Genomic DNA, 113,808 nt, shown 5'->3' with positions numbered 1-113,808 from the left:
CCCACCTCCTTGCCTGGCAGGTGGCCACAACGACGATCGGTCTCCTCGGCCGGACAGTCGGGGCCAGGCGCCACGCGATCCGTGTGATCCATCTCACATCGGACGATACGCTCATTTGGCTGGGATCGACCCGGTGCGGACCCGTAAGTTAACGGCAGTTCTCAACTCTGTGGAGGTGGGTGTGGTGGTTGGACGCCGGGCCGCGGTGCTGTCCGGATACGGCGAGCCCGCCCGGATCCGTGACATCCAGACCGACACGCTGAGGGATCGGGAGATCCTGGTGCGGATGGCCGGCGTCGGCATCTGTCACACCGATCTGACGGCGGCCGCGGGGAGGATTCCCTTTCCGCTGCCTGCCGTTCTCGGACACGAAGGATCGGGCGTGGTGGAGTCGATCGGGCCGGGCGTCGACTCGCTCCGCCCCGGTGATCACGTCGTCCTGAGCTTCGCGTCGTGTCGGAGCTGCCGGAACTGCAAAGGGGGCCACCCGGCCTACTGTGCGGGTTTCGCCGCGCTCAACTACTCGGGGTACCGGCCGGACGGCACTACCACGCTGCGGTCCGGAGCCGAGGACGTGCACGGCGGGTGGTTCGGTCAGTCCTCCTTCGCGACACACGCCGTGGTGGGCGAGGCGGGTGCGGTCAAGGTCGCGGACGACCTCCCGCTGGCGTTGCTCGGGCCCCTCGGCTGCGGCATCCAGACCGGCGCGGGCGCGCTGATGCGGGTGTTGCGACCCCAGCCGGGCTCCTCGGTCGTCGTCTTCGGCGCCGGTGCGGTCGGGCTCGGGTCGGTCCTGGCGGCCGCCGCCATCGGATGCGCGACCGTCATCGTGGTCGATCCGCTGCCCGCCCGCCGGGCACTGGCCCTCACGCTCGGCGCCACCGCGGCGCTGGACAGCGCGGGCCCCGGGCTCGGCCGCGAGCTGCGCAGGCTGACCGGTGGCGGCGCGGACCACAGCGTGGACACCGTCAGCAGCGAGGAAGTCCTGAACCTGGCGGTTGCCGCGCTGCGTTCGCCGGGCAGTTGCGCGACCGTGGGCCTGCGAGGTCGACGCAACCCGGTGCTTCTCGACCAGTCGAGCCTGTTGATGGGCCGCAGCGTGACCGGTGTCATCGAGGGCGACGTCGACCCGCGGATGTTCATTCCCGAGCTCATCGGCCTCTGGCGGGCCGGGCGCTTCCCCTTCGGGGGGATGATCACGACTTTCCCGTTCGACGAGATCGAGACGGCGCTCGCGGCGGCGGCGAGCGGGGCCGTGGTCAAGCCGGTGCTCACGTTCTGAACTACCGCAGTCAACCGACCGATTCATCCGAAGACAGGAAGAGGCCGTGGCCGACACACAGAGATTCCGGGAGCTGCTCGAGAGTGAAGTGCCCGTCGATCCGCGCGATCTCGATGGAATCTGGGCGGCGCTGCCGACCGTGCACATCGATGAGCTCGAGGGCAGATGGCGGGGCAGCGGCTTCGAGACAGGGCATCGCACGGGCAGGTTGCTCGCCAGGTCCGGGTGGTATGGCAAGAACTTCGGAGCGCGATTCGATGTACAGCCGCTGCTGTGCCGCGGGCCGGACGGCGAGCTCTACTCCGACGTGGCGGCGGGCAAGGGGGAGGCGAGCCTGTGGATGGTGGAGTTCAGGGGCGAGTGCACCGCGACGATGATCTACGACGGGATGCCGGTGTTCGACCACTTCAAGCGCGTCGATGATCGGACCCTGATGGGCATCATGAACGGCAAGGACGTGCTCGACGGCGGCGAGCATTTCTACTTCGCCCTGGTCAAGGACCAGGCCGGATAGCCGGCCTTCCATCACATCGGGGCGAGGCGTCGCAGCAGCTCGGTGGCCTCACCGCGGTCCACCGGCTCGAAGAACCGCCGGTCGACCTCCTCGACCGCCTCGATCGCCCGCGGCGCCAGTGCGGCGCCGGAGTCGGTGACCCGCAGCAACTTGGCTCGGGTGTCCGCGGGATCGACGTGGCGCTCGATCAGTCCCTTCTTCTCCAGCGTGCGCAATACCTGCGAGGTCATCTTCACATCGGTTCCGGCCTGGCGAGCCACGGCGAGTTGGTTCGGGTTCTCGTCGTGGGTGTTGAGCCACCAGGTGCAGGCCAGCAGGACGAATTGGACGTGGGTGAGCCCGAGGGGTTCGAGCGCCTCGGCGATGCCACGCTGCCAGCGCAGGGTGGCGTGCCAGAGCAGGAACCCCGGGCTCTCACCGGGCCGAAGCGGCATGATCGAGTGCCTTCGCGACGAGGGTCGCCATGGTGTCGGGCCAGTCGCCGGTGACCGCGGGCCCGATCTCGGGGCCGACCACGTCGGCGCCGGCACCGGTGACCTCCATCCGGTACGTGACCCGGGTGCCGCCGTCGGCGAGGGGCTCGGCGCGATGCGCGGTGCGCAAGGTCAGGCCCTCGATCTCGGCCTCGTCCACGAACAACCGGTTCTCGGTGACCTCGGCAAGGCGCAGGTGCACCGGTTCGTCGCCTGCGGGTTTCATGATGATCTCGGTGCCGTCGGCGAAGTCGCCCCGGATCTCGATGTGCTCGATATCGGCGTTCCAGGTGACCCAGTTCTCGACGTCAGCCCACAGGCGCCAGATCGACTCGGGGGTGGCCGCGGTGTCGATGCTGTGTTCGTACTCCCACATGGTGTGCTCCTCGGTAGATGATCTTTGTGAAGACTATCTGTGCGCAGACTATCTGTCCACGGGAGGGGGACGCGATCCCGCGGGGCGGTTCAGCCGGTCTTGCGGGTGGGGGAGCGCTTGGCGGGTGCCTTCTTGGCCGCGGACTTCTTCGCGGGCGCGGCCTTCGGGGCAGCCTCGCCGGACTTGCCCGACTTCGCCGCATCGACGCTGCGCTGCAGGGCGGCGACCAGGTCCACGACCTCCGCGTCCTCCTTGTGTGCGGCGACCTCCTCCGGCGGGGTGACCTTCTTGCCGCCGTTCTTGATCGCCTCGTCGAGCATCTTCTGCAGCTGGATCTGGTACTCGTCGGTGTACGACTCGGGCTCGAAGTCCTCGGACATCGACTCCACCAACGACTTTGCCATCGTCAGTTCCTTGTCGCTCGGAGCGGCCGCCTTGTCGAGGGTCTCGAACTCCGCGGCCCGCACCTCGTCGGGCCAGAGCAGGGTCTGGATGACCAGCACGCCCTCACGCACCCGCAGTGCGGCGAGCCGGGTGCGCTGACGCAGCGTGAAGTGCACCAGCGCGGTGCGGTCGCTCTCGGTCAGTGTGGACGCGAGCAGCTGGTAGGCCTTGGGGGAGGCGGAGTCCGGCTCGAGGTAGTAGCTCTTCTCGAACAGGATCGGATCGATCTGCTCGGACGGCACGAACTGTAGGACCGGGATCTCGTGCTTCTCGGCGGCGGGCAGCTCGTCGAAGTCCTCGTCGGTGAGGATCACCTGCGTCCCGTCCTCGGACGAATACGCCTTGTCGATGTCGGCGAACTGGATGGTCTTGCCGCATTCCTGGCAGACACGGTTGTATTTGATGCGGCCGCCATCGGCGCCGTGGACCTGGTGGAACTTGATGTCATGGTCCTCGGTCGCGGTGTAGACCTTCACCGGGACGTTCACGAGCCCGAACGCGATGGAGCCTTTCCAAATAGACCGCATGAAACCATGATGGTGCACAGGACGGGATCAGGCCAGGCAGTACCCGAAAATGGGTGGGCAGAGCATGAGTCACAACACCGCGGTGATGGTGGAGGGCAGGCGCCTGTCCCTGACCAATCTGGACAAGGTTCTCTACCCCGAGACGGGGACCACCAAGGCGGAGGTCCTGCAGTATTTCACCACGGTCGGGCCGCTGATGGTGCCGCTGCTCGCCGGTCGTCCGGTCACGAGAAAGCGCTGGCCGGACGGCACGTCCGCGACGCCGTTCTTCCAGAAGAACGTCGACGTGTCGACACCGGACTGGGTGGATCGCCGGACCATGACGCACTCGTCGAAGACCATCACCTACCCGATCGTCGACGACCTGGCGTCGCTGGTGTATTTCGCTCAGGCGGGCTCGCTCGAGTTCCATGTGCCGCAATGGAGATTCGGCGCGGGCGGCGTACCGATGGACCCGGACCGCCTGGTGATCGACCTCGACCCGGGGCCGGGCGTCACGCTGGAGGAGTGTGCCGAGGTGGCCCTGCGGGTTCGTGATCGGCTTGCGGACAGCGGCCTTGGTGCGCTGCCGGTGACCAGTGGCAGCAAGGGGATTCACCTGTACGCCGGGATCGGGGAGGGCTGGACGGCGGCGCGGTGCGTGGAGTTCGCGAAGAAGATCGCGGTCGAACTCGAACGGGAGACGCCGAAGTCGGTGATCTCCAAGATGACCAGGGCCGAGCGTGCCGGCAGGGTATTCGTGGACTGGAGTCAGAACTCGGCGTCGAAGACGACGGTGTCGCCGTACTCGCTGCGCGGCACCGCGATCCCGAACGTGGCCGCCCCGCGGACCTGGGACGAGCTGACCCAGCCGGGACTGCGCCAGTTGGACTTCCGCGAGGTCCTCGACCGGATAACAGCGGGGGGTGAGCAGCCGGGGATCCCGCCTGCTCCGGAGCCCGAGCGCCCAGGTTCCTCGCGCCGATCTCGCGCCGCCGCGAGCGATCTGGCCCCGATGCTGGCGTCGGCGGTGACCGTGGAGGACTTCACGTCCAGGGCCGACCCCGAGGTGTGGGCCCTGGAGCCGAAGCTGGACGGTATTCGCGCCCTTGTGCATTTCGATCACGACGCCGAGAGCGGCGTGTCCACGGTCCGGCTGGTCAGCCGCAGCGGATCGGACCTCACGGCGGGCTATCCGGAGTTGCTGGCCGTTCCGGAAGGCCTGCACGGTCATTCGGGCGTGGTGGACGGGGAGATCGTGGTGCTCGGCGACGACGGCGCCCCGAGCTTCGGCCGGCTGCAGCAGCGGATGGGCCTGACGAAGCCGCGCGATGTGCGAGCGGCGGCGGAGAAGTACCCGGTGCTGTTGGAGATCTTCGACGTCCTGCAGCTCGACGGGACGTCCCTGCGCGCCAAGGTCTACCGGGACCGGCGCAGGGTGCTCGACGCGATACGCCTGGACGAGGACGAGCCCTGGCGGGTGCTCCCGCTGGCGCCCGCGGATCTCGGTGAGGCGCTCGAGTCCAGTCGAACCGCCCGGATGGAGGGGCTGGTCGCCAAGCGCTGGGACTCGACCTACCGGGCAGGCCGATCCGCGTCCTGGCTCAAGCTCAAGCATTTCCTGGACCTCGAGGTGGTGGTGGGTGGCTGGCAGCAGGGGGAGGGTCGTCGGTCGGGGGGTATCGGATCCCTGCTGCTCGGTGTGCCGGAGGGCGCCGGTGGCCTGCGGTACGTCGGCAAGGTCGGGACCGGTTTCAGCGATGCCGCCCTGGCGCGGCTGGCGCGTCTGTTGGCCGACGCGTCCGCGGACAGCTCGCCGTTCGGCGACGCGGTCCCCGCGGTGGATGCTCGCACCGCCCACTGGGTGCGCCCGGAAATCGTGGGGGAGGTGCGGTACTCGGAGGTGACCGGCGACGGGAGGCTGCGCCACCCGAGCTGGCGCGGTCTCCGTCCCGACAAGACACCGGACCAGGTCGCGGGTCTGGGTTGAGGAGGATCGGATCGCCGCAACGCCTCCGGCTGCCGTCGCGCCGAACGGCCCCCCAAAGATCGTCGTCATCGGACTCGACGGAACGATGCTCGACCACATCAAGGCCGTCAACACCCCGAACCTGGACCGGCTGATGGCGGAGGGGACCACCGGATCCTCGTCGATCCTGGGCCACCCGACCATCTCCGCGCCGTCCTGGTCCACGATCTTGACCGGTGTCTGGAACGCCGAGCACGGCGTCCAGGACAACTCCTTCGCCGGCGCCCGGTACGACCAGTACCCCAGTGCGTTCACCCAGATCGAGAGGACCGACCCTGGCCGGCCCGATTTCATCTTCACCCAGGTGGATCAGGTGGACGGGGCCGGGCACTGGACCGGCACCCTCGGCCCCGCGTACAACTAGGCCGTGGAAGCGGAGGACATCGAGGTCGGCAGGATCGTTGCTGCGGTGGACCAGCGTCAGCGCGACACCGGCGAGGGGTGGACCGTGCTGGTCACCGCCGACCACGGTCACCTGCTGTTCGGTGGGCACGGCGGCCAGACCCCCGACGAGGCATCGACTTTCGTGATCGCGCGCGGCGATGGATACCAGGCGGGCGGCATCGACAACGGCTACACGATCACCGACATCACCCCGATCGTGCTGGAGACCCTCGGCGTGCCGCGCCCGGCGAACCTCGACGGCAAGCCGTTGGCGAGGAGCGTGCCGCTGGAGGGCTGACCGTTCGCGGGGTCGGCGTGCGTTGACGGCTGTCGAGGTGGCGTGTCGGTGCGGGTTGCTAGTTTTGTGTGGGCGGCTCCGATCGGGCACTGCTCGACGGTTTCTCCGAAAGGCGTTCTCTCACATGGTGATGGGTGCTACCCATGCTGTTTCCGGCGCGGTCGCGGGTCTGCTTGCCGCACAGGTTCTTCCACCCGAATGGGGTGGGCCGACCTCGACGGCCGAGGTGTTCACCTTTGCGGGAGTGTGCGCGGGTGCCGCGCTGCTGCCCGACCTCGACACGGCGCAGTCCACGGTCGCGAGGTCCTTCGGTCCGGTCAGCCAGCTGGTCGCCCGCGGTGTGGACGAGCTCTCGTTGTGGTTCTACCGGCTCACCCGCGGGAAACGGGACCCCAAGCGTCGCGGCGGCCATCGGACGCTCACGCACACAGCGTTGTTCGCGATCGCGTTGAGCGCGGGTATCTCCGCGTTGGTGATCGAGTTCGGGCGCCCGGCGATCATCGGCACCCTGTTCGTCACCCTCGGCCTGGCGCTGCGCGGCCTGGCGGGGAGCTGGGCCGCGCGCAACGGCTGGATCGCGGTCGCCCTCGTCGCCGCGGCGCTCTCGGCGTTCACCTGGACCTGGTACCCGGACGAGGTGGGCTCCAGGGCACTCGGCGTCGCGGTTGGCCTCGGATGCGCGGTGCACTGCCTCGGCGATGCGATCACCAAGGAGGGCGTGCCGTTCCTCGCGCCGTTCCTGCCCTGGGGGCGCAGGCGGTGGTGGGAGCTGCGCCTGCCGTCGATGCTCTCGATCCGGGCAGGCGGCACGGTCGAAAAGGTGGTGCTCGGTCCGCTGCTGACCCTCGTCGCGGTTGGTCTTGCGGTCTGGGCGATCGACGGTGTCCCCGGCGCGGTCACCGAGGTCGTGGCCGAGATCAGCGCCTGGGGTTGATGGTCGGCAGCGCCGCTCTCGCCAGCGTGCGCCGGACCGGGTTCGGGGCTCGTCGGAACACCGCGGCCATCGCCAGGCCCACGGCCACCGGGTCGGCACGCTCGGAGAGATAGGCGTGCTGTCGGCCGGCGGGCAAGTCGAAGAACGCCTCGAAGAACTCCGTTGTGAGTGGGGGTGGCAGCCGGAGCAGCGCGCGCAGCCCGACCTCGCGCAGACCGCGGACCGCCCGGGCGGCGGGCGGCCACAGCGCGGCTGTCGGATCGTCGTCGTCGAGGATGGCGCCGACCAGCCCGTCGACGGCGGACAGCGCGGCGGCGACGCTGTATCCGGTGCCGGGGTGCATGATCCCGGCGCGGGCGCCGAACGTGGCCGTCGCGCCCTCCGCGCGCGGAACCTGAACCGGGAACCGCACCCGTTCGCGTTCCCCGTTGGCGGCAACCGGCACCCTCCGCGCGCGCAGCCTGGTCTCCAGGCGCGTGCGCAACACCTCCTGGGACAGCCCCGGTCTGCCCACCAGGCAGGTCTCCTCGAGGAGGACCCGGTCGTGGCCGAGGGGGACCGCGTAGAGGAACGACGGGGTCTCGTCCGGTGCCGCACCGTTGTCCGCGCGCCAGTCCATGAACCATGCCTCGCCGTCCCCGACGATCGGGACCGCGGCCTCCCCGGACACCACCACGCCGTAGGCGGTCTGCTCCGCCAGTCCCCGCGCGGGCCGGGCGCCGCGGGCATCGATCACCTGTCGGGCGCGCAGTCGGCTGCCGTCCCGGAGGATCACCCGGTCCGGCTCGACGTCGGCGGCGGTTCCGGCGAGCACCCGGGCGGAGCCGAGATCCAGCGCCGCCCGCAACGCGTCGTTGTCGAGCACGCAGTAGGGCCGCGCCAGCACGTGCTCGCGGGTGGTCCACACCCGGGGCCGGTCGACCCGGGCCGCGGCCACCGAGTGCCCGCCGAGCCAATCCGGCAGCTCGTCGCACCACGCCGCGTAGGTGGGCGTCCAGCGACGGTCGGGATGCGGATCGACGGCGACCACGTCGAGCCCGGCGGCGGTGGCCCGGTGGGCCAGCGCCCGGCCGGCAGGCCCCAGTCCGACCACGGCGAGATCGGCCGCCGGTTCGCGGGTCGTCATCGGATCACTGGTGGCTCACGACATTGACCACGCGGCCGTTGGGGTCGCGGACGAAGAACCGGCGCACGCCCCACTCCTCGTCCTGCAATGGGTGCACGATCTCCGCGCCCGCCTCGACGACGCTCGCGTACACCGCGTCCACGTCGTCCACCTCGACGCTGAGGTCGGGATGGACGGCCGCGGTGGCGTCCGCGCCCATGAGCGTCAGCTGAGCCGTCGGGTTCGACGGCGACGCCAGTGTCCTCACCCAGCCCAGGTTCATGACCTCCACGAAGCCGAGGAGGCCGTAGAACCTGCGGCTCCCGTCCAGATCGTCGGTGCGGATGTCCGGCACGACTCGGCGAATGGTCACAGCGTCTCCTCACTCATGACTACATCGAACACTCATGACTACATCGAACCCGTCGAGAGCAGCCCGCCGTCTACCCGGACCGTCTCGCCGGTGATCCAGGATGCGGCGTCCGAGACCAGGAACCCGACCAGGTTCGCGACGTCCTCCGGCGACCCGAGCCGCTTCATCGGGTAGCCGGCGGCGGCCTGATCCTCGCCCGCCGCGACCAGGGCGGCCGCGAACTGCGTCTTCACGATGCCAGGGGCCACCGCGTTGACCCGGATCTTCGGCCCGAGCTGCCAGGCCAGTTCCTCGGTCAGGCGGATCAGCGCAGCCTTCGAGGCGCCGTAGGCGGCGATCACCCCGGTCGATCGCAGTCCGCCGACGCTGGCGAGGTTCACCACCGCGCCGCCGTGTTCGCCCATCCAGGCCTTGTATGCCTGCTGGATGTAGCCGAGAGCGGCGACCACGTTCACGTCGAAGATCTTCCTGACCGCGTCCAGGTCGGCATCCATCAGCGACCCGAAGACCGGGTTGATGCCGGTGTTGTTGACCAGGATGTCGAGCGAGCCCAGCTCGGCCACGGTCCGCGTGACCGCCTCCGCGCGCGCGTCCGCGTCGCCCGCGTTGCCCGCGATCGGCAGGACAACGGCCCCGGCGACGGCGGTACGAAGCTCCTGCGCGGCGGCCTCCAGCGGCTCCGGCTTGCGGGCGGTGATGGCGACCGCGGCGCCGCGCGCGAGGAATTCGGCCGCGATGGCCCGGCCGATGCCGCGGCTCGCGCCCGTGACCAGCGCCGTCTTTCCCTGCAGATCCTTCGGGTGCGTCATCTGCGGAACGTTAGCCGAATCACATCGCCGCGCAACTACCGCAGGGAATGTCACGGTAAAGTGGAGCGTTCTTGTGTCTCGTGCGCCGTCGGCGTTTGCCCGGCCACGAAAAAGTTTCCCGTTTCCATTTAGGAGTTCTAGTTGATTACCGCCACCGACCTCGAAGTTCGTGCCGGTGTGCGGACCTTGCTCTCCGCGCCGGGACCCGCCCTGCGGGTCCAGGCAGGCGACCGGATCGGCCTCGTCGGCCGGAACGGTGCAGGCAAGACCACCACGCTGCGCATCCTCGCGGGCGAGGGCGAGCCCTACGCGGGCTCGGTGATCCGCACCGGCGACCTCGGATACCTCCCGCAGGACCCCAAGGAGGGCGACCTCAGCGTCCTCGCCAAGGACCGGGTGCTCTCCGCGCGCGGCCTGGACACCATCATCCGGGACATGGAAAAGCAGCAGACCCTGATGGCCGAGCTGGTCGACGGCGCCGAGCTGGACAAGGCCGTGCGCAAGTACGGCGCGTTGGAGGACCGGTTCTCGTCCCTCGGCGGCTACGTCGCGGAGAGCGAGGCGGCCCGGATCTGCAACAGCCTCGGGCTCGCGGACCGGATCCTCGCCCAGCCGCTGCGCACGCTGTCCGGTGGTCAGCGCCGCCGCGTCGAGCTGGCCCGCATCCTGTTCGCCGCCTCGGACGGCAGCGGCGGCCGGTCGGACACCACCCTGCTCCTCGACGAGCCCACCAACCACCTCGACGCCGACTCGATCACCTGGCTGCGCGGGTTCCTGCAGAACCACGACGGCGGGCTCATCGTGATCAGCCACGACGTGGAGCTCCTCGGCGACGTCGTGAACCGGGTCTGGTTCCTGGACGCGGTCCGCGGCGAGGCCGACATCTACAACATGAACTGGAAGAAATACCTCGACGCGCGCGCCACCGACGAGCAGCGTCGCAGGCGCGAGCGCGCCAACGCCGAGAAGAAGGCGGGCGCACTGCGGGTGCAGGCCGCCAAGCTCGGCGCCAAGGCGACGAAGGCGACCGCGGCCCAGAACATGGCCAAGCGCGCCGACAAGCTGATGGCCGCCCTCGACGAGGTCCGGGTCTCGGACAAGGTCGCGCACATCCGCTTCCCGGAGCCCGCGGCCTGCGGCAAGACGCCGCTGATGGCGAAGAACCTGACCAAGATGTACGGCTCGCTGGAGATCTTCGCGGGCGTCGACCTGGCCATCGACCGCGGCAGCCGGGTGGTCGTGCTCGGGCTCAACGGTGCGGGCAAGACGACCCTGCTGCGGATCCTGGCGGGCACCGAGCAGGCCAATGCCGGCGAGTTGGTTCCCGGTCACGGGATGAAGGTCGGCTACTTCGCGCAGGAGCACGACACCCTCGACGACGACGCCAGCGTGTGGGAGAACATCCGGCACGCCGCGCCGGACACGGGGGAGCAGGAGCTGCGCTCGCTGCTCGGCGCGTTCATGTTCACCGGCCCGCAGCTCGAGCAGCCTGCCGGCACCCTCTCCGGCGGTGAGAAGACGCGCCTCGCGCTGGCAGGCCTGGTCTCCTCGGCGGCCAACGTCCTGCTGCTCGACGAGCCGACCAACAACCTGGACCCGATCTCGCGCGAGCAGGTGCTCGACGCGCTGCGCAGCTACAAGGGTGCCGTCGTGCTGGTCACCCACGACCCCGGCGCCGCGGAGGCGCTGAACCCGGAGCGGGTCATCCTGCTGCCCGACGGCCAGGAGGACCACTGGTCGCAGGAGTACCTGGAACTGATCCAGCTGGCCTGATCGTTGCCGCGGCGCGGCGCGGGTGGCTAGCCTGAGAGTGTTCGCTCAAGTCCGCCGAATGACGGCACGCGCCGCGCGCGAGGGATTCGTGCGCACTCCTGTACGGAGGTCAGCCATGGCCGAGCTCACGCGACTACCCAAGGGCGCCCGGGTGTCTGGGGGTGCGCGGGAGGCCCTGCAGACGGAGCTGCGGGATCGCTATCAGTCGGGCACCAGCATCCGGACGCTGGCGGACGCCACCGGCCGCTCGTACGGGTTCATCCGGGCCCTGCTCACCGAGGCGGGCGTGACGCTGCGCGGCCGCGGCGGCGCGAACCGCCGCGGCCGCCTCTCGCATTGATCGCGGGCGCCGATCGCGTCACTCCCTGCGGCGGACCGATTCCTCGACCAGGTCCAGCACGGCGGACAGGTTCTCGCCCGCGTGTCCCGACGCGATCCGGGCGATGAGCCCGTCGAGGACCAGATCGAGATAACCGACCAGCACATCGGTCGGGAGGTCGTCCCGCAGCCGGCCCGCGGACTTCTGGCGTTCGAGCCGGTTGATCGTCGCCTCGGTCAGTTCCGCGCTGCGCTGGGACCAGCCCCGCGCGAACTCGGGGTCGGTCCGGAGTCGGCGGGCGATCTCGAGCCGGGTGCCGAGCCAGTTGAACTGGTCCGGCTGGGCCAGCATGTCCCGCATGACCTGGACAAGGCCCTGGTTCGCGGCGACATCGGCCATCCGCATGGCGTCCTCGTGCGCGAGCGCGAGGAACAGGCCGTCCTTGTCCTTGAAGTGGTGGAAAATCGCTCCCCGCGAGAGACCGGTGGTCTCCTCGAGGCGGCGCACGGTGGCACCGTCGTAGCCGTACTCCGCGAAGCAGCGGCGAGCGCCGTCGAGGATCTGGCTCCGCCGTGCGGCGAGGTGGTCTTCGCTGACCTTCGGCACTAGGCTCCCTCCTTCGTCGGTCGCCCGTGAGTGTTTTCGGCCCTTCGCGAGATATGTCGCGTCATGCACTAAGCGCGCACGACCACGTTCCTCGGTCGGTAACTGTCCGCTGGAAGTGGTCGTGCGCGCTTAGTGCCGATCTGGGCCGAAAACACTCACGGGCGCGTAGCGCCTAGCCCTTGATCATGTTGCGGAGCACGTACTGCAGGATGCCGCCGTTGCGGTAGTAGTCCGCCTCACCGGGGGTGTCGATGCGGACGACCGCGTCGAACTCCACCTTGGTGCCGTCCGTCTTGGTGGCCGTGACCTTCATGGTCTTCGGGGTGACGCCCTCGTTGAGCTTGGCGATGCCCGTGATGTCGAAGGTCTCGGTGCCGTCCAGGTCCAGCGACGCGGCGGACTGGCCGACCGGGAACTGCAGCGGCACAACGCCCATGCCGATGAGGTTGGAGCGGTGGATGCGCTCGAACGACTCGGTGATGACGGCCTTGACGCCGAGCAGACTGGTGCCCTTGGCGGCCCAGTCACGCGAGGAGCCGGAGCCGTACTCCTTGCCGCCGAGGACGACCAGCGGGATGCCTGCGGCCTGGTAGTTCTGCGACGCGTCGTAGATGAACGACTGCGGGCCGCCCTCGAGGGTGAAGTCGCGGGTGTAGCCGCCCGAGACGTCGTCGAGGAGCTGGTTGCGCAGGCGGATGTTCGCGAACGTGCCGCGGATCATCACCTCGTGGTTACCGCGACGCGAGCCGAGGGAGTTGTAGTCCTTGCGCTCGACACCGTTGGCGTCCAGGTACTGCGCGGCCGGGGTACCGGGCTTGATGGGGCCTGCCGGGCTGATGTGGTCGGTGGTGACCGAGTCGCCCAGCAGCGCAAGGACGCGGGCGCCCGTGATGTCGGTGACCGGGGTGGTCTCCATCGTCATGCCCTCGAAGTACGGCGCCTTGCGGACGTAGGTCGAGTTCTCGTCCCACGCGAAGGTGTCGCCCTCCGGGGTGGACAGGTTCTGCCAGCGCTCGTCGCCCTTGAAGACGTTGGCGTAGGAGTTGACGAACATGTCCTGGTTGATTGAGGACGCGATGGTCGCCTCGATCTCCTGCGTCGAGGGCCAGATGTCCTTCAGGAAGACGTCGTTGCCGTCCTGGTCCTGTCCGAGGGCATCGGTCTCGAAGTCGAAGTCCATGGTGCCTGCGAGACCGTAGGCGATGACCAGCGGCGGGGAGGCCAGGTAGTTCATCTTGACGTCGGGGGAGATGCGACCCTCGAAGTTGCGGTTGCCCGAGAGCACCGCGGTGACCGACAGGTCGTTGTCGTTGATCGCCTTGGAGATGTTCTCCGGCAGGGGACCGGTGTTGCCGATGCAGGTGGTGCAGCCGTAGCCACCGAGGTAGTAGCCGAGCTTCTCGAGGTACGGCCAGAGGCCGGCCTTCTCGTAGTAGTCGTTGACGACCTGCGAGCCCGGCGCCATGTTGGTCTTGACCCACGGCTTGGTGGACAGGCCCTTCTCGACCGCGTTGCGGGCCAGCAGGGCGGCGCCCAGCATCACCGACGGGTTCGAGGTGTTGGTGCAGGAGGTGATGCCCGCGACCACGACGGCGCCGTGGTCGAGCACGAACTCGCCCTGCTCCGGGGTGGTGACGCGCACCGGCTTGGAGGGGCGGCCCTCGGCGCCGTTCGCGGCCGACGCCACGGCGCCCGCACCGTCGTCGGCGAAGGACAGCGCGGCGGGATCGGACGCGGGGAAGGACTCCTCGACGGCCTCGTCCAGCTGGCTGTGGTCGGCTGCGGCGTGATCCTCCACGTAGGTGTGGATGTCGCGACGGAACGCGTTCTTCGAGTCCGAGAGCAGGATGCGGTCCTGCGGGCGCTTCGGGCCTGCGATGGACGGCACGACGGAGCCGAGATCCAGCTCGAGGTACTCGGAGTAGTTGGGCTCGGCGTCGGCGTCGTGCCACATGCCCTGTTCCTTGGCGTACGCCTCGACGAGCGCGAGCTGCTCCTCGCTGCGGCCGGTCAGGCGCAGGTAGTTCACGGTCTCCTCGTCGATCGGGAAGATCGCGGCGGTGGAACCGAACTCGGGGCTCATGTTGCCAAGGGTGGCGCGGTTGGCCAACGGCACCTCGGCGACGCCCTTGCCGTAGAACTCCACGAACTTGCCGACGACGCCGTGCTTGCGCAGCATGTCGGTGACGGTGAGCACCACGTCGGTGGCGGTCACGCCGGGCTTGATCTCGCCGGTCAGCTTGAAGCCGACGACGCGCGGGATCAGCATGGAGACCGGCTGGCCGAGCATCGCGGCCTCGGCCTCGATGCCGCCGACGCCCCAGCCCAGCACGCCGAGGCCGTTGACCATGGTGGTGTGCGAGTCGGTGCCGACGCAGGTGTCGGGGTATGCCTGGCCGTTACGGATCATGACGGTGGGCGCCAGGTACTCGATGTTGACCTGGTGCACGATGCCCATGCCCGGGGGGACGACCTTGAAGTCGTCGAACGCGCCCTGGCCCCAGCGCAGGAACTGGTAACGCTCGCCGTTGCGCTGGTACTCGAGGTCGACGTTGCGCTCGAGGGCATCGGCGCGGCCGAAGACGTCGAGGATGACCGAGTGGTCGATGACCATGTCGGCGGGGGAGAGCGGGTTGACCTTGCTCGGGTCGCCGCCGAGAGCGGTGACGGCCTCACGCATGGTGGCGAGGTCGACGATGCAGGGCACGCCGGTGAAGTCCTGCATGATCACGCGGGCCGGGGTGAACTGGATCTCGATGCTCGGGTCGGCCGACGGATCCCAGCTCGCGATCGAGCGGATGTGGTCGGCGGTGATGTTCGCGCCGTCTTCGGTGCGCAGCAGGTTCTCTGCCAGGACCTTCAGTGCATAGGGCAACTTCTCGGTGCCGGGAACGGCGTTGAGGCGGAAGATCTCATACGAGTTCTCTCCGACCTCGAGGGTTCCCTTGGCGCCGAACGAATCAATACTGGTGCTCACGTCAGCTCCACTCGTCATTGAGGTTCGCCGTCGACGGGGCTGTGCCGACGGCTGAAGCGAAGCGCATCGCGGCGGACCAAACGGTCACGCCGGGCGCATCGCGGCAAGTCTAACAGTACGCTTGTCCTGTGAGAATTTCGGGCATGTGCGTAGGGCGCATCGCGCCCGATCCGACACCTGTCGATTCTTGTCGACGGCACCGGCGGTCGCAACGCGGCAATCCCGGGTTTCGCCGCGCCGCGACGAGTGTCACGTAATGTGCATCGGGTCAGCAGCGATGGTCCCCATGCCGTCGTACCCGTAACCGCTGCATATCCCTCGACCCGATCCGGATGAAAGATGCCTGCTGCTCTCACCTCTGTGTTTCGTCCGGTCCTGGCTGACGTCCCCCCCGATATCGGCATCGACGCGATCCTGGCCGACGTCCAGGACGACGGGGTGTCGGCGCCCGCGAGTGATGTGGACGGGCTCAGGAGTGTCGTGGTCCGGGCCGAGCAGGACGGGGTCGAGCTGAGCGTCGTCGTGCTTGCGGCGAACCCGGTGCGGGATTCGCAACTGCGGGACATCGCGACCGAGGTGGGCAAGCAGGAGGGCGGCACCGTGCTGGTGCTGAGCCCGAGTTGGGTGGGTACCTACAGCGACACCCTCAGCCGGGTCACCGTGGAGGACGCGCAGGACAAGGCGTACACCGGAAACGCGGTGGCCTCGGCCGACAATTTCCTCGGCGCGATCACGCGGCCGGACCCGCCGTACGGGCTCATTACGGCGGCGCTGGTGCTGCTGGTCGGCGGCGTTGCCGCGGTGAGCTTTTGGGCGCGCTCACGGCGTTCGGCGGCCACCGTCGACGGCGACGTCGACGCTCGATAAGCCGACTCATTCGGGTGGCCCTCCGCGCCGCCTCGGAATCGATCCGTCCGCCGCGAGAAATCCCAACTCCGCGAATATCTTTCGCAACCGATTCGACAAACCCGCAGCTCACGGCGCCCCGTGGGTGTGCGAACCAGTGTTCTTCTTGTGACTAGAGTTCCACTAGTGGGCATTGTGTCGTACGATACTTTTGGCACTTATGGGGAAGAAGTGTCGCTTTGAGCAGCATGGCCACGCAAGTGGCGCGAGTTCGACGTTGGCCTGTTGACGTCGTGTGCTGCCGAGCTTGCGCGTCTTCCCTGTGCGGGTACGACCGAGCTGAGCGCTGATCCGTCCGGCTCGGTGGAGAACCGAGGGAGAGACCTGTGAGGCGAAGGGCACCGCGCACGAGGACTCGTAGTGCACAACTGCTCATCGGAATGGCGATAGTGGCCTCCTTGGTCACGGGAACCCCTGGACTGGCCGCCGCAGTGCCGCCGCCACCGCCGAATCCGAGCGAATCCGAACTGCAACAGGCCGGCCAGGGCGTCGACGAGCGCGTCGGTCAGGTCAGCACCCTCATCAACGACGTGGCCGCCGCCGACCAGCAGTTGCGCGCGCTAGACGATGAGGTCGCGATCAAGCGTGAGCAGGTGAACAAGGCGCTGGTCGACCTGCAGATGTCCCGTGACGCGGCCGCAGCGGCCGCGGGTGCGGTCGGCATCAGCCAGCAGGCCCTGCGGGACGCGGGCGCCCAGATCGAGTTGGCGCAGACCAGGTTCGACGAGTTCGCGGCCAGAACGTACAAGCAGGGCACCGGGCTCGCGTCCTTCGCGTCGTTCCTGGGATCGCAGGGGCCAGGGGACGTGCTCGACCGCGCCCAGGTGATGAAGATCCTCGCCACCAACAAGAATTCGGTGATGGACGCGCTGCAACGCGCGAGAACCGAACAGGCGAACAAGGATTCGTCGACCCGCGAGGCGAAGCAACAGGCGGATGTCGCCGCAGTCGCGGCCGAGTCCCGCAAGTCCGACGCCGAGAACGCCATCTCGGTCGCGAGGTCCGCGTTGGCCGAGCAGGCAGGCAAGAAGGCCGCGATCGAGGCGCAGAAGTCGTCGGCGGAGTCCGCGCTCGCGGCGGCAAGGGAGAACGTATCCGGGCTGCAGAGCCAGCGTCAGGCGTTCGTCAACTGGGACACCCAGCGGGCCGCCGAGCAGGCCGCGATCGCCGCCGCGGCGGCCGCTGCCCGAGAGGTCGCGGCCGCGGCCGCGGCGCGCGTCGCCGCAAACCAGGCGGCGAAGGACCGGGCCCGCGAGCTCGCCACGGGACAGCGCCCGCACACCCAGATCGAGGACGACACCGCGACCGATTACGGCACCGAGGAATCGGGCACCGTCGACTCGGAATCCGAGGAGGCCGAGTCCGAAGCGTCGGAGGAGTCCGAGGAGTCGCCGCCGGTCACCACGAAGCCGGTCAAGCCGAAGCCGAAGCCGAGCAAGCCCAAACCGGCTGTCACCGGCAGCGCCGCCGTCGAGACCGTGATCGACCGCGGGATGTCGCAGCTCGGTGTCACCTACGCCTGGGGCGGCGGCGACGAGAACGGGCCGACCCTCGGTATCCGTGACGGTGGCGTGGCGGACAGTTACGGCGACTTCAACAAGGTCGGTTTCGACTGCTCGGGCCTGATGATCTACGCCTTCGCCGGCATCGGCGTCTCGCTGCCGCACTACACCGGCTATCAGTACACCGCGGGCGAGCAGGTTCCGTCCTCGGAGATGCGACGCGGCGACATGATCTTCTATGGACCGAACGCCAGTCAGCATGTTGCGCTGTACCTTGGCAATGGGGAGATGCTGGAGGCGCCGCAGTCCGGTTCCATCGTCAAGGTGTCGCCGGTGCGCTGGGACGGCATGACCCCGTACGTGGTCCGAATGGTGTAGCGACCTGACCGCATTCCGGGACACGGAGGCGGATCGAGGCGATCGATGTGAAAGCGGTGGATTCTTGGTGACCTCAGCTGACGGGGCAACCGGCAGTACGGACGTGCAGATCCTCGAGAAGGTGATCTACGAGGTCAAGCGAGTGATCGTCGGGCAGGACCGGCTGGTCGAGCGCATTCTCGTGGGACTCCTCGCGAAGGGGCACGTGCTCCTCGAGGGCGTGCCCGGCGTCGCCAAGACCCTGGCGGTGGAGACCTTCGCGACCGTCGTCGGCGGTTCGTTCTCCCGCGTGCAGTTCACCCCGGACCTGGTGCCCACCGACCTGGTCGGTACCCGGATCTACCGGCAGGGCCGGGAGGAGTTCGACACCGAGCTCGGTCCCGTCGTCGCGAACTTCGTGCTCGCCGACGAGATCAACCGGGCCCCCGCGAAGGTCCAGTCGGCACTGCTCGAGGTGATGGCCGAGCGCCACGTCACCATCGGCGGCAAGACGTTCCCCATGCCGGAGCCCTTCCTGGTGATGGCGACCCAGAACCCGATCGAGAGCGAGGGCGTCTACCAGCTGCCCGAGGCGCAGCGCGACCGCTTCCTGTTCAAGATCCTGGTGGACTACCCGTCCGTGGAGGAGGAGCGCGAGATCGTCTACCGGATGGGTGTCGCGGCTCCCGAGCCGAAGCCGATCCTGGATCCCGCCGAGCTGATCCGCCTGCAGAAGGCCGCAAGCGCGGTCTTCGTGCACCACGCCCTTGTGGACTACGTGGTCCGCGTCATCGCGGCCACCCGTACCCCCGCCGATCTGGGCCTGACCGACGTGGCCGGGTGGATCGCGTACGGCGCCTCGCCGCGCGCGACGCTCGGCATCATCGCCGCCTCACGCGCCCTCGCGCTGATGCGCGGACGTGACTACGTGGTGCCGCAGGACGTGCTCGAGGTGATCCCGGACGTGCTCCGCCACCGCCTGGTGCTCTCGTACGACGCCCTCGCGGACGACGTCTCACCCGACGACGTCATCACCCGGGTGTTGCAGAGCGTCGGTCTCCCGCAGGTCGCGGCCCAGCCGGTCGCCCCGCCCGCGCAGGCGCCGAACGGAGTGGTCGCCCCGCAGGCGGCCCCGCAGTCCAACGGCACGCCGCAGCAACAGGCTGTCGCCGACCCGACCGCGTCGGTCGGTGGCCAGCAGCGGTGAGCGCCCCGGCTCATCGTGACGGCGGCGCGTTGCCCTCGTTCCGTTCGGGCGAGCTGCGCAACCCGGAGCTGTCCGCGGCCCTGCGCACTCTCGAGCTGACGGTCCGCAGGCGGCTCGACGGTGTCCTGCACGGCGAGCACCTCGGGCTGATCCCGGGGCCGGGCACCGAATCGGGCGACGCCCGCGAGTACCAGCCCGGCGACGACGTTCGCCAGATGGACTGGTCGGTGACCGCGAGGACGACGCATCCGCACGTGCGGATGTCCGTCGCCGATCGCGAGCTCGAGACGTGGCTGGTCGTCGACCTGTCCGCGAGCCTGGACTTCGGGACGACCGGGGCCGAGAAGCGCGACCTGGCGGTGGCCGCCGCGGCCGCCGTCACCCACCTCACCAGCGGGGGCGGCAACCGGATCGGCGCCATCGTCGCGACCGGCGAACGGACCGTGCGCATCCCCGCGCGCGGCGGCCGGTTGCACGCGCAGGCGATGCTCCGGAAGATCGCGACCACCCCGCACGCCCCGGACGGGGTGCGGGGCGACCTGCGCGGTGCGATCGAGTCGCTGCGCCGACCGCAGCGCCGACGCGGGCTCGCCGTGGTGATCAGCGACTTCCTCGGTCCGCTCGACTGGGAGCGGTCGATGCGCGCGTTGTCCGGCAGGCACGACCTGCTGGGTATCGAGGTCCTCGACCCCCGTGACCTGGAGCTGCCGGATGTCGGAGACGTGGTGCTGCACGACCCGGAGACGGGCCGGACCCGGGAATTCCACACCAGCACCTCACTGCGTGCCGACTTCGCCGCGGCCGCGCAGGAGCACCGCCGCGCCGTCGAGCACACGCTGCGGGGGTGCGGCGCTCCCGTCCTGGCGCTGCGCACCGACCGGGACTGGATCGCCGATGTCGTTCGCTTCGTGGCGTCGCGCCGACACAGTTATGGTGCTCGGGTGAATCGGGTGCCGCGCCAGTGAGCTTCGCTGATTTCGCGTCCCCCCTGTGGTTGGCGTTCCTCGTGGTGGTGGCGGCCCTCGCCGTCGCCTACGTCCTCGTCCAGCGCACCAGGCACAAGCATCTGCTCCGGTTCTCCAACCTCGAGCTGCTCGAGAAGGTCGCCCCGTCGCGGCCAGGACGGTACCGGCACGTGCCCACCGCGCTGGTGCTGTGCGGACTGTTGCTGCTCACGGTGGCGCTCGCAGGCCCGACCTCGGAGAAGCGGGTGCCGCGGAACCGGGCCACCGTGATCATGGTGATCGACGTTTCGCTGTCGATGAAGGCCACCGACGTGGAGCCGACCCGGTTCGACGCCGCCAAGGCCGCCGCGAAGGACTTCGCGGACGGGCTGACGCCCGGGATCAACCTCGGGCTCGTCGCGTTCGCGGGTACCGCCTCGGTCCTGGTCTCGCCGACCATCAATCGCGAGGAGACCAAGACCGCGATCGACCACCTCAAGCTGAGCGAACGCACGGCGACCGGCGAGGCCATCTTCACCTCGCTGCAGTCGATCGAGACGCTCGGCGCGGTCCTTGGCGGCGGGGATCAGGCGCCGCCCGCGCGGATCGTGCTCCTCTCCGACGGGAAACAGACCGTCCCCGACGACCCCGATGCCCCGCGCGGCGGCTACACCGCCGCACGGGAGGCGAAGGAGAAGGGCGTGCCGATCTCGACGATCTCGTTCGGCACCACCTACGGCACCGTCGACATCGAGGACGAGCGGATCCCGGTCCCGGTCGACGATCCGTCGCTTCGCGAGATCGCGAACCTCTCCGGAGGTAGTTTCTTCACGGCGTCCAGCCTCGAGGAACTGCGCAAGGTCTACGACACCCTCGAGGAACAGATCGGGTTCGAGACGACCAGGGGCGACGCCAGCAGGCCCTGGCTCGTGCTCGGGGTGCTGTGCACAACGGCGGGGCTCGCCATGGCGCTGGTTCTGCGCCAACGCCTGCCCTAGCGGGGCCATGACCCGTCACAATTCCACCGACCGACGCCGATGCGGCGTACACGAACAGATAGGTTGATCGCATGTCGAACACCCCCTCTCCGTCCCGTTCCGTGCTCGTGACCGGAGGCAACCGCGGCATCGGCCTCGCGGTGGCCCAGCGTCTGGCGGCGGACGGCCACAAGGTGGCGGTCACGCACCGTGGGTCCGGGGTTCCCGAGGGCCTGTTCGGCGTGAAGTGCGACGTCACCGACGCGGAGTCGGTGGATCGGGCGTTCACCGAGGTCGAGGAGCACCAGGGTCCGGTCGAGGTGCTGGTCGCCAATGCGGGCATCACCGACGACACGCTGCTCATGCGGATGAGCGAGGAGCAGTTCACGAACGTCATCGACGCCAACCTGACCGGCGCCTTCCGCTGCGCCAAGCGGGCCAACCGAGGAATGCTGCGCGGCCGCTGGGGCCGGATGATCTTCCTCGGTTCGGTGGTGGGCATGGCCGGTCAGGCCGGGCAGATCAACTACGCCGCCTCCAAGGCCGGCGTGATCGGTCTGGCGCGCTCGGTGACCCGTGAGCTGGGTTCGCGGTCGATCACTGCGAACGTGGTGGCGCCCGGCTTCATCGAGACCGACATGACCGCCGATCTGCCGGAGGACATGAAAGAGATGGCAAAGAAGTTCATCCCGCTGCAGCGAGTGGGCAAGGCCGAGGAGGTCGCCGCCGTGGTCAGCTTCCTCGCCTCGGAGGACTCCGCATACGTCTCCGGTGCGGTCATCCCGGTGGACGGCGGCATGGGCATGGGCCACTAGGTCCGCTCGAAACATCACGCACCCAACGACTTTCATTCACAGGAGTAGAAACATGGGCGGACTGCTCGAAGGCAAGACCATCCTCGTCACCGGGATCATCACCGATTCGTCGATCGCGTTCCACGTCGCGAAGGTGGCGCAGGAGCAGGGTGCGAAGGTCATCATCACCGGGTTCGACCGGCTGCGGCTGATCGACCGCATCGCGCAGCGCCTGCCGCAGCCGGTGCCGCCTGCGATCGAGCTCAACGTGCAGGACGATGAGCACCTCGCGACATTGGCGGACCGCGTCCGTGAACTCGCGCCCGAGGGCATCGACGGCGTCGTGCACTCCATCGCGTTCTCTCCGCGCTCCGGCCTGGGTGCACCCTTCCTCGACGCGCCGTGGTCGGACATCTCGACCGCACTCGAGGTGTCGGCCTACTCGTACGCGTCGCTGGCGAAGGCACTGCTGCCGGTGCTCAACGACAACGCCTCGATCGTCGGCATGGACTTCGACCCGTCGCGGGCGATGCCGTTCTACAACTGGATGGGTGTCTCGAAGGCCACCCTCGAGGCAGTCAACCGCTACGTGGCGAAGGAGGTCGGCGTCCGTGGCATCCGCTCGAACCTCGTTGCCGCGGGTCCGATCAAGACCCTGGCCGCCAAGGCCATCGCGGGCGACAGCACCGGACCGGGTGCCGAGCTCGACAGGCTGAACACGGGTTGGGACGACGTCGCACCGATCGGCTGGAACGTCGATGACCCGACGCCCGTCGCCAAGAGCGTCTGCACGGTGCTCTCGGACTGGCTGCCCGGTACCAGCGCCTCGATCATCTACGTCGACGGTGGCTTCCACGCGATGGCCGGATAGGTACGAGCTCTCTCACCATGACCACCGAGTTCGATGCCCTGCTGCTGCTCTCCTTCGGCGGACCCGAGAAGCCCGACGACGTCCGCCCGTTCCTGGAGAACGTGACCAGGGGCAGGGGAGTGCCGCCCGAGCGCCTCGACGAGGTGGTCGAGCACTACCTGCACTTCGGTGGGGTGTCGCCGATCAATCGGCTCAACCGCGACATCATCGCCGCGGTGGAGTCCGAGTTCACTGGTGCGGGAATCGAATTGCCGATCTACTTCGGCAACCGCAACTGGCATCCGATGGTCGAGGACACCGTCGCTCGCATGCGCGACGACGGTGTCCGCTCGGCACTGGTGTTCCCCACCTCGGCGTGGGGCGGCTACTCCGGCTGCCGGCAGTACCACGAGGACATCGAGCGGGCGAGGTCCGCGGTCGGCGACGGGGCGCCCGCGCTGGTGAAGTTGCGCCAGTACTACGACCACCCCCTGCTCATCGCCGCGTTCGCCGAGGCGATCGTCGCGGCCCGCGAGCAGCTCCCCGCGGACCGGCGCGCCGGGGCCCGGCTCGTGTTCACCGCGCACTCCATCCCCGTCTCCGCCGACGCCTCGGCTGGTCCGCCCGCCGACGGCGGCCGGCTCTACAGCCGCCAGGTGGCCGAGGCCGCCCGGTTGTGCGCGGATGCAGTCGGTGTCGAGGAGTTCGACCTGGTCTGGCAGTCGCGGTCGGGTCCGCCGCAGATCCCGTGGCTCGAGCCCGACATCTCTGATCACCTCGACGCGCTGGCCGCGGCGGGCACCGAGGCAGTGATCGTGTGCCCGGTGGGCTTCGTCTCCGATCACCTCGAGGTGATCTGGGACCTGGACACCGAGGCCAGGGACAGGGCCGCCGAGCTCGGGCTTGGTTACGTCCGGGTCGGCACGCCGGGCACCGATCCGCGCTTCGCGCAGCTGGTTTCGGCGCTGGTGCGGGAGCAGTCGGACGGCGCCGCCCCGCAGCGGCTCGGATCGGAACCGCTGTACGGGGCGGGCGCGAACGGCGCCCTGTGTGCGGTGGCGTGCTGCGAGCCGCCGCGCAGGCCGCGGCGCTGACCGCTCGGATCAGGCGGAGATAGCCCTTCGCCGAGCCTGGAGGTGTCGACGATGCCGATGCCGAAACAGATGGAGCAGGCCGACCAGGGCGGGGTCAGCTGTAGGACGCGGAACTGATCACCGAGGATCCTCCTCCTCGGCCCGGCAGGTTGTCGACGTACCTCGTCGACGGTGTCGGGCCGGCGAACACCGGCGTAGTGTTCGGACCGTCGGAACCTGGAGAGGCGATGGTGCTGATGCGTACCGACGGAGACACCTGGGACATCGTGAGCAGCGTGGGCCGCACCGCATTGGGGGTGGCGACCTTCCGGGCGCTGGAATCGGAACGTCCCGATCCGCTGATCACGGACGGATTCGCGCGCTGGTTCGTGGAGGCGGCCGGTGACGAGCACTTCACCCGGCTGCTGGCCGACCCGTCCCCCCTCGAGAAGATGCCGTTCTTCTTTCCTGGCTTCATGGGTGTGCGGACCCGATTCTTCGACGAGTACTTCACCGCGGCGTCCGCCGACGGGGTGGCGCAGGCGGTGATCGTCGCGGCCGGACTGGACGCGCGGGCCTACCGACTGGACTGGGCGCCGGACGTGGCGGTTTTCGAGGTCGACCAGCCGAAGGTGCTGGCTTTCAAATCCGGCGTGCTCGCCGCGCACGGCGCCCGGCCGAAGGTCGACCGCAGGCCAGTCGCCGTCGACCTGCGCGAGGACTGGCCGACCGCACTGGAGGCCGGGGGATTCGACCCCGGCCGGCCGTGTGCGTGGTCGGCCGAGGGCCTGCTGCCGTATCTCCCCGGCGCCGCGCACGATGCGCTCTTCGAGCGGATCGACGGGCTCTCTGCTGCTGGCAGCCGGATCGCCCTCGACGGATTCGGTGCCGGGACGGACGTGAAACGGTTCCTTGCATTGCGGGACAAGTACTTCGGGGACAAGCAGTTGGACGACATCGATATCGCGTCACTGTTCTACGACGACGAACGGGCCGACCCGGCGCAGTGGTTGACCGACCACGGCTGGACCGTGCGGCGGTTCAGCCCGGTCGAACTCACCGCGGCCTACGGTGTGGAGGTCCCGGATCTTCCCGACGACCTCGCGGACCTGGCGCGGACTCCCGCGTACCTGACGGCCACGAAATAGCGGCCGGCTACACCCGCGGCCTGGCTGCTCGCACGGTCGCGGCGACCGCACCCAGGCGGGCCGCCCGGATCGTCGACCAGAGCGGCCGGAGGGTCTCCTCGCGTGCCGCCACGCCCGCGGCGGTCTGCGCTCGGAGTCCGGTTTCGCCCGCGACGGTGAGGATCGCGGCCACCTGGTCGGCGGTGTCGAAGATGCGCAGCGCGCGATCGGGGGTCGATTCGGGGTAGCTGTGGTGCGAGAACTCCTCGAGCGCCTCGGCGACGCGGGCGCGCGGGTCGCGGTCGTCGGCGGCGAACCCGCCGCGCATCGAGGCGAGAGTGTCGGCGGCGTCGCGGACAGCGCTGCGCATCTCGAACTCCGCCTCGCCCAGCCCCATCTGTTCGACGGGCTGCGGGATGACCGGCACCGGGAAAACCGTCCAGCGCAGCACATCCGGCCCCTCCACGGTCGGCACGATGCCGGCCCCCGGCTGGCCGGGGGCACCGACAAGGATGCCCTCCTCGGCGTGGATGGCGGCCGCGGCGAAGTCGGTACCCGTGGGCAGCCCGCGGACATCGCCCGGCGCGGGCAACACAAGGGTGAGCTGGGTGTCCGGGTCCTCGGCGCTCAGCGTGCGGGCGATCCGCATCAGCACGATCGGTCCGTTGTCCTGGAGTTGCGGCCACGGCAGGTCCAGGCGCAGCGCGACCTCCGCGTCGCCGGCCCCGACCAGGTGCATGGGCGCCCAGGACTGGACGGCGTCGATGACGTCGTCGGGGGAGCTGGCCCCCGCGAGCCAGGACGCGGCCCACATGGTCAGGGTGGTGCTGGGACAGGACACGGTATTCCAGCATAGGTCGGCGTGGCGGGCGGCGACCAACCGAATCGGTGTCCTAGCGTTGTCGACCGTGAGTGCACGCGACATGTACGGCGGAAACATCTTCTCCGGTCACACCCGTAGCCGACGGCCGGAGTACCCGAAGGTCCCCGCGGACAAGGGGCTCGTGGTCGAGGACTCGGCGACCGGCTACTGCGGCGCGGTGGTCGGCATGGAGAAGACGTACGACGGCGACTACGTGCGCCTCGAGGACTCTCGACGCCAGACGCGACTGTTCGCCATGCGCGAGGCTGCCTTCCTGATCGACGGCAAGCCGGTGACCCTGGTGCGGCCGACCGCCGCGAAGAAGCCGGCGGCGGCCACCAGGTCCGCGTCCGGATCGACCCGGGTGGAGGGGCTGAAGGCCCGCACCGCGCTGCCGAGCCGGATCTGGGTGGAGGGCATCCACGACGCCGCGCTCGTCGAGCGGGTCTGGGGCCATGACCTGCGGGTCGAGGGCGTCGTGGTCGAGCACCTGGAGGGGCTCGACAATCTCGCCGACCGGCTGGCCGAGTTCCGGCCGGGACCGGGACGGCGGGTCGGCGTGCTCGCCGACCATCTGGTCGAGGGCTCGAAGGAGTCCCGGATGACACAGAACGTCGGACCGCACGTGCTGGTCACCGGTCATCCGTACATCGACGTGTGGGAGGCGGTGCGGCCCAAGGCGGTCGGCATCGCGGCGTGGCCGAAGATCCCGCGCGGGCAGGACTGGAAGACGGGAATCTGCCGCGAGCTGGGCTGGGGGACCCCACAGGACGGGTGGCGCCGCGTCTACGGCGCCGTGTCCAGCTTCCGCGACCTGGAGTCGCCGCTGATCGGCGCGGTCGAGCGGCTGGTCGACTTCGTCACCGCCACGGACTGATCCCGCGGTCGCTTCCCGGGCCGCACTCGCGGGGAACTCTGGTTAGATGGTGTTGTGGCAGCACTTGTCTGGCTGATAGCAGGAGTTTTGCTGGCCGCGGCCGAGGCATTGTCGGGGGATTTCTTCCTGCTGATGTTGGCCGGCGGCGCCTTTGCCGCGGCCGGGGTCAGCGCGGTGACCGACTGGCCGGTGTGGGTCGACGCCGTCGTGTTCGGTGTGGTCTCGCTCGCACTCGTCCTCGGGGTGCGGCCCGCGTTGCTGCGCCGCTTCGCGAAGCCGCCGCTGGTACCCACCAATGTCGAGGCGCTTGCGGGTAAGCATGCACTGGTGCTCGAGGAGGTTGCCGAGCACGCGGGCCAGATCAAGCTCGCGGGCGAGGTGTGGACCGCCCGCCCGCTCGACAGCTCCGAGGTGTATCCGCCAGGAACGACCGTGACCGTGATGGAGATTGACGGCGCGACCGCCGTCGTATGGAGGGGGCCCTAAATGGCCGCATTGATCGTTCTGGCCGTGATCGTGCTGCTGGTGGTGATCGTGGTGGCGAAGTCGGTCGCCCTGGTCCCGCAGGCGGAGGCGGCCGTCATCGAGCGGCTCGGCCGCTACGCGAGGACGGTGTCCGGCCAGCTCACCTTCCTGGTGCCGTTCGTGGACAGGATCCGGGCCAAGGTCGACCTGCGCGAGCGGGTGGTGTCCTTCCCGCCGCAGCCGGTGATCACCCAGGACAACCTGACCCTGAACATCGACACCGTCGTCTACTTCCAGGTGACCAACCCGCAGGCCGCGGTGTACGAGATCAACAACTACATCGTCGGCGTGGAGCAGCTGACCACCACGACGCTGCGCAATGTGGTCGGCGGCATGACCCTCGAGGAGACGCTGACCTCCCGCGATTCGATCAACGGGCAGCTCCGCGGGGTGCTGGACGAGGCCACCGGCCGCTGGGGCCTGCGCGTCGCCCGCGTCGAGCTCAAGAGCATCGACCCGCCGCCGTCGATCCAGGAGTCGATGGAGAAGCAGATGAAGGCGGACCGCGAGAAGCGGGCGATGATCCTCACCGCCGAGGGACATCGCGAATCCGCCATCAAGACCGCGGAGGGCGACAAGCAGTCACGGATCCTCGCGGCCGAGGGCGCCAAGCAGGCATCGATCCTCAGCGCGGAGGGCGAGCGACAGTCCCGCATCCTGCGTGCGCAGGGTGAGCGGGCCGCGAAGTACCTGCAGGCACAGGGCCAGGCGAAGGCGATCGAAAAGGTGTTCGCGGCCATCAAGGCAGGCAAGCCGACGCCGGAACTGCTTGCGTACCAGTATCTTCAGACCCTGCCGCAGATGGCACAGGGCGACGCGAACAAGGTGTGGCTGGTGCCGAGCGACTTCGGGGATGCGCTGAAGGGCTTCGCGCGGACCCTCGGGGCGCCGGGGGAGGACGGGGTGTTCCGCTACGAGCCGAGCCAGGTCCAGGAGGACCTGCCCAAGCCGGAGGACGATTCGGCGGAGGTCGCCGACTGGTTCGAGATGAAGGCGGACCCGACCGTCGCGCGCGCGGTCGCGGCGGCGGAAGCCGTTGCGCGCCAACCAGTCGACACCTCACTGGTGCCCGAGCACCAGCTCGAGCCGCAGCGTCACGAGTCGGGCGAGCTGCCCGCGGGCCCGGCGGATCCGGGTGGGCAGCTGCCGCCCGCGTAGCCGGATGCGGTCGCTCAGGTCGGCGTGGGTGCGGGTCGACCGACGACCGATTCGACGACGCTGAGGACGGCGGCCGCGAGACGCTCGGTCTCGCCGTCGCGGACGTAGTGGAGCACCATGTCGGGGTTGATGGCTGCCAGCAGGACCGGGGCCACTGCCTCGGCGTCGAGATCTGGTCGGGCATCCGCGAGCAGAGCGGCGATGTGCCCGTACCAGAATCCGTGAATCGCCTCGGTGTGCGCGTCGGGGGTGGCGTCGTCGTAGGCGATCATCAGCTCGACGTTGTCCGCGACCAGTCGGAACATCGCGTCGAAGTACGCGAGCAGTCTGTCGGCTGCGGGCGCGCCGGGTCCCAGCGGCGGCTCGCCGCTCACGACCGCGTCGCGCAGGTTGTGCGCGCGCTCGAGGACCAGGGCCTTCATCAGCCCGGCGCGGCTACCGAACCGGTGGAAGACGGTTCCCTTGCCGACGCCTGCCGCCGCGGCGATCTGCTCGATCGAGACGTTCTCGGCGCCGAACTCGCTCAGGAGCTCACTGGCCGCATCGAGAATCGCGCGCCGATTTCGGGCGGCGTCGCTGCGCTCCCGCGTTGATCCGCTACCCACCCGTGTACCTCCGTTGACAAGTTGACCTTCGGTCCATAACGTGACTCTCGTCCGACAACTGGACCGGCGGTCAAATTAGGGAGTGTCGATGCGGGCAATAGTAATGACATCGGTCGGTGGGCCCGAGGTCCTCGTCGAGCGGGACGTGCCCGCACCGCAGCCCGGGGTCGGTGAGGTGGTGATCCGAGCCGAGGCGATCGGGGTCCATTTCGCCGAAACGCAGCTCCGCTCAGGGATCTTCCCGTCGCCGGCCGTCCCGCCGTTCGTCTTCGGGGGCGAGGCGGCGGGGACGGTCGTCGAGGTGGGCGCGGGCGTCGACCGGGGCATGATCGGCGCGCGGGTGATCGCGACGACCGATGGCACCGGCGCCTACGCCGAGCGGGTGGTGGCCGCGGCCGCCGCGGCCGTCCGAGTCCCCGAGGGGTTGTCGTTGACCGACGCGGTCGCGGTGGCGGTGCCGGGTGCGGTGGCGTTGACCCTGCTGCGTGCCGCTGACCTGAGGGGCGGTGAGGTGGTGCTCGTGGAAGCCGCCGCGACGGGAGTCGGCGCGTACCTGACGCAGTTGGCCGGAGAGTTCGGCGCGGCGCGCATCCTCGCGACCGCAGGGGCAGCCGACAAGCGCGACCGGGCGCGCTCGTTCGGCGCCGACGACGTGATCGATCACTCCGACCCGGAATGGCCGGGCCGCGTGTGCGACGTCCTGGGCGATGCGACCATCGACGTCGCGTTCGAGTCGATCGGCGGCGAGTCCGCGGCGCAATTGCTGGATCTGATGACCCCGCTGGCGGGCCGAATGCTGTTCTACGGGTTGCTGAGTGGTCGCCCGGCGGCCATCGGGTCCGCGGACCTGATGCCGCGAGGGCTCACGCTCACGGGCTGTGGCGGGCCGGCCTGGCTGGGGCGTGTCGCGGCGGCAAGGACCGAGATCCTCGAGCGGGCGGCCGCCGGAACCGTCACACCCGTGGTCGACTCGATCCTTCCACTCGGCGACGCCGCGCTGGCGCACGAGAAGATCGAGAAGCGGGCCGCCACGGGGAAGGTGATCCTGGCGCCGACGGTCTAGGTCCTTGAGCGTCTGAGTGCTTCAGTGTCTAGGTGCTTCAGCGTCTAAGTGATGAGCGCCTTGGCGACCCCGCACACCGCCACCGCCCACAGCACGCTGGTGAAGGTGCCGATGATGAACTGTTCGGACGCATGGGGTTCGCGCAGTTCCGGGTAGCGCGCCAGGCCCTTGACCGCGAGCACGATCGCGAGGCCCTCGGGCCAGCCGGCCAGGATCGCCACCGCGACGGCGCTGCGCTCGAGCACGCCGATGATCCGGCCGCCGCGCAGCGGGCCCTCACCGGCGATGCGAGGAGAGAGCATGGCGGTGTCGGGCGTCGGTCCCGCATCCTCCTGACGCTTGGCGATGCGAAATGCCGCGCGTACCAACGGTGCTCCGCCGGTGGTAGCGGCCAGGACGGCGAGTACCAGGGTCGCGCCGAGCGCGAATCCCGTGACGGCCGGGTCGCGGTGGCGGCGAGCGCGGCGCCGCCGAGGGCGAGCGTCGCGATGGTCGGGCTGATCCACAGCCGAATCCGGCCGCTCGCGAGCACCACGGGGGCGACCGCGGCGAGGCCGAGCAGGATCAGGGCGAGCGTGGTCATCGGGCGGCCTCCTGGAGAAGTCGCAGGGCGAGGGTGCGTCCGGCGCACTCCGCCTGCCATCCGGCCACGGCCAACCGCTGCGAGATGGCCTGTTTGCTGATGCCGAGCCGCTCCGCGGCCTCGGCCTGGGTGAGTCCCTCCCGCATCGCGGCGACCGCTTCCCGACCCGGCTCGGACCGCCTCGACACGAGGACGGACACCAGCATGAGGGCGGTTTCCGCATCGGCGGCGGAGGGGGCGTCGGGCCCGGTGACGGCGACCGAGCCGGGCAGGTTCTTGGCGCGATCGACGGCGTCCCTTGCGGCCTCGAAGGCCTGCCCGCGTCCGGCTCGGGTGCTGGCGGGCAGGGGGCTCTCGACGGGGCCGACGCCGATCCCGACGCTCCAGTACCCGCGTGTCGCCAGTTCGAGTGCGAGGTCGACGACCACATCGGCCCGCTCCGCCACCGCCTGTACCTCGTCGCCCGCGGTGCGCTCGAAGGGGCGTAGCAGCGGTGCGTCGGCGAACTCGCGCAGGATCGGATCGACGCGGTCGACGTCGCGGCGGCTGCCACGCTGGTCGACCGTCATGACGAACATCTATCAAGGCTAGAAACTGGATCCTATGACGTCAAGGTTCATAACTTGATTAGACGTGATCTAGTGTGCAGCCTTGACATCGGCGCTGTCGCTCCTGGTCGGCACGCCCATTCGGGTATCCAGAACCAGGCCGAAGACGCCGATTGCGATGCAGACCGCGGAGAAGGCGAGCAGGGCCGGGTTGGTATCGCCACCGAGGGCGTTGCCGAGCACCACGACACCGATGGTGCCGGGCAGCACTCCGGCCAGGGTGGCGAGCATGTAGGGCAGGAGCCGGACCGACGACACGCCGCTGCAGTAGTTGATGACCGAGAACGGAACCGGGGCGATCAGTCGCAGCGAACCCACGGCCAGCCAACCCCGCCGGGCGAGCCGGTCGTCGATCGCCTGGATCGCCGGGTGCGTCATCCGCGAGGCGAACGCGTCGCGTCCGACGGCGCGCACGAGCAGCAGAGCGAGCACGGCGCTGACGGTGGTCGCGGCGACGGCGATCAGGATTCCGGTCGCCGCCCCGAACAGCACCCCGGCGCTGAGCGTGAAGACGGTGCGGGGGACCGGGGCGACCGTGACGAGGGCGTGCACGGCGAAGAAAACCAGCGGGAATGCGGGGCCGACGGACCGCGCCCACTCCCGAACCTGCTCGATGGACGGATGCGGCACGAGCAGTGCGGCGACCAGCAGCGCCGCGACGACCAGCAGCCCGGCGATCAGCTTCGGATCACGAAGGCGCCTGGTCACGTTCGCCAAGAGTACTCGGCGCGGGGCGGCGGCAGGTGACCGTCGCGACCCCGCACTCCCTGCCGTCGGCGTCGGTGCAGGTGACCCGGCTCACCGCGACCCGGCGTCCGGCGCGCAGCACCTCGGCCTCGAAGACGACGGGGCGGTCCAGCGGCACGGTCCGGAAGAAGTTGATCCGCAGGGAACTGGTGTCCATGGCGCCCGCCGACCCGGCCGCGGCCGCGTTGCCCGCGAGGTCGTACGCGCAGGCCTGCACGCCGCCGTGCATCACGCCGAGCGCGTTGGCGAGCGACCGGTTCGGCGGCACGGTCAGCCGTGCGCCGCGGTCGGTCCGTTCGATGGTGCCGCCGATCGTCTCCAGCGGCGTCATCGTCGGTCCGGATCCGTCGGCGGGTGCGAGCGGGCGTTCGTCGCGGGACTGCTGGACGCCGTCGACGAAGTTGCCCCAGGCGGTGCCGGTGGCGACCAGCTCGCCTGCGGCGTCGAACACCCGCACCGAACTCATCGCGCCGTCCTCGCCGCGGGTCTCGAGCCTGCCCTCGGCGGTCAGGTGCGGCCCGGTCCAGCCGGTCGGCCGGACGAAGTCGACGGACAGGTCGGCGCTGACCAGCCCGGCCCGGTCGCCGCGCCGCTCGTACATGGTGAAACCGAGGCAGTCGTCGAGCAGCACCCCGAGTGCCGCGGTCCTGCCGTGTGGCTCGGGCGCGCCCAGGTCCATCGTCATCCGGTTCACCGCGCCGTCGCGGGTGGCCGGACTGACCCGGAACAGGGCCTGTGGCGTCTTCCGCTCGGCGCCCGTCCGGACATTCGCAATGCTCATTGCGTGGAGGTTACCGAAGGGTAGGTGATCCAGGCGATAGTGGCCGAAAGGGTGCGGCTAGCATCACAGAAACAATGACTGTGTCCGAATATGGAGAGGAAGCAGACACCGTGTCACAAGCTCCTGTGTCACACGCTTCACAGGCCGAGGACGCTGCGCGCGACTACGCGAAGTGGCAGAAGGCTGTGGCCGCGGTGCTGGCGAAGGCCCGCAAGGTCGATGTGGCTGACATGCCCGCCGAACCCGAGCGGCTGCTCGACACCACCACCTACGACGGTGTGACCGTCGCGCCCCTGTACACCCGGCGCGACGAGACCCCCGAAACCACCCTCCCGGGTGTGTTCCCCTTCGTTCGAGGTCGCGACGCCCACCGCGACGTGAACCGCGGCTGGCTCGTCAGCGCCAGTTTCGGTGCGGGCGAAGCGGATCCGAAGGCGGCCAACCAGACGATCCTGGACGGGCTCGAGAACGGCATCAGCGCGATCTGGCTCAGCGCGGGCGGTAACAACCTGCCCGCCGCGACCGTCGCGCAGGCCCTGGACGGGGTGCTGCTCGACCTCGCGCCGCTGACCCTCGACGCGGGCGCCGAGACGGTCACCGCCGCGGAGGCGGTGCTCACCCTGCTCGACGAGCGCGCCGCCGCGGGCGATGGTGTCGCGGATCGCTCCGCGGTCACCGTCAGCTTCGGTGCCGCACCGCTGACCAGTGCCTTCTCCGGTCGCGGCGACATCGACCCGGCCACCGCGGTCGCGCTGGCACGGACCGCGGCCGGTCGGGCCGAGACGGTCCGCGCCATCACCGTCGACGGCACCGCATTCCACAACGCGGGCGCGAGCGACGCCGAGGAACTGGGTGCGGCCATCGCGGCCGGGCTGGAGTACCTGCGCGCGCTCACGGGCGCAGGCATCACGATCTCGGCCGCCCTCGGTCAGGTCGAGTTCCGGTTCGCCGCAACCGACGACCAGTTCCAGACCATCGCGAAGTTCCGCGCGGCGCGCCAGCTGTGGGCCCGCATCGCGCAGGTCTGCGGCGCCTCCGAGTTCGGCGGTGCGCCGCAGCATGCGGTCACCTCGGCCGCGATGATGTCCCAGCGTGATCCGTGGGTGAACATGCTCCGCACCACCCTCGCCGCGTTCGGCGCCGGTGTCGGCGGTGCCGACGCGGTGACCGTGCTGCCCTTCGACGTGGCGGTGCCCGAGGGCACGCTGGAGACGTCGAAGTCGTTCGGTGCCCGCATCGCCCGCAACACCCAGCTGCTGCTGCTCGAGGAGTCCCACATCGGTCGAGTGCTCGATCCCAGCGCCGGCTCCTGGTATGTCGAGGACCTCACCGTCGCCATCGCGGCGAAGGCGTGGGAGTTCTTCCAGCAGATCGAGGCCGACGGTGGCTACGCGGCGGCGCTCGAGTCGGGCCTGATCGCCGATCGGGTCGCGGCCACCCGCACCTCCCGTGAGTCCGACATCGCCCACCGCAAGACCTCGTTGACGGGTGTCAACGAGTTCCCGAACCTCGACGAGAAGCCGCTTCCGGTCGACGCCGAGTCGCCGTTGGCCGACGTCGCCCGCTACGCGGCGGCCTTCGAGGCCCTGCGGGACCGCTCGGACCGGTACCTGGCGGACAACGGTTCCCGGCCGAAGGTGTTCCTCGCCGCGCTCGGCCCGGTGGCCGAGCACAACGGCCGCACCACCTTCGCCTCGAACCTGCTCGCGTCCGGCGGCATCGAGGCCGTGAACCCGGGCACCCTCGACCTCGCGACCGTGGCGGGCATCGTGCGCGAGGCGGACACCACCGTGGCGGTGCTCTGCGGCACCGACAAGCGGTACGTCGCCGACGGCGTACCTGCGGTGGACGCGCTGCGCGCGGCGGGCATCACCACCGTGCTGCTGGCCGGTCCGGAGAAGACCTTTGCCGAGGCGGAAGGCCAGGACCGTCCCGACGGATTCCTCACCGCCCGTATTGATGCGGTGTCGGCGCTGTCCGACCTGCTCGACACCTTGGGAGTGAAATGACCACCCGCGAGGTCAAGCACGTGATCGGCAGCTTCGCCGACGTGCCGCTGACGGATCCCGACTTCCCGGCCCCGCAAGCGCCGACCGCCGATGAGGCGACCGCTCATATCGCGGAGGCCGCGGCGGCGAATCACTACACCGCCGATCAGGTGGTGTGGTCGACCCCCGAGGGCATCGACGTCAAGCCGGTCTACACCCAGGCCGATCGAGACGCGGCGCAGGCACAGGGCTACCCGCTCGACAGCTTCCCCGGTGCGGCCCCGTTCCTGCGCGGGCCCTACCCGACGATGTACGTCAACCAGCCGTGGACCATCCGCCAGTACGCCGGATTCTCCACCGCCGCCGAGTCGAATGCCTTCTACCGGCGCAACCTCGCGTCCGGCCAGAAGGGTCTGTCCGTCGCCTTCGACCTGGCGACCCACCGCGGCTACGACTCCGACCACCCGCGCGTCCAGGGTGACGTCGGAATGGCCGGTGTGGCAATCGATTCCATCCTCGACATGCGTCAGCTCTTCGACGGTATCGACCTGTCGCAGGTGTCGGTGTCGATGACCATGAACGGCGCGGTCCTGCCGATCCTCGCGCTCTACGTCGCCGCGGCGGGCGAGCAGGGCGTCACGCCGGACAAGCTGGCCGGAACCATTCAGAACGACATTCTGAAAGAGTTCATGGTCCGTAACACCTACATCTACCCGCCTAAGCCGTCCATGCGGATCATCTCCGACATCTTCGCGTACACCAGTGCCGAGATGCCGAAGTACAACTCGATCTCCATCTCCGGCTATCACATTCAGGAAGCCGGGGCGACGGCCGACCTGGAGCTGGCGTACACGCTTGCCGACGGTGTCGAGTACATCCGGGCCGGGCTCGACGCGGGCATGGACATCGATGCTTTCGCGCCGCGACTGTCCTTCTTCTGGGCAATCGGCATGAACTTCTTCATGGAGGTCGCGAAGCTGCGGGCCGGCCGACTGCTGTGGGCCGAACTGGTGGCCAAGTTCGATCCCAAGAGCAGCAAGTCGCTCTCGCTCCGCACCCACTCGCAGACCTCGGGCTGGTCGCTCACCGCGCAGGACGTGTTCAACAACGTGCCGCGCACCTGCATCGAGGCGATGGCCGCGACCCAGGGCCACACCCAGTCGCTGCACACCAACGCGCTCGACGAGGCCATCGCGCTGCCGACCGATTTCTCGGCCCGCATCGCCCGCAACACCCAGCTGCTGCTGCAGCAGGAGTCGGGCACCACGCGGCCGATCGACCCGTGGGGCGGCTCGCACTATGTCGAGTGGCTGACCAACGAACTGGCGAACCGCGCCCGCGCGCACATCGCCGAGGTCGAGGCGGCAGGCGGCATGGCGCAGGCCATCGGCGAGGGCATCCCGAAGCTGCGCATCGAGGAGGCCGCGGCCCGCACGCAGGCCCGCATCGACTCCGGCCGCCAGCCGCTGGTCGGCGTCAACAAGTATGTGCCGGACGAGCCGGACAGCATCGAGGTGCTCAAGGTCGAGAACTCGAAGGTGCGCGCCGAGCAGCTTGCCAAGCTCGAGCGACTGCGGGCGGAGCGGGACGAGGACGCGACGCAGGCCGCGCTCGCCGAGCTCACCAGGGCCGCAGCCTCCACCGAGGGCGGCATGGAGAACAACCTGCTGGCCCTCGCCGTCGTCGCGGCCCGCGCCATGGCGACGGTCGGCGAGATCTCCGACGCGCTGGAGAAGGTGTACGGGCGTCACCAGGCCGAGATCCGGACCATCAGTGGTGTGTACCGGGACGAGGCCGGAAAGGCGGAGAACATCGCCACCGCAACGGAACTCGTTGAGAAGTTCGCCGACTCGGAGGGCCGCCGCCCCCGCATCCTGGTCGCCAAGATGGGCCAGGACGGACACGACCGAGGCCAGAAGGTGATCGCCACGGCGTTCGCGGATCTCGGCTTCGACGTCGACGTGGGACCGCTGTTCCAGACCCCCGACGAGGTGGCCAACCAGGCCGCCGACGCCGACGTGCACGTGGTCGGTGTCTCCTCCCTGGCAGCCGGACACCTGACGCTGGTGCCCGCGCTCAGGGAGGCGCTCGCCGCGGTGGGACGGCCCGACATCATGGTCGTGGTCGGCGGCGTCATCCCGCCCGGCGATTTCGACGAGCTGTACCAGGCCGGCGCGGCCGCGATCTTCCCGCCAGGAACGGTGATCGCGGACGCGGCCACCGGCCTGCTGGAGAAGCTGGCCGCTCAGTTGGGGCACGATCTGAGTGCCAGCTGACAGGCCCGCCCTCGATCTGACGGCCCTCGGCGACGCCGTGCTCGCGAACAAGCGCGCACAGCTCGCGAAGGCCATCACCCTGGTCGAATCGACCAGGGCGGACCACCGGGAGCAGGCGCAGCAGCTGCTGCTGCGCCTGCTCCCGCACGCGGGCGGCGCGATCCGCGTCGGCATCACCGGCGTCCCGGGGGTGGGCAAGTCGACCACCATCGAGGCGCTCGGCATGCACCTGCTCGAGCTCGGTCACAAGGTGGCGGTGCTGGCGGTCGACCCGTCCTCGACCCGCACCGGCGGTTCGATCCTGGGCGACAAGACCCGGATGCAGAACCTGTCGGTGGAGCCGAACGCGTACATCCGGCCGTCCCCGACCTCCGGCACGCTCGGGGGCGTCGCGAAGGCGACCCGCGAGACCATCGTGCTGCTCGAGGCCGCCGGGTACGACGTGATCCTGGTCGAGACCGTCGGCGTCGGTCAGTCCGAGGTGACCGTGGCGAACATGGTCGACACCTTCACCTTCCTGACCCTGGCCAGGACCGGCGACCAGCTCCAGGGCATCAAGAAGGGTGTGCTCGAGCTCGCCGACATCGTCACGGTGAACAAGGCCGACGGCAAGCACGCGATCGAGGCGAAGGCCGCCGCACGCGAGCTCGCGGGCGCGTTGCGGTTGATCTACCCGCACGACGCGCTCTGGAAGCCGCCGGTGCTGACCATGAGCGCGCTGGAGAACGACGGCGTGGACAAGTTCTGGGACACTGTGCTCCGGCATCGCAAGGTGCTCGGCGACGCGGGGGAACTCGAGGCCAAGCGGCACCAGCAGCAGGTGGACTGGACCTGGTCGATGGTGCACGACCAGCTGCTGCGCCGGCTCGAGACCGACCCGGAGGTCAAGGCGATCCGGCATGACGTCGAGCAGCAGGTGCGGGACGGCTCGCTGACGGCGGCGCTGGCCGCACACCAGATCCTGGATGCCTTCGACAAGTAGGCGCTGCGCGCCCGTGCGCGGTTAACGAGTCTCTGGACTCGCGAACCGCGCACGGGCGGCGAAGCCGCCCACCCGTTCGATGAGGTGGACGAAGAACGCGGCGGGGTCGGTGCCCACGGCGATGTCCGCGTTCGGCTCGCGGCCCCACATGCCGGTCCAGTCGGCGACGGTGGTGCCGCGGGTGAGGGTGCCCTCGAGTTCGACGTCCACGGTCGCCGGGCGGGTGACGGCAAGGCCGGGATCCAGCGCGAGGGCCGCGGCGAACGGGTCGTGCATGTGCGCGAGGAAGCCCTGGCCGTGGTCGCGGTGGAACTCGAGGTAGAACCGCACCGCGTCCGACAGGTGCCGCACGATGGGATTGGACGTGCGCGAGCGGGTGCCGGGCGGGTCCTGTTCGGTGATGAGCTCGGCGGGTTCGCTCCCGGCCACCTGGGCGAGCAGGCGGAGGTGCTCCGGTCGCATCTCGATCGTCTCGGTGACGTCCAGCGGGCAGATCAGCGGCCGACGGTCGGCGGGGACCACCGAGAACGCAGCGAAGACCTCCTGCGCGGCCTCCGGGTCGACGAAGATGTTCCACTCGCAGGTCGGGGTGGTGTTCCCGGGATGGTTGAACACCCCGCCCATCACGACGAGACGCTTGAGCAGGTGGGGGAGTTCGGGCTCGAGCCGCAACGCCAGGGCGAGGTTGGTGAGCGGCCCGGTGACCAGCCCGGTCACCGCGCCGGGGCGCTGGCGCGCGATCTCGACCCAGGTGCGGGCCGAGCTGCGGTCCGACGGCCCGCGGGACGAGTGCGGCAGCTCCGCGTACCCGATGCCCTGCGGCCCGTGGGTGTCCTCGGTGGTCCGCAGCGGGATTCGCAGCGGCGTGGGTGAACCGACGGTGACCTCGATGTCGGTCCGGCCGCACAGGTCCAGCCACGCCAGGTTGTTCGCGGCGACCTGCGCGACGGGCACGTTGCCGCCGGTGCTGGCGATCGCGAGGATCTCAGCCTCGGGGCTTGCGAGCAGGTAGAGCAGCGCCAGCGAATCGTCGATGCCGGTGTCGACGTCGACGATCATCGGCACGATGGAGTGCACGGGACGGATCATCTCATGCCCCCACGAGGGCGGTGGCCCTGTGGTGCACGGGGAAGTTCACCGAGCGGGCGATGAAGCACTTCTCGTGCGCGGCCGAGTGCAACTCCGGCAGCTTCGGGAGCATGTCGGCGGCCGCCACCGTGACCTCCGGCCGCAGCACCACCTCCGCGAACTGTCCTGCCCCGTTGTGTTCCTCGGTCATCGTCCCGGTCGGGCGGTCGAGGTAGTCGGTGACCACCACGCCCGCGATGGCGGCGAGGTTCAGGAACCAGAGCATGTGGCACTGCGACAGGGCGGCGACCAGCAGTTCCTCCGGGTTCCACCGCGCCGGGTCGCCCAGGAACGCGGGATCCGCGCTGCCCGCCAGGTCCGGCTTGCCGTCCGCGGTCACCAGGTGTTCGCGGCCGTAGGCGCGCGGGTCGGTCGTGCCCGTGCCGTGGTTGCCGGTCCAGGTGACGGTGAGTTCGTAGTGGTGGTCGCGCACGTGGAAGATCCTCTCAGATCCGGTGTGTGACGGGTCCGCCTGTTTCCCAGGACGGGTCAGATCCAGTGGGGCGCATCGGATCCCCAGTCGTGTGCGGGGTAGGGATACTGCGGGTGGCTTGGCAGCGGTGGGCGCGCGGAGGTGACGGCACCGTGGGTGGCGGTGGCGGCGGGGCCGGGAACCCGCGGCTCCGCAGGATCGGCCACCCGGCCCGGCGCGTCGAGCAGCCAGCGGGCGGTCCGGGCGAGTGCCACCGACACCGAACGCCCCCGTCCGTCCACGGCGCGTAGTGCCAGCGCGTCCACGATGCCGGCGGCCAACAGGTACCCGCTGGCATGGTCTAGCGCCTGCACCGGCAGCGCGCCCGGATGCAGGCCGCCCTCGGCAAGGGAGATCCCGGAGGCGGCTTGGACGATGCTGTCGAACCCGCGCCGATGTGCCCACGGACCGTCATTGCCCCAGGCGCTGACGGAGCCGTGCACGAGGCCCGAGGTGCCCTCGTGCAGCCCGAACCTGTCCAGACTGCCCGGCCGGTAGCCCGTGACCAGCACGTCAGCCGTCGCGAGCAGAGCATGGACGGCGTCGGCGCCGTCGGCACTCGCGAGGTCGAGCAGCGCCGATCGCTTGCCCTGGCCGGTGTCGCGGTGCTGCCAGTCGATCTCGTGCAGCTGTGGTGGGTCCACCCGCAGTACCTGCGCGCCGAGCAGTGCAAGAGCCCGTGCCGCGACCGGTCCCGCGAGCACCCGCGTCAGGTCCAGAACTCGGAGCCCGGCCAGCGGTCGCAGCGGATCGGTGGTCAGTGGTGTCGGACCGGTGAAGGTCACTCCGGAGGTCGTGTCCATCCGTACGATCGGACCCGCGCCGGAGGCGATGCCCTGTGGATGCCTGGTCCACTCGGCCTCGGTGCGCACTCGTGCCGCGACGGCCCCCGCATCGGCGGCACGGTCCTCGATCTCCTGTGCGGACAGCGTTCCGATGCGGGACGAGAGGAGGCCGGCATCGGAGTCCTCGGGCAGGTCCAGCGCCTCCAGGAGCCGGACGCGGTGGTGAGGGTAGTTGGCGTGTGTCCGGACCCACGCGTCGGATGCGGCGAAGAACCCCGACATCGGCGCGAAACCTGGCACCGGGTCACCGTCGATGCGCATCATCCGGTCGCCCGCGAACGAGGCCGCGATCCGCTCCGGGTCGAGGCTCCAGCGGTGCGGTTCCTGGCCACGCACGACGAGCAGTCGGTCGACGGCGGAGGCCAGTGCGCCGACGGACCCGAGGGCGAGGGCGGCTGTCGGCAAGCGGGATGCGAGGAAGCCGTCGCCGGGCGGGAAGCCCACCTGCCCCGGGGCGCGCGGCAGCCCACATCCGTTCGCGTAGTCGGTGACGAGTAGCTCCCCAGACGCCATCCCTGGACGGTATACCCGCCGCTCGCATGGGCGGATGATTGCCGACCCCGACACCGACGCTCGGATGCGGGACCCTCGCCGCACTCATGTCGGTGCTCATCGCGGCGGGCGTGCTCACGGCCGCACGCGCGACCGCCAGCACCCCCCGTCGGGACTAGTTCCGCCGGGCGCTGATCTCGACGCCCGCGGTGCGCAGCCGATCCACGAGCGCGTCGCCGATCGCCGTCGCGGGCGTCAGCACGCCCGCCGCATCGGGCAGGGCGTCCCTGTCGAGCGCGAGGGCGAGGGCGGATTCGCCGAGCATCACCGCGGTCGCGGCGTAGCCCGGGTCACCCTTGGCTCGCACCCGGGCGACGTAGCGGGCGCCGGTGCTGGTGGTGGTGTAGGTGTCGGTCGTGAAATGGCCTGCGGCCCTGGACTTCTCGCTCGGCCCCTCGCCGGGCTTGGGGAGCACCCGGTCGAGGACGTACCGGGTGGGGCCGAAGGCGAGGCCGGCCATCAGGGCGCCGAGGCCGGCGGACACCCCCGCCGCGAAGACGGGCGAGAGCACCGACTGCCCGACGCTCATCACCTCGCGGTACCGGAACGCGCGGCCGTACTCCCACTTGCGCAGCGCGTTGCTCCGGCGCACGACCCTGGTGTTGGTCGAGCCCATCACGAACGGCGCGGTGCGGCCGCCGAGGCCGGGCGCGATGTCCGATCCCTTCAGCATCTCGACGTCGGACTGGCGGCCGAGGTCGGGCTCGGCGGTGAGGTCCGGGCTCAGTGAGTACGGGTTCACCGCGATGCGGCGCGCGGACTTGTCGGCCTTGACGGTGTCGACGAGGTTGCGCATCGAATCGATGGTGCCGCCGCTGACGCCGCCGCGCAGCGAGCTGACCACCATCGTGGTGTCGGTGAGGTCGCCCTCGCCGTCGGCCGCGACCTGCTTGTGCAGGACGTGCACGCCGATGTCGGAGGGGATGGAGTCGAACCCGCAGGAATGCACGATCCGGGCCCCGGAGGCCACCGCGACATCGTGGAACCTGTCGATGCTCTCGCGGCCGAACAACACCTCGCCGCTGAGGTCGGCATAGTCGGTGCCCGCCTCGGCGCAGGCCCGGACCAGGTCGATGCCGTACTTGGCGTACGGGCCGACGGTGGTGATCACGACGTGGGCGGACTCGGCGAGCGCGGTCAGGGAGGTGGGGTCGTCCGCGTTCGCGACGATGATCGGCCACTGCGCGGCGGCCGGGCCGAGTTCGGCCCGCACCGTCTCCAGCTTGGCCGTGGATCGCCCGGCGAGACCGATCCGCGCGCCGCGCGGGGCGCTCCTGGCCAGGTACTGCGCGGTGAGCTTGCCGACGAATCCGGTGGCGCCGTAGACGACGATGTCGAGATCGCGAGTGCGGGTCATGCATCAGAACCCTACGCGGATCACCGCGTTCGCGGCCGCCCTGCTACCAGCTCCATGTGTGCACCGGCTCGCCCGAGTGCATCCGCTCCAGGTACTCGCACAGCATGGACCTCAGGGCGCTGTCGCGCGACTGACCGGCACGTTCCCGCGCGGCGACGCACTCGCGCTGCCACACCGATCCGCTGCGGGCCGCGCGAGCGCGGCCCTCGATCACGCCCAGGTACTTGTCGCGGAGGCCGGCGTCGACCCCCAATTCCTCGAGTCCGGCGTCCGCCATCGGCAGCAGCGTGCGCTCCACGAGATCCTGTGGGCTCACCGCGCCGTTCCCCGGCCACTGCATCACGGAGTCGAAGCCGTTCCTCGCGCCGACCCGAAGGTTCTCCTCCGCGGCGGCGAACGGCATCTGGGTCCACAACGGTCGGTCGGAGCGGGCGAGCGAGCGAAGCGTGCCGTAGTAGAACGCGGCATCGGCGAGGGTGTCGACGATGGTCGGGCCCGCTGGCAGCACGCGGTTCTCCAGGCGCAGCGGCGCCTGGGCGTCCGTGGGGTCGTAGACCGGCCGATTCCACCGGTAGATCGTTCCGTTGTGCATCGTCAGCTCGGCGAGTTCGGGGGTGCCGCCGCCCGCGACCACCGCGACAGGATCCTCCGGCGTCAAATCCGGCAGGAGCGCGGGGAAGTAGCGCGAGTTCTCCTCGAACAGGTCGAACACCGACGTTATCCAGCGCTCGCCGAACCACACCCGCGGACGGACCCCCTGATTCTTGAGCTCCGGCGGCCGGGTGTCGGTGGCCTGCTCGAACAACGGGATCCGGGTTTCGTTCCAGAGTGCCCGCCCGGCGAAGAACGGCGAGTTGGCGGCGAGCACCACCTGGATCCCGGCCAGGATCTGGGCGGCGTTCCAGTGCGCTGCGTAGGTGGCGGGGGAGACCTGCAGATGCAGTTGGACCGATGTGCATGCCGCCTCGGGCAGGATTGTGTGGGTCAGGGTCGTCAGGTGATCGGACGCGCTGTGGCCCGGCAGCGGCACCCCCGCGATGCTCAGCTCGATGTCCTCGCCCCTTGCGGCAAGGATCTGCTGCTCCAGGACGGTGTACCGGGTGTCGGACGACATCCACTTCTGCTCGAAATGATCCTCACGCAGCGTGGGCAGGATGCCGATCATCGCGAGCCTGCCGCCTGACTCGCGGGCGCGGGCGTCCGCGAGGTCGAGCGAGGCACGCAGGTCGTCCTCGAGTGCCGCGAGATTCGCGCCGGCAAGGGGCCTCGGCTCGACGTTGATCTCGATGTTGAACTGGGCGAGCTCGGACTGATACTTCGGGCCCGCGAGGGCGGCGAGCACCGCGGCGTTCACCATCGCGGGCTCGCAGTTCTCGTCGACCAGGTTCAGCTCGATCTCCATGCCCATCTTCGGGCTGGGGATCTCGGCGGCGTTCTCGAGGAGGGTGGCCAGGGCATCGAGGCAGGCCTGCACCTTCTCGCGGAAGTCCTGCCGGTCCCGGCGCGAGAACTTCAGCCGTGTCACCTCGTGGCCCATGGATACTCCTCGGCCGGTGCTGACGCCCCGGACTCAGTATCCCCGCTTTGGGCCCCGCGCCGTAGCGGCGCTTCCACACGTCACCAGGGGGACGGCTTGTAGTCCTTGAGGAAGCAGCCGTACAGGTCGACGCCCTGCTCGCCCTGCACGATCGGGTCGTACACCCGGGCCGCGCCGTCGACCAGGTCGAGCGGGGCGTGGAAGCCCTCGTCGGCGAGGCGGACCTTGGTGTAATGCGGGCGTTCGTCGGTGATCCACCCGGTGTCGACGGCGGTCATCAGGATGCCGTCCTCATCGAGCATCTCCTTGGCGCTGGTGCGGGTCAGCATGTTCAGCGCGGCCTTGGCCATGTTGGTGTGCGGATGCCCGGCACCCTTGTACGCGCGGCTGAACTGGCCCTCCATGGCGGAGACGTTGACCACGTACTTGCGGCGTGCGGCCGCGGCGGCCATCGCGGGGCGCAGCCGGGACACCAGGATGAACGGTGCCACCGAGTTGCACAGCTGCACCTCGAGCAGCTCGATCGGATCGACCTCCGCGACGGTCTGGACCCAGCTGTTGGTGTGCGCGAGGTCGGGCACGAGGCCGCCCGCGTCGATCGCGATGCCCTGCTCGATGCGTTCGAGCGAGGCGGAACCGGCGACCAGCGCGAGCTCGCTGACCTGGTGGATCACCGACTCCGGCGTCGGCAGCGAACTGGCAAGCGAGGCCGGGTGCGCGTCGCTGGTCTTGCCGAAGGTCAGCACGTCCGGCAGTTCGCCCGCGGGCAGCGGGCCGGACTCGGCCTCGGCGAGCGCGGAGTAGGCGCCGGGGGAGCGCCGGACGGTCTGAGCCGCGTTGTTGATGAGGATGTCGAGCGGACCCTGCTCGGCCACCGAGTCGGCGAGCGAGACGACCTGGGCGGGATCGCGCAGGTCGATGCCGACCACCCGCAGCCGGTGGATCCAGTCGCCGCTGTCCTCCATCGCCTTGAAGCGGCGGATCGCGTCGTTGGGGAAGCGGGTGGTGATGGTGAGGTGGGCGCCGTCGCGCAGCAGCCGCAGCGCGATGTACATGCCGATCTTGGCCCGGCCGCCGGTGAGCAGCGCCCGCCTGCCGGTCAGATCCGTGCTGGCGTCGCGCTTGGCGTGGCTGCTGGCCGCGCACTCGGGGCAGAGCTGGTGGTAGAACGCGTCGACGACCGTGTAGCGCTGCTTGCAGATGTAGCAGGGCCGCGGACGGATCAGAGTGCCCGCGCTCGCGCCTGGCGCGTTCGAGGTGAGCAGCACGCCAGCGGTCTCGTCGTCGATGCGCTCGGGCGAACCGGTGGCGGTCGAGGCCACGACCTGGCGGTCGGCCTCGGAGACTGCGTCGCGCGCCTCCACCCGTCGGCGCCGCTTGAGCTGCTTGAACATCTTGCCGCTGGCCCGCTGGAGGACCATCGAATCCGGGTGGTCGGCGTCGAGGCTGCCGGCCTCGGACAGCACGCGCAGGCAGATCTCCAGGTCGGCGGGATCGATGCCCGTCATTGGTTGTGCCATCGGTAGGTCGCTCAGTTCTGATCTCGAAGTGCCGGTCGACGTCGGATTCTACCGAGTCCGGGGATGTGCCGAGACCATCGCAGTTTCCGCTGACACAGGTGGTGACATCGCTCACAAGCCCGAGGAGGATTTCGGTATCGGGGGATTCGTCGGCAGTCGATGCCGATCACCGAAAGGCCGAGATCATGAATGAGATGAATGGTTCCACGGATCCGCCCCGGTTCCCGAGAGCAGTGACCGACGACATGGCCCGTCCGAACTCGCTGCTGCACGTCGAGTCGGTGGTACCCGTCGAGGCCCCGGTGCAGAAGGACGGACCGTTCCTGCCGGAACTGACGGAGGTCGATCTCCTCGTCCGCGCGGCGGACGCCCGTCGTGAGTTCAACGTCGGAGGTTCCGGTGTCACCGTCGCGGTGCTGGACACCGGATTACGCACCACACACGTGGATTTCGCCGGCCGGGTGGTGCCGGGGCGCAATTTCACCCGCGACAACGCCGGCGACCCCGCGGAGGTCGCGGACGGTCACGGCCATGGCACGAACGTGGCGGGAATCGTGTGCGCGGCGCGGATCCACACCGGCATCGCCCCGAACGCACGCATCGTCCCGGTCAAGGTCCTGGACGACAGCGGCGGCGGGAGCTTCACGGACATTCGGGACGGACTGGACTGGGTGCTCGAGCGGCGGTCGTCGCTGGGCATCTCGGCGGTCTGCTTGGCGCTTGGCGCCTCGGACAACCGGACGACCGACACCGACATGCCGGGCGACGGCATCGGCGCCCTGCTCCAGGAATTGACCGACGAGGGTGTCTGCTGCTGCGTGTCGGCGGGCAACGACTACTACGCGCACGGCGGCTTGCAGGGGATGAGTTATCCGGCGATCTTCCGGCAGACGATCAGCGTCGGGTCGGTCTACGACGCCGACGAGGGCAGCTTCCGCTACCGGGACGGGGCGAAGGCGTTCGAGACGGCTGCCGACCGCATGACGCCGTTCTCGCAGCGGCTGCACCGCAAGATCGGTGGGCCGTGTGCGACGGACATCTTCGCGCCGGGGTCTCCGGTGACGTCGGCGGGCATCCTCAACGACACCGGCGAGTCGCTCCAGTTCGGGACGAGCCAGGCGACACCGATCGCGACCGGAGTCGTCCTGCTGTTGCAGTCCTTCTACCTGCGGACCAGGGGTGAACTGCCGTCGGTCGCCGACGTGAAGCGGTGGCTGGTTCGCGGCGCCACCGTCATCTACGACGGCGACGACGAGCACGACAACGTCGGGCACACCGGGCTGTCCTTCCCGAGGGTCAGCGCGGTCGGTTCGCTGCTCGCCTGTGCGAAGGACCTGGCGATGCGCGAACTGACGGCCGCCGAGCACGCAAGGGCGGAGGTGGCGACGGGCCGACGATGATGTCGGACAAGAGAATTCGGAGAAACGAAAAAGGCCCCGGATCGTGATCCGGGGCCTTGCTCGTCTGTCTCAACTCAGAGTGCGCGAGGGGGGACTTGAACCCCCACGTCCATTAGTAGGACACTAGCACCTCAAGCTAGCGCGTCTGCCATTCCGCCACTCGCGCATGCACACCTTGTTGTTCGCCCGCCGTGTTCTGCGTGCTGGGAAAGATTAGCTGATGCAGCGCCCCACACCAAAATCAGCGCGTCTGCGCTGCTGGGAGGGGGTGTTCGGTGGTAGGAAAGTGGGGTGTCAGTCATCAAGATCAACTCCGATCGGGGCCGAGCAGAGGCCGAAGTCGTCGAACTGGTCAGCGCGCTGATCCGATTCGACACCTCCAACACCGGTGAGCTCGCCACCACCAAGGGGGAGCGCGAGTGTGCCCAGTGGGTGGCCGCCCGGCTCGAGGAGGTCGGTTACGAGACCGAGTACGTCGAATCCGGCGCGCCCGGCCGCGGGAACGTCTTCGCCAGGCTGCGGGGCGCCGACCCGTCCCGTGGCGCGCTGCTGATCCACGGTCACCTCGACGTCGTGCCCGCCGAGCCCGCGGACTGGAGCGTGCACCCCTTCTCCGGGGCGGTCGAGGACGGCTACGTCTGGGGCCGCGGGGCGATCGACATGAAGGACATGGTCGGGATGACCCTCGCGCTGGCCCGCCAGTTCAAGGCGGAGGGCACCGTGCCGCCGCGGGATCTGGTGTTCGCGTTCCTCGCCGACGAGGAGGCGGGCGGCAAGTACGGGTCGCAGTGGCTGGTCGAGCATCGCCCGGACCTGTTCGACGGCGTCACCGAGGCGGTCGGCGAGGTCGGCGGCTTCTCGCTGAGCGTGCCGCGCCCCGATGGCAGCGAGGCCCGGCTGTACCTGGTGGAGACGGCGGAGAAGGGGCTCGGCTGGATGCGGCTGACGGCCAAGGCCCGCGCCGGTCACGGGTCCTTCCTGCACGAGGACAACGCCGTCACGATCCTTGCCGAGGCGGTCGCGCGGCTGGGCAGGCACACCTTCCCGCTGGTGGTGCCGGACTCGGTCGCCGAGTTCCTCGGCGCGGTGAGCGCGGAGACGGGGGTCGAGTTCGACCCGACCTCACCGGACATCGACGGCACGCTCGAGAAGCTCGGGACGATCTCGCGGATCATCGGGGCGACGCTGCGTGACACCGCGAACCCGACCATGCTCAGCGCCGGGTACAAGGCGAACGTGATCCCGCAGACCGCCGAGGCGGTGGTCGACTGCCGCGTGCTCCCCGGCAGGCAGGCCGCCTTCGAGCGGGAGGTGGACGAGCTGATCGGGCCGGACGTCACCCGTGAGTGGATCACCAAGCTGGATTCCTACGAGACCACCTTCGACGGGCACCTGGTGGACGCGATGAACGCCGCGATCCTGGCGCACGACGAGAACGGCAGGACGGTGCCGTACATGCTGTCCGGTGGCACGGACGCGAAGGCGTTCGCGAAGCTGGGGATTCGCTGCTTCGGGTTCGCGCCGCTGCAGTTGCCGCCTGAGCTCGACTTCACCGCTCTCTTCCACGGCGTTGACGAACGGGTGCCCGTCGACGCGCTCGAGTTCGGTACCCGAGTTCTCGAGCATTTTCTCCATAATTGCTAGTGCCAGCAATCCATCGAGTGATCGCTCCGGTTCCGCCCCTCACCCGCTGAAAGGTCTCACCATGGCTTCCTCGCACAATCCCTACGACGCGCTTCCCGAGCTCCCGTCCTTCACGCTGACCTCGACGGACATCGAGGACGGCCAGGTTCTGGCCAACGCTCAGGTGAGCGGGATCTTCGGGGCCGGTGGCCAGGACATCTCGCCGCAGCTGTCGTGGTCAGATTTCCCCGCGGAGACGAAGAGCTTCGCGGTGACGGTGTTCGATCCGGACGCCCCCACCGCCTCCGGCTTCTGGCACTGGGCCGTGGCGAACATCCCGGTGACGGTGACGTCGCTGGCGTCCGGTGCCGGTACCTCGGACGGGTCCGGCCTGCCCGAGGGTGCGGTGCAGCTGCTCAACGACGGCGGCCTGTACGGGTATCTCGGTGCCGCGCCGCCGGCCGGGCACGGCCCGCACCGGTACATCGTCGCGGTGCACGCGGTCGGGGCGGAGAAGCTGGATGTGGACGCGTCTGTCAGCCCGGCCCGTCTGGGATTCAACCTCTACAGTCACGCGATCGCGCGCGCGACGCTGACCGGGACATACGAGCAGTAGCGAACCGACCGGCGCGCGGGGCCCTCGGACCGACCGGTCGAGGGCCCGCGCACCGACGAGGGAACGGGGGAGCGAGCGTGGAGATGCGTGTCTACGGGGAGCCGTACGAGACCGCCAAGGGCGCCACGATCATCACCGTCGCCCGGGTCGGCGGCCGCCGCTTCGGCCCCCACGACGTCGCCGCGGTGCCCGTCGGCGTGTTCGTCATCCACGGCGGGGAGGTCTCCTGGAGGCCCGCCGTCGACGAGACCCGGATAGCGCTGATGGCCCTGTCCGTCGGTCTCGCGTCGGCGGTCATCGCCACCCTGGCGGTCCTTCGCCGTCCGCCCTGGCCCGATCTGTCGCGGCGGTGACGTGCGCCGGTCAACTGCCGTGGCCGAGGGGGTTGAACACGACGCGGTACCAGTTGCCCGTCGCGGGATCCTGCGTGCACGGGACGATGACGATGGCGCGCGACGTCTGCTCGAGAAGCGCGGCCTTGCTGCACAGGTATTGGGCCGACTCGCCGGAGAACTCCGACCGGTAGAGCGGTCCGAACTCCCACGGCTGCGCGCTCGCGGTTGCGGTGCCGAGCGTGGCCCCGAGGGCGACGGGTGCCGCCAGCAGTCCGAGAATCGTTGCGGTGCGCCTGGTCTGCCTCTTTCGCATGAGTGCTCCTCCGTTGACGTGGCGAACGGTCCTGCTGGTTCCGTCGCCGTTGGCTGCAGGAGCGTTACGGCGACTGCTCAGCGCGTTTTCGCGTGGCGGAGTCACCTCGTGGCGTTCGTGATGAACTCACCCGCGTGGCCGGTGACGTGATCGTGTAATCGCGTCACCGCGGCGGACGGTCGTTGGTTGCCCGTGACGAGCCCGATGGTCCGGTCACCCACCCCCGACAGGGTGATGCCCACGAGGTCGGGGTGGGATGTCTCCGCGGCGGGTAGCAGGGCAATGCCGAGTCCGTGTCCGACGAGGACTCGAATTGTCTCGAACTCGCTGATCTCGAACGCAACGTGTGGCGTGAACCCTGCTCGGGCGCACCACGAGTCCAGGCGTTGCCGGAGGTGGTAAGTCGGCGGGCTGGCGATGAAGTGCTCTTCGACGAGTTCCGCGAGTTCTACCTGGCTGCGTCCGGCCAGCGGGTGGGTACGTGCGACGTGGAGCAGGATGCGTTGGCGTCCCAAGACCGTCACTGGCAGATCGTCGGGTGGTGGGATGATCACGGCGAGGTCGAGCCGGCCGTCGCGCACCATCTCCGACAGCGCTTCGCCGTGCGCCTGCACGAGATGTAGTCGGATTCTCGGTGCCACCCGGTGGAAACCGGCGAGCAGTGAGGGGATGCTCACCGGACCGAGGGTGAGAGGGAATCCAAAGCGCACGAGTCCGCTGTCTGGATCGGCGTTGCCCTTTACCGCGCTCACGGCGTCGTCGAGTGCCCACACCAGGTCCCGGGTTCGTTCGTGGAGTTCGCGTCCGGCGGTGGTGAGGGAGACGCCTCGTCCGACCTGTTGGAAGAGGGGCACTCCCAGCGTTTGTTCGAGGGACTTGAGGCGGCGACTCAGCGACGACTGTGGCACCCCGAGGACATCGGCTGCGCGGGTGATGTGGCCTTCGCGGGCAGCGGTGTCGAATGCTGCGAACAGCGGAATCGCGGCCGCGACCTCGTCCGACAGGAATCGATCCATATTCGGATTGTAAGTCCATCATCTCCTCATTGGACGGATGAGTGGCGCAGGCGCACCCTGAGGGATACCACCGGCGACCAGGAGTGCGATCCCATGGACCACAGTGAAACGGCAAGCGCGGGAACGAGTATCGACCCCGAGGTGGTCGACGTCGTTCTCATCGGCGGGGGCATCATGTCCGCAACGCTGGGTGCGTTGCTCGCCAGGTTGCAGCCCGAGTGGTCGATAGTCGTGCTCGAGCGTCTAGGCGAGCTCGCGGGCGAGAGTTCGGGTCCGTGGAACAACGCCGGTACCGGCCATGCCGGGCTGTGCGAGCTCAACTACATGCCCGATCCCGAGGACCCCGCGAAGGCCGAGGACATCGGCCGGCAGTTCCACCTCTCGCGCCAGTTCTTGGCCGCGCTCGTCGAGAGTGGTGACCTGCCTGCCGCCGCGTCGTTCATCAATCCGACGCCGCACATGGACGTCGTCTTCGGCGACCGCGACATCCGCTACCTGCGGCAACGATTCGCCACCCTGCAGCGTTCGCCGCTGTTCGCGGCGATGCAGTTCACCGAGGATCCCGACCTGATCCGCCAATGGGCACCGCTGTTGATGGAGGGGCGCGCCAATACCGGGCCGATCGCCGCGACACGTTACGAGGCCGGCACCGACATCGACTTCGGCGAGCTGACCCGCACCCTGATCCGCTCCATGACCGCACGCGGTGCACAGGTGAGGATGCACCACGAGGTCACGGGGCTCTCCAGGGGAGCCGACGGCCGGTGGACCGTGACGGGTAGGGACCGTAGCCGCGGGGACCGCTTTCGGATCAGGTCCCGTTTCGTCTTTGTCGGTGCCGGCGGGTACGCCCTCAAGCTCCTACAGAAGGCGAAGATCCCGGAGGTCCGCGGCTACGCGGTGTTTCCCCTCGGTGCGCAGTTCCTGCGCACCGGCAACCCAGATGTCGTCACACGGCACGATGCGAAGATATACAGCCAAGCGTCCGTCGGCGCGCCGCCGATGTCGGTACCCCACCTCGACAAACGCGTCGTCGACGGCGGTCCGTCCCTGATGTTCGGCCCCTACGCCACCTTCAGCACCCGACTTCTCAAGCAGGGCCGCCTCACCGACCTGTTCACCACCGTTCGGCTGCACAACCTGGCGCCATTGCTCGCCGTCGGGGCCAAGAACCTGCCGCTCGTCCGCTATCTGATCGGTGAGTTGCTGGCGTCACCAAAACGAAAGTTCGCGCAGCTGAGGCGTTTCTATCCCGGCGCCGACCCCGCCGATTGGGAGCTGGTGCAGGCAGGCCAACGTGCCCAGCTGATCAAGCCGGACCCACGCAAGATCGGTGTACTGACCTTCGGGACCGAACTGGTCACCGGGGCCGACGGGACCATCGCCGGACTGCTCGGCGCATCACCCGGTGCGTCGATCGCCCCGTCGGTGATGGTCGAGCTTCTCGCCACCTGCTTCCCAGCCCGCCACAAGGATTGGGAGCCGATACTGCGGAAGCTCATGCCGGGCATCGAGACCCGAGTGGATGCAGATCAGGCCAGCGTCGACACCACCCTCGACCGCACCGGCCGGATCCTCGGCGTGGTGCCGCGATCCAGCTAGCCCGACACCAGTCGAAGCCGTCGGGCCAGGTCGGAGGCGAAGACCCGGTCTGGGTCCACCCCGTCGCGGACCTTTCGCCATTCGTCGAGCCGCGGGTACATCCGGGCGATGCGGTCGGGAGTCGTGCGGGAGTCCTTGGCGAAGTAGAGGCGGCCGCCTGCGGCCAGCACCTGTTCGTCGAGCTCGTCGCAGAATCGCCCGAGCCCGGAGCGAATCGGGAAGTCGAGGCTCAGCATGAAACCCGGATGCGGCCACGAGAGCGGTGCGGGATTACTGTCGCCCATCCTCTTGAACACGTTGAGGAACGATCGATGCCCGGACTCGGCGATCGTGCGCACGATGTCGGCGAGTTGCTGCTCCGCGCCGAACGGGATGGAGAACTGGTACTGCATGAACCCCTGGGGGCCGTAGGCGCGGTTCCACTCTCCGAGCAGGTCGAGCGGGTGGTAGAACTGCGTCAGATTCTGGACGGTGCCCCGGCCGTGCTTCGGGTACATCCGGTGGGCGGCCTCCGCGGCGACCCGCGTCGTGAGGCGGTTGACCAGGCCACTCGGGAAGATGTCCGGGACGGTCAGCAGCTGAGGAGCGTTGAACCGCAAGGGGTCCCGGCGCAGCTTCGGCGGTAGTTGGTCAATGGTCGCCAGCGATCCACGGGTGAACCCGGCTCGGCCGAGCTTCGGCCCGGTGGAGATGGTGTCGGGCACCGACATCGAGTGGTCGTAGCCCTCGTCGGAGCCGCCTGTCAGCAGTTCCATCGTCTCGTCGAGGTTGGCGGTGCGGTCGTGATCGGCGATGAAATAGGCCGTTTCGGTATGCTTCATCCGCACGCGCGCGCGGACAACGATGCCGGTCAGCCCCATTCCGCCGACGGTGGCCCAGAACAGGGCCTTCTTGTCGCTTGTAGGCGAGATGGTGCGGATGTTCCCGTCGGCGGTCAGCAGGTCGAGAGACTCGACGTGGTTGCCGAAACTGCCGTGAGAGTGGTGGTTCTTGCCGTGGATGTCGGCGCCGATGGCTCCGCCCACCGTGACCTGCCTGGTGCCGGGCAGCACGGGAACCCACAGGCCGTGCGGGAGAACGGCACGCATCAGCGCATCGAGGCTGACCCCGGCATCGAGGTCGACGATGCCGGAATCGGGATCGATGCTGTGGATCTGGTCGAGGGCGGTCATGTCGATGACCAGTCCGCCCGCGTTCTGTGCGGGATCGCCGTAGCTACGGCCGAGGCCGCGGGCGATGACCCCCCTCGGTCCGGCTTGGCTCACCGCCTTGGCGATGGCCTCCAGATCGGGGGTCGTCAGCACGTCGGCTGGTGTCGCTGCGCGCCTACCCCACCCGCTGAGAGAACGCCGTTCGGTTCTGAACTCGGTCGTCACAGTCACCGGACCCACCATAGCCACACCGAGCCGCAGGCATCCGCAACGAACGAGCACCATTGCGCGATAGAGCAGTTCGAGGCCTCCTGACGTGTCATGATCGTTCCCGTTTGGGTCTGGATGCCGGGGGATCGGGGCGGCGGGACCCGCGTGTCGCACGTATGAAATCTGGGCGCTGTGCCGCAATACCGGCGAGCGTCGCGAGGAGGGGAGCTTCACATGTCGAGCGAAACCAGCTGCACCCTGGGTGCGTATGTTCCGCTGCCGGACGGCAGGCACGCGTGGGAGGTTCGGGCGTCGTCGGCCACTGACTTCGGCGCGCTCGTCACGGCGGCGGGCGCACATGTGTTGCCGGACGCGGTCCTTGGCGCCACCGTCACGCACGGCCAGCTGCCGTCGGACGGGCGCCTCACGCTGACCCTGGTGCCGCATCTCGGCGGGGCTTCGGTGCAGGTCTTCCGCCAGGCGGGTGCGGGCGGTTTCACGCTCCTGTTCGAGGCGGTCGTCTCGTCCGGTGTGGCCCTGCCCGAGCCGGTTGCAATCGTGCCGGTGGAGCGGTCCACTTCGCCGATGGAGGAGCTGCCCGAGGTCGTCGAATCCTTCGGTGGCAGGTGGGATTCCGGCAGTGGCCAGAGTCTGGAGGAGCGGCTGGGGCTGATCGTCGCGGAGTCCATGGGCTACGCGATCGAGGATCTGCCCGCCGAGATCCCGCTGATCGAGCTGGGGTTGGACTCGCTGATGGCGGTGCGGATCAAGAACCGCGTCGAGTACGAGTTCGACATCCCGCAGCTGCAGCTGCAGGCGGTCCGCGATGCAAGCCTGCGCGAGGTGGAGAAGTACCTGCGCTACGCGATCGAGAACCGCGAAGAGGTGGAGGCGCTCGCCGAGCAGCAGCGGAAGGAGAAGGAGTCGGAGCAGGCGCCCGCGGCACTCCCCGCCGAGTCCGAGATCACCGCGCAGGCGTTGCAGGCCGCGCCGTCCGACGTCGATGTGCCCCCGCGTGATGCCGCCGAGCGGCTGACGTTCGCGAGCTGGGCCGTCGTCACCGGGAAGTCGGCGAAGGGCATCTTCAACACCCTGCCGGTGCTCGACGACGACACCGCGGAGCGGCTGGCCGCGCGCCTGACCGAACGTGCGGGTGGCGAGGTGACCTTCGACGACATCCTCGACTCGGAGACCATCGAGCAGCTCGCGGAGAAGGTGCGCGAGCACCTGGAGGACGGCATGAAGATCGACGGGCTGGTCCGCACCCTGCGTGCCAGGCCCGAGGGGTCCACCGCGGTGCCGGTGTTCGTGTTCCACCCGGCAGGCGGCTCGACGGTCGCGTACGAGCCGCTGCTCAAGCGGCTACCGGCGGGCACCCCGATGTACGGTCTCGAGCGCGCCGCGGGCTCGCTCGACGAGCGAGCCGCCGCGTATCTCCCATTGGTCCGCGACATCCAGGGTGACGGGCCGTACGTGCTCTACGGCTGGTCGTTCGGCGGTGCACTGGCCTACGCAGTCGCCCAACGGCTCCGCGAGGAGGGAGCGGACGTTCGCATCGTCGGTCTCATCGACACGGTCATGCCCGGCGAAAAGGTCGAGGACACACCGGAGGAGACCCGCAGGCGGTGGCAGCGGTACGCGGCATTCGCGAAGAAGACGTACAACCTCGACTACCCGCTGCCCTACGACAAGCTGGCGGCGGCCGAGAGCGACGAGGCGCAGATTCAGATCCTGATGGATCTCCTCAAGATGAGCGGCACCAAGATCCCCGGCGGCATCATCGAACATCAGCGCAACTCCTGGCTCGAGTACCGCGCCATCCAGACCGCGGATCTCGGGACCTACGACGGGGACGTCGTGCTGTACCTGACCGACAGCTACCAGGACGACCTGATGGACCTCGAGCCGTCGTTCCGGACCCGTCAGCCCGACGGCGGCTGGGGCGAGGCGGTGCAGAACCTCGAGATCCTGCACGTCGGTGGCGATCACATCCAGATCATCGACGAGCCGCGGGTCGCGACGGTGAGCGCGGACCTGATCAAGAAGCTCGCCCTGATCGAGGTGGACCTGTAGAGCCACGGCCGGGAACGGGGCTCACGCGCCTAGAATCCGTACATGAGCCACTACGTCAGGCAGGAACCGGTCGAGCCGGAACCCCGGCCAGCGCAGTCCCAAGGCCGTCCTCGGTTCCGATGGGTCAGGGCGGGTCTGGATTTGCTTCGCCCCGGGAACCTGCTCCGCGACAGGGCGGCCAGCAGGTACTCGTCGGTGGCGCCGCGGCATCCCGATGGGTCCCGGACCAAGATCATCCCGTTCAACGGCAACGGCTGGGGTCGATAGGTCCGTTCAGTCTCGGCGCTGCCGACGGCGAGCGACGAGCACCGTCGTGACCGAACCACCGATCGCCACCAGCAGCGCGGCGGCCGCGACGCCGAGATAGCGCCGCTCGGACGCCTCGCTGTACGGATAGGTGTCAGCCCAGTCCAGGCCGAGTCGCACGACGACCGCACCGAGCAGCCAGCTCAACAGCAAACCGGCGATGACGGGCGCGTGACGCATCATGCCATCGTACGAGCGCTCAGGCGCGGTGCTCGGCGCCGACCGCCTCGGACAGCGAGGAGTACCCGGCCGCCCGGACCCGCTGTGCCAGGCCCTTGTGGATCCGGCGCATCCAGAACGGGCCCCCGTAGATGAACCCCGTGTAGCCCTGAACCAGGCTGGCGCCGGCCAGGATCCGCTCCCAGGCCTGGTCGGCGGTCTCGATGCCGCCGACGGAGATCAGCGCCAGCCGGTCCCCGACCCGCAGGTACAGGCGGCGCAGGACCTCCAGCGACCGGTCCGCGACGGGAGGGCCGGACAGGCCGCCCGCGCCGATCGCGGCGACGTCGGACTCCGGGGTGCGCAGGCCGCTCCTGCTGATCGTCGTGTTGGTGGCCACGATGCCTGCCAGGCCGAGCTCGACCGCGAGGTCCGCGACCGCGTCGACGTCCTCGTCGGACAGGTCCGGCGCGATCTTCACCAGTACCGGTACGTCCACGGCGGCCTGCACCGCGCTCAGCAGCGGACGCAGCGACTCGACGGCCTGCAGGTCGCGCAGACCCGGCGTGTTGGGGGAGCTGACGTTGACGACGATGAAATCGGCGAGCGGGCCCAGCAGACGGGCGCTGGCCGTGTAGTCGGCGTCGGCCTCGGCCGCGGGCACGACCTTGGTCTTGCCGATGTTCGCGCCGATCGGCACCCCGTTACGCCGCTGGCGCAGCTGGTTCGCCGCGTGGCCCGCGCCGTGGTTGTTGAAGCCCATCCGGTTGATCAGCGCGCGGTCGGCCGGCAGCCGGAACAGGCGCGGCGCCGGGTTGCCCGGCTGTGCCTGGGCGGTGACGGTGCCGACCTCCGCGAAGCCGAACCCGAGTGGGCCCCAGGCATTCACGCCGGTCGCATCCTTGTCGAATCCGGCGGCCAGGCCGAGCGGAGCCGGGAAGTCCACCCCGAACACGCGGGTGCGCAGCACCGGATCGGAGACGGTGAGCACCTTGGCGACCAGTGCGCGAACCAGCCCTACGGCGGTGACCAGCCGCATGGCGCGGAACGCGATGTGGTGAATTCGTTCCGGCTGGAGGCGGAACATCAGGCGAAGCAGCAGGCTGTACAACGAATCTCCCTAGATTCCGGTCGTGCGAGCGTGGGCGGTGACCACCGTCATGACTGCGCCTTGGTGTCGATCGACTGCAGTCCGTCGCCGATCGCCGAGCCGACGAAGAGCGTGCCGGTGCCGGGGTCGACCGCTACCGCGTTGGGCTGGCGGACGGTGGGGAAGCGACGCTTCTCGACCGGGATGCCGCTCGAGAGGTCGTAGCCGATCACCTCGTTGCTGCCGGTCAGCGTGACCCAGACCAGGTTGGCGGTGTCGTCGTATGCGATGCCGTACGGGGAGTTCGGGACAGGGAAGCGCTGCCGCATCATCAGCGGATCGGTGGTCAGGGCGATCAGCTCGCCGCCGCGGGTGTCGGTGACCAGGACCCGGCCGAAGTGGTCGGTGGTGAGGTTGGTGGCACCCTCGCCTGCGCGCAGGGCGCGGCCGAGGTGCTTGTCCGGGATGTCGATCTCGGTGACGGAGGTCTGCCTGCGATCGAGCGCGGTCAGTTGCTCGCCGGTGACGCCGAGCGCGTCGACCGACGCGAGCCCCGAGATCCGCTCGGTTTCCTTTCCTGCCGAGTCGAGGACGAGGACCGAGCCGTCGGAGGTGCCGACCGCCGTCGCGCCGGACTCGAGGAGGGCGGCGGAGCTGACGTCGCCGTCGACCTCGACGTTGGTCGTCTGCCCCGATGCCAGGTCCACCCGGACCACGGCGCGGCCTGCGGGCACCAGCAACACACCGTCGCGTGCCGCGCCGAGATTCGCCACGCCGCCGGGCAATCGGACCTCACGCGGGGCCGCCGCGGGATCGGCGGCGGGCAGCAGCAGGAGACGGTCCGCGTCGGGTGTGAGCAAGGCCACGGTCCCGGTCTTTGGGTCGAATGCCGCCGTCTCGACGGCGCCGGGGAGCGGTCGCACGGTGCCGGCCGGCGGCGCGACCGTCGCGGGGGAGACCGCCGCGGTGGCCGGCTCGATGGTCTTGAGATTCTCGCCCTCGTCCTTCGAGGAACAGCCGGTCACCAGCAATAACAGCGCCCCCGCCAAGACCGTGGTGGTGCGTCCCGCCGGTACCCGCATGTACGTCTCCTCAGTCGCGTTTCGGCGTCGCGGGCCGAGGCCGCGGCGTGCCCGCCGCCGACCCGTTTGCCCGGTGTTCACCGTGTCCGTCACCTAGCATCCCTGATCGCGTCTCGTCCGAATAATCCGACTCGGGCCTGCGGGCCGGATCGGGACTACCGTGAACGGACCTGGACTGGCGTCCGGCAGTTTTCGTGGACCGCGGCAGGGAGGGGACGGCGTGGACTCAGGCAAGACCACCGGGTTCGCGTTGGAGGATCTGAGCGTCGGTCCCTACGCACACGGGTTCGGCACGAACGCGGGTGGCCAGGCCTTCGCGTTCCGCGTCCGCCGCAGCACCCTCTTCGTCGAGGTGTATCGCGCGGACCTCGAGTCCACCGTCCCCGACAAGTCGGACGTGGTCGCGACTGCCGAGCGCTCGATGATCACCGTCGACCTGACCGACGAGCGCAGTATCGCCGCCGCGGTGCGCGATGCCGTCGCCGCGGCGGAACCGGTCAACCCAGGAACCGCAACCGGTACCACCCTCCGGGCGCTGCTGGGTCGACTCAGCTCGATACTCGACCGCCGCTGAGCCCTGCCGAGTGTGCAGCTGCCGTCGCCCGCACTCGGCGGATGCGCCGGCAGCTGCACACTCGGCTCAGTCCCGCTGCGGCAGGACCAACTGGGCGCCCGAGCGCGGATGCGCGATCACCTCGACGGGGTGGCCGTACACCCGGCTGAGCAGGTTCTCGGTGAGCACCTCGCGCGGGCTGCCGTACGCGGCGAGCGCGCCGGCCTCCAGGACGGCGACGGTGTCCGCATAGGCCGCGGCCAGCGCGAGGTCGTGCAGCACCACCACGACCGCGGTGCCGGCCCGCGCGCGCTCACGCACCAGGGACATCACCGCCTCCTGGTGGCCGAGGTCGAGCGCCGCGGTGGGCTCGTCCAGCAGCAGCGTCTCCGTGCGCTGGGCGAACACCCGGGCCAGGGCCACGCGCGAGCGTTCGCCGCCCGAGAGTGCGGCGAACGGCCGCTCCGCGAACCTGGCGACGTCGCATGCCTCCATGGCCTCACGCACCGCGTCCGCATCCTCGTCCCGGCAGGCGGTGCGTACCCACGGCGCCCGGCCCATCCGGACCACCTCGAGGGAGGTGAACGAGAACCCGACGGTGTGCTGCTGCGGGAGTACCGCGCGCCGCTGGGCCATGTCGGTGCCGGTCCAGCGGTCAAGCGGCCTGCCGTCGAGCTCGACGTGGCCCGCGGCGATGTCCTGATCGCCCGCCATCGCCGCCAGCAGCGTCGACTTGCCTGCGCCGTTCGGTCCGACGAGGGCGAGCACCTCGCCGACGCGCACGTCGAGCGAGACGGATTCCAGTACCCGGCGCTGCCCGCGGTCCACGCTCACGTCCACCGCGCGCATGCTCACCGCGCCCGGCTCTCGGCGCTCCGGGACCTCGAGCTCGCGCGCGAACAGGGTGCGCAGCTGCGCTGCCAGCGTCGCCATCAGGCCCACCCACCCTGCTGGCGACGGGTCCGGCGCAGCAGCCAGAAGAAGAACGGGCCGCCGACCAACGAGGTCAGCATGCCGAGCGGCAGGTCGGCGTTGGGCACCAGGGTGCGGGCCCCGAGATCCGCGGCGAGCAGCAGGATCGCGCCGCCCAGCGCGCTGGCCGGGATCAGCAGGCGGTGGCCCGGCCCGACGATCATCCGCATCAGGTGCGGCACCACCAGGCCGACGAACAGGATGATGCCGGTGAACGCCACCGACGAGGCGACCAGCAGCGCGACGACCACGACCGCGAGCTGGCGCACCCGTTCGACGTTCACGCCGAGATGCGCGGCGGCGCTCTCGCCGAGGGCCAGCAGATCCAGTTTGGTCGCCATCGTCATGGTCACCGCGATGCCGACGGCCGCCATCGGCGCGACGATGGCCACCGAGTTCCATGTGGCGCCGTTGAGGCTGCCGAGCTGCCAGAACACGATCTGATCGCGGGCCGCGGGGGAAGCGGCGAACGTGAAGTAGGCGATCAGGCCGCCCGCGAACGCGTTGATCGCGATGCCGGTCAGGACCAGGGTCACCACCTCGGTGCGGCCCTCGGACCGCGCCAGCAGGTACACCAGGGCCGTGGTGATGAGCCCCGCGATGAAGGCGGCCGCCGCAACGGGGGGACCGGCGACGAATGCGCCGCCGGTGACGATCACGGCGCTGGCCCCCACCGCGGCGCCTGCTGAGACACCGATGACGCCGGGCTCGGCGAGCGGGTTCGCGAACACGCCTTGCAGGAGCGCGCCCGCACAGGCGAGCGCGGCGCCGACCACGATCGCAAGCGCGACCCGCGGGAACCGGACCTGCCAGAGGGTGACCTCGCCGCTCGGGTGCGCGGGCATGGGGCCGAGGTCGAGACCGATGCGGTGCAGGACGCTGCCGATCACCTCCATCGGCGCGGTCGGCACCTGCCCAACGCAGGCGGAGACCAGTGCGAGCACGAGGAGCGCGATGCTCAGCGCAGCCAGGACCGCCCCGCCGCGGAGCCGCCTGCGCGGCGGCGCGGCGGCGGGGGCGGCCGTCGTCGCGGTCACTGGGCGGGCGGGCCGTACACGGCCGTCGCCAGTGCCTTCAGGACGGCGCCGGTGCGCGGCCCGAAGCTGAGTAGGGCGCCGTCCTGCATGTCCACGATCCGCTGGTTACTGCCGGCGGGGGTCTGCGCGATGCCCGGGATCGCGGTCAGGCCCTCGACGCCTCCGATGGATTCGAGGCCGCCGGTCATCATCAGGAACACGTCCGGCGCCGCCGCGATCATCGCCTCGCTGGTGATCGACGTGAAGTCCTTGGTGAGCCCGGCCGCGGTCCCCGCGTCGGTGGCTCCGAGTCCCTCGATCAGCGAGTCCGCACCCGACCCGGGGCCGGCCAGCATCGTGATCGCGGGGCCGCGCATGTACAGGAATGCGATGGTCAGCGGGTCGGCGTTCGACGGAACGAGGGCGGAGGCCTCGGCGATCTCGGCGGCGGTCCGGTCGCGCAGCGCGGTGCCCTCGGCGGGAACCCCGAGCGCGTCGGCGACGGCCTGGATCTGGTCCGGCACGCTCGCCAGCGAGCGGCTGGGGTCGAAGTACACGACGGGGATGCCCGCCGCGCGCAACTGGTCCTGGACGGCCCTCGGCCCGATGCTGGAGTCGGTGAGCACCACGGTGGGGTGCAGGTTCAGGATGGCCTCGGCGGACAGCTGTCGGCCGCTCGGGGTGACGTTCGGGACCGACTCCACGGCGGGGAACTTCGCCGCGATGTCCCGGCCGACCAGACGGTCACCGAAACCGAGCGCGTAGACCGTCTCGGTGAGGGTGCCGTACTGATCCGCGGCGACGATCCGGCTGGTGTCGGTGATCGTCACGTCGACGCCGTCCGCGCTCCGGACGGTCACCGGCAGGGTCGAGACCGGGTGCTCCGCGATCGGCTCGGGGTCGAGGCTCTCGAGGGTGGCCGTTGTCCGGCCGGTCTGCGCGCCGGTCGGCGCGTCGCCGCCGGTCGCGCAGGCGGTCGTCATCGCCGCGGCGGCCAGCGCGATGGCCAGCAATCGCACGCCCCGAGCGCCGAGCAGTCGGCTCATTTGACGAGGTAGCTCTCGATCTCGGCCTCGAGGTCCGCGAACAGATCTCCGTTGAGACGGTAGGCCAGGATCACCTCGTCGATCAGACGCTGCTGCTCGTCCGCGGACAGCGGCGCGGCGTCGAGCTTGCCCCGGTAGGCGTCCTTGTAGAGCTTGGGCTTCTCGATCTGGTCGAAGATGTAGAACCGCAGGCCGTCGGTGGTGTAGCCGTAGGCGCGCTCGAGCATCCGGCGGATGATCTGTCCGCCGGAGAGATCGCCCATGTAGCGGATGTAGTGGTGCGCGACGAAGCCGGCGGGCCAGTCGAACGCGATCTCGTGGAGCCGGTCGACGTACCGGGTGGTGGCAGGCAACGGGGTGATCTCGTCTCGCCAGTTCGCGCCGAGCAGGAACTCCAGGTCGGCCTCGAGTGCCTCGGTGCGCAGGAGCTCGTCGCCGAGGAACTCCGCCACGATCGGGTTCGATGCCTGGGCGCGGCCCGCCTCCTCGAGCGCGAGGTAGACCAGGTAGGTCTGGCCGAGCAGGGCCGCATATCCGGCACTGGTCAGCTTGCCCGCGAGGAGATCTCCGACGAAGCGCGACTGCTCGGTCTGGCGGTGCGCAGCGTCGGTCTGCGTCCTGATCCGCTCGGCCAATCCGGTCGCATCATCCGCGGCGTCTACACCGGAATCGAGCATTGTCATCGTTACTCCTGTAGCTCTTCGGAAGCGCAATTCATCCTAGGTTAGCCTGCCCTAGTAGATCGGGTGTCCAGGGCTGACCAGGAGACCCATCGGTCCGGATCGATCGCGACCACCGGACCCCCGGGCGGAGACGCCGTGTACTGCACGTACTTCCGTACGAGCGCGTCGATGCCGATCCGGCTCTGCGCGTCGTCGTCGAGCACGCGCGCCGCGCCGTCGACGCGGATCCACCAGAGTTGCGACCAGTCCTCGGCGTACTCGTCGACGAGCAGGCTGACCCGCCCGGTGGCGGTGATGTTGTCGAGCCGCCGCAGCCGTCGCGTCGACTTGGGCTTGTCGTCGACCGCCGTGTAGATCAGCCCGCCCGCCATCGCGAAGACCACCGGCACCAGGTGCGGCAGGCCCTCGGCCCCGACCGTGGCCAGCGTCGCGACGCGCGCGCGGGCGAACCGGCTCGCGCGGGCGAACCGGCTGTGGAGCTCGGCCTGCGGTATCGACGGGGGCGGCACCCCTTCAGCGTAGGTCGCCGGAGCGCAGCTTGCGGAGCGACCGGGGAGCACCGGAGCGCAGCCTGCGGAGCGACCAAAGAGCACCTGCGCGCAGGAAGGGGGCGGTCAGGCGCTGACGTCGTCGAGGGCCGCGGCGATCGCCGCGGGCAGCTCCAGGTCCTCGGCCGCCAGTACGCCGGTGTGCTGGGCGTAGTCCCTCGCACCGACGATCGCGCTCGCCACCCCCGGCCGGTCGCACACCCACGCCAGCGCCACGGCCAGCGGGGAGGCCCCGAGCCCGTCGGCTGCCGTGACGACGGCCTCGACGACCCGGGCGGTGTGGTCGGCGTTCAGGTACCCGACGACCAGGTCCGCGCCGGTCTCGGTGGCGCCGCGGGAGTCGGCGGGGATGCCGTCGCGGTACTTGCCGGTGAGCACGCCGCCCGCAAGCGGGACCGCGGCCAACAGGCCGATGCCGTGGTGGTCCGCGGCCGGGATCAGTTCGTCCTCCACCCCGCGCGCGAGCAGCGAGTACTCGGCCTGGGTGGCGATGAGCTTGGTGCCCGCCGCCGCGGTGGCCAGCTGCCAGCCCAGGTGGCCGCGCGCCCCGACGTACCGGGCCCGCCCGGTCGCGACCGCGAACTCGAGGGCCGAGGCCACCTCTTCGACCGGGGTGAAGGGGTCCCAGGTCGCAACCTGCCACAGGTCGAGGTGGTCGGTGCCCAGCTCCTTGAGGGTCGCGTCGAGCTGACCGATCAGCGCGCGTCGCGAGCAGTTCAGGCGTTCTGGGCCGGGGTGGATGCCCGCGCTGCTGCTCAACACCAGCTGGTTGCGCGGCACCACGTCGTCGAGCAGCTCCGCCAGGATCCGCTGCGACACGCCGTCGCCGTAGAACGGTGCCGAATCGACCAGGGTGCCACCGGATTCCGCGAAACCCATCAGCTGGGCCGCGGCCTCGACGCCGTCCGTGTCCCGACCCCACCCGAGCGTGCCGAGTCCGATGCGGGACACCCGGAGTCCGCTGTCGCCGACCGCGCGCTGCCTCATAATTCGATCACCACAAGAAGGGGAGCGTAGTGGTGCCGCGCGGTGCGCGCGCAGAGGGCGCGCCGGGTACGGTCGCTCCCGTGAATCTTCTTTGCCGCGTGTACGTGTCCCCGGGAGTCGGCCTGTGATCGTGGAATCGATGACGTGGCTGCAGGCCATCGTCCTCGGAGTGGTCCAGGGACTGACCGAATTCCTGCCGATCTCCTCCTCCGGCCACCTTCGTATCGTGTCGGAACTGTTCTGGGACACCGACGCGGGTGCCTCCTTCACCGCGGTGACCCAGCTCGGCACCGAGGCCGCGGTGCTCGTCTACTTCGCCAGGGACATCTGGCGGATCGCGGTGGCCTGGTTCCGCGGCCTGTTCGACCCGGACAAGCGCGGCGATCACGACTACAAGATGGGCTGGTACGTCATCGTCGGCACCATCCCGGTCGGCATCCTCGGGTTCATCTTCAAGGACGAGGTCCGCACCGGGGCTCGCAACCTGTGGCTGGTCGCGAGCATGCTCATCGTCTTCGCGCTGGTGATCGCCGCAGCGGAGTACTACGGGCGCAAGCGCAGGCCGATCGAACAGCTCACGCTCAAGGACGGCGTGATCATGGGCTCGGCTCAGGCGTTGGCCCTGATCCCAGGCGTGTCACGCTCCGGCGGCACCATCAGCGCAGGCCTGTTCCTCGGTCTCACCCGTGAGGCCGCCGCTCGCTACTCGTTCCTGTTGGCGATCCCCGCGGTCACCGCGGCCGGATTGTTCAGCCTCCCCGACGCATTCGCGCCCGCGGGCGAGGGACTCAACGCCAGTGGGGCCCAGCTGATCGTCGCGACCCTCATCGCCTTCGTGATCGGGTACGTCACCATCGCGTGGTTGCTCCGGTTCGTGGTCGACCACTCGATGTACTGGTTCGTGGGCTACCGGATCATCCTGGGTCTGCTGGTGTTCGGGTTGCTGGGCACGGGCGTGATCTCCGCGACCTAGGCTGGGCCCATGACAGTGATCCTGCTGCGGCACGGACGGTCGACGTCCAACACCTCGGGCATGCTCGCCGGCCGGTCACCGGGCGTCGATCTCGACGATCGCGGCCGGGAGCAGTCCCGCGCGGTGGTGGATCGGCTCACGGGCGTGCCGCTCGCGGCGATCGTTCGCTCCCCGCTGCTGCGCTGCGAACGGACCGTCGAGCCGCTGGCGCGGGACCGGGACCTGGACCCGATCGCCGACGAGCGGTTGATCGAGGTGGACTACGGCACGTGGACCGGACAGGCGATCAAGGACCTGTTGGAGGAGCCGCTGTGGAAGGTGGTGCAGCAGCACCCATCCGCCGCGGTTTTCCCCGACGGCGAGGGCCTGGCGCAGGTGCAGGCCAGGGCGGTCGCCGCGATCCGGGCGCACGATGCCAGGCTCGCCGAGGAACACGGCGGGGACGTGCTCTGGCTGGCCTGCACGCACGGCGACGTCATCAAGTCGGTGCTCGCCGATGCGCTCGGCACCCATCTGGACGGGTTCCAGCGGATAGTCGCCGACCCGGCCTCGGTCAGCGTGGTGCGTTACACCGCGACCCGACCGTTCGTGCTGCGGATGAACGACACCGGCGACCTGTCTGGACTCAACGGCAGCGCGCCCGCCAAGCCCGCCGGTGTCGGATCGTCGGATGCCGTTCCCGGCGGCGAGGTGGGAAGGTAGGGGTAGGCGGATAATCACAGATAACGACCACTCGACCAGACGGAGGTGCTGATGTCCCGAGCAATACACGTTTTCCGCACCCCTGATCGATTCATCGCCGGAACCGTCGGCGAGCCAGGTGACCGCGCCTTCTATCTCCAGGCGATCCACGAGTCCCGCGTGATCAGCGTGTTGCTGGAGAAGCAGCAGGTGCAGGTGCTGGCCGACCGGATGGGGCTGCTGCTCGACGAGGTCCACCGCCGGTTCGGCACGGCCGTGCCGCCGCAGGACGTCGAGCTCGAGGACCTCAGCCCGTTGATGACGCCGATCGATGCCGAGTTCCGGGTGGGCACGATGGGCCTCGGCTGGGATGCGGATGCCGGTTCTGTGGTCGTCGAGTTGCTGGCGGTCAGCGAGTCGGAGTTCGACGAGTCCGTGGTCCTCGACGACGCCGAGGACGGGCCGGACGCCGTCCGGGTCTTCCTGACACCCGAGCAGGCCAGGGCGTTCGCGCTGCGGTCCGTGCGGGTGATCGCGGCAGGGCGCGCGCCGTGCCCGCTGTGCGGCGAGCCGCTGGCCCCGGAGGGGCATGTCTGCATCCGCACCAACGGCTACCGCCGCGGCGCGAACTTCGAGCGCATCGACGAACTACCCGAAGAGGAATAGCCGTTGACCGCCGACCACGTCCTGGACGAGGAGTCCGAGTTGCTGCACACCGGCGAACTGTCAGTGCTGGGTCGGATCGTCAGCGCCAGCAACGCCACACTGGTCTGTGAGGCCACGACGAACGGGCAGAGCGTCCGCTGCGTCTACAAGCCGATCCGCGGTGAGCGGCCGCTGTGGGACTTTCCCGACGGCACCCTCGCCGGCCGCGAGGTCGCGTCCTACCTGATCTCCGAGGCGCTCGGCTGGGGCGTGATCCCGGAGACGATCCTGCGGGACGGGCCGTACGGCCCCGGCATGGTGCAGCGCTGGGTGGAGACCCCGGAACCGACCGGCGAGTTGGGTGAGCGGATGGCGCTGGTCGACATCTGCCCGCCGGATCAGGTGCCTGCCGGTTGGTTCGAGGTGCTCCTCGCGTACGACGGCGACGGCGAGCAGGTGGCGCTGGTGCACGCCGACGACCCCCGTCTGCAGCGGATGGCCGTGCTCGACGTCCTGCTCAACAACGCGGACCGCAAGGGCGGTCATGCGCTGGAGGGGATCGACGGTTCGGTGTACGGCGTCGACCACGGCATCTGCCTGCACAGCGAGGACAAGCTGCGCACCGTGTTGTGGGGTTGGGCCGGTCAGCCGGTAACCGGCGCACTGCTCGTCGACGTCGAGGCCCTCGCCGAGCGCCTGCGGGGCCCGCTGGCCGACCGACTGCGCCAGCACATCACCCGCGACGAGGTCGACGCGCTGGTGGCTCGGACCGAGGGCATGCTGGCGGACCCGGTGATGCCGCTGCCCGGGGACCACCGGCCGATCCCGTGGCCCGCGTTCTAGCGGGAACGCGTTCCGGGCGACTTCTGACCCTCCGATAGGCTCGTCCGTATGCAGTCCTGGTCCGACACAGCCGTTCCCTCCGTTCCCGGTCAGGGGCCGCCGCTGCGGCTCTTCGACACCGCGGACCGCCGGGTCCGGCCCGTCACCCCGGGCGAGACCGCCACCATGTACGTGTGCGGGATCACCCCCTACGACGCCACGCACCTCGGGCACGCGGCCACCTACCTGACGTTCGACCTCGTCAATCGCCTCTGGCGCGACGGCGGGCACGACGTGCACTACGTGCAGAACGTGACCGACGTCGACGACCCGCTCTTCGAGCGCGCTGCCCGTGACGGCGAGGACTGGGTGGTGCTCGGCATGCGGGAGACGGCGCTGTTCCGCGAGGACATGGAGGCGCTGCGGGTGCTGCCGCCCCGCGACTACATCGGCGCCGTGGAATCGGTGAACGAGGTCGTCGAGATGGTCGAGAAACTGCTCGCCGCGGGCGCCGCGTACGTGGTCGACGACGAGGAGTACCCCGACGTCTACTTCCGGGCGAACGCCACCGAGCAGTTCGGCTACGAGTCCGGGTACGACCGCGACACCATGGAATGGTTCTTCGCCGAGCGCGGGGGAGATCCCGAGCGGGCCGGGAAGCAGGACCGGCTCGATGCGCTGGTCTGGCGCGCCGAGCGACCGGGCGAGCCGTCCTGGCCGTCGCCGTTCGGTCCGGGCAGGCCGGGCTGGCACATCGAGTGCTCCGCGATCGCGCTGAACCGGATCGGCTCGGGCTTCGACGTGCAGGGTGGCGGCAGCGATCTGATCTTCCCGCACCACGAGTTCTCGGCCGCGCACGCCGAATCGCTTGTGCTGGACCGTCGATTCGCGCGGCACTACGTGCACACCGGGATGATCGGCCTCGACGGCGAGAAGATGTCGAAGAGCCGCGGCAATCTGGTGTTCGTGTCGAAGCTGCGCGGCGAGGGCGTCGATCCGATGGCGATCAGGCTGGGCTTGCTGTCCGGGCACTACCGCACCGACCGGGCCTGGACGGGCGACGTGCTCGCCGAGGCCGAGAAGCGTCTCGCGCTGTGGCGTCGAGCCGCCGCGCTGGGGTCGGCGCAGTCCGCGGACGACACCATCGCCCGGCTGCGTCAGCATCTGGCGGACGACCTGGACACCCCGAAGGCGATCGACGCCGTGGACGCCTGGGCCCGGTGGGCCGTGGACCACGGCGGCTCGGACGCCTCGGCGCCCGGCGCGCTCGCGGACGCCGTCGACGGACTGCTCGGGGTCTCGCTGCGCTGACCGGCACCCCGTGCCGTCGGCTAGGGTCGGCGTCATGGGGGAACAACGAGATCGAATGCTGCGTGGCGAGCTCTATCGCGACAGCGACGCCGACCTGGTCGCGGAGCGGAAGGCCTGCCAGCGCCTGCTCGATCAGTTCAATGCCACTGGGGCCGATGAGGATTCGCTGAGGTTCGACCTGCTCACGCGGCTCCTGGGCTCGATCGGCGAGGGGTCCTGGATCATGCCGCGATTCCAGTGCGACTACGGATCGCTGATCACGATCGGCTCGAACAGCTTCCTGAACTACGACGCCATCCTGATGGACTGCGCGCCGATCACGATCGGGAACGACGTGTCGATCGGCCCCCGTGCCCAGCTGCTCACCGCGTTGCACCCGATGGAGGACCACGAGGCGCGGCGGCAGCGGTGGGAGTCGGCCGCGCCGGTCGTGATCGGCGACAACGTCTGGCTGGGCGGTGGAGTGATCGTCTGTCCCGGCGTGAGCATCGGGGACGACACGGTGATCGGCGCGGGCTCCGTGGTGACCAAGGACGTGCCGCCGCGGGTGTTCGCGGCAGGCAACCCCTGCCGTGTGATCAGGGAGCTCCCCTGACCGAAAGGTCCTTGAGCAGTTCGGGAATGATGCGCTCCTCCATGACGGCTGTCCCCTCGTCGAGCATCGCCACGGAGAGATCCGGGTCCCACGGTGACGGGCAGGGGCGATCCTTGTCCTTGAATTTCTCCGACATGCCCCTGCCCAGTGCCTCGCGATAGGTTGCGGCATCCATCAGCCACGGTGTCGCGCGGTACCGCTTCATCGCGTCCGCTGTCGTGCGGATTCCGGTCCAATCGAAGTCGCCCCGCCAGTGGATGGGTCCGGGCACCGCGTCCAGCAGGCGTCGTGCCGCGGCAGATGGCAGGCCCTGGGTGCAGATCATCGCAGGCGCGCGCGAACCCAGGGATCGTCCCACAGCGGCGAGGACTGCCGGATTCTCACAGACGTAGACCGGTGCGCCGGTGAGTTTCACCGAATGGCGGATCAGATGGTCGAGCGTGACAACGAATGGCTCACCCGCATCGGCACACGCGTTCATCCACCGTCCGACAAAGTGGTCGTCGCGGGAACGCAGGCCCAGGCCGATCACCTGACTTGAAAGGGTGTCCGGGGCGACGCCGTTCGACTCCCATAGTGCCCGCCTCTGCTCGGCGGAATCTGGATAGGGCTCAGCACTTTCCGTCGCGAGCGCGCGAAGCACCAGGCCCTCGATCGGACCCTTGCTCAGCGCCTTGGTGTTGCCGGTCGCGGCCTCGGCAAGTTCGGTCAGCGAGATACCGGCAGCGGGGAGTCGGGTGAGCACTCGAGCGGCGTCGAGCAACACCCGTGTCTGGGCATACCGGGTGAGGGCGCCGCGCTTTCGGAGCCATTCGAGCCACGGTTCGTAAGCGCCGTCACCCAGGATGTCGCGCACCTCGCGTTCGGCCTTGTCCCGATATGCCTCGGACTCCGCCCTGTCCAGTTTCAGGTTGCGCAACGGGGCCAACGTGTCGAGGAGCGAACGTCCACCATTGAGTGGTCGGCGCAACCATTCATCGAGTTCCACGAGCTCGACTTTGAAGGTCTTCGAGCGTTGCGGACGACCCCCACGGATCGCGGGGAAAAGCTGGTAGAGATTCGGTGCGTCCGGGGAGGCATGGACATTGATCGGCCCCTCCACCCGCAGCCAGTTTCCCTCCAGGCTCTTTCGCGCCGCGCCGAGCAGTACCTCCAACTCGGGCGTTCCTTCCCAGCGACCCATGCTCACACCTCCGCGAACTGCAGGCTGCCCTCTGCCGACGTGAGGACCCGGCGCCGCAGCGGCGACCCGAGCGCGGCCGCGAGGTCGCTGCCGTCGTGCTCGGCGAGCAGCTCACCGTCGGCCCACACCAACAGGGCGGCGCTCACGGTCTGCTCCGCGGTCGAATGAGCCAGGTCGTAGTGCGCGCATCCCGGCACCCCGGCATAGGTCACCCACAGGTCGTATCCGGTCATGAACAGGTCCAGATCGAACTGCACACTGAGGCCGAGCAATTCGCTGCGGCCGTTGTCGTCGACTCCGGCGAACGCCTCGTCGAGGCCGAGCAGTCGTGGCGAGTGCGGGTCCGCCGAGGACAGCATCACGTGTGCGGCCGCGAACAGCGGCAGGTGCAGCGACACCGACTGCTCGCCGCCCGAGAGGGCCCCGTGCCGAGCCACCGTGAGCCGATCCTCGCTGCCGTCGCCTCCGATGAGCGTGAAGGAGAAGACGCGCCATCGACGGTAATCGAGCGCGCCCTCGAGGATCTCAGGGTAGGAGCGCTCCGGATGCGCAGCTCGTGCAATCCGGATCTGTGTCGCGAAATGCGCTCGCATGGTGGCAAGTTCATCGGGGCCGAGCGCCGAGGCATCGCGGTCGAGCAGCTTCGAGATCGCCCTCGAGCTCTCGTCGAGGTTGTCGGCCAGCACCCAGTGCACTCCGATGGTGTTGCCGGAGGACATACGGCGTTCGCGCATCTCGGCGCTCATCTGTGCGATCAGGTCACGGGCGTCGACCGTGCGCTCGTGGATCTGCTGCGCCAGACCGGTCAGCAGGGCGTCTTCGAGAATTCGCCGTTCCGCCTCGGTGAGCAGCAGCTCCTGATCTTGTCGGGCCTGGCGGATCCGGGCCGCGAACTCGCCGATCGACGAGTGGCCCTGGTCGTCCTGCACCTGAACGGTGGTCACCCCGTCGGGTGCGTCCCATTGCAGGCGATAGTCCTGGCCCGCGGAGGCGAGTTGAGCGTCGAAGTCCTGCAGGGCGGCGGTGAGCGCAGTCCGCGTCGACTTTCCCGCGCTCTCGGTCACCCGCACCGATTCCGTCGCGCCGGACATCGCGCGATAGAGGGCGTCGACCTCCGGGGGCAGCACCGCGCCGCGCTCACCCGGATTCCCCTCGATCGTGTACAGCAACTGATCCGTGCTGAGCCAGGCCGCGTCGCTGGCCGGCCACGAGTGGCCGCCGGAGACCCCGAGGAGTTCGAGGAGGTCGCGCCGGGCGTACGGGGCCAGACGGTCGGCGTCCGAACGACTCTCGGTGAGGGCGCTCCGGAGTGCCTCTACGGCGGTGTTGTACGCGCCCTCGGCCTTGCCGATCTGTTCGACCGCGGACTCGTGCGCCTTTCGTGCCGCCCGTTGCTCGCCGGTGCAGGCCTCGATCCGTGCCCGAGCCCGCTCGAGGTCTGCGTCGATCTGTTCCGTCGAGGCTCCGAGTGCGTCGCGCAACGTGGCCAGGCGCTGGATCTGCTGAGCCAGCTTCTCCTGGGCGACTGCGGTCTCCTCGGCGAACTCCTCGGCGACGTCGCGGGCCTCTGAGTGCCGGTCGTCCGCTTCGCACTGGTGCTCGAGCTCCTTCTCCCGATCCCGCCTACAGCGCAGTACCAGGTCACCCTGTTTCTCGAAGTGCCGGATTGCCGCGGCCAGCGAATCGAGGTCCCGTGCCTGATTCGGGGTGCGGTGCGAGACCGCGGTTGCCCGCAGCTGTTTCTCCTTGGTGCTCAGGTCCGCGATGGCCTGGTCGAGTTCGCGTTGGGAAGCGGCCGCCGCCTCGGAGCGGGTCCGCCGCGCGCCCGCCGCAACGGCAACCGCGCGGAGTGCGCTGTGCACGGCCGCGGTGCGCGGCAAGGACTTCGCGGCCGCTGCCAGCGAGGCGAGCAGCTCGCTCGCCGCCAGCTGCGCGGCGCGTGCGGTGTCCTCGGCGTGGCGGTTCTGATCCAGCGCGGCGTCGATCTCGGCGAGGCGCTGCTGCCTGCGGCGTGCGCGGGCGGTCGCGCCGATGTACTCCGCCTCGGGTTTGACGTGCCTGCCCTGCTGCACACCCTGCCAGAACCGGCCGTCCACCCCGACCGCGACGCCCGTCCCGGGTGCCGCCGCGTCGCGTCGCAGCGCGATCGAGGACAGCAATGTGGCAACCCTGTCCTCGGGGACGCCCGCCTCGGGTTCGACGAGCAACACGTCCGCGAGGGTCGGACCGGACGGTCGTTGATTCTTGGCGAGGGCGGAGAGGTACTGCTCCGACTCCGCATCCGGCGGGGTGCCGTCGCCGCCGTATACCCAGCCGTCGAGCAGGTTCGCGGCCTGTAGAGCAGCTTCCACGCCCGCCGCTTCGGCTTCGTCGACGTTGTCGGCGAAGCGCACCAGGCGCCACAACGGCGCCCCCACCAGGCCCTCGCGGGAGCCGGTGCGCGCCGCGAATCCGGGTGGCGCGTCGTCACGTTCGGCGGAGATCCGGGTCCTGGCCTCGGTCAGTTCGGCGATGATCGCGGCTGCCTGCTCGGCCTCGATCTCCGACTGCCTGCGGTGGGAGCGGACTGTCTCGATCTGATCCTCGGTGTGCTCGCTCAGCACCGTGGCAAACCCGGAGGCGTCGTCGTCCCCGATTTCCGCGACAGTGTCGTTCAGCGCGACGAACAGGTCGCTGTTCACGCCAATCGACGCGTACAGGCGGGAGTTCGCAGTCCACCACGAGCGGACCGCGGCGGCGCATTCGCTGCGCGCCAGTGCGGCCGCGGCCTCCGCCTCGGACACCGCGGCGGTCGCGGACTCGAGCAGCTCGCGTCCACGGTCCGCAGCGTGCTGTGCCCGCTCCCGCTCGGTCTGTGCCTTCTCGACTGTGGCCACCGCGGCCCGCACGGTCCGCACGTCGCCGTCACGCTCCTCGGCGTGTCCGCGCACGGCGGCGGTGATCTGATCGGCCCGTGCGGTGGCGGGCAGCGGAGTCCACGCGATCCCGGCATCCTCTGCGGCGGACTGCAATTCGTCCTCCGACCTGGCGAGGGTCTCCAACGTCCTGGTGACCGCGGCGGCGGACTTCGCGGCGTCGTCGGCGCGTTGCTCGAGGCTGGCCTGCGCCTTCTGTGCCTTGTCGGACTGCTTGTCGGTGGACTGTTTGAGTTCGGCGACGACCGCGGCGAGGTCGTCGAGTTGTTGCTTGCCGGTGTAGGCGTTGGACTGCTCGAGCGCATCCTTCTCTGCCTTGGCCATGTCCAGTTCGTGCTCGGCGGCCTCGTACCGTGCCTGTGCCGAGACCCGATCCTTCCGCCGCTGCTCCTGTAGACCGGCAGCCTCGGACAGCGTGAGGACGCCCTGGTCGACCGCCTCGAGCCGCCTCGACACCTGCTCGATGTCCGCTCGGGCTTGCTGGCGGAGGTACTTGGTGTACACGGTGACGAAGCCCTGTGCGGCCTGGTCCGCGGCGGCCAGACCCTCGAGCGCGCGACCGACCTCTTCCATGTCACTGAACGAGCGCGCTGCCTCGAGCACCAACTGGGAATCGAGGGGGCGCAGACCGTCGGTGAGGGCCTGCGACAGTCCCTTCGGGTCGAGGTTCTTCGCCAGCTGCGGCCGGCGCAGGGTGAGGATCAGGTTGATCAGCTGGTCGTAGCGTTCGGCGCCGAGGCCGAAGAGCCGGGCATCGATCGCGGCCCGATAGTCGGTGGGCCGGTCGGTGATCGCGTCGGTGCCGATCTGATCGGCGAGCTGCCGCTTGGTCAGCGGGCGGTCGTCGTCGCCGAGCAGGGAGAAATCGACGCCCACCCGCCCGTCCGCGACGAAATGCCACCGGGTGACCTTGTCGTTCTGCCGGGTGGCGCGCATCCCGATGCCGACGGTGACCGCCTCGGGGTCCGCCTGGGATCCGCGAGCGAACTCCATCCAGACGTAGGAGTGCGCGCTGTCCTGACCGCGGTAGAGCAGGTTCGACTTCATGGTGCGCTCTTCGCCCGCGAACGGGTTCAGCCGCCGCGGTTCGATGCGACCGTCGAGCACGAACGGGAAGAGCACCTCGAGCGCCTTGGTCTTGCCGGAACCGTTGGGCCCGCGCAGGACCAGGCGGCCGTCGGCGAAGGAGAACTCCTGGTCCCGGTAGTCCCAGAGGTTGATGATCCCGGCCCGGGTCGGGCGAAAGCGCGCGCTTGCCATGCGAATTCTGCCTCTACTTCTCTACTGGTCACTGGGGACGGGTTCGGACGGGGGCTGGGGGGCCAGGACCGGAGCCTGCACGGCGACCGACTCGGGGTCGTCTGCAAACAGTTGCGGCTGGCCGGCCCGGTCGCGGATGTTCACGACGACGCCGCGATAGCGCGCCAGCGCGGGCAGCGCCAGCACGCCGCCGGACGTGCGCCGCACCAACCGCTGCTTGTCCAGCACCGCAACGGCCTCATGCCTCAGTCCGTCGTGGTCGGCCTGCCACTGCGCCGCGAAGGTTCTGCCGTAGCGACGAATCAGGTCCTCGACCGTGTGCCGGATCCAGCTGTCCTCGATCAACGGGAACAACTCGGTTGCGCCGCCCTCCGCAACCGGGATCTCGGCGGTGCGCTCGGCGAGCCCGTGGAAGATGCCTCCTGCGGGAATGGCGCTGTCGAGCTGCGCGATGAGGTCGCTCGTCCGCGCCTCGGGCACGGGCATCCGCACGAGCTGGACCGCATCGGGGTCGAGCACCCGATCGGCGATCTCGCCGGCCAGGAGCAGGGCCACCTGGGCGACGGTTCCCGTGCTGGGGAAGCGAAGGTCCGACATGCGACCGGAGGTGTCGATCAGTGCGATGCCCTCGGCCCGCCGCTCGGCGACAAGGCCGGTCAGTGCCTCGACGTCCGCCGCGGTCCTTGGCAGTGCCAGCTGCAGACGTTCGTCGTCGTCGAGTTGGTCCGCGTAGACCACGGGGCGCTCCACCAACGAACGGCGCACGCGCCTCGCCGTCTCCCGTAGGTCCGTGGACCGGTCGGGTGAGTACCCGTCCTCGTCGGCCGCCTGGGCCTCCGATCCCGACAGCAGGCCCCTGATCGAGGTCAGGTGCTGGAGTGCGCGCGGCGGCCGGAACAGCGCGACAACGACGGAGCGGTCGATGTCGTACAGCGCCTCACCCGCGCTGGGGTTGGCGGCCCAGCCGCCGGCGTCCCCGTCCGCGAGCGTGATGGCGTCCCTGGCCGCCAGCCAGCCGACAGCGTCGACGAACGCGTCGCGGTCGGCAGACCGCTCGGTGGACAGGTCGACACCGTCGACCTGGGCCGCGTCGGCGGCGACGTGGTCCGCCAGCTCCGACAGGGTGATCTGGTTTCCGGCCCGCCCCAGCGCCGCGAGGCACAGCGCGAGGTAGGCGTAGCGGTGCCGGTCGAAGGTTCGGTCGTTGGTGGTCCTGGCCGCGGCCGTCGGGTCGAGCCGGTCGGCCACCGTGAACAGCCGCGCTGTGGTCTCGGTGACCTCGAGCCGGTAGCCGAACAGTTCGAGGAGGTCCTCACGCAGTTCGGTGGCCCATCGGCGGAGCAGCGGAAGCGCGATCCGGTCCGGATAGCTTTGCGTGACAAGGTGATTCGACAGGATTATCCGGGCGGCCCGCTGATAGGAGTCGAGGGCCAGCGGCGGGATCTCGCGCGCTCTCACTGCACGCTCACCTGCAGCCGGTCGAGGTGCAGCCTGCCACGGGCGGTCTCCACCGTGGTCGACACGTCGTGCGGGCGCAGCGTCAACCGGACCCCGTTCTCCGCACCGGTCGAGCTGTTGACCCGACCGCTCACCGGCACCCGCGCGGTCAGCGCGGCGTTGAGCAGGCTCAACAGCACCTCCGTCTCCTGCTCGTCGAGGACCCGGTCGTAAACCCCGCCGGCGGCCAGCGACTTGGCCGCGGTGGCTCGGGCCCGCTGCCCGGCGAGCTGTGCGTCACGCAGGCGGCGGACGCTGGCGTCGTTGCGCTGGACGCGTCCGGGCAGTCCGGGCGACGGCGTGCGGCCGGTCTCGGCAAGGGTGCGGGAGATCTCCACCGGAGGGGCCTCCCACCAGGATCGAGACTCGGGGATGACGTCGGCGTCGGGGTGCAGCATCGACAGGTGCCGCGGCCTGCCGAGGTCGAACACGACCTGGTACAGCGCGTGCGCCGCGTCCTCGGTCGGTGCCGCGGCGAACCAGCCTGCCAGGTGCCGCAGCTGGCTTTCCCGGCTCACCCCGCCCCTGCGGGTCTCGGTGACGCGGCGCAGCAGCGAGAGCACCGCGGCGATGGCGCTCATGGTGCCCTCCCGCAGCCGGTCCGATTCGCTGACCCCCGCTTCGGTGACGAACCAGTGTTTGAGGCCCGACCACCGGGATCTCCAGTCTTCCTCGCGCTCGCCGAGGGCCAGGAAAACCCGCTCGTCGCTGGTGGCGGCCCGGGCGATGAGAGGGTCGATGCCGGTCTCCTCGACGGCCGCGATCGCCTCCGCGAGCTTCGGCGCGTAGCGGGCGAGGTCGGAACTGAACTCACGCATGTGGGTCAGCAGTGCGTCCTTGTGCGCGAGGAACGATTCGGGGGTGATCTCGGTGGTGCGCACCAGGTCACCGAGGGTGAGGTAGAACTGGGCCGCCCTGGTCGCCATGTCCGACAACGTGGCATCGAGCCGACTGAGTTTGCGGTAGATCAGGTCGCTGTCCGCGGCCCGGTTCGCCTCGGCCAGTTCCCGCATGTCCGCCAGTAGGTCGGGCAGCGCGAGGCGGGAGAGCGCGGAGTCCTCCAGCCGGGCCCCGAGCACGTCCTCGACCGCCCGGAAAGCCAGGTAGCCGGCCTGGCTGAACTGGTAGACGAAGTGCCGGTTGCGGTATTCCGCGAGGGTGGCCGCCCGGCTGCCATCGTAGCTGCGTTCGAGCACACCCCACAGGTGCAGTTGCTCGAGCAGCGGCGTGATCTCGTCGGCGGCGAGCCGCCCGCCGGCACCGCCCGCCTGGTCGTCGCCCGCGATCCTGCCGAGGATCTCGGCGATCTCGCCCGCGTGCAGCAGCACGACATAGTTCGCCCTTGCATGGTCGAACGCCCGCAGTACCCACAGGTACTCTGCGCGCTTCTCCGCGTTCGTGAACGCGAACAACCGCAGTCGGTCGTCGCGCGCGAACGCGTCGCGCTGGCCCGCGCTGGACGTTCCGGAATCACTCATCGTGAACAGGGTAGGGGAGCGGTCGGACGGCACCTAGCGGGCATTGGGATCGGCGTTTCGCGGCCGACCGCCCGGTGCGCAGCACGAGGGCCGGGGGACGCGACCCCGCGTCCCCCGGCCCTCGTGCTGCGCTGTGTCCGGACCTACAGCGGCACCGGCGCGCCGTAGGTCATCGCGATGTCACCGGACGCCGTCTCGACCCGGGCGTAGGGGCGGAGCGTGACCTGTCCGAGGGCCCCCGAGATACTGCCGTGCACACCCGCGAGCCGGATCCTGGCCCCCGGGCCGTCGAACTCCTTCTCGCTGACCAGCGGGACATCGGTGATGCCGCCGGGTTCGAGGTCGACGATCAGGTTCTGCTGCGGGATGATGTCACCGGCCAACATCGCGCGGTTCTCGTCCGCGATGGCCAGCTCGGCCGGATCTCCGCCGGGTAGGACGCCTCCCAGGACGAAGCCGTCCGTGTGCTCGAGCTCGAAGCCGAGGCCTGGGGTGTTCAGCTGCACCGACGCGCCCGTGAGCGCGACCGGGTAACCGATCTGGTAGCCGAAGGACAGCTTGGTGCCGGTGAAACTGGCTGCCGTGGGGCCGTCGATGGTGACCTGCGCGTAGCCGTTGTGGAAGAACTCCCGGCTCAGCGGTGAGCTGTCGAGTGGCGGGACGGCATTGATGAAGGTGTCACCCTGTGAGACTTCGACGCGATTACCCGCGCCGTCGATGAGGCTGTTCGCATTGTTGACCACTGCCGCCGAGGTGCCGTTGCCCAGAACCATCCCGACGGCCGCAACCGCGGCGATCGCTGCCGCTCGACGGGGCCCGGTTCCGCGGCGGCGCCGAGGTCCACGAATTCCTGCCATGAATCCACATCCGTTCGGTCGAGTTTTCCGATCACGTACTTGCGATTGGCTCAAATCAACACAGATCCCCGATGCTTCTCGAACGCTAGTTGATCTGTGACGATGCCGCGCCATTTTCGGCGGTGTGGCGGTGAGTGTTCACGCGCGGTTCTGGTTTGCCGTCTCCCATGCCTTGTCGTAGCGGTTGCCGCCGGGCCGCTTGACGTCCTTGCTCCGGTAGACCACGTACGGCCGGCCCAGGTATCCGATCGGCGCGCTGAACACGTGCACCAGGCGGGTGTACGGCCAGATCGCCAGGAGCGCCAGCACCGTCAGCCCGTGCAGCTGGAAGCTGAGCGGTACACCGACCATCAGGCCCGGCTGCGGGTTCAGCGTGAACAGGCTGCGGAACCAGGGCGAGACCGTCGAGCGGTAGTCGTAGTCGCCCAGGATCAGGTTCTCGCCGAGGGTGTTGAACATCCCCGTCGCGATGACGGCGATGAACAGCACGTACATGATCTTGTCGCTGGTGCTGCTGGACTGACGCACGGCAGGAACACTGATCCGCCGGTACACGAGAATGGACAGGCCTGCGACGGTGGCGATTCCCGCAGGCACACCCAACCCGACCGCGAGCAGGTGATAGGTGTGATCGGAGATGCCAAGCGCTTCCGTCCAACTGGCCGGGATCAAGACGCCACCGATGTGCCCCGCGAGCACGGCAAGGATGCCGAAGTGGAACAGCGGGCTGCCCAGGCGCAGCAAACGGCTCTCGTACATCTGGGAGGAGCGGGTGGTCCAGCCGAACTGGTCCTTGCGGTAGCGCCAGACATGCCCCACCACGAATGAGGTGAGGGCGATATAGGGCAGGGTCAGCCACATCAGCGTGGTCACCGTCGTTCTCCCATCTCGGGGTGCAATGCGGGGTCGAGCGCGTAGGTGTCGAGACCCACCGCTTCCTCGGGTGGCCCCTCGGATGCCATCTTCGCCACCTTCTGCCGGTCGTCGGTGTCGAGCTCCGGCAGGGTCGCGCAGACCGCGTCCAGGACGGGAGCGAAGGGGGAATCGCTGTCGCGCAGCGACAGTCGGAGCACCTCGACCACGGCGCGGTGGTCGACAAGCAGCCGCCAGCCGCGCGCGGCATCGGTCGTCGCCGCGAATTCGAGTACCACGGGCAGGAAGTCGGGCAGCTCGTGGTCGCCCAGCGTCACGCCGCCGTTGCGGTAGGCGTTCTTGAAGCGCAGCAGCGCCATTCCGCGATTGCGGGTGTCGCCGTACGCGTAGTAGGACAGGTGCAGACTGCTGCGCCTGCGCAGGTCGAAGGTCTCGACGTACAGCGAGGACAACTCGATCCGGGGCGTGCGCTGCATGAAGTCCACGCACGCAGCCAGGTCGGCGCCCGGCTGCCCCGGCACGGTCTCGGCCGCCGCGCGCAGTTCGCCGAGCATCCCCAGCGTCTGCTCCGTCGGGTAGTCCAGCAGGAGGGCGGCGATCCGCCACACGACCCGTTGGTCCCGCTCGGACAACGTCGCCTCCGCCCCTGGCCGGAACTTGTTGGACACCTTGCGGCGCAATCCGAGCGCGACCATCAGGCGCCGTCCGATCCCGGAGTCGGGATGCCCGCGCCCGGCCCGGTGCCGAAACCCGCCGCGGCCGGGATCAGACCCCTCGTGCTCTTGCCGTCCCAGTTGAGCAGGTTGATCCGGCCGGACTTGTTGTCCGGGGCCGCACCGGAATTGGTGTCGACGGCCTGCTCGGTGAGATGGAACTTGTCGGCCATCACGTCGAACGCGGTCATGCCCGGCCCGCCGTCGCCCTCGAGGCTGCACCCGGTGGCGAGCGCGTCGAGCCGGTGGGCGTCCGAGCCCGCCCCGTTCGGGATGACGTACCGGTCCTCGTACTTCGCGATGGCGAGCAGGCGGTACATCGACTCCAGTTCGGTCTCGGTCAACCGGACCGCGTTCGCGACCTCGGGCCGCGTCGGCTCGCCCAGGTTGACCCGGCGCATGTGCGCGCGCATCGCCGCCAAACGCTGCAGGGAGGCGCGCACGGGCCCGATCTCGCCCGCCGTGAAGAGTTCGGCCAGGTACTCGACCGGGATGCGGAGCGAGTCGATGGCGCCGAACAGATTGTCGGCCTCCTCGCCGTCGTGGCCGGTGTCCGAGAGGGCCTCGACCATCGGCGAGAGCGGCGGGATGTACCAGACCATCGGCATGGTGCGGTATTCCGGGTGCAGGGGCAGCGCCACCTGATAGTCGACGATCAGCTTGTAGACCGGGGAGTTCTGCGCGGCCTCGATGAACTCGGCGGAGATGCCCGCCCGCTCGGCCTCGGCGACCACCCTCGGGTCGTGGGGGTTGAGGAACACGCCCAGCTGGGATGGGTAGAGATCCTTGTCATCGGTGACCGAGGCGGCCTCCAGCACCGCGTCGGCGTCGTAGAGCATCACGCCGATGTACCGCAGCCGGCCTACGCACGTCTCCGAACAGATGGTCGGGATGCCGACCTCGATCCGGGGGTAGCAGAACGTGCACTTCTCCGCTTTGCCGGTCTTGTGGTTGAAGTAGATCTTCTTGTAGGGGCAGCCGGTGACGCACTGCCGCCAGCCGCGGCACTTGTCCTGGTCGACGAGCACGATGCCGTCCTCGGAGCGCTTGTAGATCGCTCCTGACGGGCACGACGCCGCGCAGGCCGGGTTCAGGCAGTGCTCGCAGATGCGGGGCAGATAGAACATGAACGTCTGCTCGAACTCGAGCTTGACCTTGGTGGAGACCTTGGCAAGCAACGGATCCTTGCCGACCTGCTCGGGTCCGCTGCCGAGGTCGTCGTCCCAGTTGGCACCCCAGGTGACCTTGGTGTCCTCGCCGGTGAGCAGCGACTTCGGGCGTGCGACCGGGACCGTGTCCATGGCGGGCGAGGCCAGCAGGTTCTCGTAGTCGTAGGTCCACGGCTCGTAATAGTCCGAGACAGTCGGCAGGTCGGGATTGGCGAAGATGTTGAGCAGGCGCTTGAGTCGGGAGCCGGTGCGCAGCGTGAGCTGGCCGCGCTTGTTGAGCGTCCAGCCGCCCTTCCACTTCTCCTGGTCCTGGTACTGCCTCGGATAGCCCTGGCCGGGGCGGGTTTCCACATTGTTGAACCAGGCGTACTCGACGCCGCCACGGTTGGTCCAGGCCTGCTTGCACGTGACGCTGCAGGTGTGGCAGCCGATGCACTTGTCCAGGTTCATCACCATGGCCATCTGCGCCATAACTCTCATCAGTACGTCACTTCCTGGTCGCGGCGGCGGATCGTGGTGACCTCGTCGCGCTGATTGCCGGTCGGGCCGTGGTAGTTCATCGCGAAGGACTGCTGGGCGTAGCCGCCGATCAGGTGCGAGGGTTTGATCATCAGCCGGGTCAGCGCGTTGTGGATACCGCCGCGCTTCCCGGTGCGCTCGGTGCGCGGCACGTCCACCGCGCGATCCTGGGCGTGGTACATGAAGACGGTGCCCTCGGGCATCCGGTGGCTGACGATGGCGCGGGCGACGACGATGCCGTTCCGGTTGCTCGCCTCGATCCAGTCGTTGTCCGCCACACCGATCTTGGCCGCGTCCACGTCGGACATCCAGATGGACTGGCCGCCGCGCGAGAGCGTGAGCATGTGCAGGTTGTCCTGGTACGCCGAGTGGATCGACCACTTCGAGTGCGGGGTGAGGTACCGGACGGTGACGGTGCCGCCGACCCCGTTTCCGTGGGTCTCGCCGACCGCGGGCTCGCTGAACAGCGCCGTCATGTCGAGCGGCGGACGGAAGATCGGCAGCTGTTCACCGAGCTCGGCCATCCAGTCGTGGTCGAGGTAGAAGTGCTGCCTGCCGGTGAGGGTGTGCCAGGGCTTGAGCCGCTCGGTGTTGATGGTGAACGGCGAGTACCGCCTGCCGCCGGTCTCCGACCCCGACCATTCCGGCGAGGTGATCACCGGCACCGGCCGGGCCTGGGTGTCCGCGAAACGGATTCGGGTGCCCTCGTTCTCGGCGGCCAGGTCGACCAGCTCGGTCCCGGTGCGCTCCTGCAGGTGCTCGAAGCCCTGGGTGGCCAGCCGTCCGTTGGTGGTGCCCGACAGCGCGAGGATCGCCTCGCAGGCGTGCTTGTCCTTTGCCAGCGAGGGACGCCCGGCCGCGACGCCGGTCTGCACCGTTCCGTTCACACCGCGCAGGTACTCGACCTCCTCGGTGGGATGGGTGGTGACTCCCTTGGTGGTGAGGCCGAGCTCCTCGACCAGCGGTCCGAGCGCGCTGAGCTTCTCCGCGATCGCCGAGTAGTCCCGCTCGACGACGACGATCTTCGGCATCGTCTTGCCCGGGATCGGCTCGCATTCACCGCGTTTCCAGTCCAGCACCCGGCCGCCGGGCTGAGCGGTGGCGTCGTTGGTGTCGTGGATCAGCGGCATCGCGACGATGTCGCGCCTGGTGCCGAGGTGCTTCTCGGCCAGCCAGCTGAAGCCGCGGGCGATGCGGTGGAACGCCTCGAAGTCGGTCTTGGTCTCCCAGGGCGGGGAGATCGCGGGGGAGAAGGCGTGCACGAACGGGTGCATGTCCGTGCTGGACAGGTCGTGCTTCTCGTACCAGGTGGCGGCTGGCAGCACGACGTCGGAGAACAGCGTGGTGCTCGTCATCCGGAAGTCCAGCGTGGTGAGCAGGTCGAGCTTTCCGGCGGGGGCCTCGTCCCGCCAGATCAGCTCCTCGGGCCGAATGCCCTCGGAATCGCGGGCATTGAGGTTCGAATCGGCTCCGAGCAGGTGCTTGAGGAAGTACTCGTTGCCCTTCGCGGACGAGCCGAGCAGGTTCGAGCGCCACACCGTGAGGCAGCGCGGGAAGTTCTCGGGCGCATCCGGGTCCTCGACGGCGAACTGCAGGTGACCGGTCTTGAGGCCGTCCACCACGTGCTCGGCCGCGCTCTTGCCCAGCCGGTCCGCCTCGTCCGCCAGGTCGAGGGGATTGCGGTTGAAGGTCGGGTAGCTCGGCATCCAACCGAGGCGGGTGGCGAGGGCGATGTTGTCCGCCGCGGTGCGGCCCGCGAACGTGCCGTTCGCCAGCGGTGAGGACATCACCTCGGCGGTGAAGGGGTCGTAGCGCCACTGGTCGGTGGCCAGGTACCAGAAGATCGTGCCCTGCATCTGCCTGGCGGGCCGGGACCAGTCCGAGCCGAATGCGAGTGTCGCCCAACCTGTGACCGGGCGGCACTTCTCCTGCCCGACGTAGTGGGCCCAGCCGCCGCCGTTGACGCCCTGACAGCCGGTGAGCATGGTCAGGGTGAGGAAGGACCGGTAGATCTGGTCGGAGTGGAACCAGTGGTTGGTGCCCGCGCCCATCAGGATCATCGACCGGCCGCCTGAGCGGTCGGCGTTGTCGGCGAACTCGCGGGCGACGCGCGCCGCGGCGGCAGCCGAGACGCCGGTGATGCCCTCCTGCCACGCCGGGGTGTACGGCTCCTCGGTGTCGTCGTAGCCGGCGGGCCAGGTTCCGGGGAGGTCCGGACGTCCGACGCCGTACTGGGCGAGCATGAGGTCGAACACGGTGGTCACGCGCTTGCCCGCCACCATCCGGGTGGGCACACCGCGGCGCAGCACCCCCGGGGTGGAGGTGTCGTAGCGCGGAAAGTCCACGGCGACAGCGTTGGCCGCCATCTCCTGGTCCTCGTGCATGGTCATCAGCGGGTCGACGCCGTGCAGATCGAGGTTCCAGTGGCCCTTGCCGGATTCGGTGAACCGGTGGCCAAGCGAGCCGCCGGGGACGATTGTTTCACCGGTCTCCGCGTTCAGCAGCACCGTCTTGTGCTCGGCGCCCTCCTCGGAGTCACCGAGATCGGCTGCGGTGAGGAACTTTCCGGGCACGTACCCGTCGCCCCGCTCGTCCAGCGTGATCAGGTACGGCAGGTCGGTGTACTTCTTGACGTACTCGGTGAACCGTTCGGTGTTCTTCTCGACGAAGAACTCCTTGAGGATCACGTGACCCATCGCCATCGCGAGGGCGCCGTCGGTGCCAGGCCGCGCCGGCAGCCACTGGTCAGCGAACTTCGTGTTGTCGGCGTAATCGGGCGAGACCACGACGACCTTCTGGCCGCGGTAGCGGGCCTCGGTCATGTAGTGGGCGTCCGGGGTTCGGGTGACCGGGACGTTCGAGCCCCACATGATCAGGTAACCGGCGTCGAACCAGTCGGCCGATTCGGGCACGTCGGTCTGGTCGCCGAACACCTGCGGCGAGGCCTCGGGGAGGTCGGCGTACCAGTCGTAGAAGGACAGCATCGCGCCGCCGATCAGCGAGATGAACCGGGTGCCGACCGCGTGGCTGACCATCGACATGGCCGGGATCGGCGAGAACCCGGCGACGCGGTCGGGACCGTACTTCTTGATCGTGTGCACGTGCGCGGCCGCCACGATCTCGGCGGCCTCCCACCACTCGGCGCGGACGAATCCGCCCTTGCCTCGGGCTGACTTGTAGCGCTTGGACTTCTCGGGGTCGGACGCGATGTCCTCCCACGCGAGCACGGGATCCTTGAGGCGTTCCTTGGCGTCGCGGTACATCTCGAGCAGCACACCGCGCACGTACGGGTAGCGCACCCGCGCGGGCGAGTAGGTGTACCAGGAGAACGACGCGCCGCGGGGGCAGCCGCGCGGCTCGTACTCGGGCTTGTCCGGGCCGATCGAGGGGTAGTCGGTCTGCTGGGCCTCCCAGGTGATGATCCCGTCCTTGACGTAGATCTTCCAGGAGCAGGAACCGGTGCAGTTCACGCCGTGCGTCGACCGTACGACCTTGTCGTAGGACATTCGATCGCGGTAGAACTCGTCCGACGTGCGGCCGCCGATCTGGTAGAGCGTGCGCAGGTCCTCGGAGGCCTCGCCGCGCTGGAAGTGCTTGCCGAACTTGAGCAGTGAATCGGCGAGATCTGTTCCCGCGACTCCGGTTGTGCTGCCGGGCTTGGTTGAGCTTGGCATCGGTACCTCTCCGAGGATCTTCGGGCCCTGCCGCCGGCTGGGCCCCACTTGTTGAGCTGCGTCTTGTGTGCCAGGTGCCTAGATGTCGACCGTCACCATTCCGTCGACGACCCGGGCCGGGTAGGTCTGCGCCGCACCGACACCCTCCGAGGTGCACGCGCCCGTGTCGAAGGAGAACGCGTACTGGTGCAGCGGACACATCACGACGCCGCCGTCGATCTGCCCGTCGGCGAGCGGGCCGCCCTTGTGGGGGCACACCGCGTCCATCGCGCGGATCGTGCCGTCCGACAACAGGAACACCGCCAGCTGGAGCCCGTGGATGGCGTACGCCCTGCCCTCACCCGGGGTCAGGTCGGTGACCGCGCCGAGCGTCGTCGGCGTCGCGTCCTCGGGGCACTTCGGCGAATGCAGCGCGGTCATCGGACCGGCACCTGGGGGAGCGGGAGCAGCGGAAGCGACGGCACGAACTGCGCGGGCGACTTCGGTTCGGTGCGTTCCTGCCACGGGTCGCGGTACCCCGCGATCGCGATGGCCATGCGCTCGTCCAATCCGGCCACGGCCCCCTCCTCGTCGCGGATCAGTATGGCCTGCAAGTGTTCCAGTCCCACTCGTGGAACCCAGGCATATGTGCGTTCCAGCCACTTCGCGTCCTCGCGGTAGTACTGGATGAAGCGGCCTGCCACGTCGAGTACCGCGTCCGACGATTCGACTGTCGCGAGCAGATCACCCTTGCGGATGTGGGCCCCCGCCGCGCCGCCGACATAGATCTCCCACCGGTCCTCGCCCACCGACACCACGCCGAAGTCCTTGCACAGCGCCTCGGAGCAGTTCCGCGGGCACCCCGCGACCGCCAGCTTGAGCTTGGCGGGCGTCTCGAGCCCCTGGAACCGGTCCTCGAGCGCGATGCCCAGCGCGGTCGAATCGCCAAGACCGTACCGACAGAAGTCGCTGCCGACACAGGTTTTCACCGTGCGCATGCTCTTGCCGTAGGCGTAGCCCGACGGCATGTCCAGATCACCCCACACCTTGGGCAGGTCTTCCTTGCGGATCCCGAGCAGGTCGATGCGCTGGCCGCCGGTGACCTTCACCAGCGGAACCTGGTACTTGTCGGCGACATCGGCGATGCGGCGCAACTGGTCCGGGGTGGTCACCCCGCCCTTCATCTGCGGTACCACCGAGAAGGTGCCGTCCCGCTGGATGTTCGCGTGCACCCGGTCGTTGATGAAGAGGGCGCCGCGCTCGTCGACCCAGTCCGGTCCCCAGATGGTGCGCAGCAGCGAGGCCAGCGGCATCTTGGACCCCGCGTCCTCGGCGCCGTCGGCCGCGAGCGCCGTGAACACCTGGGAGACCGCGCGCAGGTCCTGCTCCCGGATCGCGGAGATCAGCTCGGCCTTGGTCATCGGGATGCACGGGACGTACCAGTCGGCGGACGGATCCGGCACCAGTGCGCCACCCGCCGCGCAGGCGACGATGTCGGCCACGAGCCCCTTGCAGGAGCCACAGCCCTTTCCTGCCCTGGTCTTCGCGATGACCTCGCCGAGCGAGGACGCCCCCGCGTGCACGCAGGACACGATGTCGCCCTTGCTGACCCCGTTGCAGTTGCAGACCTGGGTGTCGTCCGGCAGGTCGGCCGCGCTGGTCGCGGCGCCGCCGTCGGCGAGGTCGAACAGCAGGCTGAGGCGATCCTCGGGGAGCTCGATCTTGCCGTCGAAGGCCTGGGTCAGCATCCCGGCCTTGCCGACCTCGCCCATCAGGGTCGCCCCGATCAGCTTGCCGTCGCGCACCACGACGTTCTTGTAGGTGCCGTTGCGCGAATCGTAGAACTGGAGGAACTCGTCGTCGTCGAGTTCGGGGCCCTTGACGCCCATCGCCGCGACGTCGACGCCTGCGACCTTCAGCTTGGTGGTCGACCGCGAACCCTCGTAGGCGGCTTCGGGATTCGAGCCGGTGAGGTGCTCGGCCAGCACCACGGCCTGCTCCCACACCGGCGCGACGAGGCCGTACAGCTCGCCGCGGTGTTGCGCGCACTCGCCGACCGCGTACACCGAACCCTCGTCCTCGCAGCGCATCTGGTCGTCGACGACGATGCCGCGCTCGATCACCAGTCCGCCCGCGCGGGCCAGCTCGGTGTTCGGACGGATTCCGGCGGTGACGACGACCATGTCGGCGGCGAGGGAGCTGCCGTCGGTGAAGGCGACACCGGTCACCCGCCCCTGCTCGTCGCGCAGCACCGCGTCGGTCCGGACCGAGGTGTGCACACCCACGCCGAGCGCCTCGATCTTGGCGCGCAGCACCGATCCGCCGCGCTCGTCGAGCTGCTGGTTCATCAGGTGGCCGGGGGAGTGGACGACGTTCACCGTCAGCCCCTGGGTGCGCAGCCCGTAGGCCGCTTCGAGCCCGAGCAGGCCGCCGCCGATGACCACCGCCGAGACGTCGTCCTCCGCCTGTGCCATCTGCAGCATGCCGTTCGTGTCGGCGATGGTGCGGAATCCGAACACGCCCCGCGCGAGCCGTCCGTCGGTCTCGCGCAAGCCGTCCATGTTCGGGAAGAAGGTGTTGCTTCCGGTCGCGACGATCAGCACGTCGTAGTTGACCTCGCGGTCGCTCTCGCAGGTCACGGTCTTCGCGAAGCGGTCGAGCCGGATGGCGCGGTCGCCTGCGTACAGCGTCACGCCGTTCTCCCGGTACCAGCTCATCGGGTTGAGGATCAGGTCCTCGTCGTCGGTACTGGACTCGCCCGCCAGCACGTGCGAGAGCATGATCCGGTTGTAGTTGCCGTACGGCTCGTCGCCGATCATCGTGATGTCGAACTGGTCGCGGCCGCCTCTGGCGAGGATCTCCTCCACCGTGCGGGCGCCCGCCATTCCGTTGCCGATCACAACCAGTCGTCGCATCAGAGCACCACCTGTCCGAGGTCCGTGACGGCCCCGCCGGTGCACCTGTCCACGCTGCGCAGGTACCGCCGTGTGCTCGTCATGGATTCGAGGGTGCTGCGCTCCGGTGACGAAGTGGATGCGCAGAGGTTACGTGGGAATCAGGAAGTACTCACCGGGCGGATCGGGCACATGTCAGGACATGAATGACAGGCCTGTGATCTGGCGTGATCGGTCTCGCAGGCCGGTCCCGATCCCGCCGCAGAGGCTCCCGCCGACCGGGAGAGACGAATCTCACAGACCGCCGAAGCTGCCAGGTCCCCGCCTGCGCAGGTAGCGCTCGAACTCCGCCGCGATGGCATCGCCATCGATCTTGGAGATGACCTCCGAGATGTCGACCTCCGCATCGCCACGCTCCTCCAGCGAGCGCACGTACTCGGTGATCTCCTCGTCGTCCTTGGTCATCTCGGTGACCGACTGCTCCCACTCCTCGGCCTGGGCGGGCAGCTCGCCGAGCGGCACCTCCACGTCGAGCACCTCCTCCACCCGCTGCAGGAGCGCGACGGTGGCCTTCGGGTTCGGGGGCTGCGACACATAGTGGGGGACGGCGGCCCAGAACGAGATCGCGGGCACCCCGGCCTTGACGCATTCGTCCTGGAGCACCCCGGTGATCCCGGTCGGCCCCTCGTACCGGGTCTGTTCCAGGTTGAACCGCTCGGCCGACTCCGTGCTGTACGCCGTGCCGGTGACGGGCACCGGCCGGGTGTGCGGGGTGTCGGCGAGCAGGGCGCCGAGGATGACCACGGTGGTGACGCCGAGGTCCTCGATGATCTCGAGCAGGTCGTCGCAGAAACTGCGCCAGCGCATGTTCGGCTCGATGCCGCGCAGGATCAGCACGTCCCGTTCGCTGCCGGGGGGCGAGCACACCGAGACCCGGGTGGCGGGCCACTCGATCTCGCGGGTGACCCCGTCGACCTGGCGAACCGTCGGACGATTGACCTGGTAGTCGTAGTAGTCCTCGGAGTCGAGCTCGGCCAGCGGTCGTGCGTCCCAGATGAGTTCCAGGTGCTCGACGGCGCCGCTGGCGGCATCGCCCGCGTCGTTCCAGCCCTCGAAGGCGGCGACGAGGATGGGGTCACGCAGCGCGGGCGCGTCGTGCTCGGACGTGACTTCGGGTTCGCTTGGACTCACCCGACCAGCCTACGACCAGGGTCCTTCAAGGGGCCCACTACTCTGGACGGCATGTCTGCCCCATTTCACTCCGCCCTGTTGGATGCGCTGTCGCAGCGCGTTGTCATCGGCGACGGTGCGATGGGAACCATGCTGCAGGCCGCGGACCTCACCCTCGACGATTTCCTCGGCCTCGAGGGCTGCAACGAGATCCTGAACGAAACCCGCCCTGACGTGCTCGCGGACATCCACCGGGCGTACTTCGAGTCCGGCGCCGACGCCGTCGAGACCAACACCTTCGGATGCAACCTGCCCAACCTCGCCGACTACGACATCTCGCACCGGATCCGCGATCTCTCCGAGCGCGGCACCCGGATCGCCCGCGAGGTCGCCGACGAGATGGGCCCCGGCCGGGACGGCATGGCGCGGTTCGTGCTCGGTTCGATGGGGCCCGGCACCAAGCTCCCCACCCTCGGGCACGCGCCGTTCGCGGTGCTCCGCGACGCGTACACCGAATCCGCACTCGGCATGATCGAGGCGGGCGCCGACGCCATCCTGGTCGAGACCTGCCAGGACCTGCTGCAGGTCAAGGCCGCGATCATCGGTAGCCAGCACGCCATGGAGAAGCTCGGACGCCGGATCCCGATCATCACCCACGTCACCGTCGAGACCACCGGAACCATGTTGCTCGGCAGCGAGATCGGCGCCGCGCTGACCGCGCTCGAGCCGCTCGGCATCGACATGATCGGCCTCAACTGCGCGACCGGTCCCGCGGAGATGAGCGAGCACCTGCGGCACCTGTCCAAGCACTCCACGCTGCCGGTGTCGGTGATGCCGAACGCTGGACTCCCGGTGCTGGGCGCAAACGGTGCCGAATACCCGCTCACCGCACCGGAACTCGCGGAGGCGCTGAGCGGCTTCGTCTCCGAGTTCGGGCTCGGCATGGTCGGCGGTTGCTGCGGCACCACGCCAGACCACATCCGTCAGGTCGCCGATGCGGTGCGCCTGGTCGAGAAGGCCACGCGCACGCCGGTTCCCGAGCCCGGCACGTCCTCGCTGTACGCTGCGGTCCCGTTCGAGCAGGACGCCAGCATCCTGGTGATCGGCGAGCGCACGAACTCCAACGGTTCCAAGGCATTCCGCGATGCGATGATCTCCGGTGACTTCGACCGGTGCATCGACATCGCGAAGGATCAGACCCGCGACGGCGCGCACATGCTCGACCTCAACGTCGACTACGTCGGGCGCGACGGCGCCGCCGACATGACCGAACTCGCGAGCAGGCTCGCGACCGCCTCGACGCTGCCGATCATGATCGACTCGACGGAACCGGACGTGATCCGGGCCGGCCTCGAGCACCTCGGCGGACGGTCCGCGGTCAACTCCGTGAACTACGAGGACGGCGACGGGCCGGATTCGCGGTTCCAGAAGATCATGCGGCTGGTCAAGGAGCACGGCGCCGCCGTCGTCGCGCTGACCATCGACGAGGAGGGTCAGGCGCGCACCGCCGAGCACAAGGTGCGGATCGCGGAGCGGCTGATCGAAGACATCACCGCCAACTGGGGCCTCGACGAGTCCGACATCATCATCGACGCGCTCACCTTCCCGATCTCCACCGGCCAGGAGGAGGTGCGCAAGGACGGCATCGAGACGATCGAGGCGATCCGACAGCTGAAGGCGTCTCACCCCCGGATCCACTTCACCCTCGGCATCTCGAACATCTCGTTCGGACTCAACGCCGCCGCTCGGCAGGTCCTCAACTCGGTCTTCCTGCACGAGTGCACGGAGGCGGGCCTGGACACCGCGATCGTGCACGCGTCCAAGATCCTGCCGATGGCACGGATCCCCGAGGAACAGCGCCAGGTGGCGCTCGACCTGGTCTACGACCGCAGGAGCGAGGGCTACGACCCGCTGCAGAAGCTGATGGAGCTGTTCGAGGGCGTGTCCGCGGCCTCGGCCCGCGAGACCCGCGCGCAGGAGCTCGCCGGTCTACCGCTGTTCGAGCGACTCGAGCGGCGCATCGTCGACGGCGAGCGCAACGGACTCGAGGCCGACCTCGACGAGGCGATGACCGAGAAGCCTCCGCTGGTGATCATCAACGAGACGCTGCTGAACGGCATGAAGATCGTCGGCGAGCTGTTCGGGTCCGGACAGATGCAGCTGCCGTTCGTGCTGCAGTCCGCCGAGGTGATGAAGGCGGCCGTCGCGTACCTCGAGCCGCACATGGAGGCCACCGACGAGGACGGCAAGGGCCGGATCGTGCTGGCCACCGTCAAGGGCGACGTGCACGACATCGGCAAGAACCTGGTCGACATCATCCTGAGCAACAACGGCTACGAGGTGGTCAACCTCGGCATCAAGCAGCCGATCGCGACCATTCTCGACGCGGCGATCGACAAGAAGGCCGACGTGATCGGCATGTCCGGGCTGCTGGTGAAGTCGACCGTGGTGATGAAGGAGAACCTGCAGGAGCTCAACACCAAGGGCGTCTCCGAGCAGTTCCCGGTCCTGCTCGGCGGCGCGGCACTGACGCGGACCTACGTCGAGAACGACCTCGCCGACATCTACGAGGGCGAGGTGTCCTACGCGCGCGACGCCTTCGAAGGCCTGCGCCTGATGGACACCATCATGACGACCAAGCGCGGCGGGGGACCCGACCCGGACAGCCCGGAGGCCATCGCGGCGAAGGAAAAGGCCGCCGAACGCAAGGCGCGGCACGAGCGGTCGAAGCGAATCGCGGAGGCGCGCAAGGCAGCCGAGGTCCCGGTCGAGGTGCCCGAACGTTCCGATGTCGCCACCGACATCGGGATCCCGACGCCGCCGTTCTGGGGCAGCCGCATCGTCAAGGGCATCTCGCTGGCGGACTACTCCGGCCTGCTCGACGAGCGGGCTCTGTTCCTGGGGCAGTGGGGTCTACGCGGGCAGCGGGCCGGTGACGGACCCACCTACGAGGAGCTGGTGGAGACCGAGGGCAGGCCGCGGCTGCGCTACTGGCTGGACCGGCTCAGCACGGACGGCATCCTCGCGCACGCCGCGGTGGTGTACGGCTACTTCCCGGCGGTCTCCGAGGGTGACGACGTGGTCGTGCTCACCGAGCCGACTCCCGATGCGCCGGAACGGTTCCGGTTCACCTTCCCCCGCCAGCACCGGGACCGGTTCCTGTGCATCGCCGACTTCGTGCGCTCGCGCGAGGAGGCTCGGAGCACCGGCCAGGTCGACGTGTTGCCGCTGAACCTGGTGACGATGGGCCAGCCGATCGCGGACTTCGCGAACGAGCTGTTCGCCGCGAACTCGTACCGGGACTATCTGGAGGTGCACGGCATCGGCGTGCAGCTCACCGAGGCACTCGCCGAGTACTGGCACCGTCGCGTCCGCGAGGAGCTGGTGCTGGCGGGCGGTCACAACCTCGCCGAGCAGGATCCCGACGACGTCGAGGACTTCTTCAAGCTCGGTTACCGGGGCGCCCGCTACTCGTTCGGCTACGGCGCCTGCCCCGACCTCGAGGACCGCGCCAAGATGGTGGCCCTGCTCGAGCCGGAGCGGATCGGTGTGGTGCTGTCCGAGGAGTTGCAGCTGCATCCCGAGCAGTCGACCGATGCGTTCGTGCTGCACCACCCCGAGGCCAAGTACTTCAATGTCTGAGGCCTCGGTGTTCGAGGCGGCAATGGCGGTGTCGGGTCCCGATCTCAAGGCTGTGCTCTGGGACATGGACGGCACACTGCTCGACTCCGAGAAGCTCTGGGACGTCGCGATGCACGAGCTCGCCGCCGAACTGGGCGGGGTGATGACGCCGAGCACACGGCACTCGATCATCGGCGCCTCCGGGCCCAATGCGCTGGCGACGATCTTCGGTGCGCTGGAGCTCGATCCGACGGCCGCCGCCCTCGCGGACGCCGCGGCGTGGGTGAACGGCCGTGTCACCGAGCTGTTCTCGCTCGGTATCCCGTGGCGGCCGGGCGCACAGGAGGCGCTGCGCACGGTGCGCGAGAGCGGGCTGCGCACCGCGCTGGTGACCAACACCGAGCGGGTGCTGGCCGAGCAGGCGCTGGACACGTTGGGGCGCGAGCACTTCGACATCACCGTCTGCGGTGACGAGGTCCCGCGTGGCAAGCCGGAGCCGGATCCGTACCTGCGCGCGGCGGAGCTGCTCGGCATCGCTCCGGAACACTGCCTGGCCGTCGAGGATTCGCCGACGGGCTCGGCGGCGGCGGAGGCGGCCGGCTGCGCGGTCCTGGTGGTGCCGTGCGAGGTCGCGGTGCCGACCGGACCGCGGCGGGTGCACCGGGAGAGTCTCGAGGGGATCGGGGAATCGGGCTTCACCGCCGCGTGGCGGACCGTCCACGCCTGAGCCGAGCCATGGCAGGATTCCTGGCATGACGCCTCGGTGGACCGGTCGGCTCCTGCGTGGGGTGGCCGCGTCGACCGTGGCCGTCGCCGTGCTGGCGTCCTGCTCGGCAGGCGCCGGCCTGTCGAGCGCGGGCGGACCGGACACGTTCACCGTCGCGCTCATCGCGAAACCGGACAACCTCGACTTCACCCGCACCGCGGGCGCGGCGATCCCGCAGGCGTTGCTGGACAACGTGTACGAGGGGCTGGTCCGGCTCGACGACCACGGCGCGATAGTCCCGCTGCTGGCCTCCTCGTGGACGACCAGCCCGGACCGCACCGTCTACGAGTTCGTGCTGCGCGAGGACGCGACCTTCTCCAACGGTGAGGCTTTCACCTCCGAGGACGTCAAGTTCAGCCTCGATCGCGTCAAGACCGAGTGGACCGCGAACTCGCCCGCACTGATGGCCGTGGTGGATCGGGTGGAGACTCCGTCGCCGCATCTGGCGCGGGTGATCCTGCGGGCGCCGAGCAACGCCTGGCTGTTCAACATGACCGGTCCCGTCGGTGCCATGTTCACCCCGCGCGGCGTCACCCAGTTGGCCACCACCGCGATCGGAACCGGCCCGTTCACGGTGGCGCGCTGGAACCCGGGCTCGGAGCTGGTGCTCGCGGCCAACCCCCGCTACTGGGGCGCGCAACCGGCTATGAAGACGGTGCGGCTGAAGTACTTTGCCGATGCCACCGCGCAGGCGAACGCGATGCTCAGTGGCGGGGTGGACGCGATCTACAGTCTCGGGGCTCCGCAACTGCTCGGTCAGTTCAGCGCCGATCCCCGGTTCCGGGTCATCGAGGGCGGCACCAACGGCGAGGTCACGCTGTCGATGAACGGGGCGGTCGCGCCCTTCGACGACATCCGGGTCCGCAGGGCGGTGATGTACGCCGTGGATCGGAAGGCCGTGCGGGACACCGCGTATGCGGGCTACGGCGAGCTCATCGGATCGATGGTGCCGCCGACCGACCCCTGGTACGAGGACCTCACCGGCGTGTACCCGTTCGATCCGCAGCGGGCCCGCGAGTTGCTGGCCGAGGCGGGCACCCCGAATCCCGTGGTGCGGTTCGACGTGCCGAACCTGCCCTATGCCACGGCCGCCGCGCAGGTGGTGAGTTCGCAACTGCAGCAGGTCGGTTTCACCGTGAAGACCAACCCGGTCGAGTTCCCCGCGGTCTGGCTCGATTCCGTGTTCGGCAGGCATGCCTACCAGATGTCGGTGATCCAACACGCCGAGCCGCGCGACATCGCCACCTTCGGCAATCCCGAGTACTACTGGGGCTATCGCAATCCCGAGGTCATGCGGTTGCTCGCGGAGGCCGACGCGGCGGACGAGGCCGGCTACGTCGAGAAGATGCGAACGGTGGCGCGGACGATCACCGACGAGGCGGCGGCGAACTGGCTCTTCCTCTTTCCGCTGCTGGCGGTGACCGACGCCGACATCTCCGGGCTCCCGGCGAACGCGACCTCCCTGGCGCTCGACCTGTCCCGGGTGCGGCGCGGGTAGGGCGGCGTGATGGCGATTCAATTGATCAGGCGGCTCGGCATCTTCGCGCTCACCGCGGCATTCGCATCGGTGCTCGTGTTCGCGTTGCTGTCGGTGCTCCCCGGCGATCCGGCACGGATCGCACTGGGGGTGCAGGCCACGGCCGAGGAGGTGGCCAGGGAGCGGACCGCGATGGGCCTCGACGCGCCGGCCCATGTGCGCTACGGCAATTGGGTGTGGGGCATGCTGCACGGCGACATGGGCGAGTCCTACCTGACCAGGCAGCCGGTCGGACCGGAGATCTTCGATCGGCTGCAGGTCACGCTCTGGGTCGTCGGTGCGGCCATGGTGGTCGCGCTGGTCGTCGCGATCCCGCTCGGGGTCCTGGCGGCAGTCCGGCGCAGCAGCCCCGACGGAGTGCTGATCGGCGGGCTCAGCCAGGTGGGCATCGCGATCCCGGCGTTCCTGGCCGGCGTGCTGTTGGTCACCGTGTTCGCCGTCGAGCTGGGCTGGTTGCCGTCGAGCGGTTGGCAGGCGCCGATCGAGGGGATCGGCGGGTTCCTCAGCTATCTGACGTTGCCCGCTTTGGCACTGGGACTCGTCCAGGGCTCGGTGCTGACGCGGTATGTCCGTTCCGCCGTGCTCGACGAGCTGGGGGCGGACTACCTGCGGACAGCGCGGGCCAAGGGCCTGACCCGGACGGGAGCGCTGCTGCGGCACGGGTTGCGCAACGCCGCCGTGCCGGTGGTCACCGTCGCGGGACTCCAGCTGGCCACGCTGCTGATCGGGGCTGTGGTCGTCGAGCGGGTCTTCGTGGTGCCCGGGCTCGGCAGTCTGTTGCTGGACAAGGTCAGTCAGCGGGACATGGCGGAGGTGCAGTCCATCGTGATGGTGCTGGTATTGATGGTGCTGCTGCTCAATCTCGTGGTTGACCTGCTCTACACCGCGATCGACCCCCGCATGCGGAGCGCGGCATGACACAGCATGCGGAGCGCGGCATGAATCGGGTTCGGTGGTCGGGCACGCTGGCCCTGGGTGTCGGACTGGTTGCCGCGGTGGTGCTTGCCGCGCTGCTCTCCTTCGTCTGGACGCCCTACGACCCGACCGTGGTCGACTCCGGTGCGCGGCTGCTGCATCCGAGCGCCCAACACTGGCTGGGTACCGATGATTTCGGCCGGGACATCTTCAGCTCGCTCCTCGTGGGTGCCAGGACGACGCTGCTGGTCGGCGTCGTGGCCGTGGCCATCGCGGCGTCGATCGGCATCCCGATCGGGGTGGCCGCCGGTATGCGCCCCGGTGTGTCGGACGAGATCCTGATGCGTGGCAACGACGTGCTGCTGGCGTTCCCCGCGTTGCTGCTGGCCATCGTCTTCGCCGCGGTCTGGGGCGGGTCGACGGTGACGGCGATGACTGCACTCGGCGTCGGGACCGCGCCCGCCTTTGCTCGCGTCGCCCGCGGCGGCACCAGACAGGTGATGGCCAAGGACTACGTGCTGGCGGCGCGGGCGGCGGGCAAGAGCCCGTTTCGGATCGCGCTGCGGCACGTGCTGCCCAACATCTCCAGCGCGCTGATCGTGCAGGCGTCGGTGACCTTCGCGATCGCCGTACTGGCCGAGGCGGCGCTCTCCTATCTGGGCTTCGGGACCCCTCCGCCGACCCCGTCATGGGGCCGGATGCTGCAGGAGTCGCAGCCGTACCTGTACCTGCAGCCCGCGGTGATGCTGTGGCCCGGCCTGGCGATCGCGCTGACCGTGCTCGGGTTCAACCTGCTCGGCGACGGGCTGCGCGATCGATTCGACCCGAAGACGGTGCGGCAGTGACGGGCCCGCTGGTCGAGGTCTCTGACCTCACCGTCTGCGCGGGCGGTCGCACCCTGCTGGACGGCATCGGGTTCACCCTGAAGCGGGGCGAGCGGCTGGGGCTGATCGGCGAATCCGGGTCGGGCAAATCGCTGACGGCGCTGAGCCTGATGGGGCTGCTGCCGGACCAGCTGTCGGCGACGGGTTCGATCGCCCTCGACGGCGTCGACGCGAATCTCGTCGGTGCTCCGGAGCGGTTGCTGACCTCCCTGCGGGGAGACGACCTGGGGATGGTCTTCCAGGAGCCGATGACGGCGCTGAACCCGTTGATGAAGGTGGGCAGGCAGGTCGCCGAGGTGATCGAGCTCCACGACGGCGCGCTGAGCCGCGGCGAGCGGCGGGAGGCGGCGCTCGCGCAGCTCGCCGCGGTCAACCTCCCCGATCCGGCGCGTATCGCGCGGTCCTATCCGCACGAACTGTCCGGTGGGCAGCGACAGCGGGTCCTGATCGCCATCGCGATGGCGAACCGCCCTCGGGTGCTGATCTGCGACGAGCCGTCCACCGCTCTCGACGTGACCGTGCAGGCGCAGATCCTCGACCTGATCGACACCACGGTCCGCGAGCACGACACCGCGTTGCTGTTCATCACCCATGACCTGGCCGTGGTCTCCGCGCTGTGCGACCGGGTGCTGGTGATGCGGGACGGGTCGATCCTCGAGTCCGGACCGATCGAGCGGGTGTTCGGGGCTCCGCAGCACCCTTACACCCGCGCCCTGCTCGAGGCGTCGGACCTGAGCGGGTCGACGCTCGGCGGGACGGTGGCGGCGGGATCGGGGCCGGGGGAGCCAACGGTTGCCGCGCCGGTGTCGAATGAACAGGCCGAGCCGCTGGTGTCCGTACGGGGGCTCGGCCGCACCTACCGGGGGTCGCGGTCCACGCTGTGGCGTCGCGCGGTGCCGGTGCACGCATTGGCCGACGCGTCGTTCGACATCGGTCGCGGCCGGCGGTTCGGCGTGGTCGGCGAATCGGGATCGGGCAAGTCCACGCTGATCCGGTTGCTGTGTGCCCTCGACACACCGACGGCGGGTTCGATCGTGGTGGACGGGCAGGAGATCGTCGGGGCACGGGAACGGGAGCTGCGGCAGTTCCGGCGCGATGTCTCCATCGTCTTCCAGGATCCGATGGGTTCGCTGGACCCGCGGATGAAGGTCGGCGACGTGGTGTCCGAGCCGCTCGACACGCGCGCGGGCTCGGCCGAGGCCGTCGCCCAGATGCTCACCGCCGTCGGGCTCGAACCGGCGATGGCACACCGGTACCCGCACCAGTTCTCCGGCGGTCAACGTCAACGCATCTCGATCGCCCGCGCACTGATCACCAAGCCGAAGATCCTGGTGGCGGACGAGCCGGTCAGCGCGCTCGACGTCTCGGTCCGCGCTCAGGTCCTCGACCTGCTGGCCGAACTGGTCGACGAGTACGGGCTGACGTTGCTGTTCGTCTCGCACGATCTGGCCGTGGTCCGGCACGTGTGCGATGTGGTCGCGGTGATGCATCGGGGCCGGATCGTGGAGTGCGGACCGACCGAGGACGTGTACGAGCGGCCGCGGGAGGAGTACACCCGAACGCTCATCGCGAGCGCTCCGAAACTGGTCCTGCCGGAGGTCTGATCCCCCGTAGCGACTGCTTGCAGGTCGCTCGAAACAACACTGGGGGCGGGTTGTGGCGGGGCGGTGGGGAGTCCCGGCTCGTCCGTGAAAGAATCGTGACCCGTGAAGACCTTCGATTCGCTGTTCGCCGAGCTGACCGACCGTGCCGCCACCCGTCCCGAGGGCTCCGGCACCGTGGCCGCGTTGGACGCGGGCGTCCATGCGCAGGGCAAGAAGGTGCTCGAGGAGGCGGGTGAGGTGTGGATCGCCGCCGAGCACGAGAGTGACGAGTCGCTGTCCGAGGAGATCTCGCAGCTGCTCTATTGGGTGCAGGTGTTGATGGTCGGTCGTGGCCTCAAGCTCGAGGACGTCTACCGACATCTGTGAGTCGCGCTCCGCACCGACTCCGCACGTCCTCTGGCCACTTTCTCGCCATTTCCGGAAGGAACACCCCATGCTGCGCGTCGCAGTACCGAACAAGGGCTCGCTGTCCGAGTCCGCCGCCGAGATCCTCGACGAGGCCGGCTACCGCCGCCGTACCGACTCCCGCGACCTGACCGTCCTCGATCCGGCGAACCAGGTCGAGTTCTTCTTCCTCCGTCCCAAGGACATCGCGATCTACGTCGGGTCCGGCGAACTCGACCTCGGCATCACCGGTCGTGACCTCGCCCTCGACTCCGGCGCCCCGGTCTCCGAGCGGCTGTCGCTCGGGTTCGGTCGTTCGAGCTTCCGCTATGCGGCCCCCGCGGGCAAGGAGTGGTCGCCCGCCGACCTGGCAGGCCTGCGGATCGCGACCTCGTACCCGAACCTGGTCCGCAGGGACCTCGCCGCCCGCGGCATCGAGGCGACCGTCATCCGTCTGGACGGCGCCGTGGAGATCTCGATCCAGCTCGGCGTCGCGGACGCCATCGCCGATGTCGTCGGTTCCGGCCGCACACTGCGCCAGCACAACCTGGTGGCCTTCGGTGAATCCCTCTGCGACTCCGAGGGGGTGCTGATCCAGCGCGAGGGCTCGGACGGAACCGACAAGGCGCGCAATCAGCTGATCGCCCGCGTGCAGGGCGTCGTCTTCGCGCAGCAGTACCTGATGCTCGACTACGACTGCCCGCGCGGCCTGCTCGACGAAGCGCTGCGGATCACCCCCGGCCTGGAGTCGCCGACGATCTCGCCGCTTGCCGACGAGGCGTGGGTCGCGATCCGCGCGCTGGTGCCGCGCAAGGTCAGCAACGACGTGATGGATCAGCTCGCCGAGATCGGCGCCAAGGCGATCCTGGCGTCCGACATCAGGTCCTGCCGGGCCTTCTGACGCGGCGGTATCTGCGCCGACAACCTCGAACGGCCCCGGTCACACCTCAGGTGTGACCGGGGCCGTCGACGTTCCGTGGTCAGTACAGCCGGCGCTCGTGCAAGTTGCGGTCGAACGCCGGGACGGGCCCGCCGTCGCGGAGGATCGTCGCGAGGGCCGGATCGGCCAGGTGTAGTCGTCCGATGGCGACGAGGTCGAACTCCTCGTCCTCGAGCCTGCGGAGGAGCCCGTCGAGATCCGCGGGCCTCGGCGTGCCTGCATCGCGAAGCGACTTGTCGAGCCCCACGCTGCCCACCGCCATGCTGACCGCGCCGGTCAGCTTCTTCGCCCAGCCGGCCAGGGTCAGCTCGCTGCCCTCGAACGCGGGGGCGTCGAACCGGCGGATGCTCGCGTCGAGCACGTCCACGCCTGCCTCGACCAGCGCGTTCAGGACGACGGCGAGTTCGTCGGGGGTGTCCGCGATCCGCGCCGCGTAGTCCTGCTGCTTGTGTTGCGAGAACCGGTAGAAGATCGGCAGGTCGGGACCGATCTCGCGCCGGATCGCCCGCACCACCTCCGCCGGGAACTCCGTACGTCGTTGCAGGTCACCGCCCCAGTGATCGTTTCGCTGGTTCGTCGACTCCCACAGGAAGGCGTCCAGCAGGTAACCGTGCCCGGCGTGGATCGCGATCCCGTCGAACCCGACGTCGACCGCATTGCGCGCCGACCGCACGTAACCGTCGATGACGTCCGCGATGTCGCGCTCGGTCATCGCCTGGGTGGGAACGCTCGCCCGCGCGAGGTAGTCCTCCGGGTAGACGGTCTTGCCGACCCGCCCCCACAGCCCGGAGGGGCGCATCGGCGTCAGTGCCGGATCCACCGCGCGCATCGCGCCCCACAGCGGGCCGACGTGCCACAGCTGGGGAATGATCCTGCCGCCTGCCGCGTGCACCTCGTCGACCACGGTGCGCCATCCCGCCAGTGCCGATTCTCCGTGCAGGCGGGGGACTCTGGTGCTGTCGACGGCCGTCGGGTGGTCGATCGCCACGCCCTCGGTGATCAGCAGGCCGGTACCGCCCTCGGCACGCCGCCGATAGTAGGCGGCCACCTCCGGGCCGGGGACCCCGGCAGGGGAGTGCTCTCGTGTCATGGGGGACATGACGATCCGGTTCGGCAGCGCCAGCGACCGGATCTGCATCGGGGCGAAGAGCGGATTCACAGCGCCTGCAGGTAGTCGAAGAAACCCTCGGTGACGTCCTCACGCAGCCGGGTGAGCTTTCGATAGCTGATCAGCCAGTGGCCGTTCACCTTTCGGTACTCTTCGTGGTAGTGCCCGTAGCCGTGGAGGTGCTCCTCGTGGTCGCCGTTGGTCCACCACAGCTTGTCCTCCATCGCCCAGATCCCGCGGGCGGTGTCGTCGGAGGTCAACTCGATCTCCGGGGTGTGGCCGTGGTGCACGGTGGTCACCGCGGTCGATCCGCCGAGGAGGGTGCTGATCGCGCGGGTCAGTTTGTCCTTGCCCACGACGCGGTTCGAGGTGCCCTCGGTCTGTGGCTGCTTGTCTCCGGGCAGGCCGCCCCACGTCTCGGAGACCACGTCGTCGGTGTGCAGCGTCGGGTAGACGTCCCACTGCTTGTTGTCCATGCACCGCAGCCGGGCCGCGAAGGTGCGCTTGATCTGCTCGATCGCCAGGAGTTGTTCGGGGGCGGTCAGTGTGAGCTCGGAGTTCATGGCAACACGCTGTCAGGGAGCCGGCGCGCGGGCAATTCTCGTTTCCGATCAGCGGACTCAGGCCAGGTCAGGGCGGGGAGGCCGGGTCAGGCTCGCGGCCAACCCGCTCCGGTGAGGTCGAAGTAGTGCGCGATCGCCGCCGCCGCCATCCGCACGGGCGCCGCATGCCGTTGGTCGAACTTCAACCGGTCCATCGGTCCGCTGACCGACAGGCCGACCTCGGCACCGCCCAGTGATCCGACACGCGCTCCGATGCAACCGAACCCGGTGACGCAGGTACCGAACGAGACGCCGGGCCGTGGTGCCGACGCGAGCAGCGCCTTGCCGATTGTCGACGATCGCGCGGGTATGCGTGTCCCGACCCGTGTCCGCAGGTGGGGCGCCGCGGAACCACCGACCTTCTCGAGGTAGAGCACGTCCTTGCCATCGAGAACACCCAGATGGACGACGTGGCCCGTCACCAGGTGCAGTTCGCGTAGCAGCGGTGTCACCACCCGGTCGACACTGTCCCGGTACAGCGACAGCGCCCCGAGTTCGGCGAGCGTGTCCCCGAGTTCGTACTCGGCACCCCTGCGGCGGAGCCACCCCATCCGCACCAACTGCTCGAGCATCCGGAGCGTGCTCGTCCGGGGTATGCCGGTTCCGCGGGACACCTCCGTCAGGCTGAGCCGCGGCGCGCTCCGGAAGGTGTCCAGGACCAGGGAGAGTCGATCGAGCGTGGAGGTGGGCAGGCTCGCTTTCGAGCTGTCTCCGGCCGACATTGTCATCTCCTCCCGTGCGACCTTCGCGGCATCGCCGACGGACCTCCGGGCGTGCGCAGGCACTGACATCCCACCGTGGGGAGCGGTGCGACGCCATGGGGTCGTCCGTTCAGTGGGATGACCAGGGGGAGGCGGACGGCCAGCAGTGCGGTGCCGGCGGCACTGGAGCTGCCCGACACGACTGACCTGCGTCTATTCCGGTCAGCGGGTGCGCGAATTGAGGCAGGTTCGCCGGGCTGAGAAGGTCACCTCACGCGGTGACCGTGATCACATTGACCCCGCCGCGGCCGACCCTGTGAATGCCGAGACAAACGAGAGGACCCGCTGTGGACATCGAGGAATCCGATGAGGTTCGCATCATCGACGAGGGCACCCCGCCCGCTCGCTTCGCACGTGGCTGGCACTGCCTGGGGCTGGCGGAGGAGTTCCGCGACGGGAAGCCGCACTCCATCGAGGCCTTCGGGACCAAGCTCGTCGTGTTCGCCGACAGCAACGGCGAGATCAAGATCCTCGACGCCTTCTGCAGGCACATGGGCGGCGACCTGAGCCAGGGCACGGTCAAGGGCGATTCGATCGCCTGCCCGTTCCACGACTGGCGCTGGGGCGGCAACGGCAAGTGCACCGGCATCCCCTACGCCCGCCGCGTCCCGCCGCTGGCCCGCGCCCGCGCCTGGGAGATCATGGAGCAGGACGAGCTGCTGTTCGTCTGGAACGACCCGGAGGGCAATCCGCCCCCACCGGAGGTCGCGATCCCAGCCATGCGGGCCGACGATGCCGAGTGGACCGACTGGCAGTGGAAGTCGATCGTCATCGACACCAACTGCCGCGAGATCATCGACAACGTCGTCGACATGGCGCACTTCTTCTACGTGCACTACTCGTTCCCGACGTACTTCAAGAACATCTTCGAGGGACACGTCGCGATCCTGGAACAGGCAGGCGTCGGCCGCGAGGACATCACCGAGTGGACCGACCCCGATGTCCCGCAGCTGGTCGGCCACGGCTCGATCGCGGCCTACCACGGGCCGTCGTTCATGATCGACGACCTCGTCTACCACTACGACAAGTACGACGTCGAGTCCGTCCTGATCAACTGCCACTACCCGATCTCACCGAACCAATTCGTGCTGATGTACGGCATCTCCGTGAAGAAGACCGAGCAGATCCCGGCGGAGATCGCCGACCAACTGGTCGACGCGATGATCGGCTACATCGGTGTCGGCTTCGAGCAGGACATCGAGATCTGGAAGAACAAGACCCGGATCGAGAACCCGCTGCTCACCACCGAGGACGGCCCGGTCTACCAGCTGCGCCGCTGGTACGAGCAGTTCTACGTCGACGTCGCCGACGTCAAGCCGGAGATGGTTGACCGCTTCGAGTTCGAGCTCGACACCACAAGGCCGGTCGAGGCGTGGAAGCAGGAAGTGGCCGACAACATCGCCCGCAAGGCCGACGCGGAGGCCTCGGCCTGATGGAGCCGGTCGATTGCGAACGTTGCGGCAACCGGGTGCTCGTCGAGAAGAACAGCTGGGAGCACACCACTGTCCAGTGGAGCACCGACCACCCCGAGGTCATCTGCGAGGAGTACCGGGACGACCCGACACTGACGCTGCGCGGGGCCCGAGTGGGGCGCTGCCCCGCACTGCGTGAATCCATCGTCGCGGCCGCCGTGGACGGACGCATCGCCGTCCCCGACTGACAACCGACCCAAAGGAATCGAGACAACGATGATCGACAAAGACAAGTACGGCCCATGGGCTGTCATCGCAGGCGGCTCGGAGGGCGTCGGTGCCGGGTTCGCCGAGGAACTGGCAGAGGCCGGACTGAACCTCGTGCTGCTCGCCCGCAAACCCGGCCCCCTCGAGGAGACCGCGGCCAAGGCGCGAGCTCACGGAGTCGAGGTGCGCACCCTCGCCGTCGACCTCCTGGCGGCGGATGCCGTCGAACGGATCCGGGAGACCACCGCGGATCTCGACGTGGGACTGCTGATCTTCAATGCCGGTGCCAACACCTACGGCCACGAGTTCGTCACCGGCGACCTCGACGCCTGCCGAAAGGTCCTCACGCTCAACATCGACCGCCAACTGGAGCTCTCCCAGGTCTTCGGCGCACCGATGCGCGAACGCGGCCGCGGTGGCATCATCCTGCTCGGCTCGCTGGCCGGTTTCGTCGGCGCGGAACACATGAGCATCTACGCGGCGGCAAAGGCATTCAGCCGCGTCTTCGCCGAGGGACTCTGGCTCGAGATGGCCGAGCACGGCGTCGATGTGCTCGAACTCGTCCTCGGCGTCACCCGGACGCCCGCCATGGAACGAGCCGGCCTCGATTTCGATCTACCCGGTCTCAACGCCTCAGATCCCTATGCGGTCGCGCGCGAGGGTCTCGACCACCTCGCCGATGGACCGATCTGGGTCGCGGGCGGCAACTACGAGCTGGCCGCCGGCCGTGCCGGCTTCCCCCGCGCCGAGATCGTCAGGGCAGCGTCCGCCGAGGCCCGCGCGATGATGGGGCGCCGATGACCGAGACAGATCCGGGTTTCGAGCGTCGGTTGCTCGTCCTCGAGCAACGCCTTGGGATACTCGAGGACCACAACGCGATCATGCGACTCATGTACTCCTACGGCCCGAGCGTGGACAGCGGCCTCGACGATGTGGTCGGCGGCCTCTGGATCGAGGACGGCGTCTACGACGTCGACACCGGGCGGATGGCCGGCCGACGGGCGATCGAGGACATGGTCCGGACCCACCCGCACCAGGGCTTCATCCAGCAAGGATGCGGACACATCATGAGTCCGGCACACATCACCGTCGACGGCGACACGGCCGTGGCGGTGTGTCACACGCAGCTGATTCTCCGACAGCCCGATGGGAGCGGCTATCAGGTGAGCCGGGTCACGGCTAACAGGTGGGAGCTGATCCGCACCAAGGACGGGTGGCGGGTCACGACGCGGACCAGCCGAATCCTCGACGGGCAGAAGGGTTCACGAGCGATCCTCGCGAGTGCCTTTCGGCAGGGGGACTCAGTCCCGCGATAGCGCACGGGCGGCCGCGCACCGGGGTGCGCGGCCGCCCGTCTCACCGTTATCTCGCCCGAACCTGCACTGTCTGATTGATCCGGCCGACCGGCCCCGACTCGTCGTGCAGTACGCCCGCGCACATCCCGACCCCGTCCGGGCCGTAGGAAGTCTCCGCGGCGATGCCGACCCACTCGTCCTCTGGCACCCGGAACAGGTGCACCGTCAGGTCGGTGTTGAGGAAGGTCCACTCGGCCGGGTCCAGCTTGGTGCCGACCCCGTTCGCGACATCGGCCACCACGAACAACCGCTGGACGGGGGAGAGCGGTTCGCCCTCCACGAGAACGGCATTCGGGCGCGCCCACATCTGCCCCGGACCCTCGCAGCCGATGTCGGACAGCCACATCCACTCGAGGCTGGTGACGAACCCGGTGTCCCAGAACGGGCCCTCCAGCGCCGTCTCGTGGGCCTGCGACCGCGGGGCCAGTGCGGGGTCGCAGGCGTGCGCGACGGCAGAAGAGTCGGCGGTCTGCATGCGCCAGCCGGTGCCGCGGGCCGCGGCGCGGGAGGTGCCGTCCGGGCTGGTGGCCCAGAGCTCGGCGACCACCAGCTCCACCCGCTTGCCGGGACGCTCGACCCAGGACCGGACCTCGATCTCGGAAATCGGTACCGGGCCGAGGATCTCGATGACCACCCGGGTGAGTCGGGCGTCCTCGCGTGGTGCGCATCGTTCCAGCGCGCGCACCAGCAGAGCCGACGGGGGAGCGCCGTGCTGCATGGTGTTTCCCCAGGTGCTCTCCGTCAGCGCGGTGCTGGCAAAGCGTTCGGTGCCGTTGGCGTCTCGTCCCAGCGGGATGTAGTAGGCCTGGTCACTCACTCGACGATCTCCTCGAACTTCTGCACTTCATCTGCCGGGCTCTCTGGCCACCCCGGATAGGGCGGCGGCGTGCCACCGAACTCGGGGCAGCGCACCTTATGATCGCACCAGCTGCACAGGCGCCCCGGCTTCGGTCGGAAGTCACCCGTCTGGCCCGCGGCGAGGATCGCCTTCCAGATCGCGGACAGGGTCCGCTCGAATCGCAGCAACTCGGCCTCGTCCGGTGCGTAGGTGAGGATTTCGCCGTCGGTGAGGTAGATCAGCCGTAGCTGTGCGGGCACGATCCCGCGGGTGCGCAGCAGCACCAGCGCGTAGAACTTCATCTGGAACAGCGCCTTGGATTCGGTCATCTCGCGCGGCGCGCGGCCGGTCTTGTAGTCGACGACGCGGACCTCACCGGTGGGCGCGACGTCGATCCGGTCCACGAAGCCGCGCAGCAGCACCCCGTTGTCGAGTTCGGTCTCGACTCGCAGCTCGCAGGACTCCGGCTCGAAGCGGGTGGGGTCCTCGAGCTTGTAGTAGCCCTCGATCAGCGTGCGGGCCTCGTCGAGGAACGCGGCCCGCTCCTCGGCGGGGACGGTCTCGGCGACGTCGGGGGATTCGGCGAGCAGGTGTTCCCACGCCGGGTCGACCAGGGACACCGCGCGGTCGGGGACCCGCTCCTGGGCGGGCAGGCCGTACAGCGACTCCAGTGCCGCGTGCACCAGCGTGCCCTTCAGCTGCGCCTTGGACGGCGCCTCCGGGATCCGGTCGACCGCGCGGAAGCGGTACAGCAGCGGGCACTGCTTGAAGTCGCCCGCGCGGGAGGGGGACAGGGCGGGCCGTGAGCGAGGGCGCTCGGTCCCTGTGTCGGCGGCGGCGGCGGAGGACTCGGCAGGGGGCGTCGACACGGGAGAGCTCACACCTGGCAGGGTATGCGGCGGGTCCGACACCGCTGTCGGGGCCGGCGCGTGGGTCGCCGGGAATGCTGAATACGAGGAGATCTGAGTCGTGGCTGGGCAAGACGTGAGCGCACGCGAGAAGCGACCGACCGGACCGTTTCGGGAGGGCGACCGCGTTCAGCTCACCGACGCGAAGGCGCGCAAGTACACGGTGGTCCTCGAGGCGGGCAAGGAGTTCCACACCCATCGCGGCGGGATCGTGCACAACGACCTGATCGGCGCCCCCGAGGGCAGCGTCGTCACCTCCACCAACGGGACCCCGTACCTGGCGCTGCGGCCGCTGCTCGTCGACTACGTGCTGTCCATGCCCCGCGGCGCGCAGGTGATCTACCCGAAGGACGCCGCGCAGATCGTGCACGAGGGCGATGTTTTCCCGGGGGCGCGGGTGCTCGAGGCCGGAGCCGGCTCGGGCGCGCTGACCTGTTCGCTGCTGCGCGCGGTCGGGCCCGAGGGCAAGGTCATCTCGTACGAGGTGCGCGACGATCACGCCGAGCACGCGGTCCGCAATGTCGAGACCTTCTTCGGCGGCCGCCCCGACAACTGGGAGCTCACGGTCGCGGACCTGGCGGACTTCGACGCCGAGGCGAACGGCGGCCCGGTGGACCGGGTGATCCTGGACATGCTCGCGCCATGGGAGACGTTGCCCGCGGTGTCGAAGGCGCTGGTGCCCGGCGGCGTGCTCATCGTCTACGTCGCGACGGTGACCCAGCTGTCGCGGGTGGTCGAGGCGCTGCGTGAGCAGGAGTGCTGGACCGAGCCGCGGTCCTGGGAGTCGATCGTGCGCGGGTGGCACGTCGTCGGCCTCGCCGTGCGTCCGGAACACCGGATGCAGGGCCACACCGCGTTCCTGGTCAGCGCGCGCAAGCTGGCCGAGGGAACCGTCACCCCGAAGCCGCAGCGCCGCGCGGGCAAGGACAAGAAGGTCTAGAGCAGGCGCTTCGCGCCCGTGAGCACTTCTGGACCCCATGGGGACCGGAACCACTCACGGGCGGCGGAGCCGCTACTTCACGCAGGTGAGCTTGCCCATCGAGAAGATGGTGCACGCGGCGTCCTCGGAGATGACCCACTTGCCGTCGACCTGATCGAAGACGACCTCGGATGCGGCGCCGCCGTGCGGGCCCGCGATGGTCGTGGTGGCCGAGACCGTGTCGTCGTCGACCGCGGTCACCTTGGTCACCTCGGCGGTGAGCGGGTAGCCCTGGAGCACCCCGTTGAACTGCTCGAGCACCGCCGCCTGGCTGGTGCCGTCCTCGACGAGCGCGGCCTTCTCGGTGGTGCCGACGGCCGGGTCGAAGAAGGTCACGAGGGTGGCCTGCAGCTCGGCGGCGCTCGGGGCCGCGGCGGCCGCGGCCGCGGCGCTGGCGCTGGCGCTGGTGCCGGTGCTGGTCGACGCGGCGGAGGTGCTGGTGTCCGACGCGCTGGACGAGTCGTCCGAGCTGCAGGAGGCGACTCCTACGGCCAGTGCGATGGTTCCGACGGCGATGAGGGACTTGCGAATGATCACGAGTTGGGCCTTTCTCGTTGGCTACGGTGCCAATTAGTCAGGTAAGGCTAACATCAGAGATGGTGCGGGTGAGGCGGCTCGCCGTCCCACACTGTGCGACGCCTACGGTCCGTGTCCGCCTGTCGGTCCGCAGTTTTGGTACGGCGGCTGTAGCGTTGATAGATCGTCACTGGGAGGAGTCGCACATGAGCGCAACAGAGAATCCGGACTCGTTCGCCGCCCGGGCCGAGCTCGAGGCGCTACGCCTGGAAGCCGCTGGTCTTCGCCGCCAGCTCGCCCAGTCGCCCGAGCAGGTACGAGAGCTCGAGTCCCGTGTCGACTCACTGTCGATCCGAAACTCCAAACTGATGGACACGCTCAAGGAAGCCCGTCAGCAGTTGATCGCGCTTCGCGAGGAGGTCGACCGTCTCGGTCAGCCGCCGAGCGGTTACGGCGTGCTCATCTCCACTCACGAGGATCAGACGGTCGACGTGTTCACCTCCGGTCGCAAGATGCGACTGACGTGCTCGCCGAACATCGACACCGAGACGCTCCGACCCGGTCAGACGGTTCGGCTCAACGAGGCGCTGACCATCGTCGAGGCCGGGGCCTTCGAACGGGTCGGGGAGATCTGCAGCCTGCGCGAGATCCTCGATGACGGCGAACGGGCCCTTGTGGTCGGTCACGCCGACGAGGAGCGCGTGGTCTGGCTCGCGCATCCGCTCGCGTTGGCCGCGTCCGACGCGACGATCCATCCCGACGACGAGGACATCGATTCGCCGTCGCGCAAGCTGCGGCCGGGGGATTCCCTGCTGGTCGATTCGAAGGCGGGCTATGCCTTCGAGCGCATCCCCAAGGCGGAGGTCGAGGACCTCGTGCTCGAGGAGGTGCCCGACGTCGACTACGGCGACATCGGTGGCCTTGGGCGGCAGATCGAGCAGATCCGCGACGCCGTCGAGTTGCCGTTCCTGCACAAGGACCTGTTTCACGAGTACGCGCTGCGGCCGCCGAAGGGCGTGCTGCTGTACGGCCCTCCCGGCTGCGGCAAGACGCTCATCGCCAAGGCCGTCGCCAACTCGCTGGCGAAGAAGATCGCCGAGGCCAGGGGCCAGGATGCCAAGGACGCCAAGTCCTACTTCCTGAACATCAAGGGCCCTGAGCTCCTGAACAAGTTCGTCGGCGAGACCGAGCGGCACATCCGGATGATCTTCCAGCGGGCCCGCGAGAAGGCCTCCGAGGGCACCCCGGTGATCGTGTTCTTCGACGAGATGGACTCGATCTTCCGCACCCGCGGGTCGGGTGTGTCCTCCGACGTCGAGACCACTGTCGTCCCGCAGCTGCTCAGCGAGATCGACGGCGTCGAGGGACTCGAGAACGTCATCGTCATCGGTGCGTCGAACCGCGAGGACATGATCGACCCCGCGATCCTTCGGCCCGGCCGACTCGATGTGAAGATCAAGATCGAGCGTCCGGACGCGGAATCGGCGCAGGACATCTTCTCGAAGTACCTGACCGAGCACCTGCCGGTCAACGCCGACGATCTGGCCGAGTTCGGCGGGGACCGGGCGGCCTGCATCAAGACCATGATCGAGCGGGTCGTGGACCGGATGTACGCCGAGAGTGACGACAACCGATTCCTCGAGGTGACATACGCGAACGGCGACAAGGAGGTCCTGTACTTCAAGGACTTCAACTCGGGCGCGATGATCCAGAACATCGTCGACCGGTCGAAGAAGTACGCTATCAAGTCGGTGCTCGATACGGGGGCGCCCGGACTTCGGGTGCAGCACCTCTTCGACTCGATCGTCGACGAGTTCTCCGAGAACGAGGACCTGCCCAACACCACCAATCCCGATGACTGGGCACGCATCTCGGGCAAGAAGGGCGAGCGGATCGTGTACATCCGCACGCTGGTCACCGGCAAGAACGCCAGTGCCAGCCGCGCCATCGACACAGAGTCCAACACCGGCCAGTACCTGTAGCGCGACGACAACAGGGTCGGGCACTCGTTCCTCGGGTGCCCGGCCCTCTCTCGTTGTTGCAGCGCCTCGCGCGGTTGGCTCAGGCGAAGTAGCCGGCGAGCAGCGCCCTGGTATCGGGGACGAATGCCCACGCCGGGTCGGCGAGGTGGGCGCGCAGTTCCGCGTCGGTCCACCACCAACCGTCGACGATCTCGCTCGCCTGGTGACTGATGGGGCCGTCATAGCGCCCCTCGAAGGCAAACAGGTGGCATCGCAACGGTTTACCGTCCCACCGGCCGTCCCACCTGACCTGGGCGATGGGCGACAGCTCGACACCGGTGACGCCGAGTTCCTCGGCGAGCTCGCGGACCGCGGTCTCGCCAGGACTCTCACCGGGATCTACCACCCCGCCCGCGACGCAATCGTGCATGCCTGCGAAGACCGCCTTGTCGAGGGAGCGGCGGTGCACGTAGACCCTGCTGCCGTCCATCGACCGCAGCAGTACCCCCGCGCTGGCGTGCCACAGGCCCTCCGCGTACACCCGCGATCGTGGGGCCGTGCCGATGACCGCGCCTGCGGCGTCGTAGACCGCCACCACCTCATCCGGCGCGGCGGGGTCGCCCGACGGCGACGATGGGCGCTGATCCATGCGTCCATCGTTCCACGTGGCGATAGGCTGACCACGTGCCCCTTCCGCGCAGGCTCGCCGAGTTCAACAAGGTGGTCACCAATCGCGTCAGCAGGCTCGTTGCCGGCTGGTTGCCCGGCTGCGCCATCGTGCTGCACCGCGGACGGCGGTCCGGCCGCCTGTACCGGACACCGGTCAATGTGTTCCGGCGCGGCGACGGCTACCGCTTCGCACTGACCTACGGTCCGGACAGCGACTGGGTGCGGAACGTGGTGGCGGCCGGGCATGTCGACATCACGACCCGCGGCCGGCTGGTCTCGCTGACCGATCCCCGCCTGGTCACCGATCCGTCAGCGAACTGGGCGCCCCGCGGAGTCCGCCTGGTGCTCCGCCGAGTCGGTGCCGACACCTACCTCCAATGCCGGATCGACCACTGACGTCGTCGGTGTTCCTGCGCCGGATCGCCCGACGCGGCCATCCCCGGCCAGCAGGAGATAGCTTCGGTGCCACAGCCATTCGACCGGGCCACGCTGGAACCGGCGGAGCCACAGGTGTGCGGCGGCGATCACCGCCGCGGCGACGCCGAGATAGATCGCGACGGTCGCGGGTACCCGGGCGTCGGGGGAGAGGCGTGCCGCGAGGCCAAGGCCCCAGCCGTAGCAGAGCGCCGACGCGAGCAGGTTCTGGAGGACGTAGGAGCTCAGCGCCATCCGCCCGACATCGGCGAGCCTGACCCCGACTGTGCCGACGCGGGGGCGGCGGCAATAGAACTCGGCGACCAGCGCGAGCAAACCCAGCGAGACGAGCGGCGCGGTCCCGTACCGGGCAACCAGCAGGCCGGCATCACCGCCGAGCATCCCCGTCGCGAGGTCGATGGGCAACGCGATCCCGAGCCCGAGGATCATCAGGCGGCGACGGAGCCCGGACCCGGCGGGTGCCAGGACCCCCGCCCGAAACAGCCTGGCGCCGAGCAGGAACAACGCGATCGACAGCGCGAAGATGAACACCGGCTCGATCCGGAACACCACCATGTTGTCGATCCGGAAGAGCACGAGGTCCCACCACGAGCCGTCCGCGTACGGGTTCGGGTCGAGCGGCGGGGGATCGGGGCGCGGAGGCTGGGCAGCGAATGCGAGGGCGCCGAGCGTGAGCAGCACCAGATGGATCACCGCGGCCCAGATCATCCAACGGCGCTGCGCGCGTTCGCTACTCGCCAGCACGAACGCGACCACCAGGCCGGTGACGGCGTACCCCATCAGCACGTCGAACTCGACGACGAGCAGGTAGTGCACGACGCCGTCTACGAACAGCAGCGCCGCCCGCCACGGGTACTTCCCGGGCCAGGGCCTGCCCGCACGGAGGGCGGAGCGCTGCTGGATGGCGAGCCCGATCCCGAACATCAGCGTGAGCAGGCCGAGGAACTTGCCCTGCGCGAGCTGCTGGAGCACCTTCTCGACCCACCCCCAGCCGCCCGCGGCGGCCGCGGTGCCGTTCAGGTAGCCGACCAGTCCCTCCGGATTGGTGAAGATCCAGATGTTGGTCGCCAGCGTTCCGAGGATCGCGATGCCGCGCAGTACGTCGAGGCTGGGGTAGCGGGGAAGGGGCTCGGCCATGGGGCAAAGGTGCCGGGATTCTCCGGCGAGGGGATCCGCCAAAGGGATGATCCGAAGGATGATTTCGAGCTTTCACGCCAGATTTTGCAGCGCTCTTTCCTAGGATAATGTCATAACGCAGCTTATCGGCGTTTAAGCCGAACACGGCGAAGTCGGTCGGCGAACCATCTAGAGCAAGCATCGAGGGTGGGGTGGGTCGGCTGGGACTCGATTCGAGGATGGTTGGCGAAGACCGGGCGACGTCGGCAGGACTGCAGAGCGAACGAACTCTGGGCTGGGTCGAACCAGCCGCGTGTGAATGACCGCGCGCAAGATCCGGGTTGCGGTTGCGCAGCCGACGACCGTGCTCGGCGACCTCTCTGGCAACGTTGCCGCACACGCGGCGGCGGTGAAGCGTGCTGCCGGGGGCATCCGAGTGCTCGCCGTGTCGGGAGACGGAGTCGCCTTGGCCTACCTCAAGATGTCTCTCGGCCAGGAGGAGGCAAGACATTTCGACGCCGGTCACGCGCCGGCCTGTATCGAGGTGAGGGGCAGGCGGGTGGGCATCGGGGTGTGCAAGGACACGAGAATCGAGCATCACCTCGATCGCACCGCGGCCCTCGGCATCGATCTGTACGTCGCGGGTCTTGTCCATGCACCCGACGAGCTCGCTGAACTCGATACACGGGCGCAGCGGATCGCGACCGCATACGACCTACCTGTCGCGTTTGCAGGATTCGCCGGGCCGACGGGTGGTGGTTACGCCCAGACCTGCGGCGGCTCGGGAGTCTGGGATTCGACAGGAACCGTGGTGGTGCAGCTAGGACCCGAACCGG

General features: G+C 69.2%; 103 protein-coding genes, 1 tRNA gene and 2 pseudogenes (1 of these 106 running past the window's edge). 53 read left to right on the top strand and 53 right to left on the bottom strand.

All coding sequences use genetic code 11. The features are described from left to right. Positions 1 to 184: 184 nt before the first annotated feature. Positions 185 to 1,282, top strand: a complete 1,098-nt coding sequence (locus tag C8K38_RS01120) for an NAD(P)-dependent alcohol dehydrogenase (protein WP_097209974.1) — start codon at positions 185 to 187, stop codon at positions 1,280 to 1,282. A 46-nt stretch (positions 1,283 to 1,328) separates the two neighbouring features. Then, positions 1,329 to 1,796, top strand: coding sequence for a DUF4334 domain-containing protein (locus C8K38_RS01115; protein WP_097209840.1), 468 nt, complete (start codon positions 1,329 to 1,331; stop codon positions 1,794 to 1,796). A gap of 11 nt (positions 1,797 to 1,807) precedes the next feature. Here the strand turns inward: C8K38_RS01115 and C8K38_RS01110 are convergent, their stop codons facing one another. The 3 genes from C8K38_RS01110 to ku all read right to left on the bottom strand — a co-directional run bounded on the left by C8K38_RS01110 (position 1,808) and on the right by ku (position 3,616). After that, a complete protein-coding gene (locus C8K38_RS01110; RefSeq protein WP_097209839.1) occupies positions 1,808 to 2,230 on the bottom strand; it encodes a MarR family winged helix-turn-helix transcriptional regulator in 423 nt (140 codons plus the stop codon). After that, the gene (locus tag C8K38_RS01105; protein WP_097209838.1) at positions 2,211 to 2,645 is read right to left on the bottom strand and encodes an SRPBCC family protein; all 435 of its coding nucleotides are present in this window, start codon (positions 2,643 to 2,645) and stop codon (positions 2,211 to 2,213) included. Before C8K38_RS01105 ends, C8K38_RS01110 begins: the two co-directional genes overlap by 20 nt. An 89-nt stretch (positions 2,646 to 2,734) precedes the next feature. Beyond that, complete coding sequence (ku, locus tag C8K38_RS01100; RefSeq protein WP_097209837.1) at positions 2,735 to 3,616, bottom strand: non-homologous end joining protein Ku; 882 nt, start codon at positions 3,614 to 3,616, stop codon at positions 2,735 to 2,737. 64 nt (positions 3,617 to 3,680) lie between these two features. On the opposite strand from ku, the gene ligD reads away from it, so the two are divergent. The 4 genes from ligD (at position 3,681) to C8K38_RS01085 (ending at position 7,240) form a co-directional block, all read left to right on the top strand. Next, positions 3,681 to 5,585, top strand: a complete 1,905-nt coding sequence (ligD, locus tag C8K38_RS01095) for a non-homologous end-joining DNA ligase (protein WP_097209836.1) — start codon at positions 3,681 to 3,683, stop codon at positions 5,583 to 5,585. Between the two features lie 10 nt (positions 5,586 to 5,595). After that, positions 5,596 to 5,988 carry an alkaline phosphatase family protein gene (locus tag C8K38_RS27460; RefSeq protein ID WP_306455708.1) on the top strand — a complete coding sequence of 131 codons (393 nt, stop codon included), beginning with the start codon at positions 5,596 to 5,598 and terminating at the stop codon, positions 5,986 to 5,988. 3 nt (positions 5,989 to 5,991) lie between these two features. Beyond that, complete coding sequence (locus C8K38_RS27455) at positions 5,992 to 6,306, top strand: hypothetical protein (protein ID WP_245220923.1); 315 nt, start codon at positions 5,992 to 5,994, stop codon at positions 6,304 to 6,306. 124 nt (positions 6,307 to 6,430) lie between these two features. Then, a complete protein-coding gene (locus C8K38_RS01085; RefSeq protein ID WP_097209835.1) occupies positions 6,431 to 7,240 on the top strand; it encodes a metal-dependent hydrolase in 810 nt (269 codons plus the stop codon). Here the strand turns inward: C8K38_RS01085 and C8K38_RS01080 are convergent. Genes C8K38_RS01080 through C8K38_RS01070 form a run of 3 tightly spaced genes read right to left on the bottom strand, consistent with a single transcriptional unit; the run spans position 7,224 to position 9,527 of the window. Further along, entirely contained in the window at positions 7,224 to 8,366 is a 1,143-nt protein-coding gene (locus C8K38_RS01080) for a lycopene cyclase family protein (RefSeq protein WP_097209834.1), read from the bottom strand. The genes C8K38_RS01085 and C8K38_RS01080 overlap by 17 nt on opposite strands. 4 nt (positions 8,367 to 8,370) lie before the next feature. Then, complete coding sequence (locus C8K38_RS01075; protein ID WP_097209833.1) at positions 8,371 to 8,718, bottom strand: VOC family protein; 348 nt, start codon at positions 8,716 to 8,718, stop codon at positions 8,371 to 8,373. Positions 8,719 to 8,756: 38 nt separating this feature from the next. Further along, positions 8,757 to 9,527 (bottom strand): SDR family oxidoreductase, encoded by a 771-nt coding sequence (locus C8K38_RS01070; RefSeq protein WP_097209832.1) that lies wholly within the window; start codon positions 9,525 to 9,527, stop codon positions 8,757 to 8,759. Between the two features lie 141 nt (positions 9,528 to 9,668). On the opposite strand from C8K38_RS01070, the gene C8K38_RS01065 reads away from it, so the two are divergent. After that, a complete protein-coding gene (locus C8K38_RS01065) occupies positions 9,669 to 11,300 on the top strand; it encodes an ABC-F family ATP-binding cassette domain-containing protein (protein WP_077043665.1) in 1,632 nt (543 codons plus the stop codon). 115 nt (positions 11,301 to 11,415) lie between these two features. Further along, complete coding sequence (locus C8K38_RS01060) at positions 11,416 to 11,640, top strand: helix-turn-helix domain-containing protein (protein WP_077041561.1); 225 nt, start codon at positions 11,416 to 11,418, stop codon at positions 11,638 to 11,640. 18 nt (positions 11,641 to 11,658) lie between these two features. Here C8K38_RS01060 and C8K38_RS01055 read toward each other — a convergent pair whose 3' ends face one another. Continuing rightward, positions 11,659 to 12,225 carry a TetR/AcrR family transcriptional regulator gene (locus tag C8K38_RS01055; protein WP_077041562.1) on the bottom strand — a complete coding sequence of 189 codons (567 nt, stop codon included), beginning with the start codon at positions 12,223 to 12,225 and terminating at the stop codon, positions 11,659 to 11,661. 172 nt (positions 12,226 to 12,397) lie between these two features. Then, a complete protein-coding gene (locus C8K38_RS01050) occupies positions 12,398 to 15,220 on the bottom strand; it encodes an aconitate hydratase (RefSeq protein WP_179800407.1) in 2,823 nt (940 codons plus the stop codon). 342 nt (positions 15,221 to 15,562) lie between these two features. Between C8K38_RS01050 and C8K38_RS01045 the strand changes: the two genes are divergently transcribed. The 9 genes from C8K38_RS01045 to C8K38_RS01005 all read left to right on the top strand — a co-directional run bounded on the left by C8K38_RS01045 (position 15,563) and on the right by C8K38_RS01005 (position 24,960). Continuing rightward, complete coding sequence (locus tag C8K38_RS01045) at positions 15,563 to 16,069, top strand: Rv1476 family membrane protein (protein WP_258195845.1); 507 nt, start codon at positions 15,563 to 15,565, stop codon at positions 16,067 to 16,069. Between the two features lie 419 nt (positions 16,070 to 16,488). Further along, complete coding sequence (locus C8K38_RS01040; protein WP_097209829.1) at positions 16,489 to 17,988, top strand: NlpC/P60 family protein; 1,500 nt, start codon at positions 16,489 to 16,491, stop codon at positions 17,986 to 17,988. A 67-nt stretch (positions 17,989 to 18,055) separates the two neighbouring features. Continuing rightward, positions 18,056 to 19,174, top strand: coding sequence for an AAA family ATPase (locus C8K38_RS01035; RefSeq protein WP_373560213.1), 1,119 nt, complete (start codon positions 18,056 to 18,058; stop codon positions 19,172 to 19,174). Continuing rightward, a complete protein-coding gene (locus tag C8K38_RS01030; RefSeq protein ID WP_097209827.1) occupies positions 19,171 to 20,139 on the top strand; it encodes a DUF58 domain-containing protein in 969 nt (322 codons plus the stop codon). Before C8K38_RS01035 ends, C8K38_RS01030 begins: the two co-directional genes overlap by 4 nt. Continuing rightward, positions 20,136 to 21,116 (top strand): VWA domain-containing protein, encoded by a 981-nt coding sequence (locus tag C8K38_RS01025; RefSeq protein ID WP_097209826.1) that lies wholly within the window; start codon positions 20,136 to 20,138, stop codon positions 21,114 to 21,116. The genes C8K38_RS01030 and C8K38_RS01025 overlap by 4 nt, the downstream gene beginning before the upstream one ends. 71 nt (positions 21,117 to 21,187) lie before the next feature. Next, complete coding sequence (gene fabG1 / locus C8K38_RS01020) at positions 21,188 to 21,910, top strand: 3-oxoacyl-ACP reductase FabG1 (protein WP_097209825.1); 723 nt, start codon at positions 21,188 to 21,190, stop codon at positions 21,908 to 21,910. Positions 21,911 to 21,962: 52 nt separating this feature from the next. After that, positions 21,963 to 22,760 (top strand): NADH-dependent enoyl-ACP reductase InhA, encoded by a 798-nt coding sequence (inhA, locus tag C8K38_RS01015; protein ID WP_097209824.1) that lies wholly within the window; start codon positions 21,963 to 21,965, stop codon positions 22,758 to 22,760. Positions 22,761 to 22,777: 17 nt separating this feature from the next. Continuing rightward, positions 22,778 to 23,833, top strand: a complete 1,056-nt coding sequence (locus C8K38_RS01010; protein WP_097209823.1) for a ferrochelatase — start codon at positions 22,778 to 22,780, stop codon at positions 23,831 to 23,833. Between the two features lie 236 nt (positions 23,834 to 24,069). Beyond that, positions 24,070 to 24,960, top strand: coding sequence for a class I SAM-dependent methyltransferase (locus C8K38_RS01005; protein WP_097209973.1), 891 nt, complete (start codon positions 24,070 to 24,072; stop codon positions 24,958 to 24,960). Positions 24,961 to 24,967: 7 nt separating this feature from the next. Here the strand turns inward: C8K38_RS01005 and C8K38_RS01000 are convergent, their stop codons facing one another. Then, on the bottom strand, positions 24,968 to 25,780 hold the full coding sequence (locus C8K38_RS01000; RefSeq protein ID WP_097209822.1) for a hypothetical protein: 813 nt from the start codon (positions 25,778 to 25,780) through the stop codon (positions 24,968 to 24,970). 67 nt (positions 25,781 to 25,847) lie between these two features. On the opposite strand from C8K38_RS01000, the gene C8K38_RS00995 reads away from it, so the two are divergent. The 3 genes from C8K38_RS00995 to C8K38_RS00985 are packed head-to-tail and all read left to right on the top strand — an operon-like array spanning position 25,848 to position 28,361. Continuing rightward, the gene (locus C8K38_RS00995; RefSeq protein ID WP_257016970.1) at positions 25,848 to 26,678 is read left to right on the top strand and encodes a DUF3097 domain-containing protein; all 831 of its coding nucleotides are present in this window, start codon (positions 25,848 to 25,850) and stop codon (positions 26,676 to 26,678) included. 54 nt (positions 26,679 to 26,732) lie between these two features. Continuing rightward, positions 26,733 to 27,164, top strand: a complete 432-nt coding sequence (locus tag C8K38_RS00990; RefSeq protein WP_097209820.1) for an NfeD family protein — start codon at positions 26,733 to 26,735, stop codon at positions 27,162 to 27,164. Further along, complete coding sequence (locus C8K38_RS00985; RefSeq protein ID WP_097209819.1) at positions 27,165 to 28,361, top strand: SPFH domain-containing protein; 1,197 nt, start codon at positions 27,165 to 27,167, stop codon at positions 28,359 to 28,361. It begins immediately after the preceding gene. Positions 28,362 to 28,375: 14 nt separating this feature from the next. On the opposite strand, the gene C8K38_RS00980 is transcribed toward C8K38_RS00985, so the two are convergent. Beyond that, entirely contained in the window at positions 28,376 to 28,966 is a 591-nt protein-coding gene (locus tag C8K38_RS00980) for a TetR/AcrR family transcriptional regulator (protein ID WP_097209818.1), read from the bottom strand. Between the two features lie 88 nt (positions 28,967 to 29,054). Here C8K38_RS00980 and C8K38_RS00975 point away from each other — a divergent pair, with 88 nt between their 5' ends. After that, complete coding sequence (locus tag C8K38_RS00975) at positions 29,055 to 30,029, top strand: quinone oxidoreductase family protein (protein WP_097209972.1); 975 nt, start codon at positions 29,055 to 29,057, stop codon at positions 30,027 to 30,029. A gap of 44 nt (positions 30,030 to 30,073) precedes the next feature. Here the strand turns inward: C8K38_RS00975 and C8K38_RS00970 are convergent. The 4 genes and pseudogenes from C8K38_RS00970 to C8K38_RS00955 all read right to left on the bottom strand — a co-directional run bounded on the left by C8K38_RS00970 (position 30,074) and on the right by C8K38_RS00955 (position 32,748). Then, positions 30,074 to 30,612 (bottom strand): annotated as a pseudogene (locus C8K38_RS00970) (hypothetical protein). After that, on the bottom strand, positions 30,609 to 31,190 hold the full coding sequence (locus C8K38_RS00965; protein WP_097209817.1) for a helix-turn-helix domain-containing protein: 582 nt from the start codon (positions 31,188 to 31,190) through the stop codon (positions 30,609 to 30,611). The pseudogene C8K38_RS00970 and the gene C8K38_RS00965 overlap by 4 nt, the downstream one beginning before the upstream one ends. Positions 31,191 to 31,250: 60 nt before the next feature. Beyond that, entirely contained in the window at positions 31,251 to 31,928 is a 678-nt protein-coding gene (locus C8K38_RS00960; RefSeq protein ID WP_097209816.1) for a TVP38/TMEM64 family protein, read from the bottom strand. Beyond that, the gene (locus tag C8K38_RS00955) at positions 31,909 to 32,748 is read right to left on the bottom strand and encodes a PaaI family thioesterase (RefSeq protein ID WP_097209815.1); all 840 of its coding nucleotides are present in this window, start codon (positions 32,746 to 32,748) and stop codon (positions 31,909 to 31,911) included. Before C8K38_RS00955 ends, C8K38_RS00960 begins: the two co-directional genes overlap by 20 nt. Before the next feature lie 125 nt (positions 32,749 to 32,873). Between C8K38_RS00955 and mutA the strand changes: the two genes are divergently transcribed. Genes mutA through meaB form a run of 3 tightly spaced genes read left to right on the top strand, consistent with a single transcriptional unit; the run spans position 32,874 to position 37,994 of the window. Continuing rightward, positions 32,874 to 34,757, top strand: coding sequence for a methylmalonyl-CoA mutase small subunit (gene mutA / locus C8K38_RS00950; RefSeq protein ID WP_097209814.1), 1,884 nt, complete (start codon positions 32,874 to 32,876; stop codon positions 34,755 to 34,757). After that, positions 34,754 to 37,012 carry a methylmalonyl-CoA mutase gene (gene scpA, locus C8K38_RS00945; protein ID WP_097209813.1) on the top strand — a complete coding sequence of 753 codons (2,259 nt, stop codon included), beginning with the start codon at positions 34,754 to 34,756 and terminating at the stop codon, positions 37,010 to 37,012. The genes mutA and scpA overlap by 4 nt, the downstream gene beginning before the upstream one ends. Continuing rightward, positions 37,002 to 37,994 (top strand): methylmalonyl Co-A mutase-associated GTPase MeaB, encoded by a 993-nt coding sequence (meaB, locus tag C8K38_RS00940; RefSeq protein WP_097209812.1) that lies wholly within the window; start codon positions 37,002 to 37,004, stop codon positions 37,992 to 37,994. Before scpA ends, meaB begins: the two co-directional genes overlap by 11 nt. Before the next feature lie 21 nt (positions 37,995 to 38,015). On the opposite strand, the gene C8K38_RS00935 is transcribed toward meaB, so the two are convergent. From C8K38_RS00935 to C8K38_RS00910, 6 genes are all read right to left on the bottom strand, one after another. Continuing rightward, entirely contained in the window at positions 38,016 to 39,053 is a 1,038-nt protein-coding gene (locus C8K38_RS00935) for a nucleoside hydrolase (protein WP_179800417.1), read from the bottom strand. A 31-nt stretch (positions 39,054 to 39,084) separates the two neighbouring features. After that, complete coding sequence (locus C8K38_RS00930; protein ID WP_097209810.1) at positions 39,085 to 39,555, bottom strand: OsmC family protein; 471 nt, start codon at positions 39,553 to 39,555, stop codon at positions 39,085 to 39,087. A gap of 56 nt (positions 39,556 to 39,611) precedes the next feature. Further along, complete coding sequence (locus tag C8K38_RS00925; protein WP_097209809.1) at positions 39,612 to 40,952, bottom strand: CoA transferase; 1,341 nt, start codon at positions 40,950 to 40,952, stop codon at positions 39,612 to 39,614. Positions 40,953 to 41,106: 154 nt separating this feature from the next. After that, positions 41,107 to 42,348 carry a saccharopine dehydrogenase family protein gene (locus C8K38_RS00920; protein WP_097209808.1) on the bottom strand — a complete coding sequence of 414 codons (1,242 nt, stop codon included), beginning with the start codon at positions 42,346 to 42,348 and terminating at the stop codon, positions 41,107 to 41,109. Between the two features lie 43 nt (positions 42,349 to 42,391). Next, positions 42,392 to 43,885, bottom strand: a complete 1,494-nt coding sequence (locus C8K38_RS00915; RefSeq protein ID WP_097209807.1) for a glutamate--cysteine ligase — start codon at positions 43,883 to 43,885, stop codon at positions 42,392 to 42,394. Between the two features lie 80 nt (positions 43,886 to 43,965). After that, positions 43,966 to 45,393, bottom strand: coding sequence for an SDR family NAD(P)-dependent oxidoreductase (locus C8K38_RS00910; protein ID WP_375124761.1), 1,428 nt, complete (start codon positions 45,391 to 45,393; stop codon positions 43,966 to 43,968). Positions 45,394 to 45,590: 197 nt separating this feature from the next. On the opposite strand from C8K38_RS00910, the gene C8K38_RS00905 reads away from it, so the two are divergent. Further along, the gene (locus C8K38_RS00905) at positions 45,591 to 46,805 is read left to right on the top strand and encodes a S8 family serine peptidase (RefSeq protein WP_097209806.1); all 1,215 of its coding nucleotides are present in this window, start codon (positions 45,591 to 45,593) and stop codon (positions 46,803 to 46,805) included. A gap of 80 nt (positions 46,806 to 46,885) precedes the next feature. Here the strand turns inward: C8K38_RS00905 and C8K38_RS00900 are convergent. After that, positions 46,886 to 46,971 (bottom strand) — tRNA-Leu (locus C8K38_RS00900). Positions 46,972 to 47,096: 125 nt separating this feature from the next. Here C8K38_RS00900 and C8K38_RS00895 point away from each other — a divergent pair. From C8K38_RS00895 to C8K38_RS00885, 3 genes are all read left to right on the top strand, one after another. Further along, complete coding sequence (locus C8K38_RS00895) at positions 47,097 to 48,449, top strand: M20/M25/M40 family metallo-hydrolase (protein ID WP_097209805.1); 1,353 nt, start codon at positions 47,097 to 47,099, stop codon at positions 48,447 to 48,449. A 61-nt stretch (positions 48,450 to 48,510) separates the two neighbouring features. Further along, on the top strand, positions 48,511 to 49,044 hold the full coding sequence (locus C8K38_RS00890) for a YbhB/YbcL family Raf kinase inhibitor-like protein (protein ID WP_097209804.1): 534 nt from the start codon (positions 48,511 to 48,513) through the stop codon (positions 49,042 to 49,044). 83 nt (positions 49,045 to 49,127) lie between these two features. After that, entirely contained in the window at positions 49,128 to 49,397 is a 270-nt protein-coding gene (locus tag C8K38_RS00885) for a hypothetical protein (protein ID WP_097209971.1), read from the top strand. A 10-nt stretch (positions 49,398 to 49,407) separates the two neighbouring features. Here C8K38_RS00885 and C8K38_RS00880 read toward each other — a convergent pair whose 3' ends face one another. After that, on the bottom strand, positions 49,408 to 49,692 hold the full coding sequence (locus C8K38_RS00880) for a hypothetical protein (RefSeq protein WP_097209803.1): 285 nt from the start codon (positions 49,690 to 49,692) through the stop codon (positions 49,408 to 49,410). Between the two features lie 101 nt (positions 49,693 to 49,793). Further along, positions 49,794 to 50,708 carry a LysR family transcriptional regulator gene (locus C8K38_RS00875; RefSeq protein WP_097209802.1) on the bottom strand — a complete coding sequence of 305 codons (915 nt, stop codon included), beginning with the start codon at positions 50,706 to 50,708 and terminating at the stop codon, positions 49,794 to 49,796. Between the two features lie 93 nt (positions 50,709 to 50,801). On the opposite strand from C8K38_RS00875, the gene mqo reads away from it, so the two are divergent. After that, positions 50,802 to 52,310 carry a malate dehydrogenase (quinone) gene (mqo, locus tag C8K38_RS00870; RefSeq protein ID WP_097209801.1) on the top strand — a complete coding sequence of 503 codons (1,509 nt, stop codon included), beginning with the start codon at positions 50,802 to 50,804 and terminating at the stop codon, positions 52,308 to 52,310. On the opposite strand, the gene C8K38_RS00865 is transcribed toward mqo, so the two are convergent. Then, positions 52,307 to 53,704: an FAD-binding oxidoreductase gene (locus C8K38_RS00865; RefSeq protein ID WP_097209800.1), complete on the bottom strand. Its 1,398-nt coding sequence runs from the start codon at positions 53,702 to 53,704 to the stop codon at positions 52,307 to 52,309. The two genes, mqo and C8K38_RS00865, sit on opposite strands and share 4 nt — an antisense overlap. A gap of 204 nt (positions 53,705 to 53,908) precedes the next feature. On the opposite strand from C8K38_RS00865, the pseudogene C8K38_RS00860 reads away from it, so the two are divergent. After that, positions 53,909 to 55,744 (top strand): annotated as a pseudogene (locus C8K38_RS00860) (thioesterase domain-containing protein); the annotation flags it as partial. Between the two features lie 273 nt (positions 55,745 to 56,017). On the opposite strand, the gene C8K38_RS00855 reads toward C8K38_RS00860, so the two are convergent. Genes C8K38_RS00855 through C8K38_RS00845 form a run of 3 tightly spaced genes read right to left on the bottom strand, consistent with a single transcriptional unit; the run spans position 56,018 to position 58,381 of the window. Further along, the gene (locus C8K38_RS00855; RefSeq protein ID WP_143548363.1) at positions 56,018 to 56,230 is read right to left on the bottom strand and encodes a hypothetical protein; all 213 of its coding nucleotides are present in this window, start codon (positions 56,228 to 56,230) and stop codon (positions 56,018 to 56,020) included. A 19-nt stretch (positions 56,231 to 56,249) separates the two neighbouring features. Then, the gene (locus tag C8K38_RS00850) at positions 56,250 to 57,320 is read right to left on the bottom strand and encodes a quinone-dependent dihydroorotate dehydrogenase (RefSeq protein WP_097209797.1); all 1,071 of its coding nucleotides are present in this window, start codon (positions 57,318 to 57,320) and stop codon (positions 56,250 to 56,252) included. A 47-nt stretch (positions 57,321 to 57,367) separates the two neighbouring features. After that, positions 57,368 to 58,381, bottom strand: coding sequence for a YncE family protein (locus C8K38_RS00845; protein ID WP_097209796.1), 1,014 nt, complete (start codon positions 58,379 to 58,381; stop codon positions 57,368 to 57,370). A gap of 220 nt (positions 58,382 to 58,601) precedes the next feature. Between C8K38_RS00845 and C8K38_RS00840 the strand changes: the two genes are divergently transcribed. Beyond that, positions 58,602 to 58,955 carry a hypothetical protein gene (locus C8K38_RS00840; protein ID WP_097209795.1) on the top strand — a complete coding sequence of 118 codons (354 nt, stop codon included), beginning with the start codon at positions 58,602 to 58,604 and terminating at the stop codon, positions 58,953 to 58,955. Positions 58,956 to 59,021: 66 nt separating this feature from the next. On the opposite strand, the gene C8K38_RS00835 is transcribed toward C8K38_RS00840, so the two are convergent. The 6 genes from C8K38_RS00835 to C8K38_RS00810 form a co-directional block, all read right to left on the bottom strand. Further along, positions 59,022 to 59,867: a heme ABC transporter ATP-binding protein gene (locus tag C8K38_RS00835; protein ID WP_097209970.1), complete on the bottom strand. Its 846-nt coding sequence runs from the start codon at positions 59,865 to 59,867 to the stop codon at positions 59,022 to 59,024. Next, positions 59,867 to 60,943: a FecCD family ABC transporter permease gene (locus C8K38_RS00830; RefSeq protein ID WP_097209794.1), complete on the bottom strand. Its 1,077-nt coding sequence runs from the start codon at positions 60,941 to 60,943 to the stop codon at positions 59,867 to 59,869. The genes C8K38_RS00835 and C8K38_RS00830 overlap by 1 nt, the downstream gene beginning before the upstream one ends. Then, positions 60,940 to 61,905 carry a heme/hemin ABC transporter substrate-binding protein gene (locus C8K38_RS00825; protein WP_097209969.1) on the bottom strand — a complete coding sequence of 322 codons (966 nt, stop codon included), beginning with the start codon at positions 61,903 to 61,905 and terminating at the stop codon, positions 60,940 to 60,942. Before C8K38_RS00825 ends, C8K38_RS00830 begins: the two co-directional genes overlap by 4 nt. A gap of 59 nt (positions 61,906 to 61,964) precedes the next feature. After that, positions 61,965 to 62,651: a biliverdin-producing heme oxygenase gene (locus C8K38_RS00820; RefSeq protein WP_077041613.1), complete on the bottom strand. Its 687-nt coding sequence runs from the start codon at positions 62,649 to 62,651 to the stop codon at positions 61,965 to 61,967. A gap of 41 nt (positions 62,652 to 62,692) precedes the next feature. Beyond that, positions 62,693 to 63,160 carry a TIGR03668 family PPOX class F420-dependent oxidoreductase gene (locus C8K38_RS00815; protein WP_257016966.1) on the bottom strand — a complete coding sequence of 156 codons (468 nt, stop codon included), beginning with the start codon at positions 63,158 to 63,160 and terminating at the stop codon, positions 62,693 to 62,695. Between the two features lie 105 nt (positions 63,161 to 63,265). Beyond that, on the bottom strand, positions 63,266 to 64,186 hold the full coding sequence (locus tag C8K38_RS00810) for an aldo/keto reductase (RefSeq protein ID WP_097209793.1): 921 nt from the start codon (positions 64,184 to 64,186) through the stop codon (positions 63,266 to 63,268). A 127-nt stretch (positions 64,187 to 64,313) separates the two neighbouring features. On the opposite strand from C8K38_RS00810, the gene C8K38_RS00805 reads away from it, so the two are divergent. The 6 genes from C8K38_RS00805 to C8K38_RS00780 are packed head-to-tail and all read left to right on the top strand — an operon-like array spanning position 64,314 to position 69,213. Continuing rightward, positions 64,314 to 65,159, top strand: coding sequence for an undecaprenyl-diphosphate phosphatase (locus tag C8K38_RS00805; protein WP_179800416.1), 846 nt, complete (start codon positions 64,314 to 64,316; stop codon positions 65,157 to 65,159). A gap of 9 nt (positions 65,160 to 65,168) precedes the next feature. Beyond that, positions 65,169 to 65,861 (top strand): histidine phosphatase family protein, encoded by a 693-nt coding sequence (locus C8K38_RS00800; protein WP_097209792.1) that lies wholly within the window; start codon positions 65,169 to 65,171, stop codon positions 65,859 to 65,861. A 51-nt stretch (positions 65,862 to 65,912) separates the two neighbouring features. After that, positions 65,913 to 66,506: a DUF3090 domain-containing protein gene (locus C8K38_RS00795; RefSeq protein WP_077043673.1), complete on the top strand. Its 594-nt coding sequence runs from the start codon at positions 65,913 to 65,915 to the stop codon at positions 66,504 to 66,506. Positions 66,507 to 66,509: 3 nt separating this feature from the next. Then, a complete protein-coding gene (locus tag C8K38_RS00790) occupies positions 66,510 to 67,328 on the top strand; it encodes an SCO1664 family protein (RefSeq protein WP_097209791.1) in 819 nt (272 codons plus the stop codon). A gap of 48 nt (positions 67,329 to 67,376) precedes the next feature. Beyond that, complete coding sequence (gene mshC, locus C8K38_RS00785; RefSeq protein WP_097209790.1) at positions 67,377 to 68,618, top strand: cysteine--1-D-myo-inosityl 2-amino-2-deoxy-alpha-D-glucopyranoside ligase; 1,242 nt, start codon at positions 67,377 to 67,379, stop codon at positions 68,616 to 68,618. A gap of 34 nt (positions 68,619 to 68,652) precedes the next feature. Beyond that, positions 68,653 to 69,213 (top strand): sugar O-acetyltransferase, encoded by a 561-nt coding sequence (locus C8K38_RS00780; protein WP_097209789.1) that lies wholly within the window; start codon positions 68,653 to 68,655, stop codon positions 69,211 to 69,213. Here C8K38_RS00780 and C8K38_RS00775 read toward each other — a convergent pair. The 12 genes from C8K38_RS00775 to C8K38_RS00720 form a co-directional block, all read right to left on the bottom strand. Further along, the gene (locus C8K38_RS00775; RefSeq protein ID WP_181320851.1) at positions 69,197 to 70,369 is read right to left on the bottom strand and encodes a TIGR02679 family protein; all 1,173 of its coding nucleotides are present in this window, start codon (positions 70,367 to 70,369) and stop codon (positions 69,197 to 69,199) included. The two genes, C8K38_RS00780 and C8K38_RS00775, sit on opposite strands and share 17 nt — an antisense overlap. Positions 70,370 to 70,398: 29 nt before the next feature. Next, on the bottom strand, positions 70,399 to 74,571 hold the full coding sequence (locus C8K38_RS00770; RefSeq protein ID WP_097209787.1) for a TIGR02680 family protein: 4,173 nt from the start codon (positions 74,569 to 74,571) through the stop codon (positions 70,399 to 70,401). A gap of 21 nt (positions 74,572 to 74,592) precedes the next feature. Continuing rightward, the gene (locus C8K38_RS00765; RefSeq protein ID WP_097209786.1) at positions 74,593 to 76,029 is read right to left on the bottom strand and encodes a TIGR02678 family protein; all 1,437 of its coding nucleotides are present in this window, start codon (positions 76,027 to 76,029) and stop codon (positions 74,593 to 74,595) included. After that, positions 76,026 to 77,546 carry a TIGR02677 family protein gene (locus C8K38_RS00760; protein WP_097209785.1) on the bottom strand — a complete coding sequence of 507 codons (1,521 nt, stop codon included), beginning with the start codon at positions 77,544 to 77,546 and terminating at the stop codon, positions 76,026 to 76,028. The genes C8K38_RS00765 and C8K38_RS00760 overlap by 4 nt, the downstream gene beginning before the upstream one ends. Before the next feature lie 143 nt (positions 77,547 to 77,689). Next, positions 77,690 to 78,403 (bottom strand): MspA family porin, encoded by a 714-nt coding sequence (locus tag C8K38_RS00755; RefSeq protein WP_097209784.1) that lies wholly within the window; start codon positions 78,401 to 78,403, stop codon positions 77,690 to 77,692. A gap of 138 nt (positions 78,404 to 78,541) precedes the next feature. Then, positions 78,542 to 79,276, bottom strand: a complete 735-nt coding sequence (gene narI / locus C8K38_RS00750; protein WP_097209783.1) for a respiratory nitrate reductase subunit gamma — start codon at positions 79,274 to 79,276, stop codon at positions 78,542 to 78,544. Next, a complete protein-coding gene (gene narJ / locus C8K38_RS00745) occupies positions 79,273 to 79,971 on the bottom strand; it encodes a nitrate reductase molybdenum cofactor assembly chaperone (RefSeq protein WP_097209782.1) in 699 nt (232 codons plus the stop codon). Before narJ ends, narI begins: the two co-directional genes overlap by 4 nt. After that, positions 79,971 to 81,638, bottom strand: a complete 1,668-nt coding sequence (gene narH / locus C8K38_RS00740; RefSeq protein ID WP_257016960.1) for a nitrate reductase subunit beta — start codon at positions 81,636 to 81,638, stop codon at positions 79,971 to 79,973. Before narH ends, narJ begins: the two co-directional genes overlap by 1 nt. After that, positions 81,638 to 85,351 carry a nitrate reductase subunit alpha gene (locus C8K38_RS00735; RefSeq protein WP_097209780.1) on the bottom strand — a complete coding sequence of 1,238 codons (3,714 nt, stop codon included), beginning with the start codon at positions 85,349 to 85,351 and terminating at the stop codon, positions 81,638 to 81,640. The genes narH and C8K38_RS00735 overlap by 1 nt, the downstream gene beginning before the upstream one ends. Before the next feature lie 78 nt (positions 85,352 to 85,429). Beyond that, positions 85,430 to 85,771 carry a Rieske (2Fe-2S) protein gene (locus tag C8K38_RS00730; protein WP_097209779.1) on the bottom strand — a complete coding sequence of 114 codons (342 nt, stop codon included), beginning with the start codon at positions 85,769 to 85,771 and terminating at the stop codon, positions 85,430 to 85,432. After that, on the bottom strand, positions 85,768 to 88,245 hold the full coding sequence (nirB, locus tag C8K38_RS00725) for a nitrite reductase large subunit NirB (protein ID WP_097209778.1): 2,478 nt from the start codon (positions 88,243 to 88,245) through the stop codon (positions 85,768 to 85,770). Before nirB ends, C8K38_RS00730 begins: the two co-directional genes overlap by 4 nt. Before the next feature lie 273 nt (positions 88,246 to 88,518). Continuing rightward, positions 88,519 to 89,415, bottom strand: a complete 897-nt coding sequence (locus C8K38_RS00720) for a PAC2 family protein (protein WP_027501842.1) — start codon at positions 89,413 to 89,415, stop codon at positions 88,519 to 88,521. Positions 89,416 to 89,466: 51 nt separating this feature from the next. Between C8K38_RS00720 and metH the strand changes: the two genes are divergently transcribed. The 8 genes from metH to hisG all read left to right on the top strand — a co-directional run bounded on the left by metH (position 89,467) and on the right by hisG (position 100,006). Continuing rightward, a complete protein-coding gene (gene metH, locus C8K38_RS00715; RefSeq protein ID WP_097209777.1) occupies positions 89,467 to 93,036 on the top strand; it encodes a methionine synthase in 3,570 nt (1,189 codons plus the stop codon). Beyond that, the gene (locus tag C8K38_RS00710) at positions 93,029 to 93,742 is read left to right on the top strand and encodes an HAD family hydrolase (RefSeq protein ID WP_373560212.1); all 714 of its coding nucleotides are present in this window, start codon (positions 93,029 to 93,031) and stop codon (positions 93,740 to 93,742) included. The genes metH and C8K38_RS00710 overlap by 8 nt, the downstream gene beginning before the upstream one ends. 25 nt (positions 93,743 to 93,767) lie before the next feature. Continuing rightward, positions 93,768 to 95,279 carry an ABC transporter substrate-binding protein gene (locus tag C8K38_RS00705; RefSeq protein ID WP_097209776.1) on the top strand — a complete coding sequence of 504 codons (1,512 nt, stop codon included), beginning with the start codon at positions 93,768 to 93,770 and terminating at the stop codon, positions 95,277 to 95,279. A 9-nt stretch (positions 95,280 to 95,288) separates the two neighbouring features. Further along, positions 95,289 to 96,236, top strand: a complete 948-nt coding sequence (locus C8K38_RS00700) for an ABC transporter permease (protein ID WP_097209775.1) — start codon at positions 95,289 to 95,291, stop codon at positions 96,234 to 96,236. Then, positions 96,233 to 97,078 carry an ABC transporter permease gene (locus tag C8K38_RS27450; protein WP_097209774.1) on the top strand — a complete coding sequence of 282 codons (846 nt, stop codon included), beginning with the start codon at positions 96,233 to 96,235 and terminating at the stop codon, positions 97,076 to 97,078. Before C8K38_RS00700 ends, C8K38_RS27450 begins: the two co-directional genes overlap by 4 nt. Continuing rightward, entirely contained in the window at positions 97,075 to 98,721 is a 1,647-nt protein-coding gene (locus C8K38_RS00690) for an ABC transporter ATP-binding protein (RefSeq protein WP_257016957.1), read from the top strand. Before C8K38_RS27450 ends, C8K38_RS00690 begins: the two co-directional genes overlap by 4 nt. Positions 98,722 to 98,823: 102 nt before the next feature. Further along, complete coding sequence (locus C8K38_RS00685; RefSeq protein WP_027501839.1) at positions 98,824 to 99,087, top strand: phosphoribosyl-ATP diphosphatase; 264 nt, start codon at positions 98,824 to 98,826, stop codon at positions 99,085 to 99,087. 67 nt (positions 99,088 to 99,154) lie between these two features. Further along, complete coding sequence (gene hisG, locus C8K38_RS00680) at positions 99,155 to 100,006, top strand: ATP phosphoribosyltransferase (RefSeq protein ID WP_097209772.1); 852 nt, start codon at positions 99,155 to 99,157, stop codon at positions 100,004 to 100,006. Between the two features lie 79 nt (positions 100,007 to 100,085). Here hisG and C8K38_RS00675 read toward each other — a convergent pair whose 3' ends face one another. The 3 genes from C8K38_RS00675 to C8K38_RS00665 all read right to left on the bottom strand — a co-directional run bounded on the left by C8K38_RS00675 (position 100,086) and on the right by C8K38_RS00665 (position 102,477). Continuing rightward, a complete protein-coding gene (locus tag C8K38_RS00675) occupies positions 100,086 to 101,183 on the bottom strand; it encodes an NADH:flavin oxidoreductase (protein ID WP_097209965.1) in 1,098 nt (365 codons plus the stop codon). A 17-nt stretch (positions 101,184 to 101,200) separates the two neighbouring features. Beyond that, positions 101,201 to 101,716, bottom strand: coding sequence for a nuclear transport factor 2 family protein (locus tag C8K38_RS00670; RefSeq protein ID WP_097209771.1), 516 nt, complete (start codon positions 101,714 to 101,716; stop codon positions 101,201 to 101,203). 86 nt (positions 101,717 to 101,802) lie between these two features. Beyond that, positions 101,803 to 102,477 carry an IclR family transcriptional regulator gene (locus C8K38_RS00665; RefSeq protein ID WP_097209964.1) on the bottom strand — a complete coding sequence of 225 codons (675 nt, stop codon included), beginning with the start codon at positions 102,475 to 102,477 and terminating at the stop codon, positions 101,803 to 101,805. A gap of 299 nt (positions 102,478 to 102,776) precedes the next feature. Here C8K38_RS00665 and C8K38_RS00660 point away from each other — a divergent pair, with 299 nt between their 5' ends. The 4 genes from C8K38_RS00660 to C8K38_RS00645 are packed head-to-tail and all read left to right on the top strand — an operon-like array spanning position 102,777 to position 105,511. Continuing rightward, positions 102,777 to 103,949: a Rieske 2Fe-2S domain-containing protein gene (locus C8K38_RS00660; RefSeq protein WP_097209770.1), complete on the top strand. Its 1,173-nt coding sequence runs from the start codon at positions 102,777 to 102,779 to the stop codon at positions 103,947 to 103,949. After that, positions 103,949 to 104,176 (top strand): hypothetical protein, encoded by a 228-nt coding sequence (locus tag C8K38_RS00655; protein WP_097209769.1) that lies wholly within the window; start codon positions 103,949 to 103,951, stop codon positions 104,174 to 104,176. Before C8K38_RS00660 ends, C8K38_RS00655 begins: the two co-directional genes overlap by 1 nt. Before the next feature lie 28 nt (positions 104,177 to 104,204). Further along, a complete protein-coding gene (locus C8K38_RS00650) occupies positions 104,205 to 104,996 on the top strand; it encodes an SDR family NAD(P)-dependent oxidoreductase (RefSeq protein WP_097209768.1) in 792 nt (263 codons plus the stop codon). Then, a complete protein-coding gene (locus tag C8K38_RS00645; RefSeq protein ID WP_097209767.1) occupies positions 104,993 to 105,511 on the top strand; it encodes a nuclear transport factor 2 family protein in 519 nt (172 codons plus the stop codon). The genes C8K38_RS00650 and C8K38_RS00645 overlap by 4 nt, the downstream gene beginning before the upstream one ends. A 46-nt stretch (positions 105,512 to 105,557) precedes the next feature. Here C8K38_RS00645 and C8K38_RS00640 read toward each other — a convergent pair whose 3' ends face one another. Together C8K38_RS00640 and C8K38_RS00635 are read right to left on the bottom strand one after the other, a co-directional pair. Next, positions 105,558 to 106,367 carry a thioesterase family protein gene (locus C8K38_RS00640; protein ID WP_097209766.1) on the bottom strand — a complete coding sequence of 270 codons (810 nt, stop codon included), beginning with the start codon at positions 106,365 to 106,367 and terminating at the stop codon, positions 105,558 to 105,560. Then, positions 106,364 to 107,257, bottom strand: coding sequence for a RecB family exonuclease (locus C8K38_RS00635; protein WP_373560215.1), 894 nt, complete (start codon positions 107,255 to 107,257; stop codon positions 106,364 to 106,366). Before C8K38_RS00635 ends, C8K38_RS00640 begins: the two co-directional genes overlap by 4 nt. Before the next feature lie 115 nt (positions 107,258 to 107,372). Between C8K38_RS00635 and C8K38_RS00630 the strand changes: the two genes are divergently transcribed. Further along, positions 107,373 to 108,236, top strand: coding sequence for a tRNA (adenine-N1)-methyltransferase (locus C8K38_RS00630; protein ID WP_027501401.1), 864 nt, complete (start codon positions 107,373 to 107,375; stop codon positions 108,234 to 108,236). Positions 108,237 to 108,308: 72 nt separating this feature from the next. Here the strand turns inward: C8K38_RS00630 and C8K38_RS00625 are convergent, their stop codons facing one another. Next, complete coding sequence (locus C8K38_RS00625; RefSeq protein WP_097209765.1) at positions 108,309 to 108,812, bottom strand: hypothetical protein; 504 nt, start codon at positions 108,810 to 108,812, stop codon at positions 108,309 to 108,311. Between the two features lie 185 nt (positions 108,813 to 108,997). Between C8K38_RS00625 and arc the strand changes: the two genes are divergently transcribed. After that, on the top strand, positions 108,998 to 110,773 hold the full coding sequence (gene arc, locus C8K38_RS00620) for a proteasome ATPase (protein WP_097209764.1): 1,776 nt from the start codon (positions 108,998 to 109,000) through the stop codon (positions 110,771 to 110,773). A gap of 79 nt (positions 110,774 to 110,852) precedes the next feature. Here the strand turns inward: arc and C8K38_RS00615 are convergent, their stop codons facing one another. Further along, positions 110,853 to 111,401 carry an NUDIX hydrolase gene (locus C8K38_RS00615; RefSeq protein ID WP_097209763.1) on the bottom strand — a complete coding sequence of 183 codons (549 nt, stop codon included), beginning with the start codon at positions 111,399 to 111,401 and terminating at the stop codon, positions 110,853 to 110,855. A gap of 35 nt (positions 111,402 to 111,436) precedes the next feature. Between C8K38_RS00615 and C8K38_RS00610 the strand changes: the two genes are divergently transcribed. Beyond that, complete coding sequence (locus tag C8K38_RS00610) at positions 111,437 to 111,817, top strand: nitroreductase family deazaflavin-dependent oxidoreductase (protein WP_097209762.1); 381 nt, start codon at positions 111,437 to 111,439, stop codon at positions 111,815 to 111,817. On the opposite strand, the gene C8K38_RS00605 is transcribed toward C8K38_RS00610, so the two are convergent. Then, on the bottom strand, positions 111,731 to 112,993 hold the full coding sequence (locus C8K38_RS00605; RefSeq protein ID WP_097209761.1) for a DUF418 domain-containing protein: 1,263 nt from the start codon (positions 112,991 to 112,993) through the stop codon (positions 111,731 to 111,733). The two genes, C8K38_RS00610 and C8K38_RS00605, sit on opposite strands and share 87 nt — an antisense overlap. Before the next feature lie 298 nt (positions 112,994 to 113,291). Between C8K38_RS00605 and C8K38_RS00600 the strand changes: the two genes are divergently transcribed. Then, positions 113,292 to 113,808: the 5' portion of a carbon-nitrogen hydrolase family protein gene (locus C8K38_RS00600; RefSeq protein ID WP_097209760.1), read on the top strand. The gene runs 26 nt beyond the window's last position; 517 of the gene's 543 nt are visible here — the first part of the coding sequence; its start codon is at positions 113,292 to 113,294; its stop codon lies beyond the right edge, outside the window.

It is taken from the genome of Rhodococcus sp. OK611 (genome assembly GCF_003050885.1).
In the GTDB taxonomy this organism is placed as follows: Bacteria; Actinomycetota; Actinomycetes; order Mycobacteriales; family Mycobacteriaceae; genus Rhodococcus_G; species Rhodococcus_G oryzae.
The sequence above is the reverse complement of the archived record's forward strand: the minus strand, read 5'-3'. Positions and strand labels throughout refer to the sequence as shown.

Excerpts from the sequence above, each read along its gene's own strand:
- C8K38_RS01110 (WP_097209839.1), bottom strand. The coding sequence starts at position 2,230 with ATGCCGCTTCGGCCCGGTGAGAGCCCGGGGTTCCTGCTCTGGCACGCC.
- C8K38_RS01105 (WP_097209838.1), bottom strand. The coding sequence starts at position 2,645 with ATGTGGGAGTACGAACACAGCATCGACACCGCGGCCACCCCCGAGTCG.
- ku (WP_097209837.1), bottom strand. The coding sequence starts at position 3,616 with ATGCGGTCTATTTGGAAAGGCTCCATCGCGTTCGGGCTCGTGAACGTC.
- ligD (WP_097209836.1), top strand. The coding sequence starts at position 3,681 with ATGAGTCACAACACCGCGGTGATGGTGGAGGGCAGGCGCCTGTCCCTG.
- C8K38_RS01085 (WP_097209835.1), top strand. The coding sequence starts at position 6,431 with ATGGTGATGGGTGCTACCCATGCTGTTTCCGGCGCGGTCGCGGGTCTG.
- C8K38_RS01080 (WP_097209834.1), bottom strand. The coding sequence starts at position 8,366 with ATGACGACCCGCGAACCGGCGGCCGATCTCGCCGTGGTCGGACTGGGG.
- C8K38_RS01070 (WP_097209832.1), bottom strand. The coding sequence starts at position 9,527 with ATGACGCACCCGAAGGATCTGCAGGGAAAGACGGCGCTGGTCACGGGC.
- C8K38_RS01060 (WP_077041561.1), top strand. The coding sequence starts at position 11,416 with ATGGCCGAGCTCACGCGACTACCCAAGGGCGCCCGGGTGTCTGGGGGT.
- C8K38_RS01050 (WP_179800407.1), bottom strand. The coding sequence starts at position 15,220 with ATGACGAGTGGAGCTGACGTGAGCACCAGTATTGATTCGTTCGGCGCC.
- C8K38_RS01040 (WP_097209829.1), top strand. The coding sequence starts at position 16,489 with ATGGCGATAGTGGCCTCCTTGGTCACGGGAACCCCTGGACTGGCCGCC.
- fabG1 (WP_097209825.1), top strand. The coding sequence starts at position 21,188 with ATGTCGAACACCCCCTCTCCGTCCCGTTCCGTGCTCGTGACCGGAGGC.
- inhA (WP_097209824.1), top strand. The coding sequence starts at position 21,963 with ATGGGCGGACTGCTCGAAGGCAAGACCATCCTCGTCACCGGGATCATC.
- C8K38_RS01010 (WP_097209823.1), top strand. The coding sequence starts at position 22,778 with ATGACCACCGAGTTCGATGCCCTGCTGCTGCTCTCCTTCGGCGGACCC.
- C8K38_RS01005 (WP_097209973.1), top strand. The coding sequence starts at position 24,070 with ATGCGTACCGACGGAGACACCTGGGACATCGTGAGCAGCGTGGGCCGC.
- C8K38_RS00985 (WP_097209819.1), top strand. The coding sequence starts at position 27,165 with ATGGCCGCATTGATCGTTCTGGCCGTGATCGTGCTGCTGGTGGTGATC.
- C8K38_RS00975 (WP_097209972.1), top strand. The coding sequence starts at position 29,055 with ATGCGGGCAATAGTAATGACATCGGTCGGTGGGCCCGAGGTCCTCGTC.
- C8K38_RS00965 (WP_097209817.1), bottom strand. The coding sequence starts at position 31,190 with ATGTTCGTCATGACGGTCGACCAGCGTGGCAGCCGCCGCGACGTCGAC.
- C8K38_RS00955 (WP_097209815.1), bottom strand. The coding sequence starts at position 32,748 with ATGAGCATTGCGAATGTCCGGACGGGCGCCGAGCGGAAGACGCCACAG.
- scpA (WP_097209813.1), top strand. The coding sequence starts at position 34,754 with ATGACCACCCGCGAGGTCAAGCACGTGATCGGCAGCTTCGCCGACGTG.
- C8K38_RS00935 (WP_179800417.1), bottom strand. The coding sequence starts at position 39,053 with ATGATCGTCGACGTCGACACCGGCATCGACGATTCGCTGGCGCTGCTC.
- C8K38_RS00925 (WP_097209809.1), bottom strand. The coding sequence starts at position 40,952 with ATGGCGTCTGGGGAGCTACTCGTCACCGACTACGCGAACGGATGTGGG.
- C8K38_RS00920 (WP_097209808.1), bottom strand. The coding sequence starts at position 42,348 with ATGACCCGCACTCGCGATCTCGACATCGTCGTCTACGGCGCCACCGGA.
- C8K38_RS00915 (WP_097209807.1), bottom strand. The coding sequence starts at position 43,885 with ATGGGCCACGAGGTGACACGGCTGAAGTTCTCGCGCCGGGACCGGCAG.
- C8K38_RS00910 (WP_375124761.1), bottom strand. The coding sequence starts at position 45,393 with ATGACGGGCATCGATCCCGCCGACCTGGAGATCTGCCTGCGCGTGCTG.
- C8K38_RS00905 (WP_097209806.1), top strand. The coding sequence starts at position 45,591 with ATGAATGAGATGAATGGTTCCACGGATCCGCCCCGGTTCCCGAGAGCA.
- C8K38_RS00890 (WP_097209804.1), top strand. The coding sequence starts at position 48,511 with ATGGCTTCCTCGCACAATCCCTACGACGCGCTTCCCGAGCTCCCGTCC.
- C8K38_RS00885 (WP_097209971.1), top strand. The coding sequence starts at position 49,128 with ATGCGTGTCTACGGGGAGCCGTACGAGACCGCCAAGGGCGCCACGATC.
- C8K38_RS00880 (WP_097209803.1), bottom strand. The coding sequence starts at position 49,692 with ATGCGAAAGAGGCAGACCAGGCGCACCGCAACGATTCTCGGACTGCTG.
- C8K38_RS00875 (WP_097209802.1), bottom strand. The coding sequence starts at position 50,708 with ATGGATCGATTCCTGTCGGACGAGGTCGCGGCCGCGATTCCGCTGTTC.
- mqo (WP_097209801.1), top strand. The coding sequence starts at position 50,802 with ATGGACCACAGTGAAACGGCAAGCGCGGGAACGAGTATCGACCCCGAG.
- C8K38_RS00865 (WP_097209800.1), bottom strand. The coding sequence starts at position 53,704 with ATGGTGGGTCCGGTGACTGTGACGACCGAGTTCAGAACCGAACGGCGT.
- C8K38_RS00855 (WP_143548363.1), bottom strand. The coding sequence starts at position 56,230 with ATGCGTCACGCGCCCGTCATCGCCGGTTTGCTGTTGAGCTGGCTGCTC.
- C8K38_RS00845 (WP_097209796.1), bottom strand. The coding sequence starts at position 58,381 with ATGCGGGTACCGGCGGGACGCACCACCACGGTCTTGGCGGGGGCGCTG.
- C8K38_RS00835 (WP_097209970.1), bottom strand. The coding sequence starts at position 59,867 with ATGGCGACGCTGGCAGCGCAGCTGCGCACCCTGTTCGCGCGCGAGCTC.
- C8K38_RS00825 (WP_097209969.1), bottom strand. The coding sequence starts at position 61,905 with ATGACGACCGCCTGCGCGACCGGCGGCGACGCGCCGACCGGCGCGCAG.
- C8K38_RS00820 (WP_077041613.1), bottom strand. The coding sequence starts at position 62,651 with ATGACAATGCTCGATTCCGGTGTAGACGCCGCGGATGATGCGACCGGA.
- C8K38_RS00810 (WP_097209793.1), bottom strand. The coding sequence starts at position 64,186 with ATGAGGCAGCGCGCGGTCGGCGACAGCGGACTCCGGGTGTCCCGCATC.
- C8K38_RS00800 (WP_097209792.1), top strand. The coding sequence starts at position 65,169 with ATGACAGTGATCCTGCTGCGGCACGGACGGTCGACGTCCAACACCTCG.
- C8K38_RS00795 (WP_077043673.1), top strand. The coding sequence starts at position 65,913 with ATGTCCCGAGCAATACACGTTTTCCGCACCCCTGATCGATTCATCGCC.
- mshC (WP_097209790.1), top strand. The coding sequence starts at position 67,377 with ATGCAGTCCTGGTCCGACACAGCCGTTCCCTCCGTTCCCGGTCAGGGG.
- C8K38_RS00780 (WP_097209789.1), top strand. The coding sequence starts at position 68,653 with ATGGGGGAACAACGAGATCGAATGCTGCGTGGCGAGCTCTATCGCGAC.
- C8K38_RS00770 (WP_097209787.1), bottom strand. The coding sequence starts at position 74,571 with ATGGCAAGCGCGCGCTTTCGCCCGACCCGGGCCGGGATCATCAACCTC.
- C8K38_RS00760 (WP_097209785.1), bottom strand. The coding sequence starts at position 77,546 with ATGAGTGATTCCGGAACGTCCAGCGCGGGCCAGCGCGACGCGTTCGCG.
- C8K38_RS00755 (WP_097209784.1), bottom strand. The coding sequence starts at position 78,403 with ATGGCAGGAATTCGTGGACCTCGGCGCCGCCGCGGAACCGGGCCCCGT.
- narJ (WP_097209782.1), bottom strand. The coding sequence starts at position 79,971 with ATGGTCGCGCTCGGATTGCGCCGCAAGGTGTCCAACAAGTTCCGGCCA.
- narH (WP_257016960.1), bottom strand. The coding sequence starts at position 81,638 with ATGAGAGTTATGGCGCAGATGGCCATGGTGATGAACCTGGACAAGTGC.
- C8K38_RS00735 (WP_097209780.1), bottom strand. The coding sequence starts at position 85,351 with ATGCCAAGCTCAACCAAGCCCGGCAGCACAACCGGAGTCGCGGGAACA.
- C8K38_RS00730 (WP_097209779.1), bottom strand. The coding sequence starts at position 85,771 with ATGACCGCGCTGCATTCGCCGAAGTGCCCCGAGGACGCGACGCCGACG.
- nirB (WP_097209778.1), bottom strand. The coding sequence starts at position 88,245 with ATGCGACGACTGGTTGTGATCGGCAACGGAATGGCGGGCGCCCGCACG.
- metH (WP_097209777.1), top strand. The coding sequence starts at position 89,467 with ATGTCTGCCCCATTTCACTCCGCCCTGTTGGATGCGCTGTCGCAGCGC.
- C8K38_RS00710 (WP_373560212.1), top strand. The coding sequence starts at position 93,029 with ATGTCTGAGGCCTCGGTGTTCGAGGCGGCAATGGCGGTGTCGGGTCCC.
- C8K38_RS00705 (WP_097209776.1), top strand. The coding sequence starts at position 93,768 with ATGACGCCTCGGTGGACCGGTCGGCTCCTGCGTGGGGTGGCCGCGTCG.
- C8K38_RS00700 (WP_097209775.1), top strand. The coding sequence starts at position 95,289 with ATGGCGATTCAATTGATCAGGCGGCTCGGCATCTTCGCGCTCACCGCG.
- C8K38_RS27450 (WP_097209774.1), top strand. The coding sequence starts at position 96,233 with ATGACACAGCATGCGGAGCGCGGCATGAATCGGGTTCGGTGGTCGGGC.
- hisG (WP_097209772.1), top strand. The coding sequence starts at position 99,155 with ATGCTGCGCGTCGCAGTACCGAACAAGGGCTCGCTGTCCGAGTCCGCC.
- C8K38_RS00675 (WP_097209965.1), bottom strand. The coding sequence starts at position 101,183 with ATGCAGATCCGGTCGCTGGCGCTGCCGAACCGGATCGTCATGTCCCCC.
- C8K38_RS00670 (WP_097209771.1), bottom strand. The coding sequence starts at position 101,716 with ATGAACTCCGAGCTCACACTGACCGCCCCCGAACAACTCCTGGCGATC.
- C8K38_RS00665 (WP_097209964.1), bottom strand. The coding sequence starts at position 102,477 with ATGTCGGCCGGAGACAGCTCGAAAGCGAGCCTGCCCACCTCCACGCTC.
- C8K38_RS00660 (WP_097209770.1), top strand. The coding sequence starts at position 102,777 with ATGCCGAGACAAACGAGAGGACCCGCTGTGGACATCGAGGAATCCGAT.
- C8K38_RS00655 (WP_097209769.1), top strand. The coding sequence starts at position 103,949 with ATGGAGCCGGTCGATTGCGAACGTTGCGGCAACCGGGTGCTCGTCGAG.
- C8K38_RS00650 (WP_097209768.1), top strand. The coding sequence starts at position 104,205 with ATGATCGACAAAGACAAGTACGGCCCATGGGCTGTCATCGCAGGCGGC.
- C8K38_RS00645 (WP_097209767.1), top strand. The coding sequence starts at position 104,993 with ATGACCGAGACAGATCCGGGTTTCGAGCGTCGGTTGCTCGTCCTCGAG.
- arc (WP_097209764.1), top strand. The coding sequence starts at position 108,998 with ATGAGCGCAACAGAGAATCCGGACTCGTTCGCCGCCCGGGCCGAGCTC.
- C8K38_RS00615 (WP_097209763.1), bottom strand. The coding sequence starts at position 111,401 with ATGGATCAGCGCCCATCGTCGCCGTCGGGCGACCCCGCCGCGCCGGAT.
- C8K38_RS00605 (WP_097209761.1), bottom strand. The coding sequence starts at position 112,993 with ATGGCCGAGCCCCTTCCCCGCTACCCCAGCCTCGACGTACTGCGCGGC.